Origin of the sequence: Mesorhizobium sp. 113-1-2 (genome assembly GCF_016756475.1) — a bacterium.
Lineage (GTDB): Bacteria > Pseudomonadota > Alphaproteobacteria > Rhizobiales > Rhizobiaceae > Mesorhizobium > Mesorhizobium loti_C.
Genome location: NZ_AP023242.1, coordinates 6,367,423 through 6,482,765, shown reverse-complemented (window position 1 = coordinate 6,482,765; position 115,343 = coordinate 6,367,423). Strand labels below are relative to the sequence as shown.

100 protein-coding genes (2 of these 100 only partly in view) are annotated in these 115,343 nt (G+C 64.0%); 35 read left to right on the top strand and 65 right to left on the bottom strand.

The genetic code is table 11. The annotated features are described in order from the left end of the window. Positions 1-1,413, top strand: partial view of a molecular chaperone GroEL gene (gene groEL, locus JN279_RS31475; RefSeq protein ID WP_202351138.1) — the 3' portion only. It extends 219 nt beyond the left edge of the window; only the last 1,413 of its 1,632 coding nucleotides appear in the window; the start codon falls outside the window, past its left edge; it ends in the stop codon at positions 1,411-1,413. A 53-nt stretch (positions 1,414-1,466) separates the two neighbouring features. Then, a complete protein-coding gene (locus tag JN279_RS31470) occupies positions 1,467-2,510 on the top strand; it encodes an NAD(P)-dependent alcohol dehydrogenase (RefSeq protein WP_136619350.1) in 1,044 nt (347 codons plus the stop codon). Positions 2,511-2,608: 98 nt separating this feature from the next. Here the strand turns inward: JN279_RS31470 and JN279_RS31465 are convergent, their stop codons facing one another. Next, positions 2,609-4,627: a sigma-54-dependent Fis family transcriptional regulator gene (locus tag JN279_RS31465; RefSeq protein WP_244734207.1), complete on the bottom strand. Its 2,019-nt coding sequence runs from the start codon at positions 4,625-4,627 to the stop codon at positions 2,609-2,611. Between the two features lie 145 nt (positions 4,628-4,772). Then, on the bottom strand, positions 4,773-5,246 hold the full coding sequence (locus JN279_RS31460; RefSeq protein WP_202351136.1) for a hypothetical protein: 474 nt from the start codon (positions 5,244-5,246) through the stop codon (positions 4,773-4,775). A gap of 404 nt (positions 5,247-5,650) precedes the next feature. Between JN279_RS31460 and JN279_RS31455 the strand changes: the two genes are divergently transcribed. The 4 genes from JN279_RS31455 (at position 5,651) to JN279_RS31440 (ending at position 11,040) form a co-directional block, all read left to right on the top strand. Beyond that, entirely contained in the window at positions 5,651-8,200 is a 2,550-nt protein-coding gene (locus JN279_RS31455) for a caspase family protein (protein ID WP_202351135.1), read from the top strand. An 89-nt stretch (positions 8,201-8,289) separates the two neighbouring features. Then, positions 8,290-8,496, top strand: coding sequence for a hypothetical protein (locus JN279_RS31450; protein ID WP_244734206.1), 207 nt, complete (start codon positions 8,290-8,292; stop codon positions 8,494-8,496). Between the two features lie 203 nt (positions 8,497-8,699). Next, the gene (locus JN279_RS31445) at positions 8,700-9,788 is read left to right on the top strand and encodes an OmpA family protein (RefSeq protein WP_202351134.1); all 1,089 of its coding nucleotides are present in this window, start codon (positions 8,700-8,702) and stop codon (positions 9,786-9,788) included. A gap of 7 nt (positions 9,789-9,795) precedes the next feature. Beyond that, a complete protein-coding gene (locus JN279_RS31440) occupies positions 9,796-11,040 on the top strand; it encodes a caspase family protein (RefSeq protein ID WP_244734205.1) in 1,245 nt (414 codons plus the stop codon). A 47-nt stretch (positions 11,041-11,087) separates the two neighbouring features. Here JN279_RS31440 and JN279_RS31435 read toward each other — a convergent pair whose 3' ends face one another. After that, a complete protein-coding gene (locus JN279_RS31435) occupies positions 11,088-11,666 on the bottom strand; it encodes a DUF6931 family protein (RefSeq protein ID WP_202353836.1) in 579 nt (192 codons plus the stop codon). A gap of 193 nt (positions 11,667-11,859) precedes the next feature. On the opposite strand from JN279_RS31435, the gene JN279_RS31430 reads away from it, so the two are divergent. Next, complete coding sequence (locus JN279_RS31430; RefSeq protein WP_096455150.1) at positions 11,860-12,396, top strand: OmpA family protein; 537 nt, start codon at positions 11,860-11,862, stop codon at positions 12,394-12,396. Between the two features lie 74 nt (positions 12,397-12,470). Here the strand turns inward: JN279_RS31430 and JN279_RS31425 are convergent, their stop codons facing one another. The 8 genes from JN279_RS31425 to tagH (JN279_RS31390) all read right to left on the bottom strand — a co-directional run bounded on the left by JN279_RS31425 (position 12,471) and on the right by tagH (JN279_RS31390) (position 27,122). Beyond that, the gene (locus JN279_RS31425; protein WP_096455152.1) at positions 12,471-14,096 is read right to left on the bottom strand and encodes a caspase family protein; all 1,626 of its coding nucleotides are present in this window, start codon (positions 14,094-14,096) and stop codon (positions 12,471-12,473) included. Between the two features lie 166 nt (positions 14,097-14,262). Continuing rightward, a complete protein-coding gene (locus tag JN279_RS31420) occupies positions 14,263-16,680 on the bottom strand; it encodes a M23 family metallopeptidase (RefSeq protein ID WP_202351133.1) in 2,418 nt (805 codons plus the stop codon). After that, positions 16,677-17,087 carry a DUF1036 domain-containing protein gene (locus JN279_RS31415; protein ID WP_202351132.1) on the bottom strand — a complete coding sequence of 137 codons (411 nt, stop codon included), beginning with the start codon at positions 17,085-17,087 and terminating at the stop codon, positions 16,677-16,679. Before JN279_RS31415 ends, JN279_RS31420 begins: the two co-directional genes overlap by 4 nt. A 108-nt stretch (positions 17,088-17,195) precedes the next feature. Then, entirely contained in the window at positions 17,196-19,763 is a 2,568-nt protein-coding gene (locus JN279_RS31410; RefSeq protein WP_202351131.1) for a serine/threonine-protein kinase, read from the bottom strand. Then, on the bottom strand, positions 19,763-20,542 hold the full coding sequence (locus JN279_RS31405; protein WP_096455160.1) for a PP2C family protein-serine/threonine phosphatase: 780 nt from the start codon (positions 20,540-20,542) through the stop codon (positions 19,763-19,765). Before JN279_RS31405 ends, JN279_RS31410 begins: the two co-directional genes overlap by 1 nt. Before the next feature lie 159 nt (positions 20,543-20,701). Next, positions 20,702-24,265 (bottom strand): type VI secretion system membrane subunit TssM, encoded by a 3,564-nt coding sequence (gene tssM / locus JN279_RS31400; RefSeq protein WP_096458813.1) that lies wholly within the window; start codon positions 24,263-24,265, stop codon positions 20,702-20,704. 22 nt (positions 24,266-24,287) lie between these two features. Further along, positions 24,288-25,769: a type VI secretion system protein TssL, long form gene (gene tssL, locus JN279_RS31395; RefSeq protein ID WP_096455162.1), complete on the bottom strand. Its 1,482-nt coding sequence runs from the start codon at positions 25,767-25,769 to the stop codon at positions 24,288-24,290. Between the two features lie 300 nt (positions 25,770-26,069). Beyond that, positions 26,070-27,122 carry a type VI secretion system-associated FHA domain protein TagH gene (gene tagH / locus JN279_RS31390; protein WP_096455164.1) on the bottom strand — a complete coding sequence of 351 codons (1,053 nt, stop codon included), beginning with the start codon at positions 27,120-27,122 and terminating at the stop codon, positions 26,070-26,072. 243 nt (positions 27,123-27,365) lie between these two features. Here tagH (JN279_RS31390) and tssI point away from each other — a divergent pair, with 243 nt between their 5' ends. The 3 genes from tssI to JN279_RS31375 are packed head-to-tail and all read left to right on the top strand — an operon-like array spanning position 27,366 to position 31,297. Beyond that, positions 27,366-29,690: a type VI secretion system Vgr family protein gene (gene tssI, locus JN279_RS31385; protein ID WP_096455166.1), complete on the top strand. Its 2,325-nt coding sequence runs from the start codon at positions 27,366-27,368 to the stop codon at positions 29,688-29,690. Positions 29,691-29,700: 10 nt separating this feature from the next. After that, positions 29,701-30,123: a DUF6484 domain-containing protein gene (locus JN279_RS31380; protein WP_446720375.1), complete on the top strand. Its 423-nt coding sequence runs from the start codon at positions 29,701-29,703 to the stop codon at positions 30,121-30,123. Between the two features lie 10 nt (positions 30,124-30,133). Then, on the top strand, positions 30,134-31,297 hold the full coding sequence (locus JN279_RS31375) for a hypothetical protein (RefSeq protein ID WP_096455170.1): 1,164 nt from the start codon (positions 30,134-30,136) through the stop codon (positions 31,295-31,297). Positions 31,298-31,300: 3 nt separating this feature from the next. Here JN279_RS31375 and JN279_RS31370 read toward each other — a convergent pair whose 3' ends face one another. The 18 genes from JN279_RS31370 to tssA are packed head-to-tail and all read right to left on the bottom strand — an operon-like array spanning position 31,301 to position 51,321. Further along, positions 31,301-32,293, bottom strand: a complete 993-nt coding sequence (locus JN279_RS31370) for a hypothetical protein (protein ID WP_202351130.1) — start codon at positions 32,291-32,293, stop codon at positions 31,301-31,303. Positions 32,294-32,340: 47 nt separating this feature from the next. Beyond that, the gene (locus JN279_RS31365) at positions 32,341-33,429 is read right to left on the bottom strand and encodes a DUF2169 family type VI secretion system accessory protein (protein ID WP_202351129.1); all 1,089 of its coding nucleotides are present in this window, start codon (positions 33,427-33,429) and stop codon (positions 32,341-32,343) included. Between the two features lie 3 nt (positions 33,430-33,432). After that, entirely contained in the window at positions 33,433-33,924 is a 492-nt protein-coding gene (locus JN279_RS31360) for a hypothetical protein (RefSeq protein ID WP_096455176.1), read from the bottom strand. Position 33,925: 1 nt separating this feature from the next. Then, positions 33,926-34,363, bottom strand: coding sequence for a hypothetical protein (locus JN279_RS31355; protein ID WP_202351128.1), 438 nt, complete (start codon positions 34,361-34,363; stop codon positions 33,926-33,928). Positions 34,364-34,375: 12 nt separating this feature from the next. Continuing rightward, positions 34,376-35,215: a DUF4150 domain-containing protein gene (locus tag JN279_RS31350; RefSeq protein ID WP_183456791.1), complete on the bottom strand. Its 840-nt coding sequence runs from the start codon at positions 35,213-35,215 to the stop codon at positions 34,376-34,378. Positions 35,216-35,246: 31 nt separating this feature from the next. Further along, the gene (tagF, locus tag JN279_RS31345) at positions 35,247-35,786 is read right to left on the bottom strand and encodes a type VI secretion system-associated protein TagF (protein ID WP_202351127.1); all 540 of its coding nucleotides are present in this window, start codon (positions 35,784-35,786) and stop codon (positions 35,247-35,249) included. Further along, a complete protein-coding gene (gene tssM, locus JN279_RS31340) occupies positions 35,768-39,304 on the bottom strand; it encodes a type VI secretion system membrane subunit TssM (RefSeq protein WP_202351126.1) in 3,537 nt (1,178 codons plus the stop codon). Before tssM (JN279_RS31340) ends, tagF begins: the two co-directional genes overlap by 19 nt. Position 39,305: 1 nt before the next feature. Beyond that, positions 39,306-40,628, bottom strand: coding sequence for a type IVB secretion system protein IcmH/DotU (gene icmH, locus JN279_RS31335; RefSeq protein ID WP_202351125.1), 1,323 nt, complete (start codon positions 40,626-40,628; stop codon positions 39,306-39,308). A gap of 4 nt (positions 40,629-40,632) precedes the next feature. After that, positions 40,633-41,967, bottom strand: coding sequence for a type VI secretion system baseplate subunit TssK (gene tssK / locus JN279_RS31330; RefSeq protein WP_096455186.1), 1,335 nt, complete (start codon positions 41,965-41,967; stop codon positions 40,633-40,635). Positions 41,968-42,006: 39 nt separating this feature from the next. After that, entirely contained in the window at positions 42,007-42,459 is a 453-nt protein-coding gene (tssJ, locus tag JN279_RS31325; protein ID WP_096455188.1) for a type VI secretion system lipoprotein TssJ, read from the bottom strand. Between the two features lie 3 nt (positions 42,460-42,462). Next, positions 42,463-43,929, bottom strand: coding sequence for a type VI secretion system-associated FHA domain protein TagH (tagH, locus tag JN279_RS31320; RefSeq protein ID WP_202351124.1), 1,467 nt, complete (start codon positions 43,927-43,929; stop codon positions 42,463-42,465). Beyond that, the gene (tssG, locus tag JN279_RS31315) at positions 43,926-45,011 is read right to left on the bottom strand and encodes a type VI secretion system baseplate subunit TssG (RefSeq protein ID WP_096455192.1); all 1,086 of its coding nucleotides are present in this window, start codon (positions 45,009-45,011) and stop codon (positions 43,926-43,928) included. The genes tagH (JN279_RS31320) and tssG overlap by 4 nt, the downstream gene beginning before the upstream one ends. Continuing rightward, a complete protein-coding gene (gene tssF, locus JN279_RS31310) occupies positions 44,975-46,849 on the bottom strand; it encodes a type VI secretion system baseplate subunit TssF (RefSeq protein ID WP_202351123.1) in 1,875 nt (624 codons plus the stop codon). The genes tssG and tssF overlap by 37 nt, the downstream gene beginning before the upstream one ends. Before the next feature lies 1 nt (position 46,850). After that, positions 46,851-47,606, bottom strand: a complete 756-nt coding sequence (gene tssE / locus JN279_RS31305) for a type VI secretion system baseplate subunit TssE (RefSeq protein ID WP_202353835.1) — start codon at positions 47,604-47,606, stop codon at positions 46,851-46,853. After that, on the bottom strand, positions 47,593-48,042 hold the full coding sequence (locus tag JN279_RS31300; protein WP_416361774.1) for an Hcp family type VI secretion system effector: 450 nt from the start codon (positions 48,040-48,042) through the stop codon (positions 47,593-47,595). Before JN279_RS31300 ends, tssE begins: the two co-directional genes overlap by 14 nt. 54 nt (positions 48,043-48,096) lie before the next feature. Further along, positions 48,097-49,599 carry a type VI secretion system contractile sheath large subunit gene (gene tssC / locus JN279_RS31295; RefSeq protein ID WP_095199081.1) on the bottom strand — a complete coding sequence of 501 codons (1,503 nt, stop codon included), beginning with the start codon at positions 49,597-49,599 and terminating at the stop codon, positions 48,097-48,099. 3 nt (positions 49,600-49,602) lie between these two features. Continuing rightward, the gene (tssB, locus tag JN279_RS31290) at positions 49,603-50,142 is read right to left on the bottom strand and encodes a type VI secretion system contractile sheath small subunit (RefSeq protein ID WP_096455200.1); all 540 of its coding nucleotides are present in this window, start codon (positions 50,140-50,142) and stop codon (positions 49,603-49,605) included. Positions 50,143-50,148: 6 nt separating this feature from the next. Beyond that, positions 50,149-51,321, bottom strand: coding sequence for a type VI secretion system protein TssA (tssA, locus tag JN279_RS31285; RefSeq protein ID WP_202351122.1), 1,173 nt, complete (start codon positions 51,319-51,321; stop codon positions 50,149-50,151). A gap of 303 nt (positions 51,322-51,624) precedes the next feature. On the opposite strand from tssA, the gene tssH reads away from it, so the two are divergent. Next, the gene (gene tssH / locus JN279_RS31280; RefSeq protein WP_202351121.1) at positions 51,625-54,468 is read left to right on the top strand and encodes a type VI secretion system ATPase TssH; all 2,844 of its coding nucleotides are present in this window, start codon (positions 51,625-51,627) and stop codon (positions 54,466-54,468) included. Positions 54,469-54,528: 60 nt separating this feature from the next. On the opposite strand, the gene JN279_RS31275 is transcribed toward tssH, so the two are convergent. Together JN279_RS31275 and JN279_RS31270 are read right to left on the bottom strand one after the other, a co-directional pair. Further along, positions 54,529-55,323, bottom strand: coding sequence for a GntR family transcriptional regulator (locus tag JN279_RS31275; protein ID WP_202351120.1), 795 nt, complete (start codon positions 55,321-55,323; stop codon positions 54,529-54,531). Next, positions 55,320-56,360 (bottom strand): Gfo/Idh/MocA family protein, encoded by a 1,041-nt coding sequence (locus JN279_RS31270; protein ID WP_202351119.1) that lies wholly within the window; start codon positions 56,358-56,360, stop codon positions 55,320-55,322. Before JN279_RS31270 ends, JN279_RS31275 begins: the two co-directional genes overlap by 4 nt. Before the next feature lie 175 nt (positions 56,361-56,535). Here JN279_RS31270 and JN279_RS31265 point away from each other — a divergent pair, with 175 nt between their 5' ends. The 10 genes from JN279_RS31265 to JN279_RS31220 all read left to right on the top strand — a co-directional run bounded on the left by JN279_RS31265 (position 56,536) and on the right by JN279_RS31220 (position 66,738). Further along, positions 56,536-57,804 carry an ABC transporter substrate-binding protein gene (locus JN279_RS31265; RefSeq protein ID WP_202351118.1) on the top strand — a complete coding sequence of 423 codons (1,269 nt, stop codon included), beginning with the start codon at positions 56,536-56,538 and terminating at the stop codon, positions 57,802-57,804. 99 nt (positions 57,805-57,903) lie between these two features. Continuing rightward, positions 57,904-58,791 (top strand): carbohydrate ABC transporter permease, encoded by an 888-nt coding sequence (locus JN279_RS31260; RefSeq protein ID WP_202351117.1) that lies wholly within the window; start codon positions 57,904-57,906, stop codon positions 58,789-58,791. A gap of 8 nt (positions 58,792-58,799) precedes the next feature. After that, a complete protein-coding gene (locus JN279_RS31255) occupies positions 58,800-59,675 on the top strand; it encodes a carbohydrate ABC transporter permease (RefSeq protein ID WP_202351116.1) in 876 nt (291 codons plus the stop codon). Positions 59,676-59,732: 57 nt separating this feature from the next. Beyond that, positions 59,733-60,776 (top strand): SIS domain-containing protein, encoded by a 1,044-nt coding sequence (locus JN279_RS31250; protein WP_202351115.1) that lies wholly within the window; start codon positions 59,733-59,735, stop codon positions 60,774-60,776. Continuing rightward, a complete protein-coding gene (locus tag JN279_RS31245; protein ID WP_202351114.1) occupies positions 60,776-61,705 on the top strand; it encodes an ROK family protein in 930 nt (309 codons plus the stop codon). Before JN279_RS31250 ends, JN279_RS31245 begins: the two co-directional genes overlap by 1 nt. A gap of 4 nt (positions 61,706-61,709) precedes the next feature. Then, positions 61,710-62,801 (top strand): ABC transporter ATP-binding protein, encoded by a 1,092-nt coding sequence (locus JN279_RS31240; protein WP_202351113.1) that lies wholly within the window; start codon positions 61,710-61,712, stop codon positions 62,799-62,801. A gap of 141 nt (positions 62,802-62,942) precedes the next feature. Further along, the gene (locus JN279_RS31235; protein ID WP_202353834.1) at positions 62,943-63,941 is read left to right on the top strand and encodes an ABC transporter ATP-binding protein; all 999 of its coding nucleotides are present in this window, start codon (positions 62,943-62,945) and stop codon (positions 63,939-63,941) included. A 1-nt stretch (position 63,942) separates the two neighbouring features. Then, the gene (locus JN279_RS31230; RefSeq protein WP_202351112.1) at positions 63,943-64,812 is read left to right on the top strand and encodes an ABC transporter permease; all 870 of its coding nucleotides are present in this window, start codon (positions 63,943-63,945) and stop codon (positions 64,810-64,812) included. Further along, positions 64,809-65,612 carry an ABC transporter permease gene (locus JN279_RS31225; RefSeq protein ID WP_096455222.1) on the top strand — a complete coding sequence of 268 codons (804 nt, stop codon included), beginning with the start codon at positions 64,809-64,811 and terminating at the stop codon, positions 65,610-65,612. The genes JN279_RS31230 and JN279_RS31225 overlap by 4 nt, the downstream gene beginning before the upstream one ends. 79 nt (positions 65,613-65,691) lie before the next feature. Then, entirely contained in the window at positions 65,692-66,738 is a 1,047-nt protein-coding gene (locus JN279_RS31220) for an extracellular solute-binding protein (RefSeq protein ID WP_202351111.1), read from the top strand. A 69-nt stretch (positions 66,739-66,807) separates the two neighbouring features. Here JN279_RS31220 and JN279_RS31215 read toward each other — a convergent pair whose 3' ends face one another. Beyond that, entirely contained in the window at positions 66,808-67,509 is a 702-nt protein-coding gene (locus JN279_RS31215) for a GntR family transcriptional regulator (protein WP_202351110.1), read from the bottom strand. Positions 67,510-67,645: 136 nt separating this feature from the next. Here JN279_RS31215 and JN279_RS31210 point away from each other — a divergent pair, with 136 nt between their 5' ends. From JN279_RS31210 to JN279_RS31200, 3 genes are read left to right on the top strand one after another with little or no spacing between them, the layout of a single operon-like run. Beyond that, on the top strand, positions 67,646-68,539 hold the full coding sequence (locus JN279_RS31210) for a fumarylacetoacetate hydrolase family protein (RefSeq protein ID WP_202351109.1): 894 nt from the start codon (positions 67,646-67,648) through the stop codon (positions 68,537-68,539). Between the two features lie 28 nt (positions 68,540-68,567). Then, positions 68,568-69,842 (top strand): metal-dependent hydrolase family protein, encoded by a 1,275-nt coding sequence (locus tag JN279_RS31205; RefSeq protein ID WP_202351108.1) that lies wholly within the window; start codon positions 68,568-68,570, stop codon positions 69,840-69,842. A gap of 5 nt (positions 69,843-69,847) precedes the next feature. Further along, positions 69,848-70,366: a 4-vinyl reductase gene (locus JN279_RS31200; RefSeq protein WP_202351107.1), complete on the top strand. Its 519-nt coding sequence runs from the start codon at positions 69,848-69,850 to the stop codon at positions 70,364-70,366. A 5-nt stretch (positions 70,367-70,371) separates the two neighbouring features. Here JN279_RS31200 and JN279_RS31195 read toward each other — a convergent pair whose 3' ends face one another. Next, positions 70,372-71,358: an aldo/keto reductase gene (locus JN279_RS31195; RefSeq protein ID WP_202351106.1), complete on the bottom strand. Its 987-nt coding sequence runs from the start codon at positions 71,356-71,358 to the stop codon at positions 70,372-70,374. Between the two features lie 186 nt (positions 71,359-71,544). Here JN279_RS31195 and JN279_RS31190 point away from each other — a divergent pair, with 186 nt between their 5' ends. The 5 genes from JN279_RS31190 to JN279_RS31170 all read left to right on the top strand — a co-directional run bounded on the left by JN279_RS31190 (position 71,545) and on the right by JN279_RS31170 (position 76,180). Continuing rightward, positions 71,545-72,750, top strand: coding sequence for an ABC transporter substrate-binding protein (locus JN279_RS31190; RefSeq protein WP_244734781.1), 1,206 nt, complete (start codon positions 71,545-71,547; stop codon positions 72,748-72,750). Between the two features lie 106 nt (positions 72,751-72,856). After that, positions 72,857-73,729, top strand: a complete 873-nt coding sequence (locus JN279_RS31185; RefSeq protein WP_202351104.1) for a branched-chain amino acid ABC transporter permease — start codon at positions 72,857-72,859, stop codon at positions 73,727-73,729. Next, positions 73,726-74,742, top strand: coding sequence for a branched-chain amino acid ABC transporter permease (locus tag JN279_RS31180; protein WP_202351103.1), 1,017 nt, complete (start codon positions 73,726-73,728; stop codon positions 74,740-74,742). The genes JN279_RS31185 and JN279_RS31180 overlap by 4 nt, the downstream gene beginning before the upstream one ends. Further along, a complete protein-coding gene (locus JN279_RS31175; RefSeq protein WP_202351102.1) occupies positions 74,739-75,461 on the top strand; it encodes an ABC transporter ATP-binding protein in 723 nt (240 codons plus the stop codon). The genes JN279_RS31180 and JN279_RS31175 overlap by 4 nt, the downstream gene beginning before the upstream one ends. Continuing rightward, positions 75,458-76,180, top strand: a complete 723-nt coding sequence (locus JN279_RS31170) for an ABC transporter ATP-binding protein (RefSeq protein ID WP_202351101.1) — start codon at positions 75,458-75,460, stop codon at positions 76,178-76,180. Before JN279_RS31175 ends, JN279_RS31170 begins: the two co-directional genes overlap by 4 nt. 8 nt (positions 76,181-76,188) lie before the next feature. On the opposite strand, the gene JN279_RS31165 is transcribed toward JN279_RS31170, so the two are convergent. Further along, entirely contained in the window at positions 76,189-76,929 is a 741-nt protein-coding gene (locus JN279_RS31165) for a FadR/GntR family transcriptional regulator (protein WP_202351100.1), read from the bottom strand. Between the two features lie 74 nt (positions 76,930-77,003). Between JN279_RS31165 and JN279_RS31160 the strand changes: the two genes are divergently transcribed. Then, positions 77,004-77,975: an NAD(P)-dependent oxidoreductase gene (locus tag JN279_RS31160; RefSeq protein WP_446720430.1), complete on the top strand. Its 972-nt coding sequence runs from the start codon at positions 77,004-77,006 to the stop codon at positions 77,973-77,975. Positions 77,976-78,012: 37 nt separating this feature from the next. Here JN279_RS31160 and JN279_RS31155 read toward each other — a convergent pair whose 3' ends face one another. From JN279_RS31155 to JN279_RS31135, 5 genes are all read right to left on the bottom strand, one after another. Then, complete coding sequence (locus JN279_RS31155) at positions 78,013-78,222, bottom strand: hypothetical protein (RefSeq protein WP_020628784.1); 210 nt, start codon at positions 78,220-78,222, stop codon at positions 78,013-78,015. Positions 78,223-78,334: 112 nt separating this feature from the next. Further along, positions 78,335-78,514, bottom strand: coding sequence for a hypothetical protein (locus JN279_RS31150; RefSeq protein ID WP_019856610.1), 180 nt, complete (start codon positions 78,512-78,514; stop codon positions 78,335-78,337). Positions 78,515-78,602: 88 nt separating this feature from the next. Continuing rightward, positions 78,603-78,788: a hypothetical protein gene (locus JN279_RS31145; RefSeq protein WP_202351098.1), complete on the bottom strand. Its 186-nt coding sequence runs from the start codon at positions 78,786-78,788 to the stop codon at positions 78,603-78,605. 174 nt (positions 78,789-78,962) lie between these two features. After that, complete coding sequence (locus JN279_RS31140) at positions 78,963-79,577, bottom strand: hypothetical protein (RefSeq protein ID WP_202351097.1); 615 nt, start codon at positions 79,575-79,577, stop codon at positions 78,963-78,965. A 37-nt stretch (positions 79,578-79,614) separates the two neighbouring features. Continuing rightward, entirely contained in the window at positions 79,615-80,319 is a 705-nt protein-coding gene (locus JN279_RS31135; protein ID WP_202351096.1) for an SOS response-associated peptidase, read from the bottom strand. Between the two features lie 834 nt (positions 80,320-81,153). Here JN279_RS31135 and JN279_RS31130 point away from each other — a divergent pair. After that, complete coding sequence (locus JN279_RS31130) at positions 81,154-81,432, top strand: hypothetical protein (RefSeq protein WP_202351095.1); 279 nt, start codon at positions 81,154-81,156, stop codon at positions 81,430-81,432. A gap of 400 nt (positions 81,433-81,832) precedes the next feature. Here JN279_RS31130 and JN279_RS31125 read toward each other — a convergent pair whose 3' ends face one another. Together JN279_RS31125 and JN279_RS31120 are read right to left on the bottom strand one after the other, a co-directional pair. Next, positions 81,833-82,639 (bottom strand): FadR/GntR family transcriptional regulator, encoded by an 807-nt coding sequence (locus JN279_RS31125; RefSeq protein ID WP_202351094.1) that lies wholly within the window; start codon positions 82,637-82,639, stop codon positions 81,833-81,835. 3 nt (positions 82,640-82,642) lie between these two features. Next, the gene (locus JN279_RS31120) at positions 82,643-84,085 is read right to left on the bottom strand and encodes an FAD-binding oxidoreductase (protein ID WP_202351093.1); all 1,443 of its coding nucleotides are present in this window, start codon (positions 84,083-84,085) and stop codon (positions 82,643-82,645) included. A 161-nt stretch (positions 84,086-84,246) separates the two neighbouring features. On the opposite strand from JN279_RS31120, the gene gloA reads away from it, so the two are divergent. Continuing rightward, the gene (gene gloA / locus JN279_RS31115) at positions 84,247-84,657 is read left to right on the top strand and encodes a lactoylglutathione lyase (RefSeq protein WP_202351092.1); all 411 of its coding nucleotides are present in this window, start codon (positions 84,247-84,249) and stop codon (positions 84,655-84,657) included. 71 nt (positions 84,658-84,728) lie between these two features. Here the strand turns inward: gloA and JN279_RS31110 are convergent, their stop codons facing one another. The 4 genes from JN279_RS31110 to JN279_RS31095 form a co-directional block, all read right to left on the bottom strand. Next, positions 84,729-85,694 (bottom strand): ABC transporter permease, encoded by a 966-nt coding sequence (locus JN279_RS31110; RefSeq protein WP_202351091.1) that lies wholly within the window; start codon positions 85,692-85,694, stop codon positions 84,729-84,731. A gap of 4 nt (positions 85,695-85,698) precedes the next feature. Continuing rightward, on the bottom strand, positions 85,699-87,201 hold the full coding sequence (locus tag JN279_RS31105) for a sugar ABC transporter ATP-binding protein (RefSeq protein WP_202353833.1): 1,503 nt from the start codon (positions 87,199-87,201) through the stop codon (positions 85,699-85,701). Positions 87,202-87,206: 5 nt separating this feature from the next. Continuing rightward, positions 87,207-88,190 (bottom strand): ABC transporter permease, encoded by a 984-nt coding sequence (locus tag JN279_RS31100; RefSeq protein WP_202351090.1) that lies wholly within the window; start codon positions 88,188-88,190, stop codon positions 87,207-87,209. 121 nt (positions 88,191-88,311) lie between these two features. Beyond that, positions 88,312-89,394, bottom strand: coding sequence for a sugar ABC transporter substrate-binding protein (locus JN279_RS31095; protein WP_202351089.1), 1,083 nt, complete (start codon positions 89,392-89,394; stop codon positions 88,312-88,314). A gap of 216 nt (positions 89,395-89,610) precedes the next feature. Here JN279_RS31095 and JN279_RS31090 point away from each other — a divergent pair, with 216 nt between their 5' ends. Then, on the top strand, positions 89,611-91,215 hold the full coding sequence (locus JN279_RS31090; protein WP_202351088.1) for a GMC family oxidoreductase: 1,605 nt from the start codon (positions 89,611-89,613) through the stop codon (positions 91,213-91,215). Here the strand turns inward: JN279_RS31090 and JN279_RS31085 are convergent. After that, the gene (locus tag JN279_RS31085) at positions 91,212-92,039 is read right to left on the bottom strand and encodes an NAD-dependent epimerase/dehydratase family protein (protein ID WP_244734200.1); all 828 of its coding nucleotides are present in this window, start codon (positions 92,037-92,039) and stop codon (positions 91,212-91,214) included. The two genes, JN279_RS31090 and JN279_RS31085, sit on opposite strands and share 4 nt — an antisense overlap. 155 nt (positions 92,040-92,194) lie before the next feature. Here JN279_RS31085 and JN279_RS31080 point away from each other — a divergent pair, with 155 nt between their 5' ends. Then, positions 92,195-92,926, top strand: coding sequence for a FadR/GntR family transcriptional regulator (locus JN279_RS31080; RefSeq protein WP_202351087.1), 732 nt, complete (start codon positions 92,195-92,197; stop codon positions 92,924-92,926). Positions 92,927-92,968: 42 nt separating this feature from the next. Here the strand turns inward: JN279_RS31080 and kdgD are convergent, their stop codons facing one another. The 4 genes from kdgD to JN279_RS31060 all read right to left on the bottom strand — a co-directional run bounded on the left by kdgD (position 92,969) and on the right by JN279_RS31060 (position 97,104). Continuing rightward, a complete protein-coding gene (gene kdgD / locus JN279_RS31075; protein WP_096455268.1) occupies positions 92,969-93,901 on the bottom strand; it encodes a 5-dehydro-4-deoxyglucarate dehydratase in 933 nt (310 codons plus the stop codon). A 78-nt stretch (positions 93,902-93,979) separates the two neighbouring features. Further along, positions 93,980-94,807, bottom strand: coding sequence for an ATP-binding cassette domain-containing protein (locus JN279_RS31070; RefSeq protein WP_202351086.1), 828 nt, complete (start codon positions 94,805-94,807; stop codon positions 93,980-93,982). Beyond that, positions 94,804-95,871, bottom strand: coding sequence for an ABC transporter permease (locus JN279_RS31065; RefSeq protein WP_202351085.1), 1,068 nt, complete (start codon positions 95,869-95,871; stop codon positions 94,804-94,806). Before JN279_RS31065 ends, JN279_RS31070 begins: the two co-directional genes overlap by 4 nt. 141 nt (positions 95,872-96,012) lie before the next feature. After that, positions 96,013-97,104 carry a sugar ABC transporter substrate-binding protein gene (locus JN279_RS31060; RefSeq protein ID WP_202351084.1) on the bottom strand — a complete coding sequence of 364 codons (1,092 nt, stop codon included), beginning with the start codon at positions 97,102-97,104 and terminating at the stop codon, positions 96,013-96,015. Positions 97,105-97,288: 184 nt separating this feature from the next. On the opposite strand from JN279_RS31060, the gene JN279_RS31055 reads away from it, so the two are divergent. After that, on the top strand, positions 97,289-98,323 hold the full coding sequence (locus JN279_RS31055; protein WP_202351083.1) for an aldo/keto reductase: 1,035 nt from the start codon (positions 97,289-97,291) through the stop codon (positions 98,321-98,323). Between the two features lie 18 nt (positions 98,324-98,341). Here JN279_RS31055 and JN279_RS31050 read toward each other — a convergent pair whose 3' ends face one another. The 15 genes from JN279_RS31050 to JN279_RS30980 all read right to left on the bottom strand — a co-directional run. Further along, entirely contained in the window at positions 98,342-99,154 is an 813-nt protein-coding gene (locus JN279_RS31050) for an NAD-dependent epimerase/dehydratase family protein (protein WP_202351082.1), read from the bottom strand. A 3-nt stretch (positions 99,155-99,157) separates the two neighbouring features. Then, positions 99,158-100,360, bottom strand: a complete 1,203-nt coding sequence (locus tag JN279_RS31045; RefSeq protein WP_202351081.1) for a pyridoxal phosphate-dependent aminotransferase — start codon at positions 100,358-100,360, stop codon at positions 99,158-99,160. Continuing rightward, positions 100,357-101,976, bottom strand: coding sequence for a hydantoinase B/oxoprolinase family protein (locus JN279_RS31040; RefSeq protein WP_202351080.1), 1,620 nt, complete (start codon positions 101,974-101,976; stop codon positions 100,357-100,359). Before JN279_RS31040 ends, JN279_RS31045 begins: the two co-directional genes overlap by 4 nt. Then, the gene (locus JN279_RS31035) at positions 101,973-104,069 is read right to left on the bottom strand and encodes a hydantoinase/oxoprolinase family protein (RefSeq protein ID WP_202351079.1); all 2,097 of its coding nucleotides are present in this window, start codon (positions 104,067-104,069) and stop codon (positions 101,973-101,975) included. The genes JN279_RS31040 and JN279_RS31035 overlap by 4 nt, the downstream gene beginning before the upstream one ends. Next, positions 104,066-105,736: a thiamine pyrophosphate-dependent enzyme gene (locus JN279_RS31030; RefSeq protein ID WP_202351078.1), complete on the bottom strand. Its 1,671-nt coding sequence runs from the start codon at positions 105,734-105,736 to the stop codon at positions 104,066-104,068. The genes JN279_RS31035 and JN279_RS31030 overlap by 4 nt, the downstream gene beginning before the upstream one ends. A gap of 115 nt (positions 105,737-105,851) precedes the next feature. Beyond that, a complete protein-coding gene (locus JN279_RS31025; RefSeq protein WP_096455286.1) occupies positions 105,852-107,258 on the bottom strand; it encodes an FAD-binding oxidoreductase in 1,407 nt (468 codons plus the stop codon). Between the two features lie 54 nt (positions 107,259-107,312). Beyond that, on the bottom strand, positions 107,313-108,077 hold the full coding sequence (locus JN279_RS31020; protein ID WP_096455288.1) for an amino acid ABC transporter ATP-binding protein: 765 nt from the start codon (positions 108,075-108,077) through the stop codon (positions 107,313-107,315). A gap of 12 nt (positions 108,078-108,089) precedes the next feature. Further along, positions 108,090-109,163 carry an amino acid ABC transporter permease gene (locus JN279_RS31015; RefSeq protein ID WP_202351077.1) on the bottom strand — a complete coding sequence of 358 codons (1,074 nt, stop codon included), beginning with the start codon at positions 109,161-109,163 and terminating at the stop codon, positions 108,090-108,092. 3 nt (positions 109,164-109,166) lie between these two features. Then, complete coding sequence (locus tag JN279_RS31010; protein WP_096455292.1) at positions 109,167-110,330, bottom strand: ABC transporter permease subunit; 1,164 nt, start codon at positions 110,328-110,330, stop codon at positions 109,167-109,169. An 82-nt stretch (positions 110,331-110,412) separates the two neighbouring features. Beyond that, positions 110,413-111,447: an amino acid ABC transporter substrate-binding protein gene (locus JN279_RS31005; RefSeq protein WP_096455294.1), complete on the bottom strand. Its 1,035-nt coding sequence runs from the start codon at positions 111,445-111,447 to the stop codon at positions 110,413-110,415. An 88-nt stretch (positions 111,448-111,535) separates the two neighbouring features. After that, positions 111,536-112,483 carry a LysR substrate-binding domain-containing protein gene (locus JN279_RS31000; RefSeq protein WP_202351076.1) on the bottom strand — a complete coding sequence of 316 codons (948 nt, stop codon included), beginning with the start codon at positions 112,481-112,483 and terminating at the stop codon, positions 111,536-111,538. A gap of 67 nt (positions 112,484-112,550) precedes the next feature. Next, positions 112,551-113,300 (bottom strand): SDR family NAD(P)-dependent oxidoreductase, encoded by a 750-nt coding sequence (locus JN279_RS30995; RefSeq protein ID WP_202351075.1) that lies wholly within the window; start codon positions 113,298-113,300, stop codon positions 112,551-112,553. Positions 113,301-113,312: 12 nt separating this feature from the next. Continuing rightward, positions 113,313-114,023: an SDR family oxidoreductase gene (locus tag JN279_RS30990; RefSeq protein ID WP_202351074.1), complete on the bottom strand. Its 711-nt coding sequence runs from the start codon at positions 114,021-114,023 to the stop codon at positions 113,313-113,315. 306 nt (positions 114,024-114,329) lie between these two features. Then, positions 114,330-115,118 (bottom strand): FadR/GntR family transcriptional regulator, encoded by a 789-nt coding sequence (locus tag JN279_RS30985; protein WP_202351073.1) that lies wholly within the window; start codon positions 115,116-115,118, stop codon positions 114,330-114,332. A gap of 113 nt (positions 115,119-115,231) precedes the next feature. Then, a protein-coding gene (locus tag JN279_RS30980; protein WP_140696701.1) for a RidA family protein crosses the window boundary here: on the bottom strand, positions 115,232-115,343 show its 3' portion. 236 nt of this gene lie beyond the right edge of the window; the window shows 112 of its 348 coding nt (coding positions 237-348); its start codon lies off the right edge, out of view — the gene reads right to left on this strand; its stop codon occupies positions 115,232-115,234.

Here is a 115,343-nt window from a genome sequence, read left to right as displayed (position 1 = left end):
CGCGAAGTGTCGATGCAGACCAACGAGGTCGCCGGCGACGGCACGACGACGGCCATCGTGCTTGCCAATGCGCTGATCCAGGGTGGTGTCGAGGCGAATGAACGCGGCGTGAAATCCGTCGATCTCTGCAAGGGCATCGACCTTGCCGTGGCGGCGGTGGTGGCCGCGCTCAAGGCTTCCGCCAAACCGGCCAAAGGCAACGGCATCCTGGCGTCGGTCGCCAACATCGCCGCGACCAATGCCAAGCTTGGCGCACTGGTGGCGGAAGCCCATCAGCGCGTCGGGATCGAAGGCGTCATCACCACCGACTTCAGCGTCACCACCGAAACCACGCTCGATGTCGTCGAGGGCATGTCCTTCGAACGCGGATATCTCTCTCATCACATGGTGACCGATCAGGAGAAGATGGAGGCTGTTCTCGAACGGCCCTACATCCTGATGACCGATCTCAAGATCAAGGAGCCCGGGCAGCTCGACGCGGTTCGCCACATCGCCGATGAGGATGGCCGGCCGCTGCTGATCGTGTCCGAGGAAATGTCGCCGGAAGTGGTGGTGACGCTGCTCGGCAAGCAGGGACCTGGAAAATACCTAGTCGTCCATCCGCCGGAATATGGCCATTGGCGCAAGGCGATGATGGAGGATCTGGCCATCATCACTGGCGGCAAGGTGATCGCGCGCGATCTCGGCGGCCGGCTCGAGGATGTCACCGCCGAGGATCTCGGCACCGCCGACCGGGTGAAGACCAGTTCGTCCTACACCTCGATCATCCGCGGCGGCGGCGACCATGCGGCGATCGCCTCGCGCCGCGCTCAGGTTCAGCGGCAGTATGAAGCCTCGCAGCCCAATATCGACCAGGACAAGCTGCGCGAACGCCTGGCCAAGCTCTCCGGCGGCACCGCGATCCTCTACGCCGGCGGCGTCACGCCGGTCGAGCAGAAACGGACCATCCAGCTGATCGAGGATTCCTTGAATGCGGTGCGCGCCGCCTCCGAAGAGGGCGTCGTCGCCGGCGGCGGCTCGGCGCTTGCCCAGATCGCGCCACTGCTCGACAAGGTGGCGGCCGGCGTCGATGGCGATGTCGCCGAGGGCGTGCGCCTGGTGCGCTCGGTGCTGTCGCGCCCGCTGTGGCGCATCGCCGCCAATGCCGGCGCCGATCCCGAAGCCGTGGTGACCGAGGTCACCCGCATCAATGGCGGCTACGGCTACAACGCCTCGACCGGCGCCTACCAGAACATGTTCGAGGCGGGGATCATCGATCCGGTCCGCGTCACCTACACCGCGCTCGCCAACGCGGCGTCCGTGGCGACGCTGATCCTGACCACCGAAACGCTGATTGGCGATCTCGCCGAGGATGAGGATCCGACAGCCGGTCCGGCACGTGGCGGCGGCTCCGAAAAGCTCGGCCGCGCCTGAAGCAATCCAGACAATCTGGGCCCAGACAATCTCTACATTGAAGGGATACGACGATGAAAGCTGCCAGACTCTACGAATACGACCCGAAGATGAACGTCCAGCTCAAGATCGAGGAGGTCAAGGCGCCGACCATCACCGCGCCTGACGAGGTGATCGTGCGCGTCGGAGCCGCCGGCCTCTGCCGCACCGACCTGCACATCATCGAAGGCGTGTGGAAGCCGACCATGGATCCCGAGGGCACGCTGTTGCCCTATATCATGGGCCACGAAAATGCTGGCTGGGTCGAGGAGGTCGGCAGCGGCGTCAGGTCGGTCAAGCGTGGCGATGCGGTCATCTGCCATCCCTTCCGCTCATGCGGCATCTGCCTCAATTGCCGCCATGGCGAGGACATGTATTGCGACAACGGCCAATTCCCCGGCCTCGGCATGAATGGCGGCTTCGCCGAATATTTCATCACCAGCGAACGCTCGCTGATCAAGCTGAACGCCAACATCACGCCGATCGAGGTGGCGCCGCTGGCCGATGCCGGCATCACCGCCTACCGCGCCGCCAAGCGCGCCGCCAAGCTGCTGCGGCCAGGCAGTTATTGCGTGCTGCTCGGCATTGGTGGGCTCGGCCACATCGCGCTGCAATCGCTGCACGCGATCTCGGGCTGCCGCATCATCGCAGTCGACCGCGAGCCGGCGGCGCGGGTGCTGGCCAAGGATCTGGGCGCCGATTTCATCCTCGATGGCGGGCCGAATGTTGTCGAAGAGGTCGCCCAGATCACCGGCGGTGGCGCGCATGTGGTGATCGACTTCGTCGGCGAACTCGGTGTCGAGAACATCTGCTGGAAGATGGTGCGCAAGGGCGGGCAATTGTTCGTCGTCGGCTATGGCGGCAACATCAATGTGCCGACCGCGCATCTCGTCATCGAGGAGATCAACATCGGCGGCAGCCTGGTCGGCAATTTCACCGAGCTTGTCGAACTGATGGAGCTCAACGCCGACGGCAAGGTCAAGATGCACTACACCGAATACAATCTCGCCAGCATCAACACCGCCCTCGACGATTTCAAGAACCGCCGGTTCACCGGCCGCGGCGTCATCGTCCCCTGAGGTATCCGGAGGCCGGCCACCGGCCTCGGCCGCAATTCCCCAACCCATGGCGCAAATGCCATGGGTTTCTTTTTGCCCCTTATCAGGGGAAGCCGCTGTCAGAGGAAGCCGCGCCGGATCCCGTATTGGCCGAGCTTGCGGTAGAGCGTCGGCCGCGAAATGCCGAGCCGCAGCGCAACCTTGCTGAGATTGCCGCTTTCCGCGGCAAGCGCATTCTTGATCGCCTGGCGTTCCGCATCCTCGAACGTGCATACCGGCGCTTCGAGCATGGTTGCGGGATGGTCGCCGTGCGTGGCGATGCCGTTGCGATTGCCCGCACTGATTTCTCCGGGAAGATCCGGGAGTTCGATCGTGCCGCCGCGCGACAAGATGTGCAGGCGTTCGACCAGATTCTTCAGTTCGCGCACATTGCCAGGCCAGCGATAGGCCAGCAGCGCGTCGAGTGCTTCGTTCGAAAACTCCAGCGGGTCATTGCCGGCCAGCTTCGCGATCTGCCGGTTGAAATGCTCGATCAGCAGCAGCACGTCGTCACCGCGTTCGCGCAGCGCCGGGACATGGATCGAGACCGCGCCGATGCGGTAGTAGAGATCGCTGCGGAAGCGTCCGGCGGCGACCTCCTGCTTGAGGTCGCGATTGGTCGAGGCGACCAGCCGCACATCCACCGGCCGGCCCCTGGAGTCGCCGATGCGGTGGACCACGCGTTCTTCCAGCACACGCAACAGGAAGGGCTGGATTTCGAGCGGCAATTCGCCGATTTCGTCGAGGCTGAGCACGCCGCCATTGGCGAGTTCGAAGATGCCCGGCTTGCCGTCGCGCGAAGCGCCGGTAAAGGCGCCGGCGACGTGGCCGAACAATTCGCTGCCGAACAATTCCTTGGTGATCGCGCCACAGTTCATGGCGATGAACGGGTCGTTTTCGCTACGCCGGCTGCCGGCATGGACCAGCCGCGCGAACAACTCCTTGCCGACACCGGTTTCGCCTTCGATCAGCAAAGAGGTGACACCGTTCGACCCGGCCACCCGGGAGGCGATATCGACGGCGGCCAGCAATTTTTCGCTTTCGCCGACAATCATCGTCGCGGCTGTCCGCAGGTGTTTGTTCTCCTCCCGGCGGATCACCGTCATGCTGGAGACGGCCGGCACCGAGGGGAACACCAGAGCCGCGCCGCGAAGGTCGCCGTCGAGCTTCAGCGGCGTGACGTGGCAGGAGCGCAGATGCGGCGGCAGCGCGTTGGCGAGATCGGTGTCGGAGCCGGAGGCCGGCAGGTTCATCAGCCAGCGGCCACGGCCGGGTTCCATCGGGCCGTCCATCATCTCCGTCGTGTCACCATTGGGCACGTTGTTGCAGAAGATGGCGCGGCCGCGATGATCGACGATCACCAAACCGTCCTTCCGGCGGTAACTGGGCGCCGATGAAATGAAGGCTTCGAGCAGACGGGTGCGCTGCTCCTGCTGCTGCTCGGCCAATGCCTTTTCGATCTGCCTGGCGGTGGCGGCAACGAGGGCTGTGTTGTGCGGCCGGAAGATCGGCGAATAGCCCGACAGGTCGACGACGCCGATGATCTTGCCGTCCAGCGGATCGCGGATCGGCGCGCCGGCGCAGGTCCAGGATTTGATGCCGGCGCAGAAATGCTCGGCCGCATGGACGAAAGTCGGCTCACCGGTCCACAGCGCCGTGCCGATGCCGTTGGTTCCAACGGCGCCCTCATTCCATTTGCCGCCGATGGCGAGGTGGATATCCATGCCGTCATGCAGCGTCTTCTTGTCGCCGATGGCGTCGATCAGCACGCCGTCGCTGTCGGCCAGCACCAGCATAGCGCCTGTCCCGTCCAGCAACTGGCCAAGCGAGGCGAACGACCGGCGCGCCGCCGAAAGCAGTTCCGCATTGGCGCGGGTCAGATATTCGATCTCGTCGCGATCACTGTTCAGCGGCGCTTCGATGCCTTGCGCGTCGATACCGCCGGTGGCGCTGCGGTACCAGGAATCGTGGATCAACGAGCGAACGTGGACCGGATCGCGCGCGCTTGTCGGTTCGTCGGAGAGAAAACTCTCCCATGCGCGCATGGTGGCGCGCTCATCATAGTCGATCCTGTCCAGAACCAGCTGTCCGGTGGCCATCGACGCATGCGTCGCTAGAGCATCGGTTTTCATCGGATTGGGGCCGCTCGCGTGTCTCATTCAGTCATCACAGTACCTTTGAGGTATGCCATTTCTGTATGCTGTCGCGGATTGGACGTGCGCAACGACGCCCAACTGCCTGCCGTCAGTCGATGCCGAGTTTCGCGCCGATGTCGGCTGCCAGTTGCTCCTCGCTATAGGTCGCGCTCAGCCGGGATCCGTCCAGCCCGGTGAGCGCCTTTGCGATGGTTTCGTCGACCGGCGAGAAGAAGCCGTTCTGCTTCGTCGCCAGCACGAAGATCTGCTCGCCGTTTCGGGCGCGGACGTCGCCGATATGATGAAGCTGGCGGCCTGTGTTCTGATCCTTTGAAATCACACGGCCGTTCATGGTAACGCGGATGGATGGGCTCGCTTCGGCGGCGGTCGTAGCGCTGCCGCCGACGTGGATGATCAACCCTTCCGCCTTGGGCTGCTGGCGCGGCTTCTTCGAAGCCGAATAGCCGCCGCCGCTGATCTGGTCGGCAATGCGAGTGATGGTCGAGCGGTTCTGTTCGATCAGTCGTTTGACCTGAACATCCTCGCGCCGCGGGCCGTCCCGCTTGGAGATGATCTCGACCATGAATCCTCCCAGATTCGTTGGCTTGGCGATGCCGTGGGTACGGTCGCTCTTATTTGCAGCGAACCCTACACTGCCATCGCCAGATGCGCCATTCACAATAGGTAGCGCCGAAATTCACGTCGTTGGTAGCAGGTGGCTGCTACACGAGATTGCCTGCAGGCCCTTCTGTTTCAAAAAGTTGTGCCTCGGAGCCGGACAGCCACGCCGAGGTGGTTCGACACTCATTGCGGACGCTTCACCTCTGAGGTAGTTTACACATCTGGATGAGGAAGGTGCCCACTGCTGCGACGGTTTTCGGTCTTTTCCGGTTCCTGTCTCGGCGGATTGTGAGTTCTTCAACAGACCTTGATGCCGCAATCTGGGGAGCTTGTGGTCGTCAGGTCGCGGCGGTTGAGGCAGTTGCCATGCTCCGACTTTGCGGATTGATCGCGGTCTTCCTTGTGGCGGTCCTTACGAGCTTCGACGCGTCGGCCGATCGAAGGGTCGCCCTGGTGATCGGCAATTCCGAGTACCGGGAAATCCCCGCTCTCAAGAACCCCGACAAGGATGCCGAGGACGTATCCAAGACGTTTCGGCTGGCCGGCTTCGAAGTGTTCGTTGCCAAGGATCTGACAAAGCTGCAGTTCGAAGAGCAGTTCCGCAACTACCTCGCGGCGGCGGACGGGGCCGATCTCTCCGTCGTCTACTATTCCGGCCATGGCTTTCAGATCGGCGGCGAGAATTTCCTGATCCCCGTGGATGCCTCGCTGAAGAATGCGGCCGACATAGAGGTGCAGGCGGTCAAGCTGGACGACGTCCTGCAGCAACTGCGCGCGAAATCGAAGATCCAGGTGATCATCCTCGATGCCTGTCGCAACAATCCGTTTCCGCGCAAGGATTATTGGTTGAGGGACCAGCTGATCACGGCGGGCAACACCGGTCTTGCGCAGGTCAAAAGCTCGCTGAACACGCTGATTGCCTTTGCCACCGAGCCGGGGGCGGTCGCTTATGATGGCGCGGGAGACCTCAGCCCGTTTTCATCCGCATTCTCGCGTCGTGCGCTGGCGCCGAACCAGGAGATACGCTCGGTCATGGCCGCGGTGCGCCGCGATGTGGTCGAGGCGACCGACGGCAAGCAGGTTCCCTGGGAAAACTCCTCGCTCATCGACGAAGTCGTCCTGATGCGCCGGGCCAACCGGCCCTCGCTGCCGCCGGTTCTTGAGAAGGTCGTCCCGTCGGGTGTCGGACCTGTTGCCCTGGATCTGCCGGAACCGGTCGATGTCGATGGCGGATCGATCTCCGTCAGCATCGAAAGGCCGCCTGCATTTGGGCGCCTGCTGCTGGACGGCAAGGCTGTCGCGGTCGGCGAACCGATCGAGGGCAAGGACTTGCCGCGCCTGAAGATGGATGTGCCCAAGGGCGTCGGTGCGCCGGAAGAGGTCGACATGCTGGCCTACGCCACGCATGACAATTGGGGTGGCCAATCTCAGGGCATCATGGTGTTCCGTGTCAAGAACGGCCAGGGCGCCGAGGGCGAACAGATTGTGGCCTCGCTCGAGACCGAGCAGAAGCAGCAGGTGCTGGAGCGGGGCATCCACATCACCGGCGCCGCCGAGGCGATCGAAAACCGTCAGATCAGCGTTCCGGTCGGTGTCGGCCCGGTTCCGCTGAAGCTGGATTTCCCGACAAACGATCCCGCGGTCAGCCTGAAACTCGCGAGCTATCCGGCAACGGGAACCCTGTCCCTGCCGGATCGTGCGCTGTCGCCGGAGTCGAGCCTGATGGCCGATGAGGTCGACCAGCTGCGCTACGAACCCCAGATCGGTGCCGCCGCGCCGGTCGAGGTCGGCTTCGAGATCCGCGCCGACAGCAGCTCATCCAAGCCCGCCACGATGAAGCTGTCGCCAAGCGTCGATCCATGCGACCAGGCCGCCGGCGAGCCTCTCGACCTGCAAGGCGTCGTCCCGGGCCTGCTGCCGAATGAAATCGGCGCCGAGGCGGTCAAGGCCTGCGAGGCGGCGGTGAAGACCTATCCCGATGTCGCCCGCTTCCGCTACGAACTGGGCCGGGCACTGCTTGCGGCCGGCAAGGTCGAGGAAGCCAAGAAAGCCGTCCAGGCGGCAGCCGACAAAGGCCATGTCCGTGCCGTGTTCGAACTCGGCTACTTCAACGCGACGGGAACGGCAATGCCGATCGACCGCAAGCAGGCCAACAGCTTCTACGCGGCGGCGTCCGACAAGGGCGATCCTTACGGGATGACGTCATGGGGGCGTGCCTTGTTCAACGGCTATGGCGTCGAGCGCGATACCGGCAAGGGGCTGGACCTGCTGCTCAAGGCGGCCGCCATGGGCCATACCTACGCGATGAACGATCTTGCCGCGATCTTCACGGAAGGCCGCAATGGCGTGCCCGCCGATCCGGCCCGCGCCGTGGCCTTTCTCAAGGCAGGCGTGGAACGGCAGGACATGTATTCGATGAACCTGCTCGGCCGCAACTACCTGGCGGGCGTGGGCGTCGAGAAGGACCCCGGGCAGGCGCAAGGGCTTTTCCAGAAGGCCATGGATCTCGGCCAGCCTTACGCTCCGGCCAGCCTCGCCCGCATGTATCGCGATGGCGTCGGCGTAGGGGAGAACCTCGATGAGGCGCAAAGACTGTTCGAGCTGGCCACGGCACGCGGCGATCAGTCCGGCGCATATGACCGCGCCGCTCTTGAAATGCAGAAGGGCGACAAGGCCGACCAGGTGACAGCGGTACGTTATCTGGCCTTCGCGGTGGCACTTGATCTTCGCAAGGAATTGCCGGGCGCCCAGGCGACGCTGACGAAATTCGCAGTGAAGGCAAAAACGGCGGCGCTCAAGCAGTTGCGCGGCGAACTCAAGTCGAAGATCGCGGCGAACGGCTCGCTGGATGACCAACTGGTCAAGACGGCCAGGGCGGTCTGGGAGCAAGCCAATCCGCGTCGGGACTTGTTTTGATCCACAAGGAGGCGATCGTGGGCAGGGCAGTGAAGCAAGCATTGATTGCAACGATTCTATCCGGTGCCCTGGCGGGGCTAACGGGCTGCATGTCTGTCGCACCCAAGCCCGAACCGGTGCTGACGACGACGAAGCACAAGCCGAAGCTCGTTCGCACCACGTCCACGCCGAAGATCGGCCAGCAGAAGAAGGTCACCGCCAAGAAGGTGATCACGCCGGTTGAGGAAACAGCACCTGTCGTCGTTCCACCTTTGGGTGGCGGTGGTGGTGGCGGCGGTGGCGGCTGGAGCGGTTGATGGCAGGTCACGGTTTCGCGGCACACCGCCGTTGACTTGGCCCGCATGCGTGGCCGCCTGCCCATCGCTTGGCACGTCAGTTCCGCGGCCCTGACCTTGACCGGAAGACCGGCTGCAACTGCTCGCCAAGAGGGTGCAAGTGCTCTATGCTTCGATCGCGTTCGCGCGGTGTCGGTATCGGTAGTCCTGGGCAGGGGCGGTCCATGTTCGAAGTCGTCACATTCTGGTGGAAGTCGAAAGGCCCTGCCGTAAGGGCTTTTGGCCTGATCGTTGCGTCATGGCTGTTTCTCGGATCGCAAGCCGCGAGCGCCGCGCCGAACTGGACGCTCGATCCCGCCGCTTCGGTGATCACCTACCAGTCGGTCAAGAAGAACACGATCGTCGAAACCAACAAGATCAGGAACATCACCGGCACGCTGAGCGCGGCGGGTGATGCCAAGGTCACGTTCGACCTCAATTCGGTCGATACCGGCGTCGACCTGCGCAACGTTCGCATGCGCTTCCTGTTCTTCGAGACATTCAAGTACCCGACCGCCGAGCTGACGGCGAAAGTGGATCCCGCCGCATTCGCCGATCTCGCGACAAAGCGCAGGGTGAAGGCAACGCTGCCGTTCCGCCTCAATCTGCACGGCGTCGACAAGGATCTCGAGGCCAGCGTCGTCGTCACCATGATCAGCGACACCATGGTGTCGGTCGCTTCCGAGGCTCCGGTCGCCGTCCATGTCGAGGATTTCGGCCTGCTGCCCAACATCGACAAGCTGCAGCAGGCCGCCAACGTCACCAACATCGTGCCCACCGCGTCGGTATCGTTCGATTTTGTCTTCACCGCCGACGGCAGCAAGCCGGCCGCCGCCCCGACCGCCGCGGCGAGTTCGGCCGATGTCGGTCCGGTCGCCACCGATGCCGCCAAGGCGAACTTCAGCGATGAGGAATGCCTGAACCGGTTCGCCGTGCTCTCGCGCACCGGCGCGATCTACTTCCGGCCCGCCAGTGCGCGGCTCGATGCGAAAAGCCGCCCCTTGCTGACCGAGGTTGAAGGTGTCGTCGGAAAATGCCCGAGCCTGAAGGTCGAGGTCTCCGGTTATACCGATTCCGACGGCTCGCCGGAGGCGAACAAGCAATTGTCGGAGCGCCGGGCCCAGGCGGTTGCCGACGCCCTGATTGCCGCGGGCATTCCGCGCAACCAGGTCAGTTCCGCGGGCTATGGCGAGGAGCGGCCGGTTGCCGCCAACGATACGCCCAAGAACAAGGCGCTCAACCGGCGGATCGAATTTTCCGCGACCAAGCTCTGAGGTTGCGGTGAGGTCCGATCCGATCGCCCGCTGCGGTGGCTTCTTTCGCGCCGCCGGCCTCGCGCTGCTCGCCTTGCTGTTGACGTTGACGGCCGCCAGTGCCGAACGCCGCGTCGCCCTTGTCCTCGGCAACGCCCGGTATCAGCATGCGGCACCACTCGCCAATCCGGTTCGCGACGCCCAGGCCATGGCCGAACGCCTGAAGAAACTCGACTTCGAGGTGGTTTCCGGCTTCGACCTGACCAAGCCGCAGACGCAGGCGACCATCGCCCAGTTCGCAAAACAGGTGCGCGGTGCCGATATCGCGCTGTTCTTCTACGCCGGCCACGGCTTGCAGGTTTCGGGCAAGAACTACCTGCTTCCGGTCGACGCCGCGCTGGAGGACGAGACCTCCCTCGATTTCGAGGCCGTGTCGGTTGATTTCGTTTTGCGCCAGATGTCGCGGGAGACCAGTATCAGGCTGGTGTTTCTCGACGCCTGCCGCGACAACCCGCTCGCCGAGGTGCTGGCCAAGACCGCGGGCGTCCACGGCGCGAGCAGCGGCCTTGCCGAGATCCCGATCGAGAATGGCGGCGCCGGCACGCTCGTCGCCTTCGCCGCCAGCCCCAATCAACTCGCTTATGACGGGTCCGGCGAACATTCGCCGTTCACCGCGGCGCTGCTTCAGCACATCGGCGAATCCAACGTCTCCATCACCGAGGCGATGAACAGGGTGACCGGTGATGTCTTCAAGGCCACCGCCGGCAAGCAGCGCCCCTGGCTCAATGTTTCGCTGACCACGGAGGTCGTCCTGCACAAGGTCGATCTCAATGCGCCATTGATCGTGGGCGAAGCGAGCGCACCTCAGGCCGAAGGCGGCTCCGAAGCGCGCAACACCGGCGCGGCCGGCGCGTCAGGCCAAAACAACGATCAGCTTGCGCTCGACGTGCTGCGCCAGAAAATCCCCAAACTGGCGTCGGATGCCCCGATCCTTTTCAACCGTCCGATCGATTTCGGCGATGCGGCAATCGACGGCAAGAGCATCGCCGAACTGATCAAGGGCAAGCCCCTGTTCAGTCCGGTGGAGGGGTTGGACAAATCGGTCTGGGAGGGCAAGCACTGCGACGGCTGCCATGAATGGAACGAGGCCCGGCTGTGCGATCAGGCGAAGAATTTCGCCGCCAACGATGTCTCCGTTCTGCGCCTGCAACACCCGCTGGGAACACGCTTCAAGGTGGCGCTTGCCAAATGGGCGCAAGGCGGCTGCAAGTAGGGCAGGACGGCGATGGCATCCATCCGGTTTTTGCCGGGGTGGCGGCTCTAATAGGCATCCGCTGATTGGCGCAGCGCCTCGATCTCGGCCATCTGGATGCCCATTTCGACAAATGCCGAAAGAACGGCAAACCGGTCCGCGAGCGCGACACGGGCCAGCCCGGCCAGAATCCCGGCATTGACTGCATGGGCGGCAGGAAATGGTTGCAAGGTCGGTACCTTGGTGGTGGCCGTAACCGAACCGTTGTCGCGCCATCCGGCAGCGAGAGCAATCCAGCCGACCGGCGTTGTCGGTGGTGTCGCTGCCGCTGTGCTGACGGCTGCCCGATGGCGGGGATTGTCCGGTTCCGCCACCCAGTCGCCAACATGCGCAAGCAATCCCTGATCGGCTGCATCGAGCAGATCGGTCAGATGGCTCAGGCATTCATGTGCCCACCAGACCGCGGCCCGCTCGGGAAGCAGATAGGCACAGAAGGTAATCGCTTCTTCGGGAACGCGTCCGGCGAGCAGGTCGCGGCAAAATGCGATCGAGCTTTGGTCGGTTGGAAGGGCTTTCATGTCCCGGGCAATAGCGGGGCAAAACGTGAAAAGATCTCGTGCGGTCTTGAATCGGAGCCCATTGGCCATGATCGCCACGCTTTCATCGAGAAGCCTTGGCCACTCAAGCCCCAGGCACCGCGCGGGTCAAGTCTCAACAGGGTGCAGCCGCAACACCCCCCCGGGGCAATCATGTCCACGAGCGTTTATCGACAGACAATTGCCATGAAATTTGGTATCGTCACGATCGTCGAAATCGGATGCTCAAACAGGAGTAACCGCTATGCAGTGGGGCAGGTCAGCCTTTGTGTTGGCGGTCGTGTTTTTCTCGACCCACGCTTCCGCCGATCCCGTTCAGAAATCGGAAGACATCGTGAAGTTTTTTACTGGCGCCGCCGACCTCGGCAAGTCGCGGGGAATTTGCGTCGGCACCGAGGAGGAGTGCAAAAGCAAAACCAAGGCAAAGGACGCGCCGGGAGAAAAATCCAGCCTCGATATGCTGATCAATTTCGGCTTGGATTCGGCCACACTCGACACCACCGCGCGCGCTGAACTGGACGAGTTCGCCAAGGCGCTGAAGGACAGCCGGCTGAGCACGTTCAGCTTCGTCGTCGAAGGTTACACCGACGCCACCGGCACGGTGCATTACAATGAAGGCCTGTCGCAACGACGTGCGAAATCGGTGGCAGCCTTCCTGACAGCCAGCGGTGTCGATCCCTCCCGCATCAACGCGATCGGCATGGGCGAAAAGAATCCGCGCAGCCCCAACCCTTACGATCCGGTCAACCGCCGCGTGGAAATGCGGATCAAGACGCAGTAGCGCGCTAGAACTACGTCAAAACAAAGAGTTAGAGCAATTCACTGTTTCCGTGAAACAGTGAATTGCTCTGGGTGTCAGTGTTTGAGCACGCCGCCTATCGCCACACCGGCGCCGAAGATCAGTGCCCTGGTCAGGAAGTCGTTGTCGCGCCGGCGCGGCGCAGGATCATCCAGCCGCGCCATGGTCTCGCGGTTGCGCCACTTCGAAACGACCTGCTGCTGCTTGCGCGGTTTCTGTGCCACCGGCCTGAGCGTGCGGGCCTTCTGCACAACGGGCTTCTTCGGCTGCGCCGTACGGGCTTGATCGCCGGCATATCCGGCACGCACGGCTTCCATCATCGGATCTGACTGGATCACCAGGAACGCCAGTTGCTCGCTAGTCAGATAGGTGGTTTGCGGCAGTCCGTTATCGGCTTGCCAGATGCCGATCGCCTCACGGGTCTGAGAGCCCAGGGTTCCGTCGATGCGCCCAAGCTCGTTGCCCAACGCTTCGAGCCGCAACTGCAGGTCGATGCGACCCTGGCGGTCGAGGCCGATCGCACTTTCCGTCAACTCTGTGCCCGGCGTCTGCTTCATTTCGTCCGGAACGGTGACCGAGGCGCGCACGGCAGAGCCGGAACCGGCGTTCGCCTGGTTATCGAGTGCCGCGGCCTGCCGGTTTTGAGCGTTCGGGCCGTTCAATTCGTCGATGTTCAGCCGCGCCACGGTGGCGAAGCGGCCGTTCGGAAACTGGTCGAGATAGGCTTGGTAGAACGGACCGGAATTGTGCTTCACGGCCTCATCCCAAAGACGTTGCTCGACCTCCCATGAAGGAGAATCACTGGCGACAGGGGCAGGAGTGGATGTCGCTGCTGCGTTCGCTGCGTCGGCAACGGGATTTGCGGCCGGTACCGCTGCCGCGGCGGGTTTCCCAAGGAAAACCTCGCGTCCCAGCGATGCGTTGTGCCACGGCCGCTGGCGACCTTGCGTGGTTTCGGTCACTTCGCCGCGCACGCGCGTCAGCGCGCTCTGGATTTCGACGCCGGGTTCGGTCAGATGCCTGGCGAGCGCCGTCGAGTAAGGGCTGTCGGTTCCGTCGCCGTCGAAAGCGATGGCGCCAGGATCCGTTGCATAGGCAATCAGCAGGCCGCCGGTGCCGACGCCGTCCGATCTCGCTTCGACCGGCGCCAAGCCGGTGCCCAGCGAGGTGGAGCGGCTTTTCGGCAGCGAGGCCGCCAGCGTCCTTGCCAGCGGATTGTCACGGCAGGCATCGAGGATGATGACGCCAATCGCCGGGTCGGGCGGCAACGCGGCCATGAAATCGTCGATCTGAATGGTCCGGGTCTTGAGATAGGCCGGCGATGTCAAATCGGCGTCGACCGGGATCAGGTAGTTCTTGCCGTCGACCTGCATGCCGTGACCGGCATAGAAGATGACCGCGAGGTCGGCGTCGTAGGCTTGCTCGGTAAATCGGCTGATGAGGCTGTGCATGCCTGCATTGTCCTGATCGACCCCTTCGATCACCTCGAAGCCGGCATTGCGCAACGTCGATGCGATGAGGCGGGCATCGTTGGCGGGGTTGGGCAAGGTGACCGCATGGACATAGTTGCTGTTGCCGATCACCAGTGCGACGCGCTTGGCGTCAGGCGCGGCGGCCTCGGCGCCGAAGGCGGCAAGGACAACCAGGATAATCCCGCTCAGAAAGACCGCGAACGCTTTCATGGACCAGCCCTCCACCTACCAGGGTGCTAATTTCGTCAGCGACCGGGTCGCCTGTGCCGAAAATGGCTCCTGAACGTATGTGATCTTGACGGCGGTTTTGGTTCACGGACGGGCCTGAAAATAGTGGTGCCAATGGCCTGAGCGACCAATGCCGTGGCAGGCGGGCTCAAAGCGTATTCTGAATCGAGCCGATGAGGGCGGTGACGGCCTGCTTGTATTTTTCGAACTCCGGCGACGTCTGGCGGATCTCCGTGGTCGTCGGCGGCGGGGTGGCGTCGGTGGCAACGCGGCTCAGCTTCTGGCCCATCTTCCTTTCGGCCCAGTCCACCACATAGCTGGCTGTCTTGCCGGTGAGAAACGGGTTGGCCTGGATGACGGCCGCGCCCAGCACGGCGCTCAGTTGCGCCGAACCTGGCGCCGACAGCACCTGGTGCGCGCCTTCCATGCCGAGGAAATGGCAGAGATAGAGCCGGCCGGCCGTGATCTGGTGACCGCGCGCCCGCAGATAGGCCTCGCCTTCGCGCGCCAGATTGCGCACCATCTCACGCGAAATGGTGGCGTCGTAACGCAAGGCTAGCAAGTCGGCGGTCGACAGTGAGCGTGCCAGTTCCGGGCGATAGGTGTTCATCATCCGGATCCAGGTCTTGGTTATGAACTGGCCGGCGCCGGTCGCCGAGGAATTCGGGTTCTTGGCGCGGGCGCTGCCGCCGCTTTCGACATGGACGATCCGCTCGGTCAGCGTTTCGACGGCGACATCGCCGGAATTGCCGGAACTGCCAGTGTCATAAGTGGCGACCATGGGAGCCGTCCCCAGCGGATCGATCGCCTCGCCGTTCTGGTAGAGCTCGAAATGCAGGTGCGGGCCGGTCGAAAGCCCGGTGGTGCCGATATAGCCGATGACGTCGCCGGCCTTCACCTTGGTGCCGACGCCGCTCGCAATGGCGAATTTCTGCATATGCGCGTAGTGCGTCTCGCGCCCGTTGGCATGCGAAATCTTCACCAGATTGCCATAGCTGCCGCCATCGCCCTGGAAGCTGATCTCGCCGTCGAAGGCCGCCATGATCGGCGTGCCGACGGGGGCTGCCCAATCGACACCCTTGTGGATACGAACGACGCCGAGGATCGGGTGCTTGCGCGGGCCGAAGGTCGAGGTCATGACCCCGTTCACCGGCGTGACCATGCCGTTGGCGACAGTCAGCGAGCGCACCTCGTCATTGCCAGTGACGCAGGCGAACTGGCCGTCGCTCTGCTGGAAGACGAAACAGTCGATGGTCTTCTCACCGCCCTGGACGCCGACATAAAGCACCCGCCCGGACGTCTCGTCCTTGCCGCGCGGCGTCTGCGAGTAGATCAGCACCAGCCGCTGGTCCTCGCTGGCGAAGGCGTCGAGGTCCTGTCCTCGCGACAGGTACATGATCGCCTCGCCGATGACGCCGGTCGGAACCTTGTTGCGCGCGGCCGTCGAATAGATCGCGTCAAGCAGACGGTATTGCCGCTTCGGCCCACCTTGATCGGTACCGGAATAGTTGAACAGGTCCTCCCGCACCCAGGGATCGACACCCGACACGAAGGCGCCCGCGGCGTTGCGCGTCAGCGTGCCGACAAAGACATTCTTGGCGTAGATCGAAACCTGCATGAGCGACATCGTCGTCGTCTCGCGGTTCGGCCGGAAGCCGCGCATGGCGACGACATAACCCGGCTCCAAGCCGTCGCGGTTGAACAGCGCCTTCAGCGCTTCGCCTGCGAGCTTGGCATCGTCGGCGGAGAAATGTGCATCGAGCGCAACGCTGTCGAGGCTGCGGTCGTTGAGGATCTTCACGAACGTGTCTTCGGTCGCCTCGAAGCGCTGGTACTCGCTGGTCACGGTTGCGACGGTCGTGTTGTTCTCGATCTGGGTCTTCTTGAAGGCGGGCAGCGCTGCCTCGCCCTGATCGATGGTCTCTCCCCAGCCGGCCTCCGGGTCGTCGGCATCCGCCTTGGGCGCCGAACCGGCCGGAGCCTCGCTCGCATCGGGTGCCGCCTGTAGGTCATTGTTCAGGTCGCCCTGCTGGTCGTCCGGTGCCGCCGCCGGGGCAGGTGGAGCGGCCTGCTCGGTGGGTGAGGCAGCCGGAGGTGTCGGAGCGGTCCGCCGCTGTGCCTGGAAGAACGCGAAGTCCTCCTGCGTCGACGGGATCGTGGTCATGAACTTTTCGCTGGCACTCAGCATCACGTCGGAGAGGATCGCGATCTGCGGCGAGGCGCCGGAACTGTCGAGCTCGGTCGGGCGCGCCACCGTATGGCCCTTGCTTGCCGTGTCTGCATCGGGCGCAAGCGTGATCCACATCGGATCCCCCGCCAGGTCGATAATGGCAGGCACATAGACGGATGCATCGGCTGGCACATCGTCCGTACCTTCGACCGCGTGCAATTCCTCGTTTTCGTCACCGAACGACCAATAGTCCGCGGTGAGATAGAAACCGGCAGCGATGGACAGCAGGACAACCACGGCGAAACCGGCAAGGAGCCTGCGCCAAAGCGTGCGCCGGCGTAGCGCGGCACGCGCCAGCTTCTTCTCTCTGAAGCTGGTGTCGATACTGTGCGTCACGGGTTGCTTCCGGTCAGGAAGAAGGTCCACCGCACCTGTTCAAGCGTATCGACTTCGAGAAATTGCGCCGCGATGTGGCCACGCTGCCAGCATTCGTCGATGCCGCGGATCGAAAAACGCCGCCGCTCGATGCACATCTCGGTCGACCCGGTCAGGATCGCATGGCCGAACACATCAGTCGCATAGATGTAGACATAGCGGTTCGTCAGTTCCTCGCGGATGACGTTCACGCATTGATTGGCGCCGATGGTCCACCAGCCGTCGGTCTGGTCCGCATTGTCGATCTTCTGGCCGACCGCCAGATTGACGACGTCGAGTGTCTGGTTGCAGACCGTGAATTCGGCGCGCGCTTCGCTGGATGCCAGCACGGCCAGCAGCGCCGCTCCCGCCATGATTGCAAGCTTCATGCAGCCCGTCAGGGCAAGCAGGGCTCGAGCCGGATCACGCTGCTCTATCGGCAGGTCGGCAGACGAGTGAGGCAAACACGCGCGGCGGAGTTCCATCGGGCGTCCATGCTATCCGCCGAGCCGGAAATACTTGGCAGTGGCTGAAAATTGCGATCCGTCGGTCTCGATCTCCTCGAGAATTTTGGGCAGCACCACCGAGGCTGGTGTCGGGGTAGAGATGGCCGCCGCCTGGATATCCTGCGGGCCGGTGATCACCATGATGATCTGCGGCACGGCCTTCCCAGTGGCCTTGTCGGCCGCGCCGAGGCCGATCGGAATGCTGAAGGTGGCCTTGTCCGATTGCGCGACGATGCGGTCATCGAGATTGAACACCATGCCCTTGTGATCGATCAGCAGCACGCTGGAAATGAGCCCGCCGCGCGTCACCAGCGTGCCGCTGATCGGGGTGCCGTCAGGCACCGATGTCCGGTCGAGAACGAGCTGCGGCTTGTCGGCCGCGCTCTGCCCCAGGAAGTGCAGAAAATTGGTGACCTCGCATTGGCTCGGCTCGATGAGGCGGACGCTGATGTCCGGCTCGACATGGAATTTCGCCTGGAAATCGCCAAGCATCCGTTCGAATGGCTGCACCGCCGTGCCAAACCCCTCGATCGTGGCAGCCTTGTCGGTTGACGACATCATGGTCGCATAGAAACAGTCGCCGCCGCCGAAGTCGCGAACCCAGGAGACACGTTGCGCCATGTCGTCGACTGGGGGGATCGCCGGCTTGGGGACGTTCAATGCGACGACAGGCTGGTCCGGCTGTTTGGCCGGCGGTGACGAGGCGTTCTGGCCTTCGGCGTTCGCGGAGTCCGTCTGGCTCGCAGTGGGTTTGGGCGCTGGCACGGTCGCCTTGGGCGCGGCCGGCGGGCTGATCTGCGGCTTGGGCTTCGGGGTCTCCACGGCCTCTGGCTGGCCCGGCGGCGGCGTTGAGACTTTCGCGGCCGGTGGGGCTGGAGCGGTCGTCTCAGGCGCCGGAGCCGACATTTGACTGTTGCTGGCCATCGTATCCGGCTGGGGAGCCGGGGGTGTCTTTGCGGACGGCTGCGTGGTCGTTACCGACGGCTTCAGGGGTGCCTCGGTTTGCGGGGGAACAACGGGCTTCGCCGGCGCCGGCGTCTGCACGGTCTTGGCATCTGCCTGGCTTGCAGTCGATGGCGCACTCGGCTCCGTTTGCGGTTGTGCTGCCATCGCCGGTGGCTTCGGAGGCTCCTCGGTCTGCGAGGTGGCTTCCGCGGGCTTGGCCGGCTGCGGCTTTGGGGCTGCCTCCGCCTCCGGCTGGCTTTCAGCCGGCGCTTCGCTGGCCTGCGGCTGCGCTGATGGAACGGGCTTTGCCGGCTCCGGGGCGCTCGTGACTTTGTCCGCCGGGATCGGCTTTGACGTCTCCGGTGCGGGCTTTGATGGTTCGGGCGAAAGCGACGTCTTGCCGATGGTCGGCGGCGCCGGCGTCATGAAACCGCTCAGGTAAAGGCCCGCGCCTGAGGCGACAGCCAGCGTCGCCAGGGCAGCGATCGCAATGGTTCCGGTCCTCGTGGGTTTTCTGGCGACATTAGGTGCGGCGGCACGGGACGGGCTGGGGGGCGCTTGACGCTGCGGTTCGGACAGATGCGCGGGCCGGACATGCGGGACGAAGCGTTGCTCGCCCGGGCCTGTTGCTGTCGGCGCGCTATGCCCCGCGACATTGGATGGCTGCGCCTTGGGATCAGGAACAAGGGTTTGCCCGGCCGGTGGCAAAGCCGGCCGCTCGCGGGGTGTCCTGGATGCCGGCGGCGTTGTTGCTTCGTCTTCGTCGCGCGTCATCCTGGCGATATCAGCCATGCTGGCCGGCCGGTCCTGCGGATCCGGTTGCAGCATGGCTTCGACGATGCCACGGAAATCCTCGTCAATGTCGGAGAGATCAGGCACGGTCCGGCGCTTCTCGATGATCTCGAACTGTGATCCGCTCATGTCGATCGGCTTGCCGCGCAGAGCGGCGGCCAGCACCAGCCCAAGGCTGTAGATGTCGGACTGTTCTCTGACGTCGCCGCTGTACAGCCCGAGCTGTTCGGGTGAAACGTAGTTGTACTTTCCGGCGAACTTGCCGCCGATCAGCGTCTCTCCGCCCACGGTCGCCGATCGCGCTATGCCGAAATCGATGATCTTTGCGCGGTCGACCCGGCCCCCCGGCAAGATGATGTTGTCGGGCGAGAGGTCGCGATGGATTGCTCCCGCCTGATGCACGGCGCTCAGGCCGGATGCGAGGCGATGGCAGAGCTTGCGCACCGCTTCCGTCGGCATCGGCCCACGGCGCATAATGTCGAACAGCGACTCGCCGTCGACGAATTCCATGGCGAGATAGGGACGGCCGATCCCGGGATCGATGGTGAAGACATGGTATCGCACGACCGCGTCATGCGACAGATGGTTGAGGATCGAGGCCTCCTTGCGAAACAAGGACAGGATCGTCTGGTCACGGGCAAATTCGGGCAGCACGATCTTGATCGCGACGTGGTCTCCGGTCTGGATGTTGTGGCCGCGATAGACCTCACCCATGCCGCCGAAGGCAATCCGCTCGTCCAATTCGTAGATGCCGCTGAGCTGCGTACCGACACCGGTGTTGGCCAGCTGCGGCGAAATTCGCGTCTTGTCGTCGGCGCTCATCAGCCTCGGTCCTCCGCTCTGGACAGATCAGGGTGGAGCGACTGTCCATTGCGCCCGTTTCCAATCTTCACCAGCACAATGGTGACATTGTCGGTTCCGCCCCGCGCTAGCACCGTTTCCAGCAGATTTTCGCACGCCGCCTGAGGTGTTGCCGACACCACCGCGGCCTCGATCTCCGCGTCAGTGACATGTGCCGTCAGCCCATCGGTGGCCAGCACGAAAATGTCCCCCGGCATCAGTTCGCCCTGCTGGAAATCGATGACGAAGTCGTCGCTGACGCCGACCGCATGCGTGATGACATTGCGGCGTGGCCAGGTGAGCGCCTCGGCCGCGCTGATCATGCCTCGGTCCAGCAGTTCCTGCACCTCGGTGTGGTCTTTCGAAATCTGCGAGATCGAGGCGTTGCGGATCAGGTAGACCCGGCTGTCGCCGGCCCATAGGCAGGCAAACCGTCCGTCCATCGCCAACAGGGCGGCGACGGTGGAGCCGATGGTTATGCCGCGCGATTCCGATATGCTGCGGATCTCGGCATTGGCCCGGCTCAGCCTGTCCTCGAAACGCGCCCGCAGATCCGGAGCCGAGCTTGCGATGCCGATCGTGGCCAGGTGGTCGACAATGCTGGCCGAGGCGACCTCTCCGGCATCATGTCCACCCATTCCATCGGCCACCACCCAAAGCCCGGTTTGCGGCTCGAGGAGGTAGTTGTCTTCGTTGACCTCGCGGACACAGCCCTTGTGGCTCACGCCGAAGCTGTCAAAGGGAAGGGCGACATCGCTCACCTTGCCACCAAACGCTTCTCAAGCGTCCTCTGCGGCGCACTGCCCGGCGCTCGCTCGTGCCAGTCTGCCACAGGCTCGACCATTAAAGTATCGAAATTAAGGTCCGGGCGCCTGAGGCTCATGCAGGATGTCGACGCGTTGAGAAGCCCGAAACCCATCTCAAAACGCCTTCGGACAGCTGAAATCGGAAAATGCCGGAAGCAGGAAGGGGCTGGGGCCGGAGCCGGTCTGGATCGTATAGGTGACGTCGCGCCCGCCGATCACGAAGCGCGCCTGGATATTGCTGTCGGTACCGGTGATGGTCGCCTTGTCCATGAGCCGCTTCAGCGCCCATGGCCCTTCGAACTTGATGCTGGATTCACGGCCCGGCATCTCCGGCGTCAGGCTCAGACTGGCGGATCCTGAGGCCGCTCCGCTCGGCCAGGTCACTATGCTTGGCGCATTGCTCGCCTGGTTGCTCTGGACCGTCTGACCATCGACATCGAGCACCGCCGCATCGGCATCGCCATGCAGTGAGAACGGCGTGAAGGTGATGCTGACCGAGGGCAGCGAACCGCCTTGGGGAAAAAACGCGCTGCGGATTTCGGCCGCCTGCTGGAAGCTTTTCAGCGTCGATTTCGACAGGTCGCGGCCGAAGCGCGCATCCTGCTTCCAGCTCCAGTCCTGACCGCTCATGTCGATCAGCGATGCGAGATTCTGCGCGAAGAACCGGTCCATCAGCCCGCCCGGGGCGAACAGTTTCGCGAAATCCGCCATCGCCATGTCCTCGGCGCCATTGCCGGCGAAAGGATAACGGCCATTGATCGCCGCCTCGCAGGGCGCCGTGACCGCCTGGTCGAGCATCTGGTTCAAATTCGCCACCGAGGTCTCGGTGACGTTGCCTTCGAACTCGTTCGCCGTCGCATTGATCATTCTGGCGAGTGGCTTGGGCAGTCGCGAGGCATTGGCGCGAAGGGTGGCGATCTGCAGCTGCAGATTGGCGTTGACGCGCTCCGTCTGGGAAGGAACGTCGGTCGCCAGTTGCAGGCTCTGGTAGATCTCGCGGAAATTCTGGGTCAAGGCATCGATCGGGCGGTGTCCGGCAGGGCCGCTCACCAAGGCCTGGAACGATTTGAACTGCGCTTCGATATTGGCCCCGGGATTCTGGTTCTGCGCTGCCGCGGATCCCGTGCCGGCACGGCTTTGCGATTTTCCCGTGGCGATTTGTATGCCGATGCGCGCCAGGCCCTTGGCCATCTTTGCTGCGTCCTGAGACTGGCTTTGAAGCGTGCCGGCCTCAACTCCGGTGGCTGAGTCCTGGCCGGAAGCAGGGTTCCGCGTCAGGGCGGTTTCGTCGGCGATCGCCGTAAACAGCTGTTCGATCGGCGAGTTGGGCGAGGCGACGGCGGAAAGCACGACATAGTGCGGCTTGTCCTTCAGCATCGCCTTGAATTTCAACGCGTCGAGAACGCTGTTCCACGCCGTTGCAAACTCCTTCCCGTAACGATCGAGAAGTTCGGGGCCGAGCTTGAGCAACGCCTGGTCGATGCCGCCTTGCTCACCGCCGCCGCCGAGGACCCACTGGTCGTCGACCAGCATCTGCGCAATATGCGAGAGCTGTCCGAGATAGAAATGGTTGAAGCCGGCATAAGTATAGAGGCCGGGAACACGCAGGCCCGATAGATCGCCGCCGTCGACACGCTCGAACAGCAGCTGCGCTTCCGGTCCGCCTTTGACGGAAACCGAGAAATCATCCAGCGCTGCCGAATAGACCGCCGACTTGATCAATGCAGAGGCGCGGTCGGCAAGGCTCATGCGCCCGAGCGAACGTTGCGCGGCTTCGACGAGTGGCTGGTTGAGTTCGAAAACCGGATCATAGGCGTCGTCCAGGGCAAGCATGGCGCGCAAATGCTTTTCGAGCTGCTCGCGTCCGGCTCGGTTGTTTTCGCCTGGATAGCGGTTTTGCTCCCAATCCTGCTTCATCCACGAAACGATCAGCGCGTCGTCCACCTTCGGCGCCTTGCCGCCGAGCATCAGATAGATTTTCAACGGTTCGTAGAGCTCGGCGGGATCGGCCATCTTGGCCTGGATCGTCCGCTCGGCCTGGATCAGCAGGCGGGACCGGAACATGCGTTCCAGCGCTTGCCGGTAGGCCGTCTTGGACGCCGAAAGCAGTCTCTCCCGCTGGCTGAGGCCGAACGTCTCCTCGATCGGTGTCGGCACGTCGGCGGTTTCGAATCCGGCCGGCAGATCGCGCAACTGGTCGAGCGGGCCGATGACGTTTTCGAGGTCGACATCGGTCACCTCGGTGCTTTTGAGCAGCGCGTCCGACGTCGCGCGATACTGGCCCATGGCCTGCGTGGTGGAGGCGATCAGCGACCGGTTGGCCGTGAAGCTCAGGGCGAGCGTTCCGAGCGCCGCCGCTGCGATCAAAGCGATGGCGCTAAGCCCGGCAAATCTGGCGATCGCCGCACGCCTTGCCGCCGACTTGTCGTACGAGACCCAGCCGGATTCGGCAAAAATGACGCCCGTCAGCAGATCATGCAGAAAGAAGCTTTTGCCGGTTCCGGAAAGATGGGCGCGGGAATTGCTGCCGAAGCTGCGGCCGATCGCGCCCAACACCTGGTCGATTGGCGTTCCCTCTTGCGTGCCTGACGAAAAATAGAGGCCGCGCAGGCTGGCATTCACCTGGCTGCGGCCCGGATCGAACAGGCCGGCGACAAAATTCGCAATCCGGCCCTTCAGCGCGCCGAACTGCGCCGGAAAGCCAAAGACCGATATGCGCGCGGCCGGGTCGGCCTCTTCCTGAAGGCGGTCGGGCATCTCCTCGACCAGGCGTCTTGCCAGCGCGTCGAATTCGGCCGGGGCCTCGGCCGCCATGTTCCTGGTGCGATCGGCGGTCTGGAATGTCGCGCCCCAGACCTTGCGGCGGCGCGGCTCGTCGAAACCGCCGAAGTAATCCATGAAGCCGGAAACAAGATCGGCCTTGGTGAACAGCAGATAGACTGGAAACTGGATTTTCAGCGTCTCGTGGATTTCCCGCAGGCGGCTGCGGATCTCGACGACGTGGGCGTCAAGCTGCCGGTCGTCGAGGCCGATGAGATCGGCAAGGCTGATCGCCAGGATGACGCCGTTTATCGGCTGCCGCGTGCGGTATTTCTTGAGCAGCGACAGGAAGGCGAGCCAGCTCTTACTGTCGCTCTGGGCATTGGAATCCTGCGTCGTGTAGCGTCCGGCGGTGTCGATCAGCACGGCCTCGTCGGTAAACCACCAGTCGCAGGCGCGTGTTCCGCCAACACCGGCGACTGGCTGGGCATCGCCCGAACCGGCCAGCGGAAAATTCAGGCCCGAATTGACCAGTGCCGTTGTCTTGCCCGCGCCGGGCGGACCGATGATGATGTACCAGGGGATCTCATAGAGGAAATTGCGCTTGCTGCTCGACCGTTTGAGCGCGGCGATCGCCTCGTTCATCCGCGCCTCGAGCACCTGCGAGTCGCTATCCCTGTCGTCATTGCGGGCAATGGCGGTCTCCAGCGCCTTTTGCGCCTTGCGCATCCGCCAGAAACGCAATCCATAGAAGAGCGCCACGGCCGCCACGATCACGCCGATGATTGTGGCGCGCAGCCAAGCGGGACCGAGAGGACGGCTGTCGGCGAAGCGGATCAAAGGTCCGGCATACCACACTGCCGCCGCAAAACCGGCCAGCGCGATCATGCTGAATATCCGCAGCAGCCAACGCGTCATGGCCGCCTCCAACCGGCCCTGCTCACAACGTTTCCTCCTTGGCGATCATCACATCGACACGGCGGTTCTTGGCGCGGCCCTCCGGCGTTGCATTGTCGGCGATCGGCTCGTCCTCGCCCTTGCCATCCACCGTCAGTCGCGATGGATCGCTGAATTTCGGCGCCATCATGGTCTCGACGGCCTTCGCCCGGGCGACGGAAAGGTCGAAATTGGACTTGAACGGGCTCGATTTGCGCGGCTTCACATTGTCGGTATGGCCGACGATCCTGATGGGGCCGCGCTCGGGTTCCAGGGCGGCGGCGATATCAGCGGCTATGGGCTGGAACTCGGGTTTCGCATCGGCCCTGCCGGACTGGAACAACAGGACATTGCTGATTTCCACCACGATGAAGTCGCCCTTCGTGCCGATGGTCAGCCCGCCGGCTTCGACGTCCTTGGCCAGTGCCGAGCGGATGCGATCGATCTGCGTGGTCGTGGCTGCGGGAGGGGTGACTTTCACCGGCTCGGCCAACGGCGCCACGCTGGCGCGCTCGATGGCGATCGGCGTCGATGGGTTGAGTGCCAGCAATTCACCGGCGGTGGCGTCACCTTCATTGGTGATGAAGACCCGCAACGCAAAGAACGCCGCCGTCAGCAGTGCCGACGCCGCTGCCGCGATGGCCCAGAGCGGCAGGCGTGTCCACGACTGCGTCATCGTCGTCGCCAGGCCCTGCCAGCGGGGCGAGATGTCCTCGTCCGCGCGCGGCCTGAAATAGCGAAGCGTTTCGTAGACGTCGCGCCGAACACGTTCGAGATTGCTGTCCTCGCGTGTCAGGCCGCGATACTGCCCCTCATACCCCAGCGACAGGCAGACATGCATCAGTTCGAGCAGGTCGTAATGGGCCTCCGGACTGGCCAGGACCTTGTTCAGCGCTTCGAAAAAGCCCGTGCCGTCGGGCTCGACGTGGAAGAACTGCGACAGCATGCTGTGCTGTGCCCAGGTGTCCTTGCGCGGCCAGGGCAGGTTGCCGATGAGATCGTCGGCGGTTTCGCACAGGACAAATTTCGCAATCCGCGCATCCTCTTCGGCAACGCCTGCCTTCTCCAGTGCCCTGTCGAACTTGTCGATCGCCTCGGTGACATGGTCGGCCAACGGCTCCGCCTGTCTCTCGACGGGGATAAGCCTGAGCCGGCCGAACAGCATCAGCAATGGTGCGGCCGCGGCAAGGATCGGGTTTGCCGCGGAATATCGGACGCTGTCCGTGACATCGAGCAGGGTCTCCTGCGACAAAGCCGGAGCCGCCGCGGAAGGCGTTCCCTGATAAAGCACGGTCCCGGATGTCCAGCCGGGCGGCGTATGCCGGCCGACGCCGGGATCGAAGACGGTCGATTCCTTGATCGGCGAGGGTTGGCCGCCATCCGCGACGGGCTCCTGAGGGACGGGCGCCGGCTTTCGCTCGCGCCGTGGCGTGGCGCGAATGACGGTCTTGCCCGCCGGGCCGAAAGGATCGTCCTTCGAGTTCATCGCCGATCGTCCATCCGCGCCCGGCGCCCGCGCTCTTGCCGGACAGGCGCAAAGCTTTTCGCGGTCAGGTAAAGCAAGGGCGAACCCCGCGGAGCAGGGCAGTGTCTTGAGGACGGTCGGCTACTCCTTGCTATCCCGCCGTAAGATGACATTTGCCGCAGACCCCCAGGTCGATCAGGCTTACCCGCTTGGCGAATTGTCGTACGCGATCGTAATCTCAGAAAGTCTCGATTGGAACCGGATGCCGCGCACCGAAGAAGTGTCTTCTTCGGTTGTCGCGCCACGGCTCCCCGCAGGCGCCTATTTCTGCTTGTCGGCTTTGGCATAGGCTTCGCTGAAATAGGCCAGGAATATGTCCAGCATGCCGTTCTCGTGCGCTTCCTCCATGGTTCGCCATGTCGCGACAAAAGCGTCCCAGGCCTGGCTCTTCTTCGACGAGAACGACGTCGGCGGAAGCTTTCTTCCGATCGCTTCGGGAGACAGGTCGTCAAGCAGCCGCGACAGCGCGGCCTGCATGGCGGCATAGGTGGCGAATTCGTGCGTCTTGAGATCGCGGAATGCATCTTCGATGCTGCGCCTGGCATCGAGATAGCCGGCCCGGCGTCGTGCGAACATGATCTCGAGGATGTCGTCGGTTCCCGGAACGAACTTCAGCGGGTTGTTGTCGGCGGCGCTGATCATCGTTCGTTGCGTGCTCTTGGCCAGCATTTTCGCCGCCGCGCGCGCTTTGAGCAGCAAGGTCAGTTCCTCGACCACCGTGCGCAGCACCGCGCCGATTTCGGCGGCAACTTCGTGCGGGTCGCGCGACTGCAGCAATTCCGGCGAGATGCCGGCCGCGATCGCGATTTCCCGCAGCACTTCGTCCCTGGTCGAGGGCAGGGGCGGTTGCGACGGGAACGTCGATGCCGGAACGCGCTGCCCGGACCGTTGCCCTGCGGGATCGAAGAACGGCCCATCTCCGAATTCCAGGGGCCGGCCTGCCGCGACCGGCATTTCGCGCTGCGTTGCACCGTGGCCGGGATGACCTGTCGCGGCGCGCTCCTCGTCGATCGAGACGAAGATGACATAGCGGCCGATCAGCATCCGGTCGCCATTGGCCAGCCGATGCGGGCCGGTCATGCGCTGGTTGGATCCGTTGATGTAGGTTCCGTTGCGCGAGACGTCGTGCAGCCAGAACGCGCCTGCCTCGTAGCGGACCTCGCAATGCCGTCCCGAGATGAATTTATCGGGGTCCGACAAGGTCCAGTCGCAGGCATCGCGTCCGATTTCGAAGCTGCGATCCCGCGCCGCGTAGCCGGTCGAGAGGCCAGGCGGCAAGGCGTCGACATTGTTGATTTGCAGACTGATATACATCCAGGATCGCCACCGAACACTGATCGATACTCCACATTCTAGCAGTTTGCACATCCAACAGGACAGCGGCGTTTCGAACCGATGCATCGAGGTTTCCGCCGCCATGCGTCCTCTTTGGTCGCCGGGACAACATGTGGTAGGCTCAACATGGCCCGGTGCGGCGGGTCCTGAAAAGTTCCTGGTGAGAAGGCGGGAACTTCAAGTCCACCGCGCCGGCGGCCGCGTCCAGGAGGGGCACGACCCATGCCGAACGAACGTGCCACGGTTGTGCAGACGCCGGCCGGCGCCGAGCTGACCTTCACGCATCTTGTCGGGCGCGACGAGATCAGCCGTTGCTTTGCCTATACGGTCGGGTTCGTCGGCCCCAACGCGGGTATCGATCCGCTGAAGATGCTGGGCGGCGTGGTTTCGGTCGAAGGCGAATCCGATCCGAAACGCTGGTTCAGCGGCCTGGTGTCCGAGTTTCGCCTGACCCGCATCGAGGACCGGCTGGCCTACTACGAAGCGGTCGTCAGGCCGTGGCTCTGGTTTCTCGGCAACACCACCGATTGCCGGATCTTTCAGAACATGACCGCCGTCGAGATCGTCGAAAAGATCTTCTCGAAATACGGTACGGCGAAATTCGAGAAGCGGCTGCAAGGATCGTACCCCTCGCGCGAATACTGCGTGCAGTACGACGAGAGCGATCTGGATTTCGTGCAGCGCCTGCTCGAGCACGAAGGCATCTTCTATTTCTTCGAGCATGACGAGGGCAAGCACACGCTGGTGCTGTGCGATGCGATGAGCAAGCTGAAGCCGGCGCCCGGCTACGAGAAGATCCTTTACAATTTCGAGGGACAGGGTTCACGGCGCGACGTCGAATACATCACCGAATGGATTCCGGGCAGTTCGGTGCGGCCGGGGGCTTATGCCCATACCGACTATGATTTCAAGAAGCCTGGCGCCGACCTGATGGCGAAGTCCGCCCAGCCGTTCAGCCACAAGGAAGCCTCCGGCGAGAATTATCGCCAGCCTGGGGCGCATCTCGATGTCGGGCGCGGCGACACCCTGGCCGGTATCCGGCGCGAGGAACTCCAGGCCGTGCACCAGCGCAATACCGCGGTCGGAACCGTGCGCGGCCTCCATTCCGGCTGCACATTCAAGCTGGAAAGCTTTCCGCGCGATGACCAGAACCAGGAATATCTGGTGGTCAGCGCCGAATACAGGCTGTTCGATCCGGGCTACAGAACCCAGAACGAGGCCCACAGCGAGAATTACAAGATCGTGCTGGGTGTCGCGCCGACTGCCTTGCCCTATCGCCCGCCGCGCATCACGGCGCGGCCGATCATGCGCGGGCCGCAGACGGCGACGGTGGTCGGCCCTTCCGGCGAGGAGATATTCACCGACAAATACGCCCGGGTGAAAGTGCAGTTCCACTGGGACCGCCTGGGCAAGAAGAACGAAAACAGTTCCTGCTTCGTGCGTGTCTCGCAGACCTGGGCCGGCAGCGGCTGGGGCTTCATCCAGATACCGCGCATCGGCCAGGAGGTGATAGTCGACTTCCTCGAAGGCGACCCCGACCTGCCGATCATCACCGGCAGGGTCTACAACGCCTCGCAGATGCCGCCCTACGGCTTGCCGGGCAACGCGACGCAATCGGGCTGGAAATCCAACTCCTCGAAAGGCGGCGGCGGTTACAACGAGCTGATGTTCGAGGACAAGGCCGGCTCCGAACTGGTCAATTTCCAGGCGCAGAAGGACCACAACCTTCTGATCAAGCACGACCGCACCAAGCTCGTCCAGCACGACCAGTCCGACCGCATTGACCACGACGCCAAGCATTCCGTCGGCCACAACCTCGACGAGGACGTCGGCAACAACAAGACGGTCAAGGTCGGCGTCGACCAGACCACGAATATCGGCTCGAACGACACCGAGACGGTGGGCAAGAACCGCTCGCTGACGGTGGGGGCGAATGAGACGATCCACGTCGTGTCGAACTCGACGGAGAATATCGACGCCAATCACTCGCAGACGGTGGGGATTGTCCAGACCGTCACCGTCGGCGCTGCACGCATCGACACGGTCGGCGCGTCCGAGACACGAAGCGTTGGCGGGCCGCAGACAAACACCATCGGCGCGACGCGGTCGGTCACCGTAGGGTCAGCGCAGAGCCACGACATCGGGGCCGCGGACAGCTGGAACATCGCGGCGGCGCAAAGCGTCAATGTCGGCGCCGATCAGAGTTTCGCTGTCGGCGGGGCACAGTCGTCCGAGATAGGCAAGGCACGAACGGCCAAGATCGGCGCCGATGACGCCACCGATGTCGGTGGCGCGCATGCTCTCAAGGTCGGCAAGGGCAGCGGCATCCAGATTGCCGAAGACAGTTCGATCAATGTTGGCAAGAATCTGGTGATCGAAGCTGGCGACTCCATCACGCTCAAATGCGGTGACGCGACGATCACGATGAAGAAGGACGGCACCATTGTCGCTGACGGGAAGGACATTACACTCAAGGGCAGCGGCAAGATCACCGTCAAGGCCGACGGCGACGTGATCGTCAAGGGAAGCACGATCAACAACAATTGAGGGCGTCATCATGAAAGTGCTGGATCGCATCGACGGCGTCGTAATCGGCCTGCTCATCGGTTTTGAAGGCGGAGCGCCGCTGGTGGTCTTCGTCGGCAATCCGCGCGAGACGGCGATTGCGGCACGCAGCCTGACCGAACTGGACGTTTCGGCGATCGGTTCGGAACTGGCGCTCCTGTTTGAGGAGGGTGATCCGACGCGACCGCTGGTCGTCGGACGCATCGTCGATCCGGCACACAAGGAGAGGAAACTGTCGGTTGTGCGCGAAGGCGACCGTGTCGTCATCAGCGGCGAAGAACGCATAGAACTGCGCTGCGGTTTGGCGTCGATCATCCTGGAGAAGGACGGCCGCGTGACCATTCGCGGTACCCAGTTGACCAGCCAGGCGAGTGGGACCAACCGTATTCGCGGCGGGGCCGTGCATCTCAACTGAGGCATTGCCGATGCATCGCGTCGCGACGATCGCCGCCATCGTGGATCAGCACGCCGAAGATGCGGCTTTCCTCTGGCTTCGCCGTCGCCGGGAGATCGATGGCCCTATCCTCGATGAGACGGACATCGGCCGCATCGACCAGCGTCTCGAAGCCAATCTCGAAGGGCTCATGGCTGCCGGCAAAGCCGGCTGGGAAGCTGCCCAGGCCAGGTTCGCGGACTATGCCGAACCGGGTGAGCTTTTCGTGATTGCCGCACTGGCATTGCGTTGGGGTGATGCCGATCTGATTGAAGTCGCTCTCAACAGTGCCGCGACGCTGGGCGAGCATGGTTTGTCGAGCCTTTCCGCCGCGATCGCGCGCACGCCGCGTGAAAACCTGCGGCCGCTGGTGGGCAAATGGCTGGACACCCGGGATGCACTGCAGCGTTGTCTCGGCCTATCGGCGCTCTGGCACCATCGCGTGGATCCGGGACCGCGTCTTCCCGACCTGGCGAACCATTCCGACGCAAGGGTACGCTGCCGCGCTGTCAGGCTCGCCGGCGCGATCAAGCGCCGCGACGTCCTTCCGTCTGTGCTGGCCGGCCTTGACGGTGAGACGCCGAAGGAACGCTTGACGGCGGCCTTGGCCGCTTGCCTGCTTGGCGAAACGCGGTCCGCCCATCCCGTCATCGACAAGATCGTGCTGACGGAACCGGGGCTTGCGGCGGCGGCGATCGAGATCCGCCTGCTGACGAGTGCGCCGAAGGCCGGCAAGGGCTGGCTGCAGAAGCACCTGGAGCAGCCCGCGCTTCGCGGCGTGGCGACAGCGTCGGTAGGCCTGTTTGGCGATCGCGCGGTGATGCCCTGGCTGATCGAAAAAATGCGCGAGCCAGAACTTGTCGTTGCCGCCAGTGCGGCATTTCGCGACCTGTTCGAGGTTGATTTCGGCGACACTGACCTTTTTGTCGTCGACCCGGCTTTGCTCGGCAAGGAATTCGCCCATCTGGACGACACCGCGCTGCCGGTGGCCGACAAGGTCGAGGCATGGTGGGACGGGGGGCGGGGTGGGCGCGATCATCGACCTTTCCGGTCGATGCGCCTGTTGCGGCTCAACGCGTTGCGCGCGGCACTGGCCACAGCTGACACGCCGCTTGCCGATTGGCGTGTCACCCGCCGCTTTCCAGCCTGGATGTGAGTTTCAGCGCCGGGTCATCCGGGCCATCACCGCCGCGGCGCGCAGGCCGTTCTCCGAGGCGAGTTCGCAGACGGCGGTCTTTCCGGGCGCGTAGTCATTGAGGAAACTGTCGGCAGCCAGCATCAGCGCAAGCGCCCCACCGGCAGCGCCGATGTCGCCGATGGTCATGGCGGGGAAAGCGGTGGGCAGCGTCTCGCGGCGCGTGCGGTAGAAGCGTGGCCGCGTGATCAACTGCTCCCAACCGCTGTAGCGCTCGCCATTGCTGTTGCTGATGACAAAATCGATGTCGGGCTCTGATGGGCCCGATCCGGTCACGGCATCGCGCAAGGCGCCGAGCAAGGCACGACCCTGACTGTAGCGTTCGGAAAGAACGCTGTCTGTTTCTTGGGCCAGGCCCACGCCGTGGATGGCGGCGTGGACGGGCGCATTTCCTTCCGGGCTGCGCGTCAGCCGGACGAAGGCCGCCGCCTCGCCCGGAACAAGGCCTTGTGCGTTGTCTTCGCCTTTGAGGCGCCCAGCCTGCCCCAGTCGAGCGAAATCCGTGTCGTTGACGAGACTGTCGACCCCACCGAGCAGAACCTGCTCGACGCCTTGCTGCTCCATCATTTCCAATGCGCGTTCGAGCAGGCCAATGCTTGCGGCCGCGCCGCCGTCGGTTGCCCGTGATGCCGGGTGGAATTTATGTCCGGTCGCCGACATCACCGCCGTCAAGAAGGCCGGCGGGGCGATGTCGCCATAGGCCGGGTGATTGCGAAAGCTTTCGGGGGGTGTCAGCAAAATAGCGGTCCCCTCGGATGCGATCTTGCCGCTTTGCAATGCTTCGCCGATGGCTCTTGCGGCCATGTTGACCAGCCAGACGCCATTGCTTGGACGCAAGCGCCGGTGGGAGGGAATGCGTGCGACGATCTGAGTGGCGCCAAGCGGGTCGGCTAGCACTGTCTCCTCGAAGGCGGAGAGGCTCGCGCGAATTGCTGCAATGGTCTGCCGCGCGTTCAACCCTGCCGCGGTGACCGCACCGGCGCCTGAGACATAGAGCGGCCGCTTCATGGCTGCCAGACCGGCTGATCACGCAGCGTGCCGTCGCCGCCGAGAGGTGAAAGATACTCTTTGCGCTTACGTCGTGCCAAAAGCAGCGCCGGCGTGACATGGCCGAAAACAATCTCACGCAAAGCCGGGGCGTTGCGGCGCGTCACGAAGGACAGGCGTGCCTTCAGCGTTACGCGCCAAAGGTCCGGCTCGATGATCACAGTGTCCGGCGCAAAGGCGTGCACCACGACCCTGTCGTCATAAATCAACCTCACCGGTGCCGTGATCCGCGGCAGTCGGAAGCTCCAGCGTCCCGTCGGTGTGAGGCCGACGAGCGACACGTCCTCACCACCGGTAAGCCGCGGCAACTGCTGATCCGCCGGCGCGCAAAGGTGGTGTCGCGGATCGAAATCCTTTGGCGGCAACGGCCACTGCGTGTCGACCCAGTTCTGATCGTAGGTGCCCGCAAAGCCGAGCCGCGGCTGCCAGCCACGGCCCAGTGCCGCAAATCCTGCCGGCCTTGGCCGGTCGGCAGGGCTCAAGACCGGTTCGCCCGGATAAGTGATGTTCGGCGCCTGTGTCCTGACGGCAGGATCCGCCGAAGCGGCATGATGGAACCCGACGCCGACCGGATTGCGTGGTTCGGCTCTCCCATCCTGCGTCGTGCCGCCATAGGCGCGCTCGTAGACGATCGGCATCGTTCTGAAAGGATTTGGCGCGCTGTAGCTGCCGGCATCGTAGATGCGGTCGCCGGCGACATTCAGCACTTTGCGTACATTGCCTATGCTCAGGCCCACTTGCATCTCGCGCACCGGCTTGCCGTTCGGTGCATGGGCCGTTGCGTTGACGATCACTTCCGCGGCGGGCTTCACCGGGGCGATGTCTGCCTCGTATCGGTTGGAGGACAGGCTCGGGTCGCCGAACGGAACGTCACCGAACGTGACCGGCAACTGCTCGGCGGCCGGTCGCAATGCGCCGTTTGACTCCGGCGACTCGAAGCTCGCCGAGAGCATGGCCACAAGCACTTCCTGGCCGTCCGCATTCAACTGCACAGGGGTCGCGGCAGCAAAAGGTGTGCGGTTTTCGAGCCAGACGTCAAAGGCCATGGCTCAGCTCCAGTTGCCGTTCTCGTCGAGTCCGATCGGCCAGTACGGCATGCAGGTGAGCAGGCGCACATAGTCCTTGAGGCCTTCTTCGACCAGCCAGCCCAGCATGGCGACTTGCGGTGGAACGCGGTCGCCTGGCGGAAGCGTTCGGTTCAGTTCGTCGAACGACAGCCAGTATGTGCGAAAGAACCAGACAACCTCGGACGCGGAGGCGGGGCCGGCAAGTCGCTTGTCATAGGCCAGATCAATCGCTTCCGATTTTTTATAGCCGTCCAGGACAAAGGCTTCGACGCAATCTTGCCACCACGCATCGCCAATCTCGTATGTCGTCGCAAAGTCCGCGACGTATTGGGCATAGAGGCGCTTGTGCGCGTCGGTTGCATCGGCGAGCGGTCTTTCCCGGCCTTGATCGGGAATTTCTCCATAGAGATCGGTTGGCGCACCCAGCAATTGGCGCACGGCTTTCTCGACATTGTGCACGATCTTGAAGGCCATCTCAGCAGAACTCCTCGTCGGGAGATTGACCGATGGGTACGAAAACAAGGCCCCTGACCAGTTCATAGACATCGGGTGCGACGTTGGGCAGATCATCGACCAGCAGGTCGATCGGAAGCTGGAAATCGACCTCCTCGGTCTCTCCATCCGTCCCCCAGTCGCTTTCCTTTGTCTCGCCGCCGCTGGGGGGCTCGCGGCTTTCGTTATCGAGGTTCAGAGTATCGATCTCGAGGAAGTACTTGCGAAAGACATGGAGAACCCGAGGGTGAGCAGTCGGTCCGGCCGGCCACCGGGCTTCGAAATCATTCTGTGGAACCGAACCGACAAGCTCGGACGGATCACGAACAGCGTGGGCCTTCCACCAGGCCATGACCGCTGGCAGGATCGTACGCATTTCAGCGAGGTATCGCGCCTGAATCTCCTTGTAGCGTTTATCCATCTCCATTCCCTTCTAGGAGCGCCCGGCTCTGATGCTGGCGCCAATCTTGGAGACCTTTGTGCCTTGTGTGTTGGAGTGCGCGCGACAATGCGGCCTCACCATCTCAGGCTTGCTCATGAGTTCCTTGAACGCGTCGGGCGACGGTTTGAGATGGCAGCCGCCGAGTTCCCATGCACGGTTCAGAGGCGGCTGATGATCCGGTGTCATCTTCTTTCGATCACGGTTTTTGTAGCGTTTTTTCCCACCGGAATCGGCCTTGCCGTAGTCCTCCTCGCGCATCCATTTGCCGCCTGGTGTCTTGGCCCGCTTTCCCGCACGGATCTGTTTTGCGCACTCCCAGCACTGCTTGCCGTAAACCTCGTCCTTCTGGGGTTGTTTGATGCTCGGGCGGTGCTTGTCGCTGTCGTAGGGCGTCTTGCATTTGCTCTTGCGATAATCGCTGCCAAGCGCCGCTTTCAGGATCACGAGCGCGCCGGGTGCGGTGCAGTTCGGCGGTCTGCTGGCTTCATTCTGGAGTAGCGGATCGCCATGGCGGCAGACGCCCTTGCCTTCGACTTTCACCGTGAAAGACCAGAGCGTGAAGTTGCCCTTGCCCTTGGTCTTGTGCGTTATGACCCCACCGCCTTGCGTGCCTGGCTCATTGCCGGTGCTTGTCGCGATCTCCGAAACGTCCTCCAGGCACGTTGGATTGCCGTCGGCCTTGACGCTCTTGCTGCCTTTTGTCAGATCGCTGGCGAACAGCATGTTGACATAGGGCACGGGCAGGGGGCCTGCCGGCGGCGGCGGTGGTGTCAAACAAACGTCACCCGGGGCAATGCCCTTGCCGTCACTGCCCTTGTGGAACCATCCCATCTTCTCGGCGAATACGGTGCATCCCATCGGCTTAGAATTCCACCGTTTCGGCCGGTGCCGCACGCATCGCCGGCAAGGCATTGGCAGCGAGATCCTGGATGTCGGCGAAACTGAACTCTTTGACCTGCCAATCATCACTCCAGAACGCAATTCGTTGCGTATCACCAGCCGAGCCAGGAGGAGGTAATTCCTGCAGTTGCTCGGCCAGTCTTGTTTGCGGCCAATAGTCGCCGACACAACTCTGGATCAGCGCCACGACCGCGTCGAACCACGGATCGAGGGGCTCCGGTGGTGGGCCCAACCGCACGATGGCGAATGGATAGCGCCGGCCGACGCGATCCTCGCTCATCCGCCACACGCCGGCGCAGGGCTGGTCGCCGAAAATGCCAGCCTGGATGATGAAGCGCCATGCCCGGGTGTCGAGGTCTCCCTCGTCGGGCCGTGCCAGCAATTCCATCGACATCCAGCGGTCCCAGCGGTCGATGAAAATCCGCGGCAGGTTGGCGGCGACGAAATCTCCGGTCGCCGGGATCTTGCCGAAGAATCCAGTGTTCATATCTGCGGCGGACATGAGAATTTCTTGAACATCTCCAGATTGTAGGGGTTCTCGACGCTGGCGGCCTTGAGCTCGAAATCGGCATACATGCCTTTCGTGCCCAGGCGCAGGCTATAGACATCGGAGAGCGACGTGCCGGCGAAACGGCCGCTGCGCAGCATCCTCAGCCAGGCCCAGCTGCCGGTTTCGTTGAGCATGATTTCGGGCGATCCGTCGATGGGCTGGAAGGCGAGCGAAATGACCCCGGTGCCGTCCTTGCCGGGCCAGGTCATCGGCTGCGGCCGCGTCGCGTTGTTGTAGTAGACCAGAGTCTGGCCATCGAGATTAAGCGTGACGCGCGTGACGTTGGGAGACAGGTCCTTCGGTTCGAGCGTGAAGCTCATCACCGGTCCGGTGCCGCCGGGGAAGAGATCGTCGCGGATATGCCTGGCCTGCTCGAAGGCCGCCAGCGCCGAAGGATCGAGGCCGAAATCGGCGCGCCATTTCCACGGCTGGCTGGTGGTGTCGACATAGTTGATCAGGTGGTCGTTGATGAAACCGTCGATCAGCCCTGCCGGTCCGAACAGGCGGGCGAAATCACGCACATTGACGTCCACCGCGCTGTCGGCGCTGAACGGATAGCGGTCGTTCAGCGCCGCCTGGCAGAACGGCAGTATGTCCGCCCGCCAGATGGCGTTGAGTTCCGAAGTGACCGCCTTCTGTGTCAAATTGCTGGTGTCACCGGCAATGCCTCCGAGCCAGGCGTTGATAGGGTCGGGCAGGATCTGTGCTTGCCTCGCGACCGCGCCCGTCAACTCGGCAAGGCCGCCCTGCTTCTTGATGGCATCCTGCGGATTGGGATTGGCGGTGACCGTCTGCAGCACATTCGACAGCGCGGTCAGCGCGACGACGGCGGCATCGAGCGCCGGCGGCTGGCCGTCGACCTCGGCAATGGTGCTCTTCAGCGGCTTGAAATGCGCGGCCACCAGACTGCCGGTCAGGTCCACCTCTGTGGCTGACCCGGCGCGGGGCAGCAGTTTCGCACCGCTTGTCGCCAGCTTGCCGAGTTTTCCCAACTTGCCGAGCAGTTTCGAAGCGCCCTTGGCTGCCGCCTTGTCGTCGGCGGGCGCCTCGTCGGAACGCGTCAGTTCGGTCTCCTGGACGATCGCCGTCAACAGCCGCTTCAGCGCTGAATCGGCACTCGAGAGATCCTTCAGGTTTTCGCTGGCGACATTGAGATCGGTCAATGGCGCAAGCCGCATGTCGCGCAGGAAGCTGTCCCATTGCGCGATGTAGTCGTCATAGTAGAGCTTCAGAATATCCTCGGACAGCGCCGAGACCGAGGTCTCGGAATTCTCCGAGCAGCCGCCGGCGAAAACCGCGCGGTCGAGCGCCGCCTGGGCGGCGACATCGTCGATGCGGTCGAGAATGGCGTCGTGGAAGCCGGCATAGGTGAAGGCTCCGGCAATGCCGACGCGAAGTGTCTTGTCGGAACGCCGCGCAAACACCTTGCCGCCATTGGGGCCGGCGAAATTGGCCGGGACCCATTCCTTGAGCCCTGCCACCTCCGGATCGGCCAGCAACTGCTTGTAGGCACGCGCCGGCAACGAGATCGTGCACACCGTTTTCAGCGCTTCGGCGACCAGCGCCTGGTCCGGCGCGACATAGCTTTCATCGACCGCCATGCGGCGGATGGCGGCAAGCTGATGCTCTTCGGCATCGGCGGTCGGAAACGGTGCCGCGGCCGCGAATTCCGGCAGGCTGTTGACCCACCAGTTCTGGGCGAAATCGGGGTCCATCTGCGACAGGCCGGTCATCATGCGATAGGTCTTGAGCGCCCCGAGCATGAAATCCGGATCGCGGATCTGCCGCCACATGGTCGCCTCGAGCAGCGCCACCATGCGCGGCTCGAGAACATTGCGCAGGGCGTGGTCGTAAGTATCGGTCTGGGCCCGCACCAGTTCGGCCGAGGCCGATGGCCCCAGCAGGTCCTGGGGGGCGCCCGGCGGTGCTGTGCGGGCATTTGCGACCGTGTCCATCGCCTCGAGCGCACTGTCGATGGCGGGCTGCTGCACCGATGCCGGGTTTGCGGCAACGGAGGTCAGCGGCGTCTGCAGCGCTTCGAACTGGCTTGCCTGGGCCGTGATCGCGTTGCGGTTGTCGAAATAGGACCAGGTGAACAGCCCGCCGGCCAGCAAGGCCGCCGCTGCACATGCGGCCGCGGCACCGCGCCAGATCCAGGCGCGGCGGCGCTGCGCCAGCGGATCGAACGTGCCGAGGCCGGCTTCCCTGAAGATGACGTCGGTGAGCAGGTTCTTCAGGAAGAAGCTGCGTTTCTCGACCCTTGGCGCGGGCAGGGCCCGCCGTGGCGGCAGGCCGAAGGACGACGACAGCGCCGCTGTCAGCCGGTCGATGGGCGCGCCTTCCTGCGTCGCCGATGTCAGATAGAGGCCGCGCAGCCAGGCGGCCTCCTCATAGCGGCTTTCGCCGAACATCGCCTCGACCAGCACCTGGATCGGTTCGGACAGGCTGGACAGCTGAGCAGGGAACCTGAAGATCTCGGCGCGGGCGGCGAGCTTGTCTTCGTCCTCCAGGCGCGGCACCAGCCGCCGCTCCAGTTCCGTCGCCAGCGTCGAAATTTCGCGTTCGATCGTCTTGGCATCGACGCGCGCATCCAGCGCGAAGGTCGTTCCCCAGACCTGCTCGCGCGAGGCGGTCGACAGGCCGCCGAAGAAAGCCTCGAAACCCTTGATCAGATCGGCCTTGGTTAGCATCAGATAGACCGGAAGGCGGATTTCCAGCCGGTCGTTGAGTTCGGCCAGCCGGCGGCGGATCTTACGGCCGTGCGCCTTGATCGCTTCGTCGCCCTCCGAAAGCACGTCGATCGAAAGCGCGACGATCACGCCGTTGAGCGCGCGGCGGCCGCGATGCTTCTTCAGAAGGTCGAGGAAGCCCAGCCATTCCGCCGCGTCGACATCGGGCTGGCTCTCCTGCTGGACATAGCGTCCGGCGGTGTCGATCAGAACCGCGTTCTCGGAAAAGAACCAGTCGCAGTTGCGCGTGCCGCCAACCCCTTGCAGATCGTCCGTGAGGTCGATCGGAAAATTCAGTCCGGACTGCCGCAAGGCCGTGGTCTTGCCGGTGGCCGGCGGCCCGACGATCACGTACCATGGCATCTCGCGCAGGAACTTGCGTCCGCCGAGCTTGCGGCGTTTCAGTTCGGCCATCACCTCGGCGAACTTGGCGCCCACGGCGGCGACGTTCTCTTCGCCGGGGCTGAGCGGCTTTTCCGCCACGGGTGCGGCGATCTCGGCGACGAACAGGCGATTGGCGCGGATCGCCCGGCGCTGGGCGACGATCAGCCAGATCAGCCAGAAAATGACCAGCAGCGCGATGATGACGATGCGCACATTTTCGGAGGCGAATGGTTCGTAGGGACCGACCCTGACGATCGGACCGAACACCCAGATGACCAGGGAAAGCAGTGTGATGCCGATCAGCGTCCACAGCCAGCGCGATGTCAGGACCGCCCAGAGGAAGCGCAGGATGAACATCTCACAGCCTCTTTTCGACGAGCACCTCGACGCGGCGGTTCAGGGCTCGCCCCTCGCGCGTGCTGTCGCTGGCCACCGGGTCGGTAGCCGCGCGGCCCTCGGAATGAACGCGGTCCTGCGGCACGCCGTTCTGGACCAGCATGTCGGCGATTGTCTGGGCGCGCGCCTCCGACAGCCTCTGGTTGGTCGACAGCGGATTCGTCTTCTGCAGGGGAACGCCGTCCGTATGCCCGATCACCGTGATGTTTCCGATCAGCTCCTGATTGGCGAGGATCACCTTGGCGATCGAAGCGATCAGCGGCTCGAAGCCGTCGGTCAGCTGTGGCCGCGACGACTGGAACAGTTCCGGGTTGGAGGCCTGGATGACCAGCTTGGCCAGCGACACGCTCTCGGTGCCGCTGAGCGCGGATTTGAGGCCAGCCGGCGCCCCGGACTGGAATTCCGGCAACAGCGCAAAATCGACTTTCTCCGGCGGCGGGGCGTCGACCTTGGGCGAGGTGCGGCTGATGTCGCCGCGTTCAGGTGGCGGCAAGGCACGAACAAGGGCTGAAAGCTCGACCGCCTGGCTGCTCAACCCCATCGACAGCCCGACATGGATGGCGGTGGCGATGACCGCCGCACCGAGCGCCATGACCCAGATCGGTACGATGAAGCGCTGCGGCTCGTCGGAGGCGACCACGCCTTTCCAGTTTGGCGACAGTGGCGCGCCTTCGGCGTCGGCATCGCGCAGGAAGCGCGCCGCCGCCACGCGAACGGCGTTGAGCGATCGGTCGCCCGAGCGGCCGGGCACGCGATATTTGCCGCGGAAGCCGAGCGCCATGCAATCATACTGCAGTTCCAGCAATTCGCGGTCGCGGTTGGGATGGCGTTCCAGTTCGTCGAGGCGCGTGAAGAACTGCGTGCCGGCATCGACATCGCCGCGCAGCATCACCACAAGCGGCTGCCGCGGCCAGGCGCTGGCTCCGCCCCAGGGCGTGTTCAAGGCGAGATCGTCGAGCAACGCCGCCACCACCCATGCCGCCTGATCGGCCCGCTCCAGCGAGGACCCCGCCGCCATTGCCGTGTCGCGTGCCCGAACCAGTTCTTCGAGCAATCGGGTGCGCAGCGCTTCCGGGTTCTCCGGCGCCAGCGCGCTTTCAAGCTCGGGCGCGAATTCGAGCAGGGGTGCGAATGCGTTGACGAGCGCGTTCGGATGCGTGCGAGACCGCTTTACCGCCGCGCCTGGCAAGAGCGGCGCCATCGGCCGCGGTGCCGGCGCGCCGGTCAATCGTATGCGGGTGCGTTCGCGATCCTCCGACAGTCCGAACGGATCATCGCGGCTCATCATCTCACCTGTTCACCGAGTAGCAGTCCACCTGCGGCTCGCTCGGCAACACGCCCGAAACGCCGATGACGAAGCCGGGGGCATCGAGCAGCGACGCCCAGTGTTCGCTTTTCTGGTCGAGTTCGAGGCACAGCCGATCGCCGTCGTAAGGGATCTCGCGCGGCTGGGAATGAAGCGGTTTCAGCGGGATGCCGGGCAGACGCGATTTCCACAGGCCCTCGAACTGGTCGGCCGAACCGACGGTCGCCTGGTTGACGAAGATCTTGCGCAGCGCGTCTTCCGACAGCTCCGAACCGACCCGGATGACGATGCGGCTGGCGACCAGCAGCTTCGGGTTGTCGATGCGGATCTTCCAGACATTGGTCGAATGCCGCATGACCGGCAGCGCCCGCGATTTCGGCTCGATGTAACGCAGGCTGAGGATGAGCGAGCGCAACGCATCCGCCAGCGCCATATAGGCAGGCCCCGGCGCCATGTGGTCGTAAGCGGGCAACTCGCCCAGCCGCCGCGCGCTCGATCCGTAGGTCGCCATCGAACCGGCGAGCCCGGCAAGTTCCAGGTAAAGCTCGGCCGGATGGAATACATCCTGCGCCAGCATGTGGGCCAGCCGCGGCCGCGCTGCATTGGCGAGATGGAGCATCAGCAGGTCTTCGACGCTGCGTCCCGGTCCGCCCATGACCATCTTGCCATGTGCCTCGGCGATCTGGTCGAGGCCGGTGACGACTTCCTGCAGCAATTGCCGGTACCAGGCCACCGCGCCGGTCACCAGTGTCGGTGGCAGGAAGGCCTCGTCCAGCGAGACGCCGCCATCGGCTCTTATCCCCTTGAGGTCGGCGATCGGCAAGGCTGTGTAGCCACCGACCGACCTGCCGGGCGCAAGCAGCAACGCCTGCGGACGGGCGATTTCGATTTCTTCGGGATCTGAACCACCCTGGACGGCGTCACGCACGGAGACGATCCGCCCATGATAGCGTGCTCCCGAGGCGGCGGCGTGCGCCGGATCGAAGCCGACCCCACCGGGCGGCTCGAGCGGCAACGCGACCAGCACCGGTCCGGCGCCCGTGTCCGGGGTGACCGGCAAGGGTCGCGGCGCATCCATCATGTCGGGAATGGAGAAAGGCGTCCCGTCCGGGAAGATGCCCCGTGCCGACAGGATCGAGATCTGGCCGGCCTCCAGCAATGCCTGGTCCAGCGTCAGCTGTTGAAAGCCGAACGTGTGCAGTTGCCCGGCCTGCAACGCGCCGCGCACCGTCGCTTCGAAGAAGCGATCCTGCTGTTGGAAATGCTGGGTCCGCAGGAAAAGGCCTTCGGACCACAGCACCCTGTTTGCATCGCTCATGCCATTACTCTCTGCATCGAGCTCCCTTTGCTTTGGCCGCTAGGCGGAAATGCCACCGCTGCCAATCGTCACATTGATCGTGAATTTCGATCCCGCCGACACCGACTTGGTCGTCCGCCAGCTCTTGCCGGTAGGCTCGCGGATCAGGGCAACGAAGCCCAGTGCCGTCGCGTCCGGCTCGACGGTGATGGTTTTCGACGCGGACTTTCCCGGCCCGACGGCGATCTGGTCGGATCCGATGAGATCACCGCCCAGCGCGGAACCGGCATCGCCTTGCAGCGCGAAGTAGTCGGCGGAATTGAATTTGCCGGTGCTGCGCAGCCGCATGACGAGAACCGTCACCGGCCGGTCGCCGCCGCCCGGTCCCGGGTTCATGCCGGCGCCGCCGGTCACATTGACGGTGATCACCGAAGGTTTCGGCGGACCGCTCTGGCAAGCCGCAAGCAGCCCGGTCGCGCCCAGGGCAACGATGAATTCGCGTCGGTCGATCATGTTTCACTCCTCCTCATATGCGTCCCGAAAATCGGCGCCGATTTCGCCAAGGAAGCTTTTCTCGGCACTCTCGGCGATTTCACGATGGCGTTTCTGGTAGAGCTCCCACAGCTTGGCGCCGCGCCCGCCCGAAAGCAGGGTGCCGATCGCCGAATTCGATTTCAGCTCTTCCTCGATCGCGGCCGGGTCAAAACGGTCGACCATCCGGCGCAAAGCGGCCTGCACGCCGCGCCAGGCGCGCACATGGTGTTGCGCGAGATCGCGAACCGCGTCGGCGATAGCCGCTTCGCCGGCGAGAAATCCGGGGCTGCGCTCGGCAAGAAGCGTGACGATGGCGTCGTCGACCGTCGGCAGAAACTTGAGCGGATTGACTTCGGAAGCCCCGACCATGGTCTGGGCGACGCGCGCGTTTCCCTTCTCCTCGGCCCGCTTGCGCAGAAGCTGCATCAGGCCTTCCATCATCAGCCGGTATTCGCGGCCGAACTTCTCCATTTCCGCGATGCTGTCGCGCCCGGGAAAATCGGCTTCCTCGACGCCCATACCGCGCAGGAATGCGGCGCGAAGCGCCATGTCTCCCGGCACCGCTGCTACTGGCGGGCGGGCTGGCGTGGCAGCGGCACCTGTGCGGACTGGAGGAGGGGCGTCGGCTGCCTGCACAGGCAGATCCCAGGGATTGGCGGGTCGTTGGGCGCCGCGCTCATGCTGTCCGGCCTGGCCGACACCGTTTGTCGAACCGCCTGTGGCGGCGGGTCCGAAACCAAAATCATCGTTGAAATCGGACTGCTTTCCCGGAGCGAGCTGGGCGCCGTGGCCGAGGGACGGCAAGGGGTCGAGGCTGAATGGGTCCGTCTGGCTCGCCGCGCCGCCCGGTTCGCGGTAGGGGGCGGCGTCCTTCGACACAGGCGTCGAAACCGGATCGAGGCTGAACGGGTCATCGAAAGCAGGCGAGCTGCGCTGGCTGGAGGCGGCACGCTCGAACGCGCCTGCAACCGGCTGCTCGAACGGGTTTGGCAGATCGGCCGGACGCGGTCGTCGCGGTTCTTCCTCGACCTTGGCGGAAAAGAAGTCGTCACGGCCGATGCTTATCGGCGCCCGCGATGCCGGCGGCAGGCGTTCCGGAACCGGCTGGCTGGCCGCTTGTGCCTGGGCGGTTGGCATCTGCAGGTCGACATGGACGACGTAGTCGCCAAGTCTCAGCCGCATGCCGGAGCGAAGGCGCGTCGACTTGCCGGCACCGAGCGGGCTGTCGGAGTCGTCTATGAACAGCCCGCTGCTCGACGTGTCGGTGACGAAATATCCGTCTCGCCCGCCCGTAATCTTGCAATGGGCGCGGGAAACGAACATGTCGGGATCGTTGATCTGCCAGCCCGCGTCGGCGCTGCGGCCGATCACCAGCTCGCCCTCGTCCAGCCGGGTCTGCCGTACCGCCTGGGTGCGTGGCCCTTGCTCCAGCGTCAGCAGCAGGCTCATGCCGCGACCCCCGCCATTTCCGGCCGCCATCCGACAATTGTCCGCAGCCGCAGATCGTCAGCATCGCCCCTTTCGGCGGGCCGCGCAAGCCAGGCGGTCCGGCCGAGCTGGACCGTTCCGATGCGGGGCGGCGGCACCGCTTCACGCGCCAGCACGATGCGCAAATCGACGTCGAGCGACTCGCCGACCATGTCGCGGACGGCCTGCTTGAACAGTTTGAGGCGCGGACCTCCCGGCAGGAATGCCTTGAATTCCTCGAGGCCGAGAGGGCCGACGCGCAGCTCGATCCTGCTTTGGCGGCTGAAGACGCGCGGGCCGATCGTCGCCCCTTTGCCCAGCCCCGCATAGGCTTTTGCCAGGCGGGTCTGCAGCCCGGCCGGTATGGTTATCCATGCGGCAATGAACTCCTTGATTTGGACCGGCACTCTGAACGCTTCCGCCAGGAACAGCGTTAGCCGTTCCGGGCCGTCGACCTGACTGGCGAGCGACGCCGCCTGACGGAGCTTGACGGTGTCGAGATCGGGATTTTGGGTGCCAGGAAGTCCGATCCCCGCCATCGCTTCGAGCATGGCGCGGACGCGGCCGCCGACCGCGCGCTCGACCTGGACCGCCGGATGCGCATCCGCCCAGGCCCGGTAGTAGAGGGCGATCATGCGGTGCTGAAGGATGTTGACGAAGTCCACGAATGTCGTGTCGCTGGTCTGCTGTGCGTCGGCGCCGGCGAACCAGCGCTGCGACAGGCGGTCGAGCACCCAGCGCGTCAGATGCAGCGGCATTGGGCCCTCGGGTCCCAACAGGCCGAGATTTGCAACCGTGACCCGCGCCGGTGCCTTTTCGCTGGCCTCGCGGAATTGCACCAGGTCGCGCGCGGAAAAGGCCAGCCGCACATGCTGGCCGAGCCTTGCCGGCTCGCGGTCGGGGCGTCCGGAATGGCCGAACAGGCCGCCCCGTTGTTCGAGACGGCGCAGCAGTTCGAAAAAGTCGAACGCTTCGGACAGAGCTTCGGCCCGGTCCGGGCCGATCTTGTCCAGATCAGGTGTCCTGTCTAGATCAGGTAGCGATTGCCGGGCGTCATCGGCCATGGCACATCCTCCTGCTTCTGCAGCAGCCGCGTGCGGGTTCGCACGAAGCCGTTTATTCCGGCATGACGGGCAAACAGCCGCGCCAGCAAGGCCGAAAGCAGCAAGGTGCTTTGCCCCGCCAGCACCGACTGATCGACATGCAGCGTCACTTCCGTGCCGCGCCCGAAGCACATCGGCCCGTCGATCTGCAGCCGTTCGATCACCGAGCGCGAGTCGATGCGCACGATCGAATGAACGTTGCGGGCAAGGCTCGGATCGCCGCGGTCGGCGTAGAGATCGAGCAGTGCATGCAGCGGGTCGACGCCGCGGCCCTCCTTGGCGAGGCTCAAGAAATTGAGTGCCAGCTGCGCCACCATTCGCCAGGCGAGATCGTCGGCCCGGGATTCGCCATCGGCCCCGGCGGGCAGCGCCGCGGGGATGGCCGGCTGCGGCGGGCGCAACGCCCCGAGCAGCCGGACGGATTCGACCGGGTCGCCGGCCTCGAGCGTCAAGGTCGGATTGTCGTCGAGGATCGGCAGATCGCGGTTGGTGCAAAGCGCCATGATGTCGAGACGCTTCAATGGCCGGTTCGCGGGACTTGCGAGCGGCCGCGATACCGCCAGGAAAACGTCGTCCCCGGTGTATGACGTGCGGGTCAGGCCGTCGCGCCGCTCATCTTCCGTTGCCCGCCTTGGGCGCCGTTCCGTCGAATAGACCCAGCCGCTGCCGCGGTTCTGCCCGAGGCTGAACAGCTCCGGTATCTCGGCGTCGCTGCCTTCACTGTCGGCATCCTCGACGCGCAGGACACGATAGATCTCGAAGTCGCGCGCCCGCGTGCGGTCGGCGTGCAGCACCTGCCGCGTCTTGCGCTGATCGAGCTCGACGACGTTGCACTCACGCTCGAACAGATTGATGATCGGCGTCGCGAAAAGTTCGAAATCCGCCGGCGTCAGGTCGGCGAGCTCGGGCACCGGGCGGCGGAACAGGAAGATGATCTCCAGTCCGCCCTCGCATTTGCGCACCACCGGCTGCAGCCCCAGGACCCGCACATAGTGAAAGCGCTCCGGCATGATGAAGTATTCGCGCAGCAGGCGGTACCCTTCGAATGTCGGGCGGGTGCGCGGCATCAGAGCCTCGTCGTCGCTGATGCCGACCATTTCGGGTGCCGGCAGGGGCGACAGCCGGTTGGTCTTGCCTTCCGGTCGAGCGCCGACGGCAACGCAGGCACCGAAGATCGCGTCGAACAGAAGCGGCGCCTTGGTGCGTCCGGCAAAATGGAGGTCAAGCCGGTCGAGCGCCAATTCGTCGAGCTTGCCTTTTCCGGTCCGCGTCAGCGCGAGACGCAGCGCCGCCTCTCCGCCGGTGCCGCCGACCGGTCCGATGCCGGCGGCGGCCAGCGCGCTGCGATCCTGAAAGTAGCTGACCGAACTGATCGCTATCGGCCACAGGGTCATGTCCTGCGCGGTGGAGAAAGTGCAGCGCGTCGACAGGCCGGGCTGAAGGCTGGAGACCAGCCGCGTGTTGCGCTTGACGACGTGGCCGGCGGGCATGGTCTGCACCTGCTGGCCGGGTTTCAGCACGGCCATTGCCGTCGCGGGCGCCGGCGTGACCAGATCCGGATAGAGGACTTCAAGCACGCTGCGCGAAAATCGCGAGCGCTCGGCGTCGACTTTCAGTCGGGTGCGAGCGGCGAGGAAGGCGACGCCGTCCAGCAGCCGTTCGACATAGGGGTCCGGGCAGGGCACCGTATCGAGGGAAAGGTTGCGCGCCACCGCCGGATGCATGTCGGCGAATTCCGCCGCAAGGCCGCGGATGTGGGTCAGTTCCTCTTCGTAATATTCGACGAAGACCCGATCCATCTCAGGCGTCCCTAATTTCGGTCCGCGCCAAGCCGTTGTCGAGATTGATCGTGGTGCGCAGGCGCATGCGTTCCGGTGTGGGCGTCATGATCAGCACGGCATCGATCTCGATCTTCAGCCCCACGGTCTTGTCGCCTAGGGTGACGGTAACTGTCGTCGCGCTTTCCTTGAGGCGGGGCTCGAAGGTGGCGAGCACCGAGCGGATTTCGCGCGCCAGCACGTCGCGGTCAAAGTCGCGGGACGACCGGCCCGAGAAGGACGGCACGCCGTAATTGACCACGCTTCGACGGACCTCCGGAAAATCGGCGAGCGACGGCGGATTGTCCGCGATCTGCTCATTCTCCAGGTCGGACAGCAGCGGCGTGGCCTCGAAGCGCTCCGTGTTGAACAGAGCCTCGATATCGCGCCGCACCGCTTCTCTGAGCACGCGCGCCGAAACCACCACGCTGCGGCTTTCGATCTCGGCGCGGTGCTGGGTCTGGAAGGCCAGGCGATGCAGGCGCCGTTTCTGGTCCGGCGTCAGCTCCGCATCGGTGTCGATGGTCCGCGCACTGCCGGCGACGAGCGTGTCGAGACGGTCCGCGCCAAGCTCGTCCAGCAGGACATGGCGCAGCCCGTCTATCTCCGAGGTCAGGCCCGGCAAGTCATTGACGAGGCGATCCCACAGCGACGGTTGGACAGCCTCGCTTTTTGCCCGCAGGCTGCCCGCGATTTGCTGCTTGCCCGCGCCGGGCCGCCGAACCTCACTTGCCGACATAGACATCCATTTCGGCTTCATCATTGCCGTCATAGACGAACTTGATCTTCTTGTAGGCGAAGCTGACCTCTTCCTGGATCAGGTCTTCCTCGTCCTCCGCCTGCGACATGTCGTATTCCATGATCGAAGCGTCGGTGAGCGTGACGACCAGGTAATCCTTGGTCTCGCCATCGATGGTCCGCCGGGCGGAGAACACCACTTCATCCAGCGCCTTGTTCTCGAACAGCGCCTTTTTCAGATAGGGCGAGGATTTGTCGTAGTGCTTGATGAACTTGATCATGCCCATCGACACACGCCCACGGCGTGAGAGCGAATTCGGGTCATAGGGTGCGACCATCTTGTAGTCGACGCCATGGATTTCGATTTCGTCCGAGTGGCCGTCGCGGGTGCTTGGGCCCTTGATATCGGGAACCTTCAGAAAACCATCGATCTTCATTGGCATTGTCTCTCTCCACCGCTTTCAAACGAAACAAGGTCAGGTTGCTGCAAATCAGGTCTTCACGGACGGCAGCTCCGATACCAGCCGCAGCGAGGCGTTGATGCCTTCCAGCTGGTAATGCGGGCGCAGATAGAAGCGGGCGTTGTAATAGCCCGGCCGTCCTTCGACGCTATCCACCTGGACTTCGGCCGCGGCAAGCGGGCGCTTGGCGCGCGCCTTGTCGTCGGCAAACGCCGGGTTGGCCAGCACGTAGCGGTTGATCCACTCGGTCAGCCATATCTGCATGTCGGAGCGCTCCTTGAACGAGCCGACCTTGTCGCGCGCAATGGCCTTGAGGTAGTGCGCGAAGCGCGAGACCGGGAAGAGGTAAGGCAGGTTGGCGCTCAGCCGCTCGTTCGACTGGGCGTCGGGGTCGACCAGCCGGCCGGCGCGCGTCTCGTCGTCCTGCAGTGAGTGGGCGCCGATGAAGGCCGCCAGATCGGTATTCTTGCGGTGCAGGATCGGCATCAGGCCGAGCTTGGCCAGTTCGGCCTCGCGCCGGTCGTCGATCGCGACCTCGGTCGGACATTTCATCGCGATCGAGCCGTCGTCGGTCGGGAAGCTGTGCACCGGCAGGTTGAGCACCGTGCCGCCGTTCTCGACGCCGCGGATCTGCGTGCCCCAGCCGAAAAGCTTGTGGCTGCGGTTGATGTTGACGCCCATCGGGAAGGCGGCGTTCATCCAGACATATTTGTTGTGATCGCCCTGCACCTCTTCCTCGAAGGTGAAGCCCTTCACCGGAACGGTGTCGGTGCCATAGGGCAGCCTGGCCAGGACGCGCGGCATGGTCAGGCCGATATAGCGGGCGTCCTCGCTCTCGCGCAGCGACTGCCACGAGGCATAGGCCGGGTTGGAGACGATCTGCTGCAGGTCTTGCGGGTTGGGCAATTCCTGCCAGCTGTCCATGCGGAACAGGCGCGGCGAGGCGGCCGCGATAAACGGCGTGTGCGCCGAGGCGCAGATGCCGGAGATGTTGCGCAGCAGGCCGACGTCGCGCGGGTGGTTGGAGAATTCGTAGGCGCCGATAACGCAGCCGATCGGCTCGCCGCCAAGCATCGAATACTCGTCCGTATAGACTTTCTTGAAGATCGGGCTCTGGTCCCACATCTGGCCTTCATAGTCTTCGAGCGTATCGGCCAGCTGCTCCTTGGAGATGTTCATCACCCGGATCTTCAGCTTCTGATCCGTCTCGGTGTTGTTGACGAGATACCAGAGGCCGCGCCATGTGCCTTCCATCTCGCGCACTTCCGGCGCGTGCAGGATCTCGTTGACCTGTGCCGTCAGCATCTTGTCGATGCCCGCGATCAGCGACTTGATCGACTTGATCGCATTGGACGAAATGGTCGTGGTCTCGGAACGCGATTGCGCCGCGAGCGCAAGATTGCGCACGAGTTGCTGCAGCTTCTCGCTGTCGTCCTTCTTGACCTTGAAATCCTTCTCGAGGAGTCCGCTGAATTCTCCAAGGTCGATGGCTTCGGCCTCGGCGACGGCGGCAGTCTTTTGCTGTTCGGCCATGGTTTACTCCCCTGCCTTGTCGTCGTCGGCGAGTGCCTGGTTGGCGATCTTGCCAAGCAACGGCTCGTTGTTCAGCAGCTGTGCGATGCGTTTTTCGGCGTCGACGCGCCCGTCCATGAAGCCGAGCAGTTCCTCGAGCTGGCGGCGCATCTTGAGGATCTCGGCCAGTTGCGGCACCTGCGCGGCGATCTTGTCCGGGGCGAAATCGCCCATCTTGGTGAAGGTGAGATCGAGCGCCAGTTCCTCGTCGCGCTCCTGGCCTTCGGCTTGCGGTAGCGTGTTCTTCACCCGGGCTTTGACGCGGGGCCCGAGCGCCTCCATGAATTTGGGGAAGCGGTTCGCGTCGGTCTCGACGAAGGCTCGGTCCAGCACGGATTTCGACGCTTCCTTTGTCTGCGAAGCACCGGAAAGGTCGGCCATCACGGCCATGACGAACGGCAATTCGATCGTTGTCGGGCTGCCGTAGGTTTCCACATCGTAGGCGATCTGCACTCGCGGCGCGCGATTTCGTTCGATGACCTTCGCTTTGCTTTCGGCTGGCATGTGCTGTTACCTTTCATCCTTCTGAGCCGTCTTCTTGACGTCGGGAACGCCGGCAAGGAGCCGGAATTCCTTCAGCCCCGACGGGGCGAGATCTTCCATCAGTTCAACGAAATCCATGTGCACCATGCGGCGCACGCGCCGCGCCAGATGTGGGATCGGGCTCGACGGTTCGGTGCGGTCGTAGAAGGCCACGACCAGGTCGAGGCATTTCACCACGTCGTCACGCGAGGAGATCCGGTCGGGAAGCCCGGTGCTGGTCTCCGTGTAGCTTGCCGCACTTGCCATAGTATCGGCTCCATGACCGTTTCGAGCAGGCGTTGCCGGTTCTGCCGGGGTAGGCGTCTTGGCCACGCCATTCGCCACGGCGCCCGCTGCCGCGTTCCGTTCGAGGGTCGTCAGCAAACGCTGCAGAAACCGTTTTAATTCCGGAACAGGAGCGCCGCCGCCCTCGAGGCGGGCGCCCAGCGCGGTTTCGACCGCGTCGAGGGCCGCGATCGCCGCCCGGGCGTCGGCGACGAGCGCGACCATCTCGGCACCGGCCTGATCCGCCTGTGCCGCACATCCGGCACGCACCCGGTTCAACAATTGTCCGTGCGCGATGACCAGTGCCGCTTTTTCCGCCGTGTTCAAGCCCGAGGCGGCTTCCTGGAGCATGACACGGTCGTCGAGCGCGCTTTGTTCAAGGTCACGTCCGCTGATCGGTCCGATCGAGCGCGGCGCAAAGAAAATCATCTGCCGCAGGTTCGCCAACAGACCGTCCTGACCGTTCTGGAGATCGAGCAGCGCGTTGATGCGGCGCAAGGCGGCATCGCGCGGCGCAGCGTTGGGCCGCAGGGCCGGATGCATGGTGTCCCAATGCTGGTCGAAGGTCTGCGCAATGAGGGTCAGACCCTGCGCGAGCCCGGCCAATCCTTCTTCATTGGCCAGCGCGCGCGTGACGATGACGAGCAGCCGCAGGTCGCGGCCATGCGCGCGCAATTCCGCCGCCTTTGCCAGTACCGCGGACCAGTCGACCGGAATGGTGCTTTGCGAAGTTGGCTTGTTGTTGCCGTCGTGGACGACCTTGATCTCGGGTTCGGTCAGGCGCTCCAGCTCATGAAAAGCCGGGTCGTTGCGCAAATCCTCCCCTGACGGATTTCCACCGTCGAGCGGACTAAGCCAGAGTGCGACATCAAGCACACAAACCCCCAGCGACCGGCCTCAAACCGTAAGTGACGCGACGTTATCACACGGTTGCACTTTACCACAATTCAACGAGCGCTCAAAAATTAACAGAGGCTAAACGCAATCGCGCCCAGAGTGCCGAAGCCCTTGGCTTGGTTGCCTTAGCCGCACGCAAATCGCGTCGCGCAGAGGCGCGCACTGTCGTGGCCATTTGCAGCCAGTGGTGCGGGAGTTTCCACAACACGGTCCATCAGGCGCTTTGTCAAGTGACGGCTTATGTGGCAGTTTATCGCCTGGCAGATCGCAGGAGCACGTTCGATGGAACAGCGCCGGTCATCGCAGACCTTCAAACGCAAGGAACTGGTCGGCAAGCTCAATCCTGTGGGTGTCCGCGCCTTCAAGGCTGCCGCCGACGCCGCCAAGCTGCGTGGCAATCCATACGTCGAACTCGTCCATTTCATCGAGCAACTGGTGCTTTCCGACCGCTCGGATGTGCAAATGATCATCGCCGATGCCGGCGTGGATGCGAGCCGGCTCACGGCCGACATGACCCGCGCCGTCGACAAGCTGCCTTATGGCGCGACATCGATCGAGGAATTCTCCGACCATATTTTCCATGCCATCCAGGAGGCCTGGAACCTCGCGACGCTCGAGTTCGGCGTCGAGGAAGTCCGCAGCGCGCATATTCTGCTTGCCTGCCTGAAGACGCCGGTGCTGGAAGGCCTGTTGTCGAAGATCAGCGGCGAGTTTGACAAGGTCGACGCCGACGCGGTCATTTCGCGGTTCGCCGATGTCACGGAAGGCTCGCTCGAAGCCGGCGCCGCTCCGACGACGCCCGCCGCCGAAACGCCGATAAAACGAGGGCCGGGCGGAGATTCGGCGCTGGCCAAATACGCCACCGACCTGACCCAGCGTGCCCGCGACGGCAAGATCGACCCGGTCGTCGGCCGCGATCCGGAGATTCGGCAGATCGTCGATATCCTGATGCGGCGCCGGCAGAACAACCCGATCCTGACCGGCGAGGCCGGGGTCGGCAAGACCGCGGTCGTCGAGGGCTTTGCCTTGCGTATCGCCCAAGGCGACGTGCCACCCACCCTGCAAGGGGTCAGCGTGCGCATGCTCGATGTCGGATTGATGCAGGCGGGCGCCAGCGTGAAGGGCGAATTCGAAAAACGGCTGAAGGCCGTCATCGACGAGGTTCAGTCGTCCGAAACGCCGGTCATCCTGTTCATCGACGAAGCCCACACGCTGATTGGCGCCGGCGGCGCGGCAGGCACCGGCGATGCCGCCAATCTCCTGAAGCCGGCGCTGGCACGCGGCGAACTTCGCACCATCGCGGCAACGACCTGGGCTGAATACAAGCAGCACATCGAGAAGGACCCGGCGCTGACCCGCCGTTTCCAGGTGGTCAAGATCGACGAGCCGTCGGAAGCCGTGGCCGTTCTCATGTTGCGCGGTGTCGCCGGCGTGCTGGAGAAGCATCACGAGGTGCAGATACTCGATGAGGCGATCGAGGCGGCGGTCGGCCTGTCGCATCGCTACATCCCGGCACGGCAACTGCCTGATAAGGCGGTCAGCCTTCTCGACACCGCTTGCGCCCGTGTCGCCATATCGCAGCACGCCACGCCGGCCGAGGTCGAGGACATCCTGCGCCGCCGCCAGGCGCTGGAGGTCGAGCGCGGCATCATCGGTCGCGAGGCGGCGATCGGCATCGAGGTGGCCGACCGGCAGGCCCGCGTCGAGACCGGGCTTGCCGAAAGCGAGGTCACCCTGGCCGCGGCGCAGCAGCGCTGGGATCGTGAAAAGGCGCTGGTCGCCGAGATACTCGAATTGCGCGCCCGGCTGCGCGGCGAGGGCGTACCTCTCGATGCGGCGGCGACCGCCGAGGCCGATACCGAAGCGGCAGCGCCGGACGCGGAAAAGACCAAGGTGCCCCAAACTGAGCCGTCCAAGACCGAACCGCTCAACACTGAGCCGCCCAAGGCTGAAACGGCGAAGGCGGAAACGACGAAGACCAAGGCGGCCAAAGCCAAGGCCGACGCGCCGGCGGCCGCCGATCCTGCGCCGTCGGATCCGGTGGCCGACCTTGCCCGGTTGCGCGAGCTGATGGCCGAACTGGCCGAGGCGCAAGGCGAAACACCGCTGATCCTGCCGTCCGTCGACCGCAATGCCGTGGCGGCCGTGGTCCAGGACTGGACCGGCATCCCGACGGGACGGATGCTGTCCAGCCAGACCGAAAAGGCGCTCAAGCTCGCCACCACGCTTTCGGAGCGGGTCGTCGGCCAGGATCACGCCATGGAGATGATCGCCAAACGCGTGCAGACCAGCCGCGCCGGGCTTGGCGCGCCGGAAAAGCCGGTCGGCGTCTTCCTGCTCTGCGGCCCCTCGGGCGTCGGCAAGACCGAAACCGCGCTGGCGCTGGCCGAAACGCTCTATGGCGGCGAGCAGAACCTGATCTCGATCAACATGTCCGAATTCCAGGAGGCGCACACCGTCTCGACCCTCAAGGGCGCACCGCCCGGCTATGTCGGCTATGGCAAGGGCGGCATCCTGACCGAGGCGGTTCGCAGAAAACCCTATTCGGTGATCCTGCTCGACGAGGTCGAGAAGGCGCATCCCGACGTGCACGAAATCTTCTTCCAGGTTTTCGACAAGGGCATGATGGACGACAGTGAGGGTCGCCGGATCGATTTCAAGAACACGCTGATCCTGCTGACCTCGAATGTCGGTTCGGAGGTCATCATGGACCGCACGAAGAATGGCACGCTGCGGGCCGGGCTCGACGATCTCGATACCGCATTGCGCAGCCCATTACTGAAGGTCTTCCCTGCGGCCTTCCTTGGCCGGGTGGTGACCATTCCCTATTACCCGCTCTCGGATTCCATGATCGAAGCCATCACCCGTCACCAGTTCGCCAAGATCGCGCGCCGGCTGCGTGCGACCAACGATGCGGAACTGGTGATCGGCGACGGTGTCATGGATCTGGTCAAGGCCCGCTGCACCGAAATCGAATCCGGCGGACGGATGATCGATGCCATCCTGACCAACACGCTCCTGCCGGAACTGAGCCGCGGCGTGCTCAACCGGTCGCTCGCGGGCGAAAAGATGACGAAGGTCACCGTCGGCGCCTCCAAGGAAGGGTTCACCTATTCCTTCGAGTAGGCTCTGATCGTGGCGGGCTTACCCGATGCGACCTCTTCGCTGCTCCGCCTTCCCGGGCCGCTATTCGCGGTCCGCCCGTGACAGCGGAATGCGAGGGGCAGCGGTCTTGCCGGTGCGGGAGAAGGATGTGCGCAGGCGATAGCGGTCGCCGGCGTAGCGGATCGTCGAGGACAGCAGCGGCCGGCCGGCCGTATCGACAATGAGCTGGCGCATGACCAGGGTGGATTTGCCGACATCGATGTCGAGGTGACGCGCCAGCACGGGATCGGCGCCATGCGCCTCGATCGTGGTTTCGGCGCGCGCCAGGTCGACGCCGGCGTCGATCAGCAGGCCGAACAGCGACGCGCTGCTGAAATCGATATGGCTGAGGTCGGGAACGAGGCTTGCGGCAAAGAACGAGGTGTCGACAGCGACCGGCACCTGGTCGAGGCGGCGGATACGCTCGAGATGAAACAGCGCGGCACCCGGTGCGATCGCAAGCTCCTCGGCTTCGTCGAGCGAGGCCGGCGCCTGTTCGGCGCGCAGCACGTCGGAGGAGGGCGTCAGGCCGAGACGCCTGGCGGTCTCGCTGAACGATTCCAGCGTGTTGGGAAATTCCTTCGGCACCTTGGCCGAGACATACCAGCCGCGCCCGTGCGAGGGCGTCAGCACGCCTTCCTCGACAAGGCTTTGCAGGGCCCGTCGCAAGGTCACCCTCGAGATCGACATGCGCGTGAACAGGTCGCGCTCGGCCGGCAGCCGCGCGCCCGAGGCGAGCTTGCCGCTGGCGATCTCCTGCAGGATCGCATCGGCCGCTTGCCGCCACAGCGGCTCCGGTCCGTCCGACTGCAGTGGCGAGCCCTCCATCTCAGTCATCCATCCGCCTTCACCTTTTCCCATACGCCCGTTCGCATCGAACGGTAGCAGGCGTCAATTATGTGGTTGACGATGACGCCGTCCTCGAACGTTTCCAGCGGTGTCGTCCCCGCCGCGAAGCGTTCCACAAAATGCCGCATCTGTTGCGAAAAACCATAGGCGCGGGTTTCCTCGGGCACCGGATAGACCCAGCCGGTCTCGGCATCGGCCTTCTCGACGAGATAGCCCACCGGCTTCTCGATAAAACCCCAGACCGGGCCGACCGACGTGTCGGTGACGATGCGGCCCGCCGAGCCGACCAGTTCGTGGCGAAGCTGCATGCCGCCTTTCTCGATCCATGAGGACTCGATGGTGGCGAGCTGGCCGCCGGCGAATTTCAGCAGCGCGATCGCCGTGTCTTCCCCGGTCGTCTTGTCGCCATGCACGAGTGTTGCGCCCCACGCCATCACTTCGGTGATGAGATTGTCCTTGCCGAAGAAATGGCGGGCGCTTTCGACGGTGTGGCAGCCCATATCGAGCAGGGCGCCGCCACCGGCGAGTTCGGCGTTCCAGAAATGCGGCGCGTGCGGCCCCGAATGCGCCTCACGCGCCCGCATGGTCAACAGATTGCCGATACCGCCGGCCTGGATCATCTGGTGGGCCTTGGCGATGTTGGGCGAAAACACCGCGCATTCGGCATAGCCGTGCCAGATGCCGGCGCGCTGGACGATGTCGAGGATTTCCTGCGCCTCCTTGCCGGTGCGTGCCAATGGCTTGGTGCAGATCACGGCCTTGCCGTGCTTCGCGGCGATCCTGACGGCCTCGAGATGGATCTCGTTGGGCAGCGCGATCACCACCAGCTCGACCGCCGGATCGGCGCACAGCGCGTCGATATCCCGGTGCGCGGTGACCTTGGGGCCCCATTTCCTGGCAAAGGCCGTGGCGCGTTCGAAACTGCGCGACGAGCAGGCAACCAGCTCGGCATTGCGCACGTCGAGCAGCGAGTCCGCATAGGTCTCGGCGATGAAGCCCGAGCCCAGAATTCCAACGCCGATCATTCAAATCCTCCCAGATTCTGCCCATCCGTTGGTGCTGCTCAGCCCGGATGGACCTGCTTCACGGAAAAGACAACACAATACCACTTGTCACAAGATGTATCAGTAGGTATGGTCCGAGGCAACAGTGCAAAATCGTGAATCCACACGAGGCACCATCTTGAGGGAGAGCAGGAAAATGCGTTCCATAAATGTATCGGTCCCGCTGGCGGTAACGTTCGGCGTGATGTTTGCAGGCGGTGTCGGTGCCGCGTTTGCCGACCCGGTCACCATCACCTTGAACAGCTGGCGCACCGAGGACATCGCGGTGTGGCAGGACACCATCCTGCCGGCCTTCGAGGCCAAGCATCCCGACATCAAGGTCGAGTTCGCGCCGATCAACACCAATGAATACAACGCCGCCATCCAGTCGCAGATCGAAGGCGGCGCCGGCGGCGACCTGATCACCTGCCGCCCGTTCGACGTGAACCGCGAATGGATCAAGCGCGGCTATTTCGAGCCGCTCGAAGGCCTGCCGGGCCTCGAAAATTTCGACAAAACCTCGCGGGCCGCATGGTCGGGCGCCGACGACAAGGCCTACTGCCTGCCGGTCGCCGCCGTGCTCGCCGGCTTCTACTACAATGCCGACATCTTCAAGGAACTGGGCCTTAAGGTGCCGACCACCAGCGCCGAGTTCATCGATGTGCTGACCGCGATCAAGAAGGATGGCCGCTACACGCCGCTCGCCTATGGCGCGGCCGAATCCTGGCAGCTCGCCTATAATGGCCTGTACTCGATCGGCCCGGCCTACTGGAAAGGCGAGGAGGGCCGGCTTGGCCTGATCGACGGCAAGAAGAAGCTGACCGATCCGGAATTCGTCGACGCCATCGCCGCCTTCGCCGCCTGGAAGCCGTTCCTGCCTGCCGGGCAGGAGAGCCTGAACTATGCCGACATGACGCAGCTATTCACGCTCGGCAAGGCGGCCATCCTTCCCGACGGTTCGTGGGACATCAACCAGGTGACCTCGACCAACCTCAATGTCGGCGTTTTCGGGCCGCCGGTGCCCAAGGCCGGCGACAAGCGCTATTTGCAGGAAATGCCCGACATGGGCATCGGCATCAACGCCAAGAGCACGCACAAGGAAGCGGCAAAAACCTTCCTCGACTGGGTGGCCGGGCCTGAATTCCAGGAACTCTACGTCAACGCAGCTCCCGGCTTCTTTGCCATGAGCTCGAAGCCGGTCACTTACAAGAACAAGCTGGCGCAGGATTTCGCCGACCTCAAGAAGGGCGCCGAGCTCACCCCGCGCCTGGCGCTGGATCGCCTGAGCTCCGGCACGCCGCCGCTCGACGACGAGACCTGGCGCCTGCTGCAGGTGATGTTCACCAAGGCGGATGTCACCCCGCAGCAGGTTGCGACCGAACTCCAGGCCGGCCTCGCCTCCTGGTACGGGCCGCAGAAGAAGTAATCCGGATCAGCTTTGCGCATGTCTTGCCAGATGGCGGGGCATGCGCAAGCCTCCGGCACGCCGACGCCATCTCAGCCGGCGTGAACATGAGGTTTTCCCTTGATATCTCCCGCCGCCGCTTACCGAAACCTGCTGCTCTTCGTGTTGCCGGCGTTGGCCGTCTATCTGGTCTTTGCCGTGCTGCCGCTGGCGACCTCGATCGTCATGAGCTTCTTCCAGACCAGCGGCGCTTCGGGAGACACCTTCGTCGGCTTTGCCAATTACGTGCGCCTGTTCACCCACCCGACCATCAGCGCCCGCTTCTGGAATGCGTTGCTCAACAACATGCAGTATTTCGCCATCCATCTGATCGTCGAAGTGCCGATGGGTCTACTGCTGGCGGCGTTGCTCACCTCAGGAAAACTGGCCCGCTCCGAAGGCATTTACCGCACGCTGCTGTTCATACCGGCGACGCTGTCGGTGGTCATTGTCGGCTTCGTCTGGCGCCTGATCATCAACCCGCTCTGGGGCCTTGTCGGCTTCCCGTTGCTGGGCACGGAATCGACAGCACTCACCACCATCTCGCTGATGTCGGTCTGGGAGTATTTTGGCATCCCGATGGTCTTCCTCTACAGCGCTCTGCTGGCGGTGCCCAACGAGCTTGTCGAGGCCGCCAACATCGACGGCGCCGGCGGCTGGACGACCTTCTGGAAGATCAAGTTCCCGCTGATCGCGCCGCAGTTCGGGCTGATCGCCATCCTCACCTATATCTGGACCTTCAACGGCTTCGACCTGGTCTTTGCGCTCAACGGCTCGGCGCCCGGGCCGAATTACAGCACCGACATTCTCGGCACCTATTTCTACCGCACCTTCTTCGGCTCGAGCGGGCAGCTTGCCGATCTCGATCTGGGTGCCGCGGTCGCAACGGTCATCTTCCTCACCGTGTTGCTGGTCACCGCGGCCTATTTCTGGCTGATCCAGCGCCGCCTGAAATCCTATTCGGTCTAGGAACTGAGATGAGCGCTCCGGACCTCACCATACCCCCCGCCCGCCATCGCCAGGACCGCGAACCCTGGACGGTGGAGCGCATCATCGTGCATGCGCTGCTGATCGTTTTCGTGCTGCTTGCCATCGGGCCGGTGCTGATCGTCATCATCAATTCGCTGAAGACGACGCCGGCGATCTTCGGCGGACCGTTCGACCTGCCGACGGCCAAGACCTTCAGCCTGGAAGGCTACAAACGCGTCTTCACGCGCGGCAATTTCATCGTCAATTACCGCAACAGCCTGATCGTGACGGTGACGACGATCTTGCTGACGGTGGTGCTGTCGACGCTCGCCGCCTTTGCGCTGGTCGAATACCGGGTGCGGCTGGCGTCACTGCTCAGCGGCCTGTTCGTGCTCGGCATCATGCTGCCGATCCGGCTCGGCACCATCCCGCTGATCCAGATGATGCTCGCCTGGAGATTGATGGATACGCTGGTGGCGCTCATCCTCGTCTACACCGCCATGAGCATCCCGATCGCGGTGACGCTGATGGTCACCTATTTCCGCACCGTGCCGACCGATCTCAAGGAAGCGGCGCGCATGGATGGGGCGAGCGAACTGCGCACCTTCTGGATCGTGCTGCCGCTGGTCAGGCCGGGCCTCGCCGCGGTCGCGGCACTCACCATGCTGCCTGTCTGGAACGATCTCTGGTTCCCGCTGATCCTGGCGCCAAGCCGGCAGAACCAGACGGTGACGCTCGGCGTGCAGCAGTTCGTCGGCCAGTTCATGAACGACTATCCCGCACTGCTCGCGGCACTCACGCTTGGTGCTGTGCCGCTGGTGCTGCTGTTCACCCTGTTCTCGCGGCAATTCATCAGCGGCCTGAGCAAGGGCTACAGCAAATAACCGGACCCCCGACGGATTTTAACAAGACCGACAATTTCGAACTGATGGAACACTGAGATGCAGATAGGCAATTACATCCGCCGGCAGCCCGCGACCCTCGCCGGCCTGCCAGCGGCAATCAGCGCGGAGCTCGCTGGTTTCGCCAGCCTGCGCCAGACGCCGGAGCGGATCGTGCTGCTCGGCACGGGATCGTCGATGAATGCGCTTCTGGCCGGCGCCGAGGCGCTGGAGGAAGGCACGGGCGCCTCGGTGATCGCCAAGGAGCCGGAGGCTTTCCTGCGCCTCCCGCCAAAGGCATCGGGACAGCGCACGCTGGTTCTGGCCGCCTCGCAGTCCGGCATGAGCATCACCACGATCGAGGCGGTGCGTCTCTCGGTGCAACTAGGCTTTCCGACCCTCGTCATCACCGGCGAGGCCGGCAGCCTGATCACCGAGACCGGCGCCGAGATCATCGTCATGCCGATCGGTCCCGAGACCGTCGGGCCGAAGACCATGGGCTATACCGCCACCGTCATGTCGGTGCTGGCGGTCGCCGCCAAGCTTGCCGGCAAGACGGTCGATCTGTCGGGACTGCTCGCGCAACTGGAGCAGACGGCTGAAACCGGTTTGGTTGCAGCGAAAGACCTGGTCACCCGCTTCGGCGTCCCCGATTACATCCTGGTCGCAGGTCAGGCGACGCATCTCGGCACCGCGCTCGAGACGTCGCTCAAGATTGCCGAGATCAGCGGCGTGCCCACCGCTGGCTTCGACACCGAAGAGGCGCTGCATGGGCATGTCTACGGCACCACCAACAACAGCCTGGTGATCGCAATCGCGCAGACCGAAACCGAGGCCAAGGTCGCCGCCAATCTCGGCGAGGCGCTGGCCGAACTCGGACCGCGCACCGTTGTCCTCAACCTCTCCGGTCATCCGACTCGCTTCGACCTCGATGTCAGCTGGCCGACGGCGCCCTCACAGCAATGGCTCGCCGGCTGCTGGGCGCCGATGCCGCTGCAATGGTACGGCTGCGAACTGGCGATCGCGCGCGGCATCGATCCCGACAAGATGATCTACCCCAACCTCGGAAAGCGGCTCAACGTGCGCATCCGCAAGGAGGCCTGATGGTAACCGCTGTTGGAATCGACATTGGCGGCAGCCTGGTCAAGCTCGGCGTCGTCGATGGTTCAGGCAAGGTGCTCGCACGGGATGCGGTGCCGGTGCATCGGGACATCGAATTCGCCGAATTCGTGCATCTGGCGACCGAGGCAACCGAAGAGTTGAGGCGAGCGTTTCCCGACATCACAGCCATCGGCATCGGCGTGCCGGGCACGCCAAATCCCGAGACCGGCATGCTCAACGGTCGCTGCCCGGCGATCCCGGCACTGCTCAAGGGGTCCCTATCAAAGCTGTTCTCGATCCGCTTCGGCGTGCCGGCCGTCGTCCGCAACGATGCCGTCAGCGCCACCCATGGCGAAATGCGCCACGGCGCCGGGCGTCCGTACTCGCGCTTTGCGCTGCTCACGCTCGGCACCGGCATTGGCGGCTCCATGGTCATCGACCGCAAGGTCATCGATGGCCCGGACGGCTTGCCGCCGCAATTCGGCTGCATCTCGCTCGACCCGGCCCGTACCGACATCGCCGATCCGGTGCCGGGCATGGTCGAGAACCTGGCCAGCGCCCGTGCGCTGGTCAACCGCTATCGCCAGCTCAAGCCGGACAGCGACGCCAAGGACGCCGAGACCGTCGTCGATCTCGCCAAGCAAGGCGACGCGATCGCGCTGCAGGTGGTTGACGAGGTGGCGCGCTGGCTCGGACAGATGATCGGCATCATGTCGAACATGCTCAACATCGAGGCGGCGATCATCGGCGGCGGCCTGTCGCTGGCCGGTCCCTTCTTCATCGACCGCATTGCCAAAAATGTCAGGGATTTCGTGCTGCTGAAGCCCGGCCGTCCGCCGGTGATCGTTGCGGCCGAGCACGGCAACGATGCCGGCGTGATCGGCACCGCGGCTCTGGCGCTCGACATGTTTGCGCCCACGGCAAAGGAATAGCGCAATGGCCGATGTCGAACTGCGCAAAGTGTCCAAGAGTTTTCAGAACCTGAAGGTCGTGCACGACATCGATCTCGACATTGCCGAGGGCGAATTCGTCGTCCTCGTCGGCCCGTCCGGCTGCGGCAAGTCGACGACGCTGCGCATGGTGGCGGGACTGGACCGGCCGAGCGGCGGCGAGATCCACATTGGCGGCAGGCTGGTCAACGACGTCCAGGCCAGGGACCGCGACATCGCCATGGTCTTCCAGAGCTACGCGCTCTATCCGCAAATGACGGTGGCGCAGAACATGGCTTTCGGCCTGCGCATCCGCAAGGTGCCGGATGCCGAGGTGACGCAACGCATCGCCCGTGTCGCCGACATCCTCGATCTCAGCGAGCTTCTTCACCGCAAGCCGCACCAGCTCTCCGGCGGCCAGCGCCAGCGCGTTGCCATGGGCCGCGCCATGGTGCGCCAGCCGAAAGTCTTCCTGTTCGACGAGCCGCTTTCCAACCTCGACGCCAAGCTCAGGGTCAAGATGCGCGCCGAGATCAAGAAGCTGCACCAGATGGTCGCCACCACCACGGTCTACGTCACCCACGACCAGGTCGAGGCGATGACGCTGGCCGACCGCGTCGTGGTGATGAACAAGGGCCGCATCGAGCAGATCGGCCCGCCCAACGACCTCTACCATGAGCCGGCCAGCCGCTTCGTCGCCGGTTTCATCGGCAGCCCCGGCATGAATTTCTTCAAATGCCGGCTGGAGGCGCGTGGCGACAGGCTTGCAGTGGTACTCGGCGACGGCACCGCGCTCGCGGTGCCGGCTTCGCGCACGGCGCGCTATGCCGGGCATGTCGGGCGCGAGCTCGAATTCGGCCTGCGCCCCGAGCACATCACCGAGCAGCGCGAGCGGCCCGACACCGTCGACATCAAGGTCCCGGTCGAGGTTGTCGAACCGATGGGCATGGAGACGCTGCTGCATGTGCTGGTCGCCGGCGCGGAAGCGACGGCACGCATCGATCCGGCGGCGACGCCGAGGCCAGGCGAGATGGCGACGCTGTCACTCGGCATGGGCCACATGCACCTGCTCCACCTCGAAAGCGGCAAAGTCCTTTGATCGCCACACTTTCACGTGTCGAAACAGGAAAACAATATATTATCCGTTGACAAATATAATTTTGGAGCGAATTTTTAGGTGCGGCGCCAGATGACCGTGATGGTCAGGGCCATCTCCACGCAGTCCAGGAATGTGCCGGCCATGATCGACATCCACAGCGTGTCAAAGTCCTTCGTGACCCGGGATGCCGATCCGGTGCATGCGCTGAACGAAGTCAGCCTGGAAATCTACGACAATGAGTTTTTTACGCTGCTCGGCCCGTCGGGCTGCGGCAAGACGACCCTGCTGCGCCTGATCGCCGGCTTCGAGGCGCCGAGTTCGGGCGCCATCCGCATCGCCGGCAACGACGTCGCCGCGCTGCCGCCGCAGAAGCGGCCGGTCAACACCGTGTTCCAGAGCTACGCGCTGTTCCCGCATATGAGCGTCGCCGAGAATGTCGCCTTCGGGCTGGAAATGCAGAACGCGCCGAAAGCGCTGATCGACGAGCGCGTCCGCGAAGCGCTGGCAATGGTGCGGTTGGAAGGCTTCGCCGCGCGCCGTCCGGCACAATTGTCGGGCGGCCAGCAGCAGCGCGTCGCGGTGGCGCGCGCGCTGGCGCCGAAGCCCAGCGTGCTGCTGCTCGACGAACCGCTATCGGCGCTCGACCTCAAACTGCGTAAGGGCATGCAGAGCGAGTTGAAGCGGCTGCAGCGCGAAACCGGCATCACCTTCGTGCTGGTCACCCACGACCAGGAGGAGGCGCTGGCCATGTCCGACCGCATCGCGGTGATGCGCAGCGGCGACGTGCTGCAGGTCGGTACCCCGCGCGACATCTACGACAATCCGCAGGATCGCTTCGTCGCCGACTTCATCGGCGAGTCCAACCTTTTGCCCGGCGCCGCCCTTGGCCGCGATCCGGCCAAGACCATCGTCGTGCGCCCCGAGCACATCGTCGTCTCGCCCGTATCGGACGGCGCCAGGGGCCACGCCACGGGCGCGGTCTCCGCCATCACTTTTCTCGGCTCCGACACGCTGTATGAAGTCGTGCTGGAGGAGGGGGCAAAACTGCATTCGCGCTCGCGCGGCGGTGCTTCGCTTTCGACAGGCGACAGGGTCGTCGTCGACTGGGCGCACTCTGTCGAACGCGAACTGGCGAACTGAGATGGGTCCGAACCGCACCTGGCTCCTGATTGCGCCGGCCATGCTGGTCATCGGCATCTTCATGGTGCTGCCGCTGTTGCTGGCGGTCGCCTATTCCTTCATGACCGCCAACCCCTATGGTGGCGTCACCCAGCCTGCGACCTTCGACGCCTATCTGCAGTTCCTCTACCAGCGCGACTTCGACGACAGTCTGGTGTTTTCGCCGAGCTACGCGCTGATCATCCTGCGCTCGATCTACCTCGCCATCGCCACCACTTTGATCTGCCTCGTGCTCGGCCTTCCCGTCGCCTGGTACATCGTCTGCCAGACGCCCGAGCGCCGGCGCATCCTGCTGTTCGCCGTCACGCTGCCGTTCTGGATCAACACGCTGATCCGCACCTATTGCTGGATCCTGATCCTGCGCGATGAAGGCCTGGCGAACGGCGCGCTGCGCCATGCCGGCATCATCTCCGATCCGCTGCCGCTGCTCTACAATGACGGCTCGATCCTGCTCGGCCTCGTCTATACCTTCCTGCCTTTCATGGTGCTGCCGATCTATTCGACGCTGGAGCGCATCGATCCAAGGCTGATCGAGGCCGCGCACGACCTCTACGCCAGCCGCAGCGCCGTCTTCCGCCGCATCGTCTGGCCGCTGGCGCGGCCCGGCGCGCTGGCCGGCGCCACGCTGGTCTTCGCGCCGGCGCTGGGTTCCTTCCTGGCGCCGGACCTGCTCGGCGGCGGCAAGAAACTGCTCATCGGCAGCCTGATCCAGATGCAGTTCACCTCGTCGCGCAACTGGCCGTTTGGGGCGGCGCTGTCGACCGTCGTGACGGTCGTCGTGCTCACAGTCTTCGTCATCCGCTCGCGCAAGGTACAGGAGGACCGGCGATGAACGGCGCCAAACCCTTCGACTGGCGGCACACGCCCGGCCTGTCGGCCTACACCGCGCTGATCTTCGTGTTCTTCTACGCGCCGCTGCTGATCCTGGTGATCTATGCCTTCAACTCGAGCCGGCTGGTCACCGTCTGGTCCGGCTTCAGTTTCAAATGGTTCGTCGCGGTGGCCAACAATGGCGCGATCCGCGATGCCGCCTTCAACAGCGTTGTCATTGCCATCGTCGCCACCATCGCCTCGACCGCGATCGCCACGGCCGGCGCGCTGGCGCTGGAACGCGGCCGGCTGCGCTTCGGGCGCGGCGCGGCGACGGCGCTGATCGCCATGCCGCTGGTGGTGCCGGAGATCGTCGTGGCGATCACCACGCTGATCTTCTTCTCGGGGCTCGGCATGCATCACGGGCTGATCAATCTGATGATCGCCCACACCGTCTTCTGCATCCCGTTCGCGCTGCTGCCGATCCAGGCGAGGCTGCGCGACATGGGCGGCACGCTGGAGGAGGCTGGCCGCGATCTCTATGCCGATGAGTGGCGGCTGTTCCGACGCGTCACGCTGCCCTTGCTGGTCCCGGCAATCTCGGCCGGCGCCATCATGGCCTTCGTCGTCTCGCTCGACGATTTCCTGATCTCGATGATGGTGTCGAGCGCCGGCTCGACCACGCTGCCCGTCTACATCTACGGCATGATGCGGCTTGGCGTGACGCCGGAGGTCAACGCCATCTCCACCATCCTGCTTGCCGTTTCCATCGTCTTCGTCGCCGCGGCCCTGCTCGTCGGACGGCGCAACAGACTTGCCTGACCATGATCCCGAAAAGTGGAGGCCGGTTTTCGGAAAAGATCATGGTCACAACGAGAAAACAAACCAGAGGAGAACGACCGTGACCACATGGAAAGAAGGATTTTCATCATTAGCCCTTGCCGCCGCCATGATGGGGGCGGTCACCACCGGTGCACTCGCCGATGCCGGCGAGCTGCACATCTACAACTGGACCGACTACACATCGGACGAAATGATCAAGAAGTTCGAGGCCGAGACCGGGATCAAGGTGACCATCGACACCTACGATTCCAACGAGACCGCGCTCGCCAAACTGAGTTCCGGTGCTGCCGGCTACGACGTAATGATCATCAGCAACGATTTCGTGCCGATCTTCGTCAAGCAGAAGCTGTTCCAGGAGGTCGATGCGGCGGCGATGCCCAACTTCAAGAACGTCGATCCGAAATGGCAGCACCGGCCCTGGGATCCGGATGCGAAATACACCGTGCCATGGGTGTGGGGCACCACCTCCTATTCGGTCGACACAGCCGTCTACAAAGGCCCGACCGACAGTTTGAAGCCGCTGTTCGATCCGCCGGCGGAACTCAAGGGCAAGGTCGGCATGTTCGGCTCGCCGACCGAGGTGATCTCGCTGGCGCTCGTCTATCTCGGCAAGGACCAGTGCAACAGCAATCCCGCTGACCTCAAGGAACTCGATGCCTTGCTCGAAGCGCAGAAACCCTTCGTGAAAGTCTACAATTCCGACGGCATCGTCGAGCGCCAGGTTGCCGGCGAGACGGTCATGCACGAGCAGTGGTCGGGCAAGGCACTGGCGACACGCCAGCAGAAGTCGACGGTCAAATACGTCTATCCAAAGGAAGGCGTTGTGGGCTGGATGGACAATGTCGCCGTGCCGACGACGGCGCCCAATCTCGACAATGCCAAGAAATTCCTCAACTTCCTGATGGATCCCGAAAACATCGCGCTGCAGCAGAAATACACCGGCTACCAGAGCGGGATCGCCGGATCGAACAAACTGCTGGCGCCGGACGTTGGCGGCTCGCCCGAATTCAATCCGCCGGCCGATCTCAAGATCACCTTCGCGCCGTCATGCGACGAGAAGGCGATCCGCGCCTATGACCGGATCTGGACGAACCTGCGCCAGTAGGCCGCGACGAAAAAACGCCGCCCGTTCGCGGGCGGCGTTTGTTTCTGTCCGAGGAGATCGAATGAAACGCTATGCCCGCTCGATCGTCTTGCGCGCCGGCAAATCGTCGGCTTCCGCCGCCAGCAGGATGTCGGTGGTGACGGCCAGATGCGCCGCCAGCAATTCGCAGGCCTTCTCCGCATCGCGGTCGAGCACCGCATTGGCGAGGTCCTGATGTTCCTTGCTGATGTTGCGGGCTTTTGGCGCCAGCGAGACCGAGCGGCGGCGGTAGCGTTCGCTCTGGTCGTAAAGCTGGTCGCGCAGGCGCAAAAGCCAGCGGCTGTCGCAGCCGGCGACCAGCGCCTTGTGGAAGGCCGCGTGCGCGGTCGCCCATTCGTCGCTCGAATGCACCGGATCGTCGGGCGTGTGCTCGGGCGTGCGCGACAGCCGGTGCAGGGCGGCGACCAGCTGCGATTCCCAGGCGACATCGCCGACCTCGATGGCGCGGCGGATGCACAGCGTTTCGATCTGGATGCGCGTCTTGGTGAGATCGATCAGATCCTCGGCCGAGATCGGCGCTGCACGAAAGCCGCGCTGCGGTTCAGCCACGACGAGGCCTTCGGAGGTCAGCCGCGACAAGGCCTCGCGGATGGCGCCGAGGCTGACCGACAGCCTGTCGCAGAGTTCCTGGACCTTGAGCCGGCTGCCGGGCGCGATCCGGCACGACAACAGGTCGGCGCGCAGATCTTCATACGCGCCCTGGGTGAGATTGATCGAGCCTTCCCTAGCCATTCGTTTGCCTGCGGGCGAATCCGTCCTTCGAGGGGCCTTGATACATTATCCCAGCAGAAAGTCAGAATGCAAAATAATATATTCTCTGTTGACAGATATATAATTTCTCAACAAAGTCCAGTCTTCACGAGCAAGGATGAGGCCAGTGCGATTTGCAGCCTATAAATCGTCGCGGGGACCTGGGCTGGCGATTGCCTTGCCGGCAGGCGAGTTCCGCGGCATCGACGCCAGCGATGCGATGTTTCCGGGATGGCTGGACGAACTGATCGCCGAAGGCACGCCGGCACTCCAGGCCGCCGGCGAGAAGCTGGCCTGCGGGCGCGAGATCGATGCGAAATCCGTCGAATGGCTGCCGCCGATCTCGAGGCCCGGCAAGATCATCTGCGTCGGCCTCAACTATGTCGACCATTCAATCGAGAGCGGCTTCGTGCCGCCGACCTATCCGACTTTGTTCGCCCGCTTCTCGACCAGCCTGATCGGCCATGGCGCCGCGATCCGCCGGCCGGAGGCCTCGATCCAGCTCGACTATGAGGGCGAGATGGTGGCGGTCATCGGCAAGGCCGGCCGCCACATTGCCCCAAGCCAGGCGCTCAGCCATGTCGCCGGCTATTCCATCTTCAACGACGGCTCGATCCGCGACTTCCAGACCAAGGCGCCGCAATGGACCGTCGGCAAGAATTTCGACGGCACCGGCTCGTTCGGGCCGATCTTCGTCACGGCGGACGAACTGCCGCCGGGCGGCAAGGGCCTGCGCATCCAGACGCGGCTCAACGGCGAGATCGTCCAGAACGCCTCGACCGACGACATGATCTTCGATGTCGTCTCGCTGATCTCCATCATCAGCGAAGCGATCACGCTCGAACCCGGCGACATCCTCGTCACCGGCACGCCGTCCGGCGTCGGCGTGGCGCGCAAGCCGCAGCTGTTCATGAAGCATGGCGACATCTGCGAGGTCGAGCTGGAAGGCGTCGGCATCCTGTCCAATGTCGTGGCCGATGACGTCATCGCAGCCCAGGCCGTCAACCAATAACCCTCGCCAACTCCGAAAGGACGAAGTCATGACAAGAGTGATGTTCCGAAATGCCATGATCTGGGACGGCACGGGGGCCGACGCCTATCCGGCCGACCTGCTGGTCGACAATGGCCGCATCGTTACCATCGCGCGCACGCCGGGGCAATTGTCGGGCGAGGGCGCGACGACGGTCGAGTGCCGCGGCATGACGCTGATGCCGGGCCTCGTCGAAGGCCATGCCCATATTTCCTTCGGCGGTGCGATCAAGGATTCCGACCTCGGCCTGATCCCGCCGGAAGAACATCTGCTGCTCACCATGCGCAACGCCAAGACCTTGCTCGACCATGGCTTCACCAGCGCCTACAGCGCGGCGACCTCGAAGCTCCGCCTCGACATCGTCATCCGCAACGAGATCAACGCCGGCCGCTTGCCGGGCCCGCGCATGCGCGCCGGCAGCCCCGAGATCACGGTCACTGGCGGCCTCGGTGACGAGCGCCAGCAGCACATGTATCACGAGAGCTTCGGCATGATCGCCGACGGCGTCGAGGAAATCACCAAGGCGGTGCGGCTCTGCTGCCGCGAAGGCGCCGACAACATCAAGATCAACATCTCCGGCGATGATCTGAGCCCTGCGGCACATGGTGGCCTCACCGTCATGAGCGAGGCCGAGGTGCTGACGGCGGTGCAGGTGGCGCGCGACTTCGGCAAGAAGATCAACTGCCATGCCCGTGCCGCCGGTTCGGTCAAGCGCGCGGTGAAGTGCGGCGTCGATGTCATCTATCACTGCGAATCCGCCGATGAGGAGGCGCTCGATGCGCTGGAATCGGCCAAGGACCGCATCTTCGTCGGCCCGGCCATCGGCATCATCTACGGCACGCTCTATGAGGGCGAGCCCTTCGGCTTCACCCATGAGATGGCGGTGAAGTTCGGCATGCAGCGCATCCTCGACGACAGCCGCAAGGTCTACACCGAACTGCGCAAGCGCGGCGTGCGCGCGCTGATCGGCGGCGACTACGGTTTCGCGCAGACGCCGCAGGGCACCAACGCGCGGGATCTGAAGCATTTCGTCGACCTCTTGGGATATTCGCCCAGCGAAGCGCTGCAGTGCGGCACCCGGCTCGGCGGCCAGGTGATGGGCCTCGGCGATGAACTCGGCATGGTCAAGGAAGGTTTTATTGCCGACCTGCTGCTGGTCAATGGCGACCCGCTGAAGGATCTCGACATGATGGTGCATGAGAAGAACCTCATCGTCATCATGAAGGATGGCGAACTCTACAAGGATCAGTCGGCCTCGGTCGCTTCGCAGCGGCAAGCGGCTTAAGCAGCATGCAGCCCGCGGTTCCGATCGATGTCGATGAGACGAACGGCATCTGGCGGACCGACGGGCTGCCGATGGTCTATTTGCCCAGGCACTTCCTGGTGAACAATCATCTCGCGGTCGAGGCAGCCCTCGGCCGCGAGGCTTATCGAGACATCTTGCGCGCGGCTACGGCGAAATCCGCCATCGAATGGTGCGAGGCGCAGGTGCGAGGCAAAGGCCTCGATCCCGAGGCCACCTTCCGCCACTATTTCCAGCGCCTGTCGCAGCGCGGCTGGGGCCAGTTCTCGATCGACTTGCTTGCCGGCCGCCGCGGCAGCATCAGCCTGCGCAATTCTATGTTCGCGCTCGAGGCCGGGCAGCAACCCGGCCAGCGCGTCTGCTACATGTTCGAAGGCTTCGTCACCGGCGCCTTCTCATTCCTGCTCGGCATCGCGGATCCGACGGCGGTCGCATGCGAGGAGACATATTGCGCCTGCGACGGCCAGCATGACCATTGCCGGTTCGATTTCGAAGCCAAGCTCTAGGCCAATCACCAGCGCTGGTGCACGTAGGGCTTGATGTCCTGGTCGTAGATCGCCTTCACCTTGGCCATCATCTCGTTCGATAGCGGCGCAAGTTCCGCCGCCTCGGCATTGGAAACCGCCTGCGCCGGGTTGCGGGCGCCGGGAATGACCACGCTCACCGCGTCGAACATCAGGATCCAGCGCAGCGCGAATTTCGCCATCGTCGTGTCGCCGGAGACCAGCGGCCGGATCTTCTCGACCGCCGCCAGCCCGACCTCATAAGGCACGCCCGAAAAGGTCTCGCCGACATCGAAGGCCTCGCCGTTGCGGTTGAACAGGCGATGGTCGGTGGTCTCGAATTTGGTGTCGGCCTTGAACTTGCCCGACAGCAAGCCGCTGGCCAGCGGCACGCGGGCGATGATGGCGACATCGTTCTTCTTCGCCTCAGCGAAAAACAGTTCCGCCGGGCGCTGGCGGAAGGCGTTGAAGATGATCTGCACGCTGACGACGCCGGGATATTGCATCGCCTTCAGCGCCTCTTCGACGCGCTCGACGCTGACGCCGTAGTTGCGGATCTTGCCTTGCTCGACGAGCCGGTCGAGGCGCTCGAACACCTCCGGGTGGTAATAGAGGTCGGTAGGCGGGCAATGCAGCTGCACGAGGTCGAGCGTGTCGGCTTCGAGATACTTCAGGCTGCGGTCGATCCAGCCGGTCAGGTTTTCCAGGCTGTAGCCTTCGACGGTCTGCTTCGGCAGCCGCCGTCCGGCCTTGGTGGCGATGAAAGGCCGCTCGCCGCCGCGCTCCTTCATCACCCGGGCGATCAGCTTCTCCGAGCGGCCGTCGCCATAAACGTCGGCGGTGTCGAGGAAAGTGACGCCGGCGTCGAGTGCAGCATGCAAGGCGGCGACCGCGTCATCGTCATTGACCTCGCCCCAGGCGGCGCCGATCGCCCAGGCGCCAAAACCGATTTCGCTGACTGATCTGCCGGTGCGGCCGAATTTCCGTGATTGCATCTTGCTGTTCCTGACTGCGGCTGCGCCGGCAATTCCGGCTTAGCGATTCTGATTTTCGGGAAGCCTCTTATCGCATGGCAATGCGATTGACATCTCCGCCGGTAAGATTTACCAGATTACAGGGTTGTATGACAACCCGGTAAGACTGCAATGATTTGGAGTCGGGAGGATCTCACATTGAAAACCGTGCTTAAACTGGCCGCGTCAGCGGCCTTGTGCCTTGGCGCGTTCGCTCATCCGGCGTTTGCCGAGGACAACATCGTCAAGATCGGCGTCGTCGCCGCCGAGTCTGGCTCGTTCGTGTCTGCCGGCCATACCTTGCCGGCCGGCGTCGGCCTTGCCGTCAAGCAGATCAACGATGCCGGCGGCTTCAAGGTCGGCGGCAAGACCTACAAGCTCGAAATGGTCAAGCGTGACGACCGCACCGATATCGCCACCGCCATCGCCGCCACCCAGGAGCTGGTGCGCGACGTGAAGGTGCAGGCGATCTTCGGCTCGGAAACGCATGACTTCACGCTCGCCATGGCCAAGATCACGCAGCCGGCCAAGATCATCCATTTCGCCGGCAATTCGACGCTGGCGAAAATCCTCAACCCGGATTCGGTCAAGCCGGGCGGCGAGGATCACTATCTCTTCCAGTCCGAACCGCAGGAGTTCCAGCGCTCCGGATCGACCGCGCGTGGTGTCCTGTCCCTGCTCGAGCCATTGCTCGGCTTCAAGCCGAAGAAGTCGGTGATGATCGTCGGCAACGATGCCACCGGCCAGTTCCTGTCGTCCTATTACTACAAGGCGCTGAAGGCCGAAGGGCAGGATGTGCCGGACATCATCTTCTATCCGCCGGACACGACCGATTTCTCGCCCTTCCTGACCCGGGCCAAGAGCCTCAATCCTGATATCATCCACTTCTGGTACAATGGCGATTCAACGCTGACGGCGCTGCCGCAGGCGCTCGAACTCGGGGCGGCGAAAAGCTATTTCCTGTTCGGCGTCGACCCCGGCATCTGGAAGGAAAAGCAGCTGTCGGCCGACGTGCCGGTGGCAATGAGCTGCGTGCCGGTGTGCTGGGGCGAGTCCTCCAACCCGAAGGCCAAGGCCTATTTCGATGCCTACTTCGCCGCCGGCGCGCCGCACGGCGTGACCTCGTCGGTGTCGCTGCTCTACCACGACTATGTGCACTTCCTGGTCGAAGCCTGGCAGAAGGCCGACAGCTTCGATCCGGACAAGACGGTCGACGCGCTGCTGACGCTGCACCACCAGGGCGTGGTCTCGGATGATCTGACCTTCAATCCGACGCATCAGGTCACCCACGCGACGGAAGTCTGCGCCGCGGCACCCGGTGGCGCCATCTCCTGCGCCATGCAGCAGCCGCCGGCCGAAGCGCCGAAGAGCTGAAGAGCCGAAGAGCTGAAGAACTGAAGAACTGAAGAACTGAAGAACCATACAGGGTTGGCGGCATCCACCGCCAACTCCCTTTCTTGCAAGACAGGTCTCGATCGCCGTGGATATTTTCATCCAGCAAATCCTCAACGGTCTTTCCATCGCCAGCGTCATCACGCTCATCGCCATCGGCGTGACGCTGATCTTCGGCCTGACCGGCATCATCAACTTCGCCCATGGCGAATTCCTGATGATCGGCGGCATCGTCACCTGGCTCGCCGTCAGCGCCGGCCTCGGCTTTCCCCTGGCCGTGGTGCTTTCGATCCTGGCGGTCGGGCTGATGGGCTATGTGCTCGAACGCGGCCTGTTCCGCTTCACGCTGGAGCGGCCGACCAACGGCTTCATCGTCTCGCTCGGCCTCATCGTCGTTTTGCAGCATGTCGTCGTGCTGTTCTGGAACCCCAACCAGAAGAGCATTCCCCGTCCGCTGACCACGGTGTGGGAGATCGCCGGCGTGCGCATCGCGTCCGTGCGCGTCATGGTCATTCTGATCACCATAGCCGTGGTGGCACTGAGCTTCCGTATGATCACCGCCAGCCGATACGGCCGCGCGCTGCGCGCCAGCGTCGAGGACCGCGATACAGCGGCCTTGATGGGCATTCCGGTGCGCCGCTACATCACCGGCGTCTTCGTGCTTGGCAGTGCGCTGGCCGGGCTCGGCGGCGCGCTTTTGATCGCGCTGTTTCCGATCACGCCCTTCACCGGCGGCACCATGGTGATGAAGGGCTTTGCCGTCGCGCTGATCGGCGGCCTTGGCAACATCTACGGCGCCGTCGCCGCCGGCCTCATCCTCGGCATCGTCGAAGGCTTCAGCGCCGGCTACGGCTTCTCGCAATGGACCGACGCCTATTCCTTCGCCCTGATGATCCTGGTGCTGATCGTGCGCCCGCACGGCCTGTTCGGCGGCACCAGCGGACCCCGGATGGCGTCATGAGTGCCGGTTCCGCCCTCAAGCCGTTGCGGTCCCTTTTGCCGGTGCTGGTCATCCTGGCGCTGATCGCGGCCGTGCCGCTGTTTTCGCCCAGCAACCGCTTCCTGTCGCTGGCGATCTCGGCCGGCATTAATGTGATCGCGCTCTATGGCCTTTCGGTGCTGTTCGGCCAGACCGGTATCCTGTCGATGGGCCATGCCGCCCTGGTCGGAGTCGGCGCCTATGCCGCGGCGATCCTGGCGCGGGACTTCGGCGTCGGTTTTTGGGCGGCGCTGCCGGTGGCCGCACTGGCAAGCGCCGTCTTCGCCATGATCGTCGGCATTCCCTCGCTGCGTGTCGGCGGCCATCACTTCGTCATCATGACCTTCGCCTTCGGCCAGCTGCTCGCCATCGTGCTGACCAATGGCGGCGACTACACCGGTGCGGCCACGGGGCTCGACATCGCCGGTCCGGTCACCCTGTTCGGCGCGGATCTGAGCGATCTGACGCGCTACTATCTGATGGTGGTGGCTTTCGTCACGGCGGCGGCGGTGGCGAGCTGGGCGATCATCCATTCCTCCTATGGCCGCACGCTGCGCGCTATCAGGGAAAACGAAAAGCTGGCCGCTTCGCTCGGCATCAATGTCGGCCGCCACAAGATCGGCGCCTTCGTTGTCAGCGGCGTCTTCGCCGGCAACTCCGGCGTGCTGCTGGCCTATTTCCTCGGCCACATCTCGCCCTCGCAATTCTCGTCCTTCCCCAGCATCTACCTGGCGCTGATGGTGATGATCGGCGGCGCAAGGCTGATCGAGGGGCCGCTCGCCGGCGGCATCCTCGTCGCCTTCCTGCCGGAAGTGCTCAACCTCGATCCGGTGCAGTCGCGCATCGTCTACGGTGTGTGCCTGATCGCCGTGATCATGCTTCTGCCCGACGGGTTGATCGGCGGCATCGTGCGCGCGCTGCGCGCGGCATTTTCGGGCAAGCCGAAACGGGAGGCGGAAGAGCGTGAAGCCGCCCCCTCGGAGGCGCGGCAATGAGCCCGATCCTGGCAATCAACGGCCTCAGCAAACAATTCGGCGGCGTCACGGCCCTTGCCGGCGTCGACCTCGCCATCGAGGAGGGCGAAATCCTCGGTGTCGTCGGCCCGAACGGATCCGGCAAGACCACCCTGTTCAACGTCGTCACCGGCGTCCACAAGCCAAGCGGCGGCACCGTGCTGTTTCGCGGGCGCGACATCACCGGTCTGGCGCCGCACGCCATATCGCGGGCCGGCATCGGCTACACTTTCCAGCAGGCCATGGCCTTTGCCGGGCTTGGCGTGCTGGAAAATGTCCAGATCGCCGGCGAGCACGCGCGGGCAGGGGGCACGGCCAACCCCTGGCCGACGCCGCAGGCGCTGCTCGACTTCGTCGGCTTGAGCGCGCTTGGCGCCGAAAAGGCCGGCGTGCTGCCCTTCGGCAGCCTGCGCCTGCTTGGCCTGGCGCTGGCGCTGGCGACGCGGCCGTCGCTGCTTCTGCTCGACGAACCCGCCGCCGGCCTGAACGACCGCGAAACCTCTGCCCTGGTCGGCCTTGTTCGCCAGTTGCCGGGCCACGGCATCACGGTCTGCGTCATCGACCACGACATGAAGCTGATGCAGATGCTGTGCCGGCGCCTTGCCGTGCTCGATTTCGGCTCCAAGATCGCCGACGGGCCGACCGAAACGGTGCTTGCCGATCCCAAGGTGTTGGACGTCTATCTCGGAGGCGATCTGTGAGCCTGCTCGCCGTCTCCGATGTCGTCACCGGCTACGGACCGACCATCGTCAACCGTGGCGTTTCGCTGACATTGGCCGAAGGCGAAATCGTCACCATTCTTGGACCCAACGGCGCCGGCAAATCGACCTTGCTCAAGGCCATCGCCGGGCTGATCAAACCGCGCGCCGGCAGCATCGCCTTCGACGGCGCCGACGTCACCGGGCTTGCCGCCGATGTCATGGCCAGGCGCGGCGTCATGCTGGTGCCGGAGGGCAGAAAAATCTTCGTCGACATGACGGTCGAGGAGAATTTGCGCCTCGGCGCCTATGCGCGCCGTGACGAGGCGGCCGTGGAAGTCGACTTCCAGACCATGCTGTCCTTCTTTCCGATCCTCGCCACCAAGCGCCGCGACAGGGGCGGTTCGCTGAGCGGCGGCCAGCAGCAGATGCTGGCGATCGCGCGCGGGCTGATGGCGCGGCCGCGCGTGCTGCTGCTCGACGAGCCGTCGCTCGGCCTGTCGCCGCTGCTGGTCAAGGAGATCAAGGCGATCATTCTCGATATCGGCGCGCGCTTCGGTGCCTCGGTGCTGCTGGTCGAACAGAACGCCGGCCTGGCGCTCGCCGTCGCCTCGCGCGGCTATCTCATGCAGAACGGCCGTATCGTCGTTTCAGGGCCGATCGCCGAACTCAGCGACATGTCGCTGATGCGCGAACTCTATCTCGGCGGGGTGGCGGGATGAGCAATCCCTTATTCGTGCCCGGCCTTGTCGCGCAGATCCTCGAAACGGGCGTAGCTCTTGGCCAGATGGCTGCGCATGGCGCGCCGCGCCGCGTTGACATCCCTGGCCTCGATCGCCCCGAGGATGGCGCGATGCTCGCGCTGCATGCGCTCGAGATATTTTTCCCGCTCGGCCTCGGTCATCCGGTCGAGCCGTGTCCACTGGCGCGGGATCATGGCGCTGCCGAACGTGTCGAACAGCCGGGTGAAGTTCGGGTTCTGCGTTGCCGCGAGAATGGCGCGGTGGAAACCAAAGTCCTCTTCCGAACCGGAGCCGCCGGCACGCACCGCCGCCTCCAGCGCATCGAGCCGCGCGCTCATCTGCGCCAGTGCCGCCTCGCTGCGCCGCTCGGCGGCAAGGCCGGTCGCTTCCACCTCGATGCCCATGCGCAGTTCCAGCACGCGCAGCACCTCGTCGATCGATTCGAGATCATCCGGCAGGATCGAAAAGGTCCGCGGCAGCGGATCCTTGGCGACGAAGGCGCCGAGGCCCTGGCGCGTGGTGATCAGCCCGCGCGCCCGCAACGCGGCCAGCGCCTCGCGCACCACGGTGCGGCTGACGCCGGTGGCGGCGACGATCTCCTGCTCGGTCGGCAGACGCTGGCCCGGCGCCAGGTCGCCGGATTCGATCTGCGCGATCAGCGTGTTGACGAGCCCGGTCCGCAGATTGGGCGCCTGCGGTATGGCATCGAAAAGCATGGTCTCCGCCATCGTGCGGGCTCCGGTCCGGTTCTTCGGCAAAGGTCGTTTCTTCGACGAAGGCCGAATCTTGTTCAAAGAATTGCATCGACAGGTGCGCGCCGCAAGGTGACGAAAGTTCAGTCCGCAAGCGCGGGCACCAGGAGGATTGCATGAAAGAACGCATTGGCTTCATCGGCCTGGGCGCGATGGGCGCCGGCATGGCCGACAATCTGTTGCGCAAGGGCTGGCCGCTGACGGTCCATGTGCACCGCAGCCGCACGGCCGCCGACCGGCTGATCGCCGCCGGCGCGACGGAAGCGGCAAGCCCACGCGACCTCGCTAGCGCCTGCGACATCGTCATCCTCTGCGTCACCGGCTCGCGCGAGGTCGAGGCGCTGGTCAAGGGTCCGGATGGGCTGGCCACGGCCAAAAGGCCGCTGCTGATCATCGACTGCTCGACCTCCAACCCGTCCTCGACGACAGCGCTTGCCGCCGAGCTCGCGGCACAAGGCGTCACGCTGATCGACGCGCCGCTGGCGCGCACGCCCAAGGAAGCCGCCGAGGGCAAGCTCGATGTCATGGTCGGCGGCGCGGCCGAGCCGGTCGCCCGCGCCCGCCCGGTGCTCGAAGCCTTCGCCGCGCGCATTGTCCATACCGGCCCGACCGGCAGCGGCCACACCATGAAGCTGCTCAACAATTTCGTCTCGATGGGCTATTCCGCGATCTATTCGGAAGCGCTGACGCTGGGCGCCAAGGCCGGGCTGACGCCGCAGGTCTTCAACAGCGTCATCTCCGGCAGCCGCATGGATTGCGGCTTCTACCAGGCCTTCTTCGACTTCGTGCTCAACCGCAACGAAAACGCCCAGCGCTTCGCCATCGCCAATGCGCTGAAGGACATGACCTATCTCGCCTCCTTCGCCCAGGCGGCTGGTGTTGCGAACCCGGTCGGCGCCGTGGTGCGCAACGGTTTTGCGACGGCGGTTGCCACCGGCCATGGCGAGAAATTCGTGCCGGCGCTGTCGGATATTGTCGCTGGCCTCAACGGCGTATCTCTGGTGGAGCCGCCAGTGGCATGACGGGGCAGGGCCGACTATCGCAGCCAGTCACCAGCGATCACCCCAGCACGGGCGGCGTAGGATCGTAGCCGATCGAAACGATTCCCGGATGCCGGTGGGCGATGGCGAGTATCTGGGTCTCAAGCTCGCAATTGTAGGCCATGAGCGCCTTCACGGTCTCAAGCGGGCTGTCGTAGCGCGCGATGAGTTTCACGGCTTCCGAATGCAACTCGGCTTTGGCTTCGTCGTCAAAGTGCATCGTGCCCATTGCGGTTCCTCCTAGAGCAATTCCAGGAAAAGTGTGAGCGGTTTTCCGTCTGGAATTGCGTCAAAACAAAGAGTTAGAGCGGTTCGCCGTTTCGACGAAACGGTGAAAGGCTCTAGCGCGTCGCGCGGCGAGGGGTGGTGAGTGCATCAAGCCGCTCCTGAAGATGCCCATTGAGCACGATCATTTCCTTGAGCGCCTTCATCACATCGCCCTTGTGGACGGCGATGAAATCCTCGGCGTGAGCCTGGAGGGCGGCCTCCTGGCGACTGTTCAGTGTCACGATACGGTCCATGGCTGGTGCTCCAAACGCTGCATGGCCACAGTGAACAAAAAGGGAACGAAGATGTCAAGGACGAATTGACTCGGCGAGGAATAGGTTCCTATTTTCTAATATGCCGGAGCAGCCCAGAAAACCCCGCCGCCTTGTGCAGACCCTCAGCAAAGCGCACGAGGTCGGTCAGCTGATCCGCGTCCGCTGCTTCAATTGCAACATCACCCGCCACTATCTGCCCGGCGATCTTGCCAAGCTGGTTGGAGACATTCCGTTCTGGGACGTTGACCGGCACATGCGTTGCGAGCGGTGCAAACGTCGCGACCTTGACGTTGATATCCTGCTGCCAAGCGCCTCGGAGGGTTTGAAGATACGCGTGAGGCGACTTGTGGAAGTCCGGATGGTGCGCAGGGTGATTTGGAGAGATGAGGAATGAGAATCTGCTTAGGCTGGTGCTATCGGCGTGACCCTAAAGCACCCAGAAACGCTTCGGATCAAAACGTTCGTTGGACATCGGCTCAGTTCCAACCTTGAAGCATCCATCGATCAGATCGTTGGCCAAAAGCGCCTCTTCGCCAACTAGCCCATTGCGATAAGCAACGCCACACGTTCGCTCTGGGATCGCTACAATATAGTCGTCGCCAAATAGGTCTTGAAAAAGCCCCGGCACAAGCAGTCGCGACGGCCCCATGCTGTCCTCATTCAACAGGCTGAGCACGAACGGGCGGCCATCAGCTCCCTTTTTGCTGCCTGCGTAGGGATAGCGCCGGGAAAGTTCCGTCAGATTCTCCATAGCCAGGCCGCGCCAGTTGGTGCCACTAGCTTCCCATTTCCGTGACATGTCCCAGCTCACATATCGGAAATAGTTTTGGGGATCGGCAAGAGCCCATGATACACCAAAAGGCAAATCACCCAGGCGCTCTATCGGTCCAGGCCAAGCCGAACTTACCGCAGACAAGGGCATAACCTGAGGGAAGACCTTGGCAAGATCGTTATCTTCCGGATTGCGCCTCAAAACCTCGCGCAACGTCTCAAGTTGCGAGGACTCTGATACCACTGACTTCTTCCTGAATTTCTCGAACAAGCCTTTAAACACTTCGCCCCCACGTTCCGCTTCAACCCTAGAAAAGCGATCCTTGCACAGGAGGTTCCTGAGGAAACTTAATCTGCGTCGCTGGCTTCTCGACAATCACAAGCGCATCGTCAGGCGCCGTGCGCTGTAGCCGCTTCGCTTCAGACCAAGGAGCGGTTAGCCACGTCTCCGTCTCCTCTTGCGTCCTCAGGATCACCGGCATGGCCTTCTCGTGGATCGGCTTGATGAGCGCGTTGGGCGCTACCGTCATGAAGCCATAGAGCTCGAAGTCCCCGGGGCCATCCTTGACCTTGCGCACGCCGTGCCACGGCGTCCAGAGGCCAGCGAAGAAGAACAGCGGGCGGTCCTCATTGAGCGCGAACCAGTAGTTCCGCTGGATGCCGGTCTCAGGGTCCTTGTCGCCTTGTGTCGGGCTGGGTTCCGCGAAACTCGTCACCGGCACCACGCAGCGGTTCTCGACGCCGACATATTGCTGCCAATGGCCATACTGCGGGTTGCGTATGTTGGTGGTGCCGTAATCGGCCTTCCCCTTCATCCGCTCAACGGGAGTCGGCATGCCCCATAGCAGGTTGGCCAGTTCCCGCCGCCCGTCCAGCGAATTGCGCACCACCGGGCCGGGCTGGTTGGGATAGATGTCGATGGACGGCTCAAGGTTGCCCAGGATGTCCCGCAAGGTCCGAGTCCACTGGCGGACGGCTTCTTGCGATGTGGTGATGTTGTAGAGGTTGCACATGGCCACACTCTGCCGTGAGTGTGCTCCGCCGACCAGACGAAATTTGGAATGGAACTAATTTGTGCGCAACGACTTTGCCACCGCCATCATCACCGGCCATGGCGAAAAGTTCGTGCCGGCGCTGTAGGATATTGTTGCCGCGTTGAATGGAGTGTCGCTGGTGGGGCCGCCCCAGGGGAGTGACGGCGCTAGGGCGGGTCATGCCATGATCTGCACATTGGCTGAGCACTGGTAGCGTGCCAACGTGTAGCTCGAATCGGTTGTGATTTGTGCGCCGCACAATCTGGACGAGTCCGATAGAATCGCGATACAGCAATGGGAACTTGCGCCAAAAGCAAGTTTCGGCTTCGGGGAGGAAACCTAGCAAGCCATTGGTTTTATATGGTTTTTAGCGCCCTCGAAAAAGATCGGGGTTAGCGCGCGTTGAATCCTTGACGAGTCGTGTGCCCTTACGTCATACCAATCGATGGCGCAGGGTATTCCTGCGTCCTGATACGACAAAGCCGGGGCTGGCACCCCGGCTCCGTATCGGTAACCGCAGTGCTTTGGACGGCTTGCGGCTAGTCGGTAACAACAGTGGGATACATACTCCCAATCGACTCGCTGTCAAGTCGTCTGGAGTCTTTCATAGAAAGACACAAGACTCATGAACGAGAACGAACCTCCCTATCAACTAACTCATGACGACGCTGTGGATATCTGGCGGCGACATTGGTCTGGCGAATACCAGCATCACATCGCCGCGCGATATGGCGTCAACCCGGGCCGCGTAAACGATGTCTTGAAGGGCCGGAAGCACCCCGGCAGTCAAGATGATGCTCGGAGGGCTGCGTAATGGCGAACTTTGTCGTTACCTACGATCTGAATGGACCTCGCCCGTCTCACAAGGAGATGGACGACCATCTGCGTAAGCTGGTGGCAAACCGGGGCCGAATCCTGGAAACCGTATGGTGGGTCGAGTATCCGGGTACGGCTGCGCAGCTTCGTGATCAGGTGAAAACCATTCTTGGCAACGAGGATCTTCTGTTGGTGATCGAAGCCAGGAGTGCGGCATGGACGAAGCTCCTTGTCGATGAAAAGTCCCTGATCGAAGCATGGAAAAGGGCCGCCTGATGACAGAGTGGAACATAGCACTCATCAAAGAGCAGAACGTAAATTTTGCGGTAGCGTCAGTGCAGGATTATGTTCTGGATGATCGCCGACACGCGAACGACGTGGTGACTGCTCTTAGCCTTCGGCTAGGCCAACCCGTTGTCCTACTAGGGGCGCAACGACACCGCTACTATGGGCGGGCCGATCTGTCCCGCTTTCTTCGGAATATTCATCCTTCGCGCTTGCCGTGGCGACGGATGAATATTGCGGCGTAATGCCGAACAAAAACAGAGAGCGCGCCAGGAAACGTGATGGCGCGCTCATCCTTCTCAAATAGGGATACGTTCCTGCGCGATCGATGCGTATGTGACGAGCGATTTCCCAGGCTCCGAACCGATAGGGTGCAGGACAGGGAGTAATTTTACCCCCCCACCTGCCCGCGCACAGCCTTCCTCAACCGCGAGTGCCGCACCGGAGACGGCACCTTCTGCGCCGGCGCTGCGGGCTCTACGCCCGCCTCCCCATCATGCAACCCCACCCGCAGCGCGGCACCCGCCAGGTGGTCGCGCATGGCCGCTTGCGCGCCTTCGGCGTCGCCGGCGCGGATGGCGGTGAGGATGCGCTCGTGTTCGCCCAGTGTGATGCGGGCCATGTCGTCGGATTTCTGCTGGTTGCCGGCGGCGAGGATGCTTTCGCGCACGCGCTCGGAGACGAAGACCAGGAACTGGCCCATGTAGGAGTTGCGCGTCGCCTCGGCGACGGTGCGGTGGAATTCGAGGTCGCTGCGCAGCCAGGCGACGCTGCCATAGGGGGCGGCGCGCATGCCGGCCAGCGCATCGCTCATGGCGGCGAGATCGGTTTCCGAGCGCCGCTTGGCGGCAAGGGCTGCCGCCTGCACTTCGAGGATGCCGCGCAGTTCGAACAAATTGCGGAAGGAATCGGCGCGCTGCAGCGCCTCATAGTCGATGGTCAGCACCGTCGGGTTGGTGCTCTCGACCACGAAGGCGCCACGACCCTGCTGCGACCAGATGCGGCCTTCCGAGCGCAGCCGCGCGATCGCCTCGCGCACCACGTTGCGGCTAACCCCAAAAGTGGTCGCCAGCGCCTGCTCGGTCGGCAATTGGTCGCCTGGCTTCAGCCGCCCCTGCGCGATCTCGCGCGAGATGGAACTCGCCACCAGGGTGGAGAGGTGTGGGCCGCGATTGACCTTGTCGAGTTTCAGCGTCATCGCTCACCTATAGTCGACGGCGGATGCGGACGCCAGAATGCGGCCGTTGCTCAGGATATGGCTGGGATCGAACGCCTCCTTGATGCCGGCGGCAAGCTCGAGCGTCACCGGATCGATGCGTTCGAGGAAGGCCTTCTGCTTGACCCGGCCGATGCCGTGCTCGGCGCTGATCGAGCCGCCATAGCGGTCGACGACGGCAAAGATCTCGGCTTCAGCCTGCTCGAACAGATGCTCGATCGCTTCCACGCCCATGCCCTCCGGCGGCACGACGTTGAGATGGATGTTGCCGTCGCCGACATGGCCATAGGTGACGGCCAGCGCGTCCGGGCGCGCCTGCTCCAGCGCGGCCAGTGAGTCGGTGACGAAATCGGCGAGTTTCGAGATCGGCACCGAGACGTCGGTGCGCAGGTAGCGGCCGCCACGGCCCTGCCGCTCGACCATGATCTCGCGATAGAGCCACAGGCGCTCGCCTTGCGCCCGCGTCGATGCAACGAGGCCGTCCTCGACGATATCGGCGGCGCCGCCGAGAAACCCCAGCAGCATGGCCGAGAGGTCGATCAGCCCACCGGAGGACACCTCGATCAGCACATAGGCCGGGTAGGGCTTGTCGAGCGGGTCGGCAAAATCCTTGCCCTCGCGCATGGTGATCTCGATGCCGCCGCGCAGGATCAGTTCGAAGGCGGTGAGCAGGTCGCTGCAATCGCGCCGGGCGCGGGCATAGAGCGCCATCGCATCCTCGACGGAGCGTAAGCCCACCAGCGCGGTCTCGATCTGCGTCGGCTTGGGAAACAGCTTCAGCGCCGCCGCGGTGACGATGCCGAGCGTGCCTTCCGAGCCGATGAAGATCTGCTTGAGGTCGTAGCCGCGATTGTCCTTGCGCAGCACTTTCAGCCCGTTCCAGATGCGGCCGTCGGCCAGCACCACTTCGAGGCCCAGCACAAGGTCGCGCGTCATGCCGTAGCGCAGCACGTTGAAGCCGCCGGCATTGGTGGCGACATTGCCGCCGATGCGGCAGCTTCCTTGCGCGCCGAAGGTGATCGGCAGCAGGCAGTCGCTGTCTTCGGCGGCACGCTTGGCGTCCTCGAGGATGCAGCCGGCCTCGACCACCATGGCGAAGTCGATCGGGCTGATCGAGCGGATCCTGTTCATGCGTTCCAGCGAGATGACGATCTCGCCGCCATCGGCCGCCACCGCCGCACCGACGAGGCCGGTCAGGCCGCCTTGCGGCACGACCGGGATGCGTTCGGCATGGCAGAACCGCATCAGCGCCGACATCTCTTCGACCGAGGACGGCCGCGCCACCGCCAGCGGCCGGCCGAAATGGTCGCCCGACCAGTCGCGGCTGTAGCGCGCCAGGTCTTGCGGCTCGGTCAGCAGCCCGCCATTCGGCAGCACGCCGGCCAGGGCTGCGATCAGCGATGCGGAGGTGGGCGGCACGGCATTCATGGATTGACTCTGGACCCCTGGGGAAAACGACTGGACAACCACCATTCTTGTCGTGTTATCATACAACCCTGATTTAGAACATCAAGCGAGGTCACGTTCCAACCAGCTGTTTGATGTGGACGGTCAGACCAGCAAATCCCTGAATTCGGAGGACTTTCCCAATGAGCGACGCCCCGGGCTTTCGCTATATGCACACCATGATCAGGGTGCTCGACCTCGACAAGTCGATCGCCTTCTATACCGAGGTTCTCGGCATGACCTTGCTGCGCCGCGACGACTATCCCGGCGGCAAGTTCACCAATGCCTTTGTCGGCTACGGTCCCGAGGACAAGGAGGCCGTCGTCGAACTGACGCTGAACTGGGGCAGGGAAGAGCCCTATGAGATCGGCAACGGCTTCGGCCATCTGGCGCTCGGCGTCAACGACATATACGCCGTCTGCGCCGAGCTCGAAAAGCGCGGCGCCAAGATCCCGCGCAAGCCGGGGCCGATGCAGCACGGCACCACCCACATCGCCTTCGTCGAAGACCCGGACGGCTACAAGATCGAGCTGATCGGCCTCGACACGATGTGACCTGACCAAGCGGGGTCGCATCGGGCTTGTGATGCGACCCCGTCCTGCCCGCGCTGGCTTGGGAGGCGGGATCACTTGATGACCGCGATCTTGCTGCGGTCGATGGTGATGGCGACGGCGGCGATGAGCACCGCGCCGAACACCATGTTTTCCAGGAAAATGTTGACGCCGACAAAGGTCATGCCGATGCGCACGATCGAGATGATCAGCGCGCCGACCGCCGTGCGCGCGACGCCGCCCAGCCCGCCGGTGATGGCGGTGCCGCCGACGATGACGGCGGCGATGGCCGGCAGCAGCAGCTGGTTGGCCAGCACCGGCGAGCCGCTCGACAGCCGCGCCGCCAGCACGACGCCGGCGACAGCGGCCAGCATGCCGGAGGCGGCGAAGGCGATGATCTTGGTGCGGTCGACATTGATGCCCGCCGCCCAGGCGGCCGGCTCGCCGGCGCCGACGGCGATCGCCTGGCGGCCAAAGCGCGTGTAGCGCAGCGCCAGAAAGGCGGCGATGCCGATGACCGCCGAAATCAGCACCACCACCGGAACGCCGCCGACCGTGGCGTTGATCCAGGCGGTGTTTTCGCGGCCCGCCTCCTCGATGGTGATGGCGCGGCCGTTGGAGACCCACAGCGCCAGCCCGGTGACGACGCCGCCGGTGGCGAGAGTCGCCACGAAGGATGGGACGCGCAGCTTGACATGGACGATGCCGCTCAGCGTGCCGAAGGCGAGGCCGGACAGGATCGCCACCGGAAACGCGGCAAGCCCAAACGAGGGCAGCAACTGCGCCAGGATGACGCTCGCCAGCGAGGCGACCGCCTGGATCGACAGGTCGATGCCGCCGAGCAGGATGGCGAAGGTGACGCCGGTCGCCAGGATGAACAGAACGGCGGTGTTGGCGAACAGCAGCGACACGGTCTCGCCGGTGAGGAAACCGGGCGCGGCGATCTCGATGATCAAAAGCAGCGCGACAAGCAGGACCAGCGGAATGGCACCTTGCGTCCACTTGCCTTCAAAGATCCGCCTGATGGAGGTTTCGTTCATCGGCTCACACCATCGCTCGCAAGAGGTCCACTTGCTTAGGCTTCTTGCCCGGGCTGGCGTCGAAACGCGCGGTGATCTCGCCGTCGCGCATCACCAGCACCTGGTGCGACAGGCCGATCGTCTCCTCCAGCGTGTCGGAAATCAAAAGGATCGCCACGCCTTGCGCGGAGAGATCGCGCACCAGCTCGTAGACCTCCTCCTTGGCGCCGACATCGAGGCCGCGCGTCGGGTGGTCGAGCACCAGGATGCGCGAGCCCGCCGTCATCCAGCGCGCCAGCACCACCTTCTGCTGGTTGCCGCCGCTGAGCTTGCGGCAGGCGGCATCGGGACCCGGCGCCTTGATGCGCAGCCGCTTGATCCAGTCGGCGGCGAGCCGGCGCTCCTTGCCATAGTCGATGGCGCCATGGCGCATGACGCTAGAGAGATCGGCGAGCGAAATGTTTTCCGCGATCGACAGGAACATCACCAGGCCTTCGAGCCGACGCTCGCGCGGCACATAGCCGATACCCTTGCGCACCGCCGGTTCCGGCGAGCCGAAATGCACGGGATCGCCAGCGATCTTCATCTCGCCGGCATCGTGCTGCAGGAAGCCGCCGATGGTGCGCGTCACCTCCTCACGGCCGGAGCCGACGACGCCGGCAATGCCGACGATCTCGCCGGCCCTGATTTTCAGATCGACGCCGTGATAGGCGCCGTTCGCACCAAGCCCCTTGGCCTCGACCATGACGGTCTCGCGCGGCTGCTGCTGGCGGGCCTCGCGATAATATTCGGCCTGCAGGCCGCGCCCGACCATGATCTCGTGCAACTCCGGCGCGGTAACCTCGGCCGCGCGGTGTTCGGCGACGACCGCGCCGTCCTTCATCGTGTAGACGCGGTCCGATATTGCCAGCACCTCATCAAGACGGTGTGAGACGAAGACGAAGCTGGCGCGGGATTTGAGCGAGCGCACACGCGCGAACAGCACTTCGATGTCGGCGGCGTTGAGCACTGAGGTCGGCTCGTCGAGCAGGATGAGCAACTGCCGTTCGACCACTTCCTCAAGCGTCAGCGCCTTGGCAAGCTCGACCATCTGGCGCGCCGCGAAGGTGAGTTCGGAGGTGCGCGCCGTGACATCGATGTCGATGCCGATCTTGGCCAACTGACGGCGTGCGGCGGCGTTCATGGCGCGCCAGTTGACGATGCCGAAGCGGGTGAAACGGTCTTCCTCACCGAGATAGATGTTTTCGGCGACCGTCAGGTTGAGCACCAGCGACTGTTCCTGGAACACCATGCCGATGCCATGCCGGGCCGCGTCGCGCGGACTGCGCATGCGCAGCTGTTCGCCGTCCAGCGTCAGGCTGCCGCCATCGGGCCGATAGCTGCCAGCCAGCACGCGCATCAGCGTCGACTTGCCAGCGCCGTTCTCGCCGATCAGCCCGACCACCTCGTTGGGTCGCACCTCGATCGAGACGTCGCGCAAGGCCTGGACGCCGGGAAAGTTCTTGATGATGTGGGACGCGTTCAGCATGGCGCTCACTTGACGATCCGCAGACGCACGCGGTCGAGCGACAGCGCCACCGCGGCGATGATCATCAGGCCCTGTACCGTCTGCTGGATGTAGGGCGAGATGCCGAGCAGGATCATGCCGTTGGCCAGCACGGTGACGATCAGCACGCCTACAGCCGTGTTGACCACACCGCCTTCGCCGCCGGTCAGCGCCGTGCCGCCGACGACCACGGCGGTGACGGCCGCAAACAGCCTGCCGTCGCCGATGACCGCGTGCGACTGGCCGAGCTGCGCGGCGGCAAGCACGCCTGATATGCCGAAGAAGAAACCGGCCAGCGCAAAGGCGGTGATGCGCACGCGGGTCACGTTCACTCCGGAGAGCTTGGCGACATCCTCGTCGCCGCCGATCGCCAATATGTGGCGCCCGAGCTTGGTGTGATACTGGATGATTGCGGCGAGCAGGAACGCTGCAAATGCGACCCAGACCGCCACCGGCAAGCCAAGGAAACGGTGCAAGGCCAGGTCGCGGATCGAGGCGTCGTTGAGGCGGATCGCCGAGCCGCCGAGCATATAGACTGACAGGCCAAGGCCGATGAACCACATGCCGAGCGTCGCCATGAAGGAGGGGATGCGCAGCATGGTCTGGACGAGACCGCTGACGAACCCCATCGCGGTGCCGGCGACGATCGCGGCGAGCACCGCCCACCAGCCATAATTATTGCCGTTGCTGTCATTGGCGGCAAGCAGCACCACCACCATCGCCGACACCGACAGCGTTCCCTCGACGGAAAGGTCGATGCTGCCCATCAGGATGATGAAGGTCAGCCCCATCGCCAGTGTCAGCGGCACGGCGGCCGAGTTGGCGAGCCGCACCAGATTGCGCAGTTCGATGAAATTGGGATTGGCGATGGCGATGAGTACGCAGAGCACGATCAGCACCGCCAGCGGCGCCAGGCTGCGCCAGCGCCTGCCGCCGAACACGGCGGCGATGCGGCCGGGGAGAAATGTCATAAGCGTCGTCCGCTCGATGTCCGAAACGGACTTCAGGGGTTCTGTATGGATTGTCAAGAAACCGCTTCCCGTCTGCTGAAAAGGGGAGCGGGCCGCCAGGGAGCAGCGGCCCGCCCGGCGGTCAGGCCCGGATCGCTCCAGTCACCCGGCCCCACAGATCGTTCCAGTCGATCTCCGGCTTGGCATCGACATTGGTCTTGTAATACTCCTCGACATTGTCGTGCGAGATCAGCACCGCCTTGCCGTAGAATTCGCGGTGTTCCGGCGGCTCCTTGGTCGGGTCGAACTTGCCGATCTTGGCGTTGTAGCCGATGGCCAGACCCATGCCGCCCTGCCAGAACGGATCGGAAGTGACCGTGCAGGCGAACTCGCCCGTGCGCACGGCATCGACCGCCGTCTTGATGCCGTCGACGCCGACGATCGGCACCTTGCCGGCGAGGTTCTCGGCGCGCAGCGCTTCCAAGGCGCCGGAGCCCATGTCGTCATTGGCGGCCCAGATGCCCTTGATGTCGTCGCCGAAGCGGGTGAGCAGATTGCCCATGAGGTCGAAGGCCTCGGTCGATTTCCAGTTGGCGACCTGGAAGTCGAGCAGCTTGATGTCGGGATTGGCGGCCAGCGCCGCGTCGAGGCCCTTCTTGCGTTCGATCGCCGCCGTGGTCGAGATCAGGCCGCCGAGCGCGACGATGCCGCCCTTGCCGCCGATGGTCTTGAACAGGATCTCGGCGATGGTCTTGCCGCTGGCGATGCCGTCGAACTCGATATGCGAGACATAGTTCGGGTTGAAGTCCTTCGGATGCAGGTCGGAAGGCTTGTTCCACTGCGTCACCACATAGGCGCCGGCCTTGGCGCAGGCTTCCACGATCGGGCGCGCGTCAGGCGTGTCGTTGGGATCGGAATTGAGCACCATGTTGCCGCCGGTCTTGGCCAGCATCGCCTTGATGTCGGCGATGCCCTTCTCGCTGTTGCCTTCCGAAACCAGCGTGACGTGTTCCAGGCCGGCCCATTTGGCGTAGGCCTCGGCGCCGGTCTTCCACACCGCGTGGTAGGGGTTGGACAACGAGCGGATCGAGGTTACCAGCGTCGGTTTGTCGGCGGCGCGCAACACGTTCGGCATGGCGAGCGCCGCAACGCCGGCGGTGGCGCCCATCATCAGCGTCCGGCGGTTGATCGTGCCGGTAAGCGTAAAATCTGTCCTGTCCTTCATTTATCGAACCTCCCGATTGAATTCTGTTTCCGCCCGGTGGCTTGCGCTGACAGCGCGGCCGGGACCTCTGATCGACGGGTTGCCAAGCTCCTCCACTTGTACGACAACCCTTCAACACGATAACCATACCCTTTCTCTTGACGCGGCACAAGCGACTTGAGATCGTTGCGTGGAGGAGAGCAGGGCACTGATTTTCGCGCTGCCAAGGGAGTGAGAATGTCGGATTACATCATTGTCGGCGGCGGTTCGGCCGGCTGCATTCTGGCCGCCAGGCTGAGCGAGGATCCGGATGTGTCGGTCACCTTGCTCGAGGCCGGCCCGCCCGACACCGACCGCTACATCCATCTGCCGGTCGGCTTCTTCAAGATGACGGCAGGGCCGCTGATCTGGGGCTATGACACGGCCCCCGGCAAGGCGATCGACGGCCGCATCATGGTCTATCCGCAGGCGCGGGTGCTCGGCGGCGGTTCCTCGATCAACGCCCAGGTGTTCACGCGTGGTTGCCCGCAGGATTACGACGGCTGGGCGGCTGACAATGGCTGTGCGGGATGGAGCTACGCCGAGGTGCTGCCCTACTTCATCCGCTCCGAGGGCAACGACACCTTCGCCGGCCCGCAGCACGGTATCGATGGCCCGCTCGGCGTGTCCAGCGGCGCGCCGCATCCGCTGACCCGTATCTTCGTCAAGGCGGCGCAGCAGGCGGGTCTTCCGTTCCGGGCCGACTTCAATGCCGGACAGCAGGAGGGCACAGGATTCTACCAGACGACGACGCGTCAGGGGAAACGCTCAAGCACGGCGGTTGCCTATCTCAAGCCGGCGCTTGGCCGCAGGAATTTGATGCTGCGCACCGACGCCACGGTGAGCCGCGTCGTCGTCGAGAACGGCCGTGCCATCGGCGTCGAGGTCATCGCCAAGGACCGCAGCGAGTTGTTGCGCGCCGCGCGCGAGGTGATCGTCACCGCTGGCGCCATCGGCTCGCCCAAACTGCTGATGCTGTCGGGCATTGGCCCGGCCGCGCATCTCGGCGCGCATGGCATCAAGGTGGTCCATGATCTGCCTGCCGTCGGCCAGAACCTGCACGATCACATGGATGTCGACGTCGTCGCCGAACTCAACGGACCGCATGGCATCGACCGCTACAAGAAGAAGCGCTGGCAGGCGGTCGCCGGCCTGGAATACGCATTGTTCGGCAAGGGGCCGGTGGCCTCCAACATCGTCGAAGCCGGCGGCTTCTGGTGGGGCGACCGCGCGGAGAAGACCCCAGACATCCAGTTCCATTTCCTGCCCGGCGCCGGCGTCGAGGAAGGCATCGGCTCGGTGCCCGGCGGCAATGGCTGCACGCTGAATTCCTATCATGTCCGCCCTCGCTCACGCGGCAGCGTCACGCTGCGCTCGGCGGATCTGCGCGACAAGCCGATTATCGATCCCAACCCCTTCGCCGAGCGCTACGATCTCGAGCGCGCCATCGACGGTATCGAGATCAGCCGCGAGATCCTGTCGCAGCCGGCTTTTTCGAAATACATCAGCCGCGAGCATCTTCCCGGCGCGGCCATGCAGGGCCGCGCCGCGCTCGAAGCCTTCGCCCGCGAACATGGACGCAGCGCCTATCACCCGGTCGGCTCGTGCCGGATGGGCGGCGATGCCGACAGCGTCGTCGATCCCGAGCTTCGTGTGCGCGGACTGCAGGGCCTGCGCGTCTGCGACTCGTCGGTCATGCCGAGCATCGTGTCGTCCAACACCAATGCCGCGGTGGTCATGATCGCCGAGAAGGCAGCGGATCTGATTGCCGGGCGAGGCCCGCTGCCGCCGGTGACGGCCTAGTCGTCGTCAAACATCTCGCGCGGCGGAAAGTCTGGGCGGCTGTAGTCCACCACAATAAACTTGCCGCCCTGGTAGCGCTCGACCACCGGATTGTCCGTCACCTTGCCGCGCACGCGCTCGGCCTGGCTGTCGGAACTGTCGAGCGGCGTCCAGCCGATCTTGTCCCTGGCATCGTGCCGCCAGAAACCGCGGCTGTTGTTGGACTGACCCCAGATGACGGAGCAATCGACACGCTCCGCCGCTGCGCAGCGCTCGATCAGCCGCACGAAATCGTCATGCGATATCCAGGTCGACAGGATCCGTTCGTCCGGAACTTCCGGCAGCACCGAGCCGATGCGGATCAGCACGCTTTCCACCGCATGTTTGTCGAAGTAGAGCCGTGCCAGCATTTCGCCATAGGCCTTCGACAGGCCGTAATAGCCATCGGGCCGCAGCAGGCAGTCCTGATCGAGAATCTCTGTTCGCTCGTAAAGGCCGACCGCATGCACGGACGAGGGAAACACCACGCGCGCCTTCTCCCGGCGCGCCGCCTCGTAGATGTGGAAGGCGCCGCGGAAATTGGGGCCAAGCACCGTCTCGAAGGATTGCTCGGTGGAGATGCCGCCGAAATGCAGGATCAGCCCGCAGCCCTCGGCCAGATCGTTCACCGCCTGCTGGTCCTCGAGATCGGCGATGGTGAAGCTTGCGTTTGGCGGCAGCGGGATCGGCAATGGCGCGACATCGGTTAGCCGCAAAGTCCAGCCAAGTGCCGCCAGCCTGGCTGACAGCAGGCGCCCGATCGTGCCGGAGGCTCCGGTCAACAGCACCGGTTTGTCGGTCCGCATCACATCCTGTCCTTTCGCCGATACCGCCGATATGTTCGCGCTGATATGGCAAGGCGAATGAAGACTGGTCGCCGCGAACAGGCCGCCAATGTCATCATATCACCGTATAAATAATGGGTTGCCAAGGACAGCGGTTCGTTTATTGCTTGGTGGCGATGAAACGTTCCTTTGGCCTTCCCCCGCAGATCAGCCGCACGGCGCAGGTTGCCGACTGGTTTGCGCGCGAAATACGCGCCGGCTATATGACCAGCGGCGAGAAACTGCCGACCGAGCAGGAACTGATCGCGCAATTCGGGGTCAGCCGCACGGTGATCCGCGAAGCCATGGCTTCGCTTCGGTCGGAGGGCCTTGTCGTCAGCCGCCAGGGCTCCGGCGTGTTCGTCGCCGACCATGAGGCCAACACCACGTTTCGTATCGTCTCCGATGAGCTGCACTCGCTGGCGGAAGTCCAGAACGTGCTGCAGCTTCGGCTTGCCGTGGAACAGGAAGCCGCCGGCATTGCCGCCGAGAAGCGCAGTGACGACGACCTTGCCCGCATGCGCGATTGCCTCGATGCCATCGACGCCTCGATCGCGGCGGGCGAGAGCGCCATCGAGCCGGACTTTGCCTTCCACCGGGCGATCGCCTCGGCCACCGGCAATCCCTATTTCGAACGCTTCATGCATTTTCTCGGACCTGTCCTCATTCCGCGCCAGCTGATGCGCCCGCGCGACGAGACGCCGGAGCAGCGGCGGCACTATCTGGAACAGGTCCAGATGGAGCACCGCCGCATCTATCAGGCCATCGAGCGGCAGAATGTCGAAGCCGCCCGCTTCACCTTGCGCGAGCATCTGGAGGCGGGGCGGGAACGCTATCGCCGCATGGTCGACGGCTCGGCCAGGTCGTAGCGCGCCGTCAACTCCGGTCTTCGATCCGCAAATCATCCCGTCCTACGCCAGCTCCGCGACCGGCATCTTGCAAGACTGCATGAGATCGGCGAGCTGCCGCTCTTCGTCATCAGTCAGGTCGAGAAGCGGTGACCTCACCGGCCCGCAGCCAATGCCGGCAATGCGCGCGCCGGCTTTGACGATCGACACGGCATAGCCAGCGCGCCGGTTGCGGATGGCCAGATAGGGCAGGAAGAACGAGCGGATGAGGTCGTCGACTTCCGTCTTGTGGCCAGCCCGCAACGCATTGAAGAAGCGCAGCGCGATCTCGGGTGCGAAATTGTAGATCGCCGACGAATAGGTCGTCATGCCGATGGCGGCTGCCGCACTGGCATGGACCTCGGCCGTCGGCATGCCGCCGATGAAGACCAGCCGGTCGCCCATGCGATAGCGCGTGGCAGTAAGCAACTCGATGTCGCCGACACCGTCCTTGAAGCCGATCAAATTCGGGCAATCCTGCGCCACACGCTCGAGCGTCTCGGGCGTCAGAATGGCATTGTCCCTGTTATAGGCGATCACGCCGATGCCGACCGCGCGGCAGATGGCGGTGAGGTGCCGGCGCAAGCCCTCCTGCTCGGACTTGACCAGATAGGGCGGCAGCACCAGCAGCCCGTCGGCGCCATTGGCCTCCGCCGCCTTGGCGAACTCCACCGCCATATGCGTGCCGTAGCCGACGCCGGCGAGCAGCGGCAGGTGATCAGGCACTTCGTCAGACGCCGCCCGCACGACGCGCTTATATTCCTCGAGCGTCAGCGAGAAGAATTCGCCGGTGCCGCCGGCGGCAAAAAGCCCGCTCGCTCCAGCAGCGCCTTGGCTGGCGACATGGGCGCGATAGCCGTCTTCATTGAAGGCGCCGTCCTCATCGAAAAAGGTCAGCGGAAAGGACAGCAGCCCGCGGCCAAGGGATTGGGTCAGTTCGGTGGGTGAAAACGTCAAGACGAATACTCCGTGCGAGGGGCCGGCCGATGGTGGTCGGGCCGGCGGGATTGGTTCAGCCGTGGTTTGCCGGCAGGTTCATACGAGGCCCGGCCGCACTTCCGCCGCGGCGGCGTCGATCGCCCTGGTGCCGAGGCCCGACTTGACGATGCGGATCAGTTCCTCCTCGCTGGTGTCGGCCGTCGACGCGTCGAGCGCGACCTCGCCCGAATGCAGGAAGTTGATGCGGTCGCAGACCTCGAAAATCTGGTTGTAGTTGTGGACGATCAGGATCACCGAGACCTGGCGCTGCTGGCGCAGATTCTGGATCAGGCCCAGCACATGCGCGCTCTCGCGCACGCCAAGCGCCGCCAGCGGTTCATCAAGCACCAGGATCTTCGGCGACGAGTAGATCGAGCGGGCCACTGCGATGCACTGGCGCTGACCGCCCGACAGAAGATCGACCGTGCTGTTGACCGAGGGGATCGTGATGCCAAGCGTATCGAGATAGAGCTGCGCCTGTTCGCGCATCTTCCTGTTGTCGAGCAGGTTCAGGCCGAGGAAGCGCTTGTGGTATTCGCGGCCGAGAAACATGTTGTGGAAGACGCTGAGGTCGCCGACAAGCGCCAGGTCCTGATAGACGGTTTCGATGCCCTGGGCGCGCGCATCGCGCGGCGAGGCGAAACGCACTTCCTTGCCTTGCGAGACGATCGTGCCGGTGTCGGGCTGGTGAAAGCCCGACAGGATCTTGATCAACGTCGACTTGCCGGCGCCATTGTCGCCGACCAGCGCCAGCACTTCGCCCTGGCGCAATTTGATCGAGACGTCGACCAGCGCGGTGACGGCGCCGAAGCTCTTGGAGATGTTGGTCATCTCCAGAACGGTTGGAGCATCGGCGGCGAGCGGTGGAATAGCTTGCGTGTTCATACGCGCCTCCGTGTGCGCAGGCGGTCGACCTGGATTGAGAGGATCATCGCCGCGATGATGGCCGCGCCGAGATAGATGTCGGATACGGTGGCCTGGGCGCCGATCATCACCAGGCCGTTGTTGAGCGAGGCGACGACAAAGGCGCCAATCAGCGCGCCGATGACGGTGCCGGAACCACCGAGCAGCGAGGTGCCGCCGATGACCGCCGCGGCGATCGCCTGCAAGGTGAGGAACGGGCTGCCGGCCTGCGGGTCGGCCGAGGTGAACTGCGCTGTGTTGATGATGCCGGCGAAGGCGGCGAAGCCGCCGGCGATCATGAAATTGTAGATCTTCATGCGGTCGGTGCGCACGCCGATCTCGCGGGCGCCGATGATGTTGGAGCCGGTGGCGATGGTGTGCAGGCCGAATGTGGTGCGGGAAAGCACCAGCGCCAACACCAGCACCAGCACCACCGCCCACAGGAAGGGCGTGAAGGCGGTAATGCCGTGCCAGGAGAGCAGCGCATCCGACGGCTGGTAGAGGCTCTGGCCGAAGATGGCGTTGAAGGGTTGCTCGACCGGCGCCACGATCGGCTGGCTGTTGTAGATCGAGACGACGATGCCTTGCAGGAAGAACAGCATGCCGACGGTGGTGATCAGCGACGGCACCTTGAAGCGCATGGTGATGATGCCGTTGATGGCACCGACCAATATGCCGATCAGCACGCCGATCAGCGCACCGACGGCCAGCGGCACGCCGTAGGTGACCGACAGCAGCGCCATGACATAGGGGGCGATCGAGAAGATGGCGCTGAGCGACAGGTCGATCTCGCCGGTGATCATCAGCATGACTTCCGCCGCGGCGATAAGGCCGAGCCGGCCGGTGTCGCGCAGCACGACGCTCATGAATTGCGGCGACAGGAAGCCGCCATCGCTGCCGAGCTGGAAATAGATGACCAGCACGATGGCGACGACGGCGATGCTGGCCTCGCGATAGCGCGACAGCAGGATCAGCAGCCTTTCCGTCATCGTGTGCGGAACCTTGACGCCGGTCTTCTTCGCAGGCTTGGTTTCTGTGGGCGGCACTCTTGTCTTCCTGATTGCGAACTTTGGGCGAAGAACCGGATCGGCGACGGGCGAAAGCCGCCAGGCCGGCAGCCGTCATCACCCCCGCCACATCACGCAAAATGACGCGGCGAGGGCAGGCGTTTCATGGTGGTGACCGCGTCAGGTCGGCTCGATGTCGCTGCGGCCTTCGAAGCGCGACTTGCCGACATAGGCGTCGACATTGTCCTTGGTCACATAGGCCTGGCTGGTGTCGCTGTTGGCCGGACCGACGAGGCCGCCGGACAGTTTGTAGAGATACATCTGCTGCACCGGCAGGAAGCCCTGCAGATAGGCCTGCTGGTCGGTGGTGAAGTTGACGTCGCCGGCCTTGATGAAGTCCAGCGTCTGCGGGAACAGGTCGAAGCCGGCCACCGCGCCGCCTCCCTTCACCAGCCCGTATTTGTTGGACACGAAACCGCAGGCATAGGTGTCGGAACCGCCGGTGCCGAACAGGCCGTTGACGTTTTTGTGGCTGAGATAATAGCTCTCGACGCGCGAGATTTCCGTTGCCGGATCCGGCCCCGTGTTGACGACATCATAGGTGACGCCGCTGTTGGAGTCCTTGATCGCCTGGATGTAGCCGTCGAGGCGCGGCTGCGTGTTGAGCGAGCCGGGCACGCCGATCGACAGCATGACATGGCCACCCTTGGGGATCAGCTTCAGCCACTTCAGCGCCGAATTGTAGCCGGACTGATAGAGCGGCTGGCCGACATAGGACAGCCGCTTGTTGGGGCTGCCGACCGGCACGTCGGCGTTGAAGGCGACAACCGGAATTCCGGCTTGCGCGGCCATGTCGGTGGCGGCGTCGAAGGCCGTCGGATCGACCAGGCACACCGCGATGCCATCCGACTTCTGCGCGATCGCCGTCTGCATGGCGCTGACCATTTCGGAGACGACGTTCTTCTGCGACCCCGTCCACTGATAGCTGCAACCGAAAGCGGCGCAGGCATCCTGGATGCCGTAGACAGTCGGGGTGAAGAACTGGTCGAGCGTCACATGGCAGACGAAGTGGAACTTGTAGGGCTTCTTCGGCAGCCCGGGCGATGAATCGGCTGCCCGAGCCGCGCTGACGCCGCCGGCCAGGCCGGCACCCGCCAGTCCGCTGGCGAGGCCAGCAGCACCCAGGCCGAACTTCCCAGCCAGCGCGAAAGCGCTGCGCCTGGAGATGGCGGCATTCACCATCTCGATGTGATTTTTCGTTTCGTCGTCCATGCGTTCCTCCCTCTTCGTTTTGTAGGCGTCGCTACATTTGTCGTCTGGTTACATTGTTATATGACAACTTTTGTGTCAATGGTCTTTCGCCGCCGAATTCAGGACGGACGCTCTCGGTCCGAATGGCGCGAAGACGGCCCTTTGGCCGGCACGAATGGACGATCAGGGATTACAGGAAGAGAAAATGGCTGAAATCGAATTCAGGGCTGTCGCGAAGAATGGCCTGAAGGTGACGACGATCGGACTCGGCGGCACCGGCCTGGGCAACATGTATCGCGCAGTCGACACCGACGCCGCGGTGAAGACCGTGCAGGCGGCCTATGACAATGGCATCCGCTATTTCGACACCGCGCCGGTCTATGGCTTTGGCGTCAGCGAGACGCGGCTTGGCCTGGCGATCAAGTCGCTGCCGCGTGCGGACATCGTCATCTCGTCGAAGATCGGCTACGACCTCGTGCCGATCCCGCCGGAAGAGCTGATGCCGGCCTTGTGGGACCAGCCCGGCTCCTTCCGCGCCGAGTTCGACTATTCGCGCGATGCGGTGATGCGCTCGCTCGAAGGTACGCTGAAACGCCTCGACACTGACCATGTCGACATGGTCTCGATCCATGATCCCGACGAGGCGATCCATTTCGGCCCGGGTGAGGATCCCTATGCGCGCAGCCGGTTTAAGGAGGCCATGGATGGCGCCTATCCGGCGCTCGACGAACTGCGTTCGCAAGGCGTCATCAAGGCGGTCGGTGTCGGCATCAACCAGTGGCAGATGCTGTCCGATTTCGTCGTCGCCGGCGCCTTCGACTATTTCCTGCTCGCCGGCCGCTACACACTGCTGGAACAGGAGCCGCTGGCGACCTTGCTGCCGCTTTGCGAACAGCGCGGCACCAGGATCATCACCGGCGGTCCCTACAATTCCGGCATACTGGCAACGGGCGCGGTCAAGGGCGCGACCTTCAACACCAGGCCGGCGCCCGAGCCGGTGCTCGAACGCGTGCGCCGCATCGAGGCGATCTGTGCCAGCCACAAGGTTTCGCTGCCGGCGGCCGCTCTCCAGTTCCCGCTCGGCCATCCCCTGGTGTCGAGCGTCATCCCGGGCGCCCGTTCAGTCGAGGAGCTGAAGCAGAATCTGGCCTATCTGCGAGAGGATATTCCGCCGGCGCTGTGGGCTGATCTCAAGCAGGCCGGTCTCATCGAAACCGACGCGCCCGTTCCCACCGTGTGACGGCGCATCGCCCTGCCGTCACGTGGGCTTGTCGTCCGGATGGCCAAGCTCGCAGAACCAGCCGCCGAGATATTTTACCGACGGCCGTTTCGGATCGGGAATGGGGGTCTTGGCCTCCACGGCGGCGCGGAACGGTTCGGCGCTGTCCTGCGGAATGAATCCCAGATGGTTGGCGCCGCTGTTGTCGACCATCTTTAGCTTATTGTCGGAAATACCGAAGGAGATCGTGTGGCCGACGCGCGGCGCCGTCAGCGATGCCTCGACCAGCCGCACGCAGTCGGCGAAGGAGAGGTATGACCACAGCATGCGGCGGTCCGCCGGTTCGGGGAAGGACGAGAAGATGCGCAGGCACGCCGTCTCGATGCCGAACTTGTCCCAGTAGAGCCGGCTGAGGCTCTCGACGAAATTCTTCGAGACACCATAGAGGCTGTCGGGGCGCACCGGTGCGTCGACGCCGATATGCGCCTCGACCTCGTGATAGCCGATGGCGTGCACCGAGGAAGCGTAGATGACACGCTTCACGCCGTGTTTCCGGGCGCCTTCGTAGATGTGGTAGGAGCCGCGGATACTGGAATCGAGGATGGTCTGCCATTCGCATTCGAGCGGCGCACCGCCGAAGTGAACGATCGCGTCGCAATCCTTGGTGGCCGCGATCGTCGCTTCCATGTCGGCGAGATCGAACACCGCTTCTTCCTCGTGCGGCGCAAGATCGCCGAACGGCTCGCGCCCCGCCAGCCGGATCGTCTTTGCCAGCGGCACCAGGCCCTTGCGCAGCTCCGAGCCGAGACGGCCGGCGGCGCCGGTGATCAGGATACGGTCGTAATGCGGCATCATCTACTCCACTTGTGCGACGGCGGCGTTGATCCGCACGATCGCCTCGGTCAGCACCTCTTCGCTGGTCGCGGTTGAGATGCGAAAATAGGGTGAAAGTCCATAGGCGGCACCCGGCACCGATGCCACGCGGCCTTCGTTCAAGAGATAGTTTGCGACCGCCGCATCGTCGTCCAGCACGACGCCCCCGGGCGTCCTGCGGCCGATCAGGCTGGCGCAGCCGATATAGGCGTAGAAGGCGCCGTCCGGCGGCGACAGCGTCAGTCCGTTGATCTTTCGGATGCCATCGACGACCAGATCGCGGCGTGCCTCGAACGCTTGCCGGAAACGCGCCACCTCGTCCTGCGGGCCGTTGAGCGCGGCCACCGTCGCCGCCTGCGCGATCGAGCAGACGGAGGTGCAGGACTGGCTCTGGATCGTCGACATCGCCTTCACCAGCGGCGCCGGCCCGGCCGCATAGCCGACACGCCAGCCGGTCATCGCATAGGATTTCGAGACGCCGTTGACGACCAGCGTTCTATCCCTGAGTTCCGGGCAGGCCTTGCCGAAGGAGACGAATTCGCGGCCGTCGAAGAGGATGTGCTCGTAAATCTCGTCGGAGAGGATGAGGACTTGCGGATGCCTTGCCAGAACCGCGCCGAGCGCCTTGAGATCGGCTTGCGAATAGACCGCGCCGGACGGGTTGCCCGGCATGTTGAGGAAAAGCCATTTCGTCCTTGGCGTGATGGCCTTCTCCAGCACATCAGGCGTCAGCCGGAAGCCTGATGTCTCCGGGCATTCGACGGTGACGGGCGTGCCGCCGAGCAGCTTCACCATTTCGGGATAGGAGACGAAATAGGGCGCCGGCAGGATGGCCTCGTCGCCAGCTTCCAGCGTCGCCATCAGCGCATTGAAGATGATCTGCTTGGCGCCGTTGGCCACGACGATGTTGTCGGCCGTGTAATCCAGCCCGTTTTCGCGGCGGAACTTGCCGGCAATGGCTTCGCGCACCTCGGCGGTGCCGGCCGCACCGGTGTAGAGCGTCTGTCCTGCCTTCGCCGCGAAATGGGCGGCATCGATGATGTGGCTGGGCGTCGGGAAATCCGGTTCGCCAAGGCCGAGATCGATCACGTCGACACCCTTGGCGCGCAGCGCCTTGGCGGCCTGCGAGGCCGCCATGGAGGCCGAAGGCTTCACCGCCGACAGGCGCGAGGCAATGTAGCTCATTTGCCGTCCTCCGAAATGTATTCCTTGGAGCGGTCGTTCGCCCGCGCCTCGGTGCTGCGTTTGGCCGGATCGCCATAGCCGCCGCCGCCCGGCAATTCGAGGATCAGCCGCCGGCCGGCCGGAACATGCTGCCAGCCCTTGGGCCGCATCTGCGTGCCGTCGTCCAGTCTGACCACGCCGGCAACGCCGGGATCACCGCCATTGCGGCCATGGGCCGGGTGGTTGACGCGGTCGAACATGGCCGAGAAATCGAATTCGTGGCCTTCCAATGCGGCGATCTCGATCACCTGTCCGAGGCCGCCACGGAATTCGCCGTCGCCGCCCGAGTCCGGCCGCAGCTCCTTGCGCCAGATGACGATCGGCCCGGTGTGCTCCGTCGCCTCGATCGGCATGGTGTGGACGCCGGAGGGGAAAGCCGTCGCCGACAGGCCGTCAAGGCCGGGACGCGCGCCCATGCCGCCGGAATTGAACATCAGCACTTCGGCGCGACGGCCCTGGCCGCCCGTGACCGGCCGCACCGAGATGTGGATGTTCCACAGCGCCCCGGCGCCTTCGGCCAGGATCTTGCCCGGCAAGGCCTGGGAGAGCGCGCCCAGCACGAGATCGGGGACCATGTGGCCGAATATGTGCCTGAGCGCCACCGGCGCCGGCCGCACCGCGTTCAGGATGTTGATAGGCGACGTCACCGTGAAGAAGGCGAGCGAGGCGGCGTTGTTGGGAATGTCGGGCGCCACCACGCATTTCAGCGCGTAGCAGGCATAGGCCTTGCTGTAGATGATCGGGCAGTTGATGCCCCACCGGCTCATCGGGTCGGTGCCGGTGAAATCGACCTCGACATGGTCGTCGCGGACCGAGACCTTTGCCGCCAGTTTGACCGGCGCGTCATAGCCGTCGGTGACGAGTTCGTTCGACCAGCTGCCTTTGGGCAGCGCCTTGATGCGCTCGAGCATGGCGTCGCGTGTGCGCGAGAAGATGAAATCGCCAAGCCCGTCGAGCGAGGAGAGCCCAATCTCCTTCATCATGTCAACGAGGCGGCGATGGCCGACCTCGTTGCAGGCTGCGAGCGAATAGAAATCGCCGACGACCTGGTTCGGCTCGCGGACATTGGCGCGCAGGATGCGGACGAGGTCGAGATTGACCTTGCCCTTCTCGGCGAACTTCATGATCGGGATCTGGATGCCTTCCTCGTAGACCGACTTGGCGTCGGCGCCGAAACCGCGTCCGCCGACGTCGACGACATGCGCCGTGCAGGCGAAGAACGCCACCAGCTCGCCGTTCAGGAAGGACGGCGACACCATGGTGATGTCGTGCAGATGGCCGGTGCCCAGCCAGGGATCGTTGGTGACATAGGTGTCGCCTTCGAACATCTCCTCGCGTGGGATCGCGTTCATGAAATGCAGCACGGCCTCGGCCATGGTGTTGACATGGCCGGGCGTGCCGGTCACCGCTTGCGCCAGCATCTGGCCGCGTGGGTCGAACACGCCCGCCGACAGGTCGCCGGATTCGCGCACCGAGGTCGAGAAGGCGGTGCGCAGCAAGGTCAGCGCCTGCTCCTCGACCACCGAGATCAACCGGTTCCACATCACCTGCATGCGGATGTCGCCGATGTCGCTCATGACTGGCTGCCTTTGCGGATCAGAAGGATGGCGCCGTCGCTCTGGATGACGGCGTCGAAACTGGTGGTGACGACGGTGGACGTCTCGCGTTCGACGATGACCACCGGCCCGGCGACGCGATCGCCGGCGCAGAGCGTATCGCGTTCGACGATGCCGTAGGTCTGCGGCTCGCCGCTCGCTGGATCGAAGACGGCACGGGTCGTGGCCGGCTGGCTGGTTCGAGTGCCTGCCGTGAGTTCATGCCTGGCCACATCAGGTCGGATATCCGTCGCCTTGACCGACCAGGTGACGATCTCGATTTCCAGCCCGTCGAGCCCTTCGATGGCGCGGCCGAAGAAGCGCTGGTAGTTCGCCTCGAACAGGTCCTTCAGCCGTGTCACGGCATCGTCGCCGAATGGCTCATCCGGCACCGGCACCGGGATTTCCCAGCCCTGGCCGGCATAGCGCATGAAGGCGGTGATTTCGCATGTGATGCTGCCGCTGGCGCCGCTGCGCACGAAGCTTTCGGCCGATGCCTTGAGCTCGCCGAGCAGCGCATTGACCCCGGCCGGCTTGAAACGCGACAGCCGGGTCAGCTTCGACGCCAGCGCCTCGTAGCCAAACGGTGCCTTGAGGAAGCCGATCGCCGACCCGACGCCCGCGCCCTTGGGCACGATGCAGCGTTCGATGCCGAGTTTTTCACAGAGCCTTGCCGCGTGCAGGGGAGCAGCACCGCCAAAGGCGATCATCAGATTGTCGGAAATGTTCTTGCCGTTCTCGACCGCGTGGACGCGGGCGGCATTGGCCATGTTTTCGTCCACCACCTCGCAGATGCCGAAGGCCGTCGACATGGCGTCGAGCGACAGGCGCTCGCCGACATCGCGCAGGATCGCCTGTTCGGACGCGGCCGTATCGAGCCGTATCGCGCCGCCGGCAAAATTGTCGGGGTCGAGCTTACCCAGCACCAGATCGGCGTCGGTGATTGCCGGGCGCTTGCCACCCCGGCCGTAGCAGGCTGGCCCCGGCTCCGAGCCGGCACTTTCAGGGCCGGTCTGGATCCGGCCCATGGCGTCGACCCAGGCGATCGAGCCGCCGCCGGCACCGATCTCGATCATTTCGATGACCGGTATAGAGATCGGCATGCCCGAGCCCTTGCAGAAGCGGTAGGTGCGCGCCACTTCGAAGGTTCTGGCCGTGCGCGGCGCAAAATCCTCGATCAGGCAGATCTTCGCGGTGGTGCCGCCCATGTCGTAGGAGACGACCTTTTCCAGGCCGAAGCGCCTGGCGATATCCGCGGCGAAGATGGCGCCGCCGGCCGGCCCGGATTCGACCAGGCGCACTGGGAATTCCGAGGCGGTTTCCACCGAGATCAGGCCGCCGCCGGAATGGATCATGAAGACCGGGCATTCGGCGCCCATCTCCTTCAGCCGTGTCTGGAAGCGGGCGAGATAGTCGGCCATCTGCGGCCGCACATAGGCGTTGGCGCAGACCGTGTTGAAGCGCTCGAACTCGCGCATCTGCGGCGACACTTCGGCGCTGATCGAAATCGGGATGCTGAGCTTGCGGGACAGGATGTCGCGCGCACGGCGCTCATGCGCCGGATTGGTGTAGGCGTGGATGAAGCCGATCGCCACGGAACCGAAGCCGCCGGCGGCGATCCGTCCGGCAATCTCCTCCAGGGCGGCTTCGTCGAGCGGCTGCAGTTCCTGTCCCTCGGCGCCGATGCGGCCCTTGACCGTGAAGCGATGCTCGCGCGGGATGAGCGGCGTCGGCAGCTGCAGGTTCAGATCATATTGCTCGAAGCGGTTTTCCGTCCGCATCTCGATCACGTCGCGAAAGCCTTCGGTGGTGATCAGCGCGGTCTTGGCGCCGCGCCGCTCGATCAAGGCGTTGGTGGCGAGCGTCGTGCCGTGGATGATGATGCCGATCTCGGCAGGCGAAATGCCGGCATCGCGCGTGACGACGGCAATGCCGTCGAGGATCGCCTGCTCGGGCGCCGCGTAATTGGTCAGCACCTTGGTCGAGAACAGCGTCCCCCTGAGGTCAAGGGCGATGTCGGTGAACGTGCCGCCTATGTCAGCGCCAAGACGGATGTCGTCGATTCCTGAGGTCATGCCTTGGCCTTCTGCGAAGCGAGCGCGGCTTCGCGCATCTGGGAGAGGGTCTGCCGGGGCGTCAGCGCTTCGGGCGAGATGGCGATGTCGAGGACGGCGCCCGTCGTCGAGCTGAGCGCCCGCCCGAAGGCGGCTGCGAAACCCCCGGTGGATTCGATCCGTTCGGCGTGGAAGCCATAGGCTTTCGCCAGCGCCACGAAATCCGGGTTTTCGAGCGATGTTCCCGAAACGCGGGCCGGATAGTGGCGCTCCTGATGCGCACGGATGGTGCCGTAGATGCCGTTGTTGATGATCAACACGATCGGCTGCGCGCCGGCCTGCATGGCGGTGCCGAGTTCCTGGCAGTTCATCTGGAAATCGCCGTCGCCGGCAAAGCAGACCACGGTGCGCTGCGGGAATGCAACTTTTGCGGCGACTGCCGCCGGCAAGCCGTAGCCCATCGCGCCGGACTGTGGCGCAAGCAGCCGTGCCTGCGGCCCGAACTTGAAGAATTTGTTCGGCCACACCGTGAAATTGCCGGCGCCGTTGGTCAGGATGACGTCGGCGGGCAAGGTCTCGCGCAGCCAGGCGCTGACCGCCACCATATCCACCGGGCCGGGCTGGACCGGTGCCGCGAATGTCCCTTCATAGGCCTTGCGCGCCGCCGCGCGCCATTCCGCCCATCCACCTTTGATCGGCGTCAACGCTCTGGCGAAGGCGTTCGGGCCGGCATGGATACCAATCGTGGGCACATAGATCTTGCCGATTTCGCGGTCGGAGCCATGGACATGGATCAGTTTCTGGCGCGGCTGCGGCACCGACAGCAGCGTATAGCCGTCCGTGGTCATCTCGCCGAAGCGGACATTGATGGCCAGGATCACATCGGCGTCGCTGATCAGCTTCCTCACATGTGCCACCATGCCGACGCCCGCCTCGCCGACGAACACTGGCGAATGGTTGTCGAACTGGTCCTGATAGCGGAAGGCCGCCACGACCGGGATGTCGGACGCCTCGGCGAAGGCCTGCAGCGCCGCGCGTCCTTCCTCTGTCCAGTTGGCGCCGCCCATGAGCAGGACCGGCTTTTCCGCGGCCGCCAGCAACTTGAGCGCCGCAGCCATCGCATCCTGTGCCGGAGCGGCTTCGAAGATTGCGGCTGGCCCGCTGAGCGGGGCAGCCTCGGTCAGGGTGGTCAGCATGTCTTCCGGCAGGGCGACCACCACGGGGCCGGGCCGTCCGGTCAGGGCGGTGGTCCAGGCCCGCGCGACGATCTCCGGCAGGCGGGAGACGTCGTCGATCTCGACCGCCCATTTGGCGACGGTGCCGTAGACAGCCCGGTAGTCGATCTCCTGAAAAGCCTCGCGGCCTTTCATGTCGGTGCCGACCTGGCCGACGAACAGGATCATCGGCGAACTGTCCTGCATGGCCGTGTGGACGCCGATGCTGGCATTGGTGACGCCCGGGCCGCGCGTTACGAAGCAGATGCCGGGCGATCCGGTCAGCTTGCCGTAGGCTGAAGCCATGAACGCCGCGCCGCCTTCGTTGCGGCAAAGCACATAATCCAGCCTTCCCTGCGTGTCGTGCAGCGCGTCGAGAACGGCCAGATAGCTCTCGCCGGGCACACCGAAGCTCTTGGTGACACCGAGCGCGATCAGGCATTCGACAAGAAGGCGGCCGCCATTGCGGATCATGTTTTCGACATCCTCGGTGTGGCGGCAAGGGGACCGAGCCTGCCTTCGGATTTATACGTGCACGCTGGCGGGTCGGGGCGAAATCAAGAAATGCCGTCCATTCGAAAGTTTTTCTTTACTGTGATGATCGCAGCAGCACGCCGGGGTTCATCACGCCCAGCGGATCGAACGCGCCCTTCAACCGCGCCATAAGGTCCCGCTCCACCGCGCCACGATTGCGCTCGGCCAGGGCGATCTTGGCACGGCCAAGCCCATGCTCGGCCGCGAAACCGCCACCCATCTCCGTGGCAAGCGCCGACAGCGCCTCGGCGAACGCGCCGGCCTTGCCGCCGAAATCGCCACGCCCTTCCGGCGGCGACAGATTGTAGTGGATGTTGCCGTCGCCGAGATGGCCGAACGGGTTGATCCGCACGCCGGGCAAAATACCTTCGCAGACTTTCGCGCCGGCCTCGATGAAGCGGGCGATCGCGCCCGGCGGCACCGATATGTCGTGCTTGAGCTGTTCGCCTTCCAGACGCTGCCCCTCCGGCTGCTCCTCGCGCAGCCGCCAGAACTGCGCCCGATGCGCGCCCGATGTCGCCAGCGCGCCATCCAGGACCAGCCCTTGCTCCATGCCCCATTCCAACGCCGAATTCAGGATCTCGTCCAGGGGAACGCGGGGTGAGCCGGAAGCCAGTTCAACCAGCAGATAGACATCGCCGCGTGTCTCCAGCTGATAGGCGAGATCGGGCAAGTGCTTGAGTGCCAGTGTCAGGCCGACATCGCTGAAGAATTCGACGCCAGTGAGGAATTCGCCGGCCTCGCCGCGCAGGAAGGCGCCGAACGAAACGGCGGCGGCAAAGTCGGGCATGACCAGAAGCGCGCTCGCCTGCTGCCTTGGCGTCGGATAGAGCCTCAGAACCGCGCGCGTCACGATGCCGAGCGTGCCTTCCGCGCCGCAAAACAGTTTTCGCAATTGATAGCCGGCATTGTCTTTCTGCACCGCGCGCATCCCGTCCCAAATCGCGCCGTCCGGTGTCACCACTTCGAGGCCGAGCACCAGATCCTGCATCATGCCGTAGCGAAATGCCTGGCTGCCGCCGGCATTGGTGCCGATCAGGCCGCCGATCCTGGCGCTGCCTTCGGCGCCGAGATGCATGGGAAACATCAGGCCATGCGGCTCCAGCACCTCGTGCAGCGCGGCGAGCACGACGCCCGCTTCGACGACGATCGAGCCACTATCGAGGTCCGGTTCGCCGATCGCCGCCATGCGCGACAGCGAGACGATCACCGCGTTCGGCTGCTCCGCGACGGCGCCGCCGCAAAGCCCGGTGTTGCCGCCTTGCGGCACCACCGCCAACCCGGCCTCCCGGCACTCCTTGACGACCGCGGCCACTTCAACGGTTGTCGCGGGCCGCGCAACGCCCAGCGGCGCGACGCCATAGCGGTTGAGCCAATCGCGCTGGTAGGGCTCGGCATCGGCGCCCGAAAGCCAGCCTTTCGGCCCGAGGATCGCGCGCAAGGCGGCTGTGGGGTCAGTCATGGAAATCCCTGGGGGTGTGCATCGTGCTGAACGTTGCATCTTCAAAAATGCCGTTCAATGGCCCAGCACCTGCGACAGGAATTGTCGGGTGCGCTCGTTGCGGGACGCGGTGAAGAATTCTTCGGGCGGTGCCTCCTCGACGATCTCGCCGCCATCCATGAAGACCACCCGGTCGGCGACCCGGCGGGCAAAGCCCATCTCATGCGTGACGCAGATCATCGTCATGCCTTCGGAGGCGAGCGTCACCATGACGTCGAGCACTTCCGAAATCATTTCCGGATCGAGCGCCGAGGTCGGCTCGTCGAACAGCATGATCTGCGGCTGCATGCAAAGGGCGCGGGCGATCGCCACCCGCTGCTGCTGGCCGCCGGAGAGCTGGCCGGGAAACTTCATCGCTTGCTCGGGAATGCGGACCTTCTCCAGATAGCGCCGGGCCGTTGCCTCGGCCTCAGCGCGCGGTTGTTTGCGCACGATCATCGGCGACAGCATGCAGTTCTCCAGCACCGTCATGTGCGGGAACAGGTTGAAATGCTGGAACACCATGCCGACCTCCCGCCTGATCTCGTCGATGTTGCCGACATCGTCATTGAGCTCTGTGCCGAGCACGGTGATACGGCCGCCATTGTGCTGTTCGAGGCGGTTGATGCAGCGGATCATGGTCGACTTGCCCGAGCCGGAGGGACCGCAGACGACGATCTTTTCGCCGCGCTCCACCGACAGGTTGACGTTCCGCAACGCGTGGAACGTCCCATAATATTTGTCGAGCTTTTCGATGCGGACCGCGGGTCCGGTCGGTTGGGTCGACTTGGCCGAAATCATGTCCGCGCCTCCCTAGCGTTCGCTGACCGACATGCGGCGCTCGAGGAAGGCGCCGTAGCGGGACAGGCTGAAAACGAAGACGAAGTAGATGAAGGCGATGAAGGTATAGACCTCGACATAGGCGAAGCGCCATTCGCCGGTTCCGTAGGCGGCATTGCCGGAGGCCAGGATCTCGAAGAAGCCGACGATGACCACCAGCGAGGTCTCCTTGAACGAGATGACGAACTGGTTGATCGTCGCCGGCAGCGCGTTGCGCATCGCTTGCGGCAGCAAGATGCGGCCGATGCGCTGCCAATAGCGCATGCCAAGCGCCATGGCGGCTTCTTCCTGTCCTTTGGCAACGCCCTGCATGCCCCCGCGCACGATCTCCGCCTGGTAGGCGGAGAAGAACAGGGCCGAGCCCAGGATCACCCGGTACAGCTTGTCGCCCTGCAGCCATTGCGGCAGCGCGAAGGGCAGCACGATGGCGAATGTGAACAGGATAGAGATCAGCGGCAGCGAACGCACCCCGTCGATGATCAGGCCGGTGGTGCGCGAAATCCAGGGCAGCTCCGAGCGGCGCAGCAAGGCCAGGCAGATCGCCAGCGGGAAGCCGATCAGGCAGGTGGTGACGAAGATGAACAGGGTCAAAGCCAGCCCGCCCCAGGCTTCCTCGCCGACGAAGGGCAGGCCAAGCACGCCGCCTTTCATCAGCACGTAGAAGACGGTGGTTCCGACCCCCCAGACCAAAGCGATGCGGCGGCCCGTCCAGAAGGCGGGGATACAGCTCAGCACCGTCATCACCACCACGGCCACGCAGGCCAGCGCCGATCGCCATTGCTCCTCGAAGGGGTAGAGGCCGAAAAGGATGATGCGCCACCTGGCCGCGATCACCGACCAGCAGGCACCGGCCGCGGCCTGGCAGGCTTCGGGGCCGCCGCTGGTGGTGAACACGGCGGAGAGGACAGCCCAGTTGAGCAGCTTCCAGGCGATGAAAGCCATGATCGCCAGGGAGATCAGCGACATCAGGGCCTGAAGCGGCGTCGCGAAAAAGCGTCGCTTCAGATCCTCGAGCTTTCCGGGGGCGGGCGGAGCGCCAATCTCCATGGCTCAGCCCCTCAACTGATTGCCCTTGAGGGCAATGGCCTTGTTGAGGCGGTTGAACAGGGCGGCCAGGCTGAGATTGATGGCGAGGAAGCCCGCCATCAGGATGCCGATCACTTCGAGGGTCTGGCCGGAATGATTGATCGTCAGCGCCACGATCATGAAGAAATCCGTGAAGCCGACGGCAATGCCCATCGTGGTCGCCTTCATCAGCCAGACATACTGGTTGGCAAGGATCGGCAGCATGGCGCGCAGCGCCAACGGTAGCCGCACCAGCGTGAACACCCGCCAGGGGCTCAGGCCCAGCGAGAGTGCGGCTTCCATCTGGCCCTTGCCGACAGATTTGAAGCCGCCGCGCACGATCTCGGCGATGTAGGAACCACCATAGATCGCGATGCCGATGGCTAGCGCGGAAAACTCCGGCGGAATGCGCAGGCCACCCCTGAGGTTCAGGCCTTGCAGTGCCGGAAAGTCGATGAACGGCGCGTGGGGCAGGCGGCCGATCGCCAGGATGACCGCGGCGCAGGCAAGCGCTGCCGCCGCTGTGGCGAATTGGATGCCACGCCGCTGGCCGATTGCCTGGCTGAGCCGCGATGTGCTGCCCAGCCAGAGCGGCAGCGCGATTGCCGCGACCAAAGCCAACAGGGCCATCGCCATTGCCACGCTGCCGACATTCGGGAACGGGACGTAGAGCCCCCGGCTGGTGAGCAGAAAGCCCCAGGCTTCGTGCGCGGCGCGCGGCGGCGGCAAATGCGTGATCAGCGCGTACCAGAAGAAGACCTGGAGGATCAGCGGGATGTTGCGGAAGATGTCGACATAGGTGCGGCCGAGCAGCTGCGCCAATTCGTTGGTGGAGGTCCGTGCCAGGCCGACGATGGTGCCGACGATCGTCGCCAGGATCAGGCCGACGGTCCCCAGGAACAGCGTGTTGGTGATGCCGATGAGGAAGAACCACCAATAGGGGTCATTGGCCGTGGCCGGCAGCAGCGTGAAGTTCACGTCCCAGCCTGTCGACTTGAACAGGAAGTCGAAGCCGGAGGTGATCCCTTGCTCGGCTAAATTCCGCCGCGCGATCACGACACCGGTAAGCACCAGCGCCCCGATCGAACCGACATAGAGAACCTGCAACAGCGCGTTGCGGACCTTCTGATTTCTCAGCAGGCTGCTCATCGATCAATCTTTCTCGAAATTGCCGTTGGCTCCGCCCGGCAGAAGCCGGGCGGAGCCTGGAACAGGATGCGTTCAGACCAGATCAGTCGATGACCAGCGGGAACAGGACGCCGCCATTGTTCCACAGATTGGTCAGCTCGCGGTCCATCTTGTAGGGCGAATCCTTGCCGAGATCGCGCTCGAAGATTTCGCCGTAGTTGCCGACATTCTTGATCACCTTGTAGGCCCAGTCGTCGGAGAGCCCGAGACCCTTGCCCATGCCCGGCGTCACGCCGAGGAATTTGGCCACCTGCGGTGAGGTCGGCTTGGCCTTGATCTCGTCGACGTTCTTGGAGGTGATGCCTTCCTGTTCGGCGAAGATCAGCGTGCTCAGCGTCCAGTTGGCGATGTCGACCCAGTTGTCGTCGCCTTGCCGCATGATCATAACTTCGGGCTCGACCGCCAGCACGTCGGGCAGGATGACATGGTCTTCGACCTTGCCCTTGGCGATGCGCGCAATGGCCAGCGTCGGACCCCACTGCGCATAGAGATCGCAGCGTCCCGAGAAATAGGCCTGCTCGAGCTCCTCGGTCTTTTCGATGAGCACCGGCTCGAGCTTGATGCCGAGCTTGGCCGAATAGGCCGCGACCTGCTGCTCCTGCGAGGTGCCGGCGGGAATGCAGATCGTGCCGCCCGCGGCATCCTTGAGCGACTTCAGATTGAGTTCCTTGTGCGCCATCACCTTGGTCGTGCCGAGGTAGTAGGACATGGAGAACTGCAGCCCGAGTTCGGTGTCGCGGCTGAGTGTGCCGCCCGACGCCTTGATGATGATGTCGACATCGCCCGACTGCAGAGCCGGCCAGCGCTGCGCCCAGCTGATCGGAACGACCTTCAGCTTGGTCGGATCGCCGAACACCGCCGTGGCGACTGCCTTGCAGAGGTCGATGTCCATGCCCTTCCAATTGCCCTTGTCGTCCACCTCGGCAAAGCCGAGATAGGAGCCGTCATGGCCGGTGCAGTTCAGTACGCCGCGTGCCTTGACCGTATCGAGTGTCTTGCCGCCGGCGGCTTGCGCCGGCGCCGAAAAATGCACGAGGCCAAGGGCCAGGGCCGCAGCCCCCCATTTCATCGTCTTCATGATGTCGTCTCCGCTGTTGAGGTTGTTCCGTTTCTTGTTGTTGGAGCCCCGAAAGAAACCTTCCGGCGCCCGGTCTCGAAGCCGCTTCCTAGTCGGAAAGCGGGGTCGGTTTCGGCAGGGGGATCGTGAGGTCGCTTCGCCAATCCTGTTGGGCCAGCCATCGATGCAGGGCAGCCACCGCCTTCACCCGCAGATGTCCGCGCGGGACGATGAGGTAGAAACCCGGGACTTCCTCCGGCCGCATATCGGCGATCGCGTCGCGGCCGATCGGTGCGACCAGCGTGCCCGCCCGGAAATCTTCCTCGGCGTCTATGACGGAGACCAGGCCCACCCCTATGCCTTGCAAGGTTGCCCGGCGCATCGTCGCTGCGTCATCGAAGCTGATGCTGCGGTCGCCTTTCGTCAGTTCCACGCCAAGGTGGCGCAATATGTCCGGCCACAGGCGCTTCGATTTGACGGTGTCGAGCAGCGTGAACTTCGTCAGATCATGCGCCGACTTGATCTTCTCGCCGATCGCTGGCGTGCAGCAGATGATCTTCGGGTCCGGCACCAGCAGCGTGGTCTCATAGTCCGGCCAGTTGCCGTAGCCCCACTGCACCGTCATATCGATGTCGTCGCGCCCGAAATCGGGCAGGTCGACCATTGTCGTCAGGCGCAGATCCGCGCCCGGCAGGATTTCCCGGAACAGCGAGAGCCTGGGCAGCAGATAATGCGTGGCGAAATATGGGCTCGCATTGAGGTTGATGCGGTCGCGGTAGGTCGATTTGGTGACGCGGCGCACGCCTTCCGAGAACTCGTCGAAGCCGGCCTTGACGTAGTGCGAAAGAAGGATCGCGGACTCGGTCAATTCGATCGACCGGCCCTTGCGCTCGAACAGCGTCACCTGAAGCGTGTCTTCCAGAAGCTTGATCTGCTGGCCGACCGCTTGCGGTGTGACCAGCAATTCATCCGCGGCCTGCCGAAAGCTCTTGTGCTGCGCCACGGCGTGGAAGACGCGAAGCGCGTTCAGCGAGGGTAGGCGCAGCTTGCCGGTCATCGAATATTCCGCTCCTTCCGCTCGAGGCTCCGTTGATCATGCACTGCCGTATTTCGGGAAAGCCGCCTCAGGCGTAGATATAACCACCTGAAACGATTACGTTTTCCCCGGTCATGTAGGTGTTCTTCGGGCCGCCCGTCATGAGCACCCATTCGGCGATCTCGGTCGGCTCGGCGCCACGGCCGAGCGGGCTTGCCTTGGCCAGTTCCTCCAGGAAGCCGAGGGCCTTTGCCTTCTCCGTGGCCATTCCGGCCGGTGCCACCGAATTCACCAGGATCCCGTCCTTGGCGACGTGATGGGCGAAGGAGCGCGTCAGGCTGACGACGGCGGCCTTGGTCGCCGCGTAATGGGCGTTCTGCGGATGCGCCTTGAAAGCGTCGACGGAGGTCAGGTTGACGATGCGGCCGCGGACATGCGCCTTCGGTTCCTGCGCCTGCATATGGCGAACCGCCGCCACCATCATGTGGTAGGTGCCCTTGATGTTGATGCCGTTGGAGGCATCCCAATCGGCGTCGCTGATTTCCAGAAGCGGACGGCGCGGATAGATCGCGGCACAATTGATCAGCGTGTCGACGCGCCCGAGTTTCGCAACGATAGCCTCGAAGGCGGTGTGGCATTGCGATCCGACCTGGATGTCGCATGCCGCCGCCGCTGTCGGCAGGCCCTTGGCCTTTGCCGTTGCGAGCGCGGATTGGGCCGCCTCCTGGTTGATGTCGATGATGCCGATCTTTGCCGCCCCGGCTTCCACAGCCATCTCGGCCAGGAGGGCGCCAAGGCCGGCGCCGCCGCCAACGATCAGAACGGAAAGATCCTTCATTTAAAGTTTTCCTTACTTGGTGCCGCTTGGCGAGGTCGGCCAGGTCGGCATGATGTCGAAACGGGTGACGTCGGCCCATGCAGGCAGCGCAAGCACGGCGACGACCATCTGGGCCACGTCCTCCGGCTGCACGACTTTGCTGGCGTACATGGCGGCACGCGCCTTGGCGTCGAGGATGTCCTGGTAGAGCTGCGTCTCGACACGGCCGGCGACGATCTCGGTGACGCGTATGCCTGACGGGGAGAGGTCGGCGCGCAGTGCTGCGGCAAAGCCTGAAATCGCCGCCTTGGTGGCTGCATAGACGGCGATGTTGGAGAAGGCCGCGTGGCCGGCGACGGAGCCGGTGAACAATATATGGCCGGACTGCCGCTCGCGCATCTGCGGCACGACAAGGCGGGTGAGCAGGATCGCCGCGCTGAGGTTCACCTCCAGCGTGGTGTCGATGTCCGATATCTTCATGTCGGCGAAATTGCCGAGCGGCGGCATGATCCCGGCATTGTTGATCAGCACGTCGATGGTGAGATCCGCCAGGACCGCCTCCAGCGCCTCGCGGTCGGTGACGTCGACGGCGATCGGCACGATGCCCGGACGCTCGGCCTGCAACGCCTTGAGCGCGGCCTGGCTGCGCCCGACGGCATAGACGTCATAGCCGGCATCGCTCAACGCGATGGCCATGGCCCGCCCGATGCCGCTTGTCGCTCCTGTGATGAAGGCTGTCGTCACCTGGGCTTCCCCATTTGCGGCTTCCCCGTTTGCCTGGATTTCAGTGTGCGGCGCCGGCCGGCGCTGCGAAACCAAGAAAACCAGCAAAAAGGAAAGATAAACTTTCGAATTCTCTTTTCCCGTTCGAAAACCGGGCAGGTGATCACCCCGGTGCCGAGGCTGCAAATCCGGCAAAACGGTGGGAAAACGGCGGTCTAAGCCTGCCAAAAACGGTTTCGGCCAGCCGGCGGCGCAAAAACATGGCTTTCGCAATGTATCGCTAATCTGGTCGCCGCCGAAGGCCGGCGCGATCGATGCCGCCGAGCCTTATCCGCCGGTCGGGGAGGGCCTCTTCATATCGGTGAACAGCGAGGCGGCCGCCGCCTTCTGCTCGGCCTCCGTCGCCTCGACGCCGGAGGCCCGGGCCAGCGCTCGCACGCGCCCGAGGCTGTTGTGCAGATGCTTGCGCATGGCCTGGCGCGCGGCGCGACCGTCCTGCCTTTCGATAGCATCGACGATGGCTTTGTGCTCATTGTGGATGCGCGTGTAGTAGCTGTCCTTGCGCTCAGGCGTGACCACGTAGCCGAGTTGGAAGCGCGGAACGATCATCGGCCTGAGATAGGCGAGGAAACCGTGGATGAATTCATTGCGCGCGGCCCTGGCGATCGCCAGGTGGAAATCATAATCGTAGTGGATCTGGACGATGGCCGGATCCGCCTGCTGGGCGTCGACCTGTTCCATCAGCGCGCGGATGTCGTTTGCCTCCGCGTCGGTTCGCCGTTCCGCGCAGAGCCCGGCGGACTCCACTTCGACACTCAACCTCAGCTCGAGCAAGGCGATGGTTTCCGGCAAGGTCCTGAGCGCCTCGTCCGGGATCGAGAAATTGCGCGGCGCCGGCGTTTCACTGACAAACATGCCGCGCCCTTGCTGCGGCACCACCATGCCGTCGGAGCGCAATCGCGCCACCGCTTCGCGCACCACCGTGCGGCTGACATCGTATTCGGCGCAAAGCTCCGCCTCGGTCGGCAATTGCGCGCCGGGAAGCAGCTGTCCGGTAAGGATCTTTTCCGACAGGCTCTCCGCCACGACAGTGGAAAGCGGCTTGCGCTTCGTCATCAGTCTCCCTCTAGACTCTTTCTTTTGACGCAATTCCGGACGGAAAACCGCTCACACTTTTCCTGGAATTGCTCTAGCCAGATTCGCGATGATGCCCGAACCGGCAGAACCATTCAAACCGCCGCGGTGACGATCAGCTCGACCAGCATGCCGGGCTTGGCCATCCGTCCTTCGCCGGAAGACCGCGCCGGCGCATGCTCTTTCGGCATCCAGGCATCCCACACG

Bases quoted from the DNA above. Each gene is read 5' to 3' on its own strand.
- JN279_RS31470 (WP_136619350.1), top strand. From the start codon at position 1,467: ATGAAAGCTGCCAGACTCTACGAATACGACCCGAAGATGAACGTCCAG.
- JN279_RS31465 (WP_244734207.1), bottom strand. From the start codon at position 4,627: ATGGCCACCGGACAGCTGGTTCTGGACAGGATCGACTATGATGAGCGC.
- JN279_RS31460 (WP_202351136.1), bottom strand. From the start codon at position 5,246: ATGGTCGAGATCATCTCCAAGCGGGACGGCCCGCGGCGCGAGGATGTT.
- JN279_RS31455 (WP_202351135.1), top strand. From the start codon at position 5,651: ATGCTCCGACTTTGCGGATTGATCGCGGTCTTCCTTGTGGCGGTCCTT.
- JN279_RS31450 (WP_244734206.1), top strand. From the start codon at position 8,290: ATGTCTGTCGCACCCAAGCCCGAACCGGTGCTGACGACGACGAAGCAC.
- JN279_RS31445 (WP_202351134.1), top strand. From the start codon at position 8,700: ATGTTCGAAGTCGTCACATTCTGGTGGAAGTCGAAAGGCCCTGCCGTA.
- JN279_RS31435 (WP_202353836.1), bottom strand. From the start codon at position 11,666: ATGGCCAATGGGCTCCGATTCAAGACCGCACGAGATCTTTTCACGTTT.
- JN279_RS31430 (WP_096455150.1), top strand. From the start codon at position 11,860: ATGCAGTGGGGCAGGTCAGCCTTTGTGTTGGCGGTCGTGTTTTTCTCG.
- JN279_RS31425 (WP_096455152.1), bottom strand. From the start codon at position 14,096: ATGAAAGCGTTCGCGGTCTTTCTGAGCGGGATTATCCTGGTTGTCCTT.
- JN279_RS31415 (WP_202351132.1), bottom strand. From the start codon at position 17,087: ATGAAGCTTGCAATCATGGCGGGAGCGGCGCTGCTGGCCGTGCTGGCA.
- JN279_RS31410 (WP_202351131.1), bottom strand. From the start codon at position 19,763: ATGAGCGCCGACGACAAGACGCGAATTTCGCCGCAGCTGGCCAACACC.
- tssM (WP_096458813.1), bottom strand. From the start codon at position 24,265: ATGACGCGTTGGCTGCTGCGGATATTCAGCATGATCGCGCTGGCCGGT.
- tssL (WP_096455162.1), bottom strand. From the start codon at position 25,769: ATGAACTCGAAGGACGATCCTTTCGGCCCGGCGGGCAAGACCGTCATT.
- tagH (WP_096455164.1), bottom strand. From the start codon at position 27,122: ATGTATATCAGTCTGCAAATCAACAATGTCGACGCCTTGCCGCCTGGC.
- tssI (WP_096455166.1), top strand. From the start codon at position 27,366: ATGCCGAACGAACGTGCCACGGTTGTGCAGACGCCGGCCGGCGCCGAG.
- JN279_RS31380 (WP_446720375.1), top strand. From the start codon at position 29,701: ATGAAAGTGCTGGATCGCATCGACGGCGTCGTAATCGGCCTGCTCATC.
- JN279_RS31375 (WP_096455170.1), top strand. From the start codon at position 30,134: ATGCATCGCGTCGCGACGATCGCCGCCATCGTGGATCAGCACGCCGAA.
- JN279_RS31365 (WP_202351129.1), bottom strand. From the start codon at position 33,429: ATGGCCTTTGACGTCTGGCTCGAAAACCGCACACCTTTTGCTGCCGCG.
- JN279_RS31360 (WP_096455176.1), bottom strand. From the start codon at position 33,924: ATGGCCTTCAAGATCGTGCACAATGTCGAGAAAGCCGTGCGCCAATTG.
- JN279_RS31355 (WP_202351128.1), bottom strand. From the start codon at position 34,363: ATGGATAAACGCTACAAGGAGATTCAGGCGCGATACCTCGCTGAAATG.
- JN279_RS31350 (WP_183456791.1), bottom strand. From the start codon at position 35,215: ATGGGATGGTTCCACAAGGGCAGTGACGGCAAGGGCATTGCCCCGGGT.
- tagF (WP_202351127.1), bottom strand. From the start codon at position 35,786: ATGTCCGCCGCAGATATGAACACTGGATTCTTCGGCAAGATCCCGGCG.
- tssM (WP_202351126.1), bottom strand. From the start codon at position 39,304: ATGTTCATCCTGCGCTTCCTCTGGGCGGTCCTGACATCGCGCTGGCTG.
- icmH (WP_202351125.1), bottom strand. From the start codon at position 40,628: ATGAGCCGCGATGATCCGTTCGGACTGTCGGAGGATCGCGAACGCACC.
- tssK (WP_096455186.1), bottom strand. From the start codon at position 41,967: ATGAGCGATGCAAACAGGGTGCTGTGGTCCGAAGGCCTTTTCCTGCGG.
- tssJ (WP_096455188.1), bottom strand. From the start codon at position 42,459: ATGATCGACCGACGCGAATTCATCGTTGCCCTGGGCGCGACCGGGCTG.
- tagH (WP_202351124.1), bottom strand. From the start codon at position 43,929: ATGAGCCTGCTGCTGACGCTGGAGCAAGGGCCACGCACCCAGGCGGTA.
- tssG (WP_096455192.1), bottom strand. From the start codon at position 45,011: ATGGCCGATGACGCCCGGCAATCGCTACCTGATCTAGACAGGACACCT.
- tssF (WP_202351123.1), bottom strand. From the start codon at position 46,849: ATGGATCGGGTCTTCGTCGAATATTACGAAGAGGAACTGACCCACATC.
- tssE (WP_202353835.1), bottom strand. From the start codon at position 47,606: ATGTCGGCAAGTGAGGTTCGGCGGCCCGGCGCGGGCAAGCAGCAAATC.
- JN279_RS31300 (WP_416361774.1), bottom strand. From the start codon at position 48,042: ATGAAGATCGATGGTTTTCTGAAGGTTCCCGATATCAAGGGCCCAAGC.
- tssC (WP_095199081.1), bottom strand. From the start codon at position 49,599: ATGGCCGAACAGCAAAAGACTGCCGCCGTCGCCGAGGCCGAAGCCATC.
- tssB (WP_096455200.1), bottom strand. From the start codon at position 50,142: ATGCCAGCCGAAAGCAAAGCGAAGGTCATCGAACGAAATCGCGCGCCG.
- tssH (WP_202351121.1), top strand. From the start codon at position 51,625: ATGGAACAGCGCCGGTCATCGCAGACCTTCAAACGCAAGGAACTGGTC.
- JN279_RS31275 (WP_202351120.1), bottom strand. From the start codon at position 55,323: ATGACTGAGATGGAGGGCTCGCCACTGCAGTCGGACGGACCGGAGCCG.
- JN279_RS31270 (WP_202351119.1), bottom strand. From the start codon at position 56,360: ATGATCGGCGTTGGAATTCTGGGCTCGGGCTTCATCGCCGAGACCTAT.
- JN279_RS31265 (WP_202351118.1), top strand. From the start codon at position 56,536: ATGCGTTCCATAAATGTATCGGTCCCGCTGGCGGTAACGTTCGGCGTG.
- JN279_RS31255 (WP_202351116.1), top strand. From the start codon at position 58,800: ATGAGCGCTCCGGACCTCACCATACCCCCCGCCCGCCATCGCCAGGAC.
- JN279_RS31250 (WP_202351115.1), top strand. From the start codon at position 59,733: ATGCAGATAGGCAATTACATCCGCCGGCAGCCCGCGACCCTCGCCGGC.
- JN279_RS31245 (WP_202351114.1), top strand. From the start codon at position 60,776: ATGGTAACCGCTGTTGGAATCGACATTGGCGGCAGCCTGGTCAAGCTC.
- JN279_RS31240 (WP_202351113.1), top strand. From the start codon at position 61,710: ATGGCCGATGTCGAACTGCGCAAAGTGTCCAAGAGTTTTCAGAACCTG.
- JN279_RS31235 (WP_202353834.1), top strand. From the start codon at position 62,943: ATGATCGACATCCACAGCGTGTCAAAGTCCTTCGTGACCCGGGATGCC.
- JN279_RS31230 (WP_202351112.1), top strand. From the start codon at position 63,943: ATGGGTCCGAACCGCACCTGGCTCCTGATTGCGCCGGCCATGCTGGTC.
- JN279_RS31225 (WP_096455222.1), top strand. From the start codon at position 64,809: ATGAACGGCGCCAAACCCTTCGACTGGCGGCACACGCCCGGCCTGTCG.
- JN279_RS31215 (WP_202351110.1), bottom strand. From the start codon at position 67,509: ATGGCTAGGGAAGGCTCGATCAATCTCACCCAGGGCGCGTATGAAGAT.
- JN279_RS31210 (WP_202351109.1), top strand. From the start codon at position 67,646: ATGAGGCCAGTGCGATTTGCAGCCTATAAATCGTCGCGGGGACCTGGG.
- JN279_RS31205 (WP_202351108.1), top strand. From the start codon at position 68,568: ATGACAAGAGTGATGTTCCGAAATGCCATGATCTGGGACGGCACGGGG.
- JN279_RS31200 (WP_202351107.1), top strand. From the start codon at position 69,848: ATGCAGCCCGCGGTTCCGATCGATGTCGATGAGACGAACGGCATCTGG.
- JN279_RS31195 (WP_202351106.1), bottom strand. From the start codon at position 71,358: ATGCAATCACGGAAATTCGGCCGCACCGGCAGATCAGTCAGCGAAATC.
- JN279_RS31180 (WP_202351103.1), top strand. From the start codon at position 73,726: ATGAGTGCCGGTTCCGCCCTCAAGCCGTTGCGGTCCCTTTTGCCGGTG.
- JN279_RS31175 (WP_202351102.1), top strand. From the start codon at position 74,739: ATGAGCCCGATCCTGGCAATCAACGGCCTCAGCAAACAATTCGGCGGC.
- JN279_RS31165 (WP_202351100.1), bottom strand. From the start codon at position 76,929: ATGGCGGAGACCATGCTTTTCGATGCCATACCGCAGGCGCCCAATCTG.
- JN279_RS31155 (WP_020628784.1), bottom strand. From the start codon at position 78,222: ATGGGCACGATGCACTTTGACGACGAAGCCAAAGCCGAGTTGCATTCG.
- JN279_RS31150 (WP_019856610.1), bottom strand. From the start codon at position 78,514: ATGGACCGTATCGTGACACTGAACAGTCGCCAGGAGGCCGCCCTCCAG.
- JN279_RS31135 (WP_202351096.1), bottom strand. From the start codon at position 80,319: ATGTGCAACCTCTACAACATCACCACATCGCAAGAAGCCGTCCGCCAG.
- JN279_RS31130 (WP_202351095.1), top strand. From the start codon at position 81,154: ATGGCGAACTTTGTCGTTACCTACGATCTGAATGGACCTCGCCCGTCT.
- JN279_RS31125 (WP_202351094.1), bottom strand. From the start codon at position 82,639: ATGACGCTGAAACTCGACAAGGTCAATCGCGGCCCACACCTCTCCACC.
- JN279_RS31120 (WP_202351093.1), bottom strand. From the start codon at position 84,085: ATGAATGCCGTGCCGCCCACCTCCGCATCGCTGATCGCAGCCCTGGCC.
- gloA (WP_202351092.1), top strand. From the start codon at position 84,247: ATGAGCGACGCCCCGGGCTTTCGCTATATGCACACCATGATCAGGGTG.
- JN279_RS31110 (WP_202351091.1), bottom strand. From the start codon at position 85,694: ATGAACGAAACCTCCATCAGGCGGATCTTTGAAGGCAAGTGGACGCAA.
- JN279_RS31105 (WP_202353833.1), bottom strand. From the start codon at position 87,201: ATGCTGAACGCGTCCCACATCATCAAGAACTTTCCCGGCGTCCAGGCC.
- JN279_RS31100 (WP_202351090.1), bottom strand. From the start codon at position 88,190: ATGACATTTCTCCCCGGCCGCATCGCCGCCGTGTTCGGCGGCAGGCGC.
- JN279_RS31095 (WP_202351089.1), bottom strand. From the start codon at position 89,394: ATGAAGGACAGGACAGATTTTACGCTTACCGGCACGATCAACCGCCGG.
- JN279_RS31090 (WP_202351088.1), top strand. From the start codon at position 89,611: ATGTCGGATTACATCATTGTCGGCGGCGGTTCGGCCGGCTGCATTCTG.
- JN279_RS31085 (WP_244734200.1), bottom strand. From the start codon at position 92,039: ATGCGGACCGACAAACCGGTGCTGTTGACCGGAGCCTCCGGCACGATC.
- JN279_RS31080 (WP_202351087.1), top strand. From the start codon at position 92,195: ATGAAACGTTCCTTTGGCCTTCCCCCGCAGATCAGCCGCACGGCGCAG.
- JN279_RS31070 (WP_202351086.1), bottom strand. From the start codon at position 94,807: ATGAACACGCAAGCTATTCCACCGCTCGCCGCCGATGCTCCAACCGTT.
- JN279_RS31060 (WP_202351084.1), bottom strand. From the start codon at position 97,104: ATGGACGACGAAACGAAAAATCACATCGAGATGGTGAATGCCGCCATC.
- JN279_RS31055 (WP_202351083.1), top strand. From the start codon at position 97,289: ATGGCTGAAATCGAATTCAGGGCTGTCGCGAAGAATGGCCTGAAGGTG.
- JN279_RS31050 (WP_202351082.1), bottom strand. From the start codon at position 99,154: ATGCCGCATTACGACCGTATCCTGATCACCGGCGCCGCCGGCCGTCTC.
- JN279_RS31045 (WP_202351081.1), bottom strand. From the start codon at position 100,360: ATGAGCTACATTGCCTCGCGCCTGTCGGCGGTGAAGCCTTCGGCCTCC.
- JN279_RS31040 (WP_202351080.1), bottom strand. From the start codon at position 101,976: ATGAGCGACATCGGCGACATCCGCATGCAGGTGATGTGGAACCGGTTG.
- JN279_RS31035 (WP_202351079.1), bottom strand. From the start codon at position 104,069: ATGACCTCAGGAATCGACGACATCCGTCTTGGCGCTGACATAGGCGGC.
- JN279_RS31030 (WP_202351078.1), bottom strand. From the start codon at position 105,736: ATGATCCGCAATGGCGGCCGCCTTCTTGTCGAATGCCTGATCGCGCTC.
- JN279_RS31025 (WP_096455286.1), bottom strand. From the start codon at position 107,258: ATGACTGACCCCACAGCCGCCTTGCGCGCGATCCTCGGGCCGAAAGGC.
- JN279_RS31020 (WP_096455288.1), bottom strand. From the start codon at position 108,077: ATGATTTCGGCCAAGTCGACCCAACCGACCGGACCCGCGGTCCGCATC.
- JN279_RS31015 (WP_202351077.1), bottom strand. From the start codon at position 109,163: ATGGAGATTGGCGCTCCGCCCGCCCCCGGAAAGCTCGAGGATCTGAAG.
- JN279_RS31010 (WP_096455292.1), bottom strand. From the start codon at position 110,330: ATGAGCAGCCTGCTGAGAAATCAGAAGGTCCGCAACGCGCTGTTGCAG.
- JN279_RS31005 (WP_096455294.1), bottom strand. From the start codon at position 111,447: ATGAAGACGATGAAATGGGGGGCTGCGGCCCTGGCCCTTGGCCTCGTG.
- JN279_RS31000 (WP_202351076.1), bottom strand. From the start codon at position 112,483: ATGACCGGCAAGCTGCGCCTACCCTCGCTGAACGCGCTTCGCGTCTTC.
- JN279_RS30995 (WP_202351075.1), bottom strand. From the start codon at position 113,300: ATGAAGGATCTTTCCGTTCTGATCGTTGGCGGCGGCGCCGGCCTTGGC.
- JN279_RS30985 (WP_202351073.1), bottom strand. From the start codon at position 115,118: ATGACGAAGCGCAAGCCGCTTTCCACTGTCGTGGCGGAGAGCCTGTCG.